At 62.8% G+C, this 115,343-nt stretch carries 89 protein-coding genes and 3 pseudogenes; 42 read left to right on the top strand and 50 right to left on the bottom strand.

Features of this window, described 5'->3' with window-relative positions; translation table 11 throughout:
- Positions 1–333 precede the first annotated feature (333 nt).
- The 4 genes from ABEA18_RS10750 to ABEA18_RS10735 are packed head-to-tail and all read right to left on the bottom strand — an operon-like array spanning position 334 to position 4,593.
- A complete protein-coding gene (locus tag ABEA18_RS10750; protein ID WP_345449369.1) occupies positions 334–1,476 on the bottom strand; it encodes a bifunctional 2-methylcitrate synthase/citrate synthase in 1,143 nt (380 codons plus the stop codon).
- 38 nt (positions 1,477–1,514) lie between these two features.
- The gene (gene prpB / locus ABEA18_RS10745) at positions 1,515–2,420 is read right to left on the bottom strand and encodes a methylisocitrate lyase (RefSeq protein ID WP_345449368.1); all 906 of its coding nucleotides are present in this window, start codon (positions 2,418–2,420) and stop codon (positions 1,515–1,517) included.
- A complete protein-coding gene (locus ABEA18_RS10740) occupies positions 2,421–3,941 on the bottom strand; it encodes an MmgE/PrpD family protein (protein WP_345449366.1) in 1,521 nt (506 codons plus the stop codon).
- 10 nt (positions 3,942–3,951) lie between these two features.
- Positions 3,952–4,593, bottom strand: a complete 642-nt coding sequence (locus tag ABEA18_RS10735; RefSeq protein ID WP_345449364.1) for a GntR family transcriptional regulator — start codon at positions 4,591–4,593, stop codon at positions 3,952–3,954.
- A 446-nt stretch (positions 4,594–5,039) separates the two neighbouring features.
- On the opposite strand from ABEA18_RS10735, the gene ABEA18_RS10730 reads away from it, so the two are divergent.
- Both ABEA18_RS10730 and ppsA read left to right on the top strand, forming a co-directional pair.
- Entirely contained in the window at positions 5,040–5,858 is an 819-nt protein-coding gene (locus ABEA18_RS10730) for a pyruvate, water dikinase regulatory protein (protein WP_345449363.1), read from the top strand.
- Positions 5,859–6,010: 152 nt separating this feature from the next.
- On the top strand, positions 6,011–8,428 hold the full coding sequence (ppsA, locus tag ABEA18_RS10725) for a phosphoenolpyruvate synthase (protein ID WP_345449362.1): 2,418 nt from the start codon (positions 6,011–6,013) through the stop codon (positions 8,426–8,428).
- On the opposite strand, the gene ABEA18_RS10720 is transcribed toward ppsA, so the two are convergent.
- Together ABEA18_RS10720 and ABEA18_RS10715 are read right to left on the bottom strand one after the other, a co-directional pair.
- Complete coding sequence (locus ABEA18_RS10720) at positions 8,397–8,801, bottom strand: hypothetical protein (RefSeq protein WP_345449361.1); 405 nt, start codon at positions 8,799–8,801, stop codon at positions 8,397–8,399. The genes ppsA and ABEA18_RS10720 overlap by 32 nt on opposite strands.
- A pseudogene (locus tag ABEA18_RS10715) lies at positions 8,798–9,078 on the bottom strand (DUF6282 family protein). The gene ABEA18_RS10720 and the pseudogene ABEA18_RS10715 overlap by 4 nt, the downstream one beginning before the upstream one ends.
- A gap of 335 nt (positions 9,079–9,413) precedes the next feature.
- Here ABEA18_RS10715 and ABEA18_RS10710 point away from each other — a divergent pair.
- Together ABEA18_RS10710 and ABEA18_RS10705 are read left to right on the top strand one after the other, a co-directional pair.
- Positions 9,414–10,943, top strand: a complete 1,530-nt coding sequence (locus tag ABEA18_RS10710) for an MFS transporter (RefSeq protein ID WP_345449360.1) — start codon at positions 9,414–9,416, stop codon at positions 10,941–10,943.
- Positions 10,944–10,991: 48 nt separating this feature from the next.
- Complete coding sequence (locus tag ABEA18_RS10705; protein WP_345449359.1) at positions 10,992–12,299, top strand: amidohydrolase; 1,308 nt, start codon at positions 10,992–10,994, stop codon at positions 12,297–12,299.
- 909 nt (positions 12,300–13,208) lie between these two features.
- Here ABEA18_RS10705 and ABEA18_RS10700 read toward each other — a convergent pair.
- Entirely contained in the window at positions 13,209–14,576 is a 1,368-nt protein-coding gene (locus tag ABEA18_RS10700) for an MFS transporter (RefSeq protein WP_345449358.1), read from the bottom strand.
- A 134-nt stretch (positions 14,577–14,710) separates the two neighbouring features.
- The gene (locus ABEA18_RS10695; RefSeq protein ID WP_345449357.1) at positions 14,711–18,559 is read right to left on the bottom strand and encodes a hydantoinase B/oxoprolinase family protein; all 3,849 of its coding nucleotides are present in this window, start codon (positions 18,557–18,559) and stop codon (positions 14,711–14,713) included.
- Between the two features lie 348 nt (positions 18,560–18,907).
- Between ABEA18_RS10695 and ABEA18_RS10690 the strand changes: the two genes are divergently transcribed.
- Positions 18,908–19,681 carry an N-carbamoylsarcosine amidohydrolase gene (locus ABEA18_RS10690; protein ID WP_345449356.1) on the top strand — a complete coding sequence of 258 codons (774 nt, stop codon included), beginning with the start codon at positions 18,908–18,910 and terminating at the stop codon, positions 19,679–19,681.
- 68 nt (positions 19,682–19,749) lie between these two features.
- Here ABEA18_RS10690 and ABEA18_RS10685 read toward each other — a convergent pair whose 3' ends face one another.
- On the bottom strand, positions 19,750–19,890 hold the full coding sequence (locus ABEA18_RS10685) for a hypothetical protein (RefSeq protein WP_345449355.1): 141 nt from the start codon (positions 19,888–19,890) through the stop codon (positions 19,750–19,752).
- A gap of 84 nt (positions 19,891–19,974) precedes the next feature.
- Here ABEA18_RS10685 and ABEA18_RS10680 point away from each other — a divergent pair, with 84 nt between their 5' ends.
- Positions 19,975–20,787: an IclR family transcriptional regulator gene (locus tag ABEA18_RS10680; protein WP_345449354.1), complete on the top strand. Its 813-nt coding sequence runs from the start codon at positions 19,975–19,977 to the stop codon at positions 20,785–20,787.
- A 7-nt stretch (positions 20,788–20,794) separates the two neighbouring features.
- On the opposite strand, the gene ABEA18_RS10675 is transcribed toward ABEA18_RS10680, so the two are convergent.
- Entirely contained in the window at positions 20,795–21,601 is an 807-nt protein-coding gene (locus tag ABEA18_RS10675) for an IclR family transcriptional regulator (RefSeq protein ID WP_345449353.1), read from the bottom strand.
- A gap of 177 nt (positions 21,602–21,778) precedes the next feature.
- On the opposite strand from ABEA18_RS10675, the pseudogene ABEA18_RS10670 reads away from it, so the two are divergent.
- Both ABEA18_RS10670 and ABEA18_RS10665 read left to right on the top strand, forming a co-directional pair.
- Positions 21,779–21,925, top strand: a pseudogene (locus tag ABEA18_RS10670) (MFS transporter); the annotation flags it as partial.
- A 35-nt stretch (positions 21,926–21,960) separates the two neighbouring features.
- Positions 21,961–22,377 (top strand): LysR family substrate-binding domain-containing protein, encoded by a 417-nt coding sequence (locus ABEA18_RS10665; RefSeq protein WP_345449352.1) that lies wholly within the window; start codon positions 21,961–21,963, stop codon positions 22,375–22,377.
- A gap of 467 nt (positions 22,378–22,844) precedes the next feature.
- Here ABEA18_RS10665 and ABEA18_RS10660 read toward each other — a convergent pair whose 3' ends face one another.
- From ABEA18_RS10660 to ABEA18_RS10645, 4 genes are all read right to left on the bottom strand, one after another.
- A complete protein-coding gene (locus ABEA18_RS10660) occupies positions 22,845–23,594 on the bottom strand; it encodes a dienelactone hydrolase family protein (RefSeq protein ID WP_345449351.1) in 750 nt (249 codons plus the stop codon).
- 237 nt (positions 23,595–23,831) lie between these two features.
- Positions 23,832–24,185 (bottom strand): TraR/DksA family transcriptional regulator, encoded by a 354-nt coding sequence (locus tag ABEA18_RS10655; protein WP_345449350.1) that lies wholly within the window; start codon positions 24,183–24,185, stop codon positions 23,832–23,834.
- Positions 24,186–24,430: 245 nt separating this feature from the next.
- Positions 24,431–25,489: an LLM class flavin-dependent oxidoreductase gene (locus ABEA18_RS10650; protein ID WP_345449349.1), complete on the bottom strand. Its 1,059-nt coding sequence runs from the start codon at positions 25,487–25,489 to the stop codon at positions 24,431–24,433.
- Between the two features lie 491 nt (positions 25,490–25,980).
- On the bottom strand, positions 25,981–27,063 hold the full coding sequence (locus ABEA18_RS10645) for an Lrp/AsnC family transcriptional regulator (protein WP_345449348.1): 1,083 nt from the start codon (positions 27,061–27,063) through the stop codon (positions 25,981–25,983).
- Positions 27,064–27,335: 272 nt separating this feature from the next.
- Here ABEA18_RS10645 and ABEA18_RS10640 point away from each other — a divergent pair, with 272 nt between their 5' ends.
- The 11 genes from ABEA18_RS10640 to ABEA18_RS10590 all read left to right on the top strand — a co-directional run bounded on the left by ABEA18_RS10640 (position 27,336) and on the right by ABEA18_RS10590 (position 41,005).
- A complete protein-coding gene (locus tag ABEA18_RS10640) occupies positions 27,336–28,205 on the top strand; it encodes a polysaccharide deacetylase family protein (protein WP_345449347.1) in 870 nt (289 codons plus the stop codon).
- Positions 28,202–29,515, top strand: a complete 1,314-nt coding sequence (locus tag ABEA18_RS10635) for an MFS transporter (protein WP_345449346.1) — start codon at positions 28,202–28,204, stop codon at positions 29,513–29,515. The genes ABEA18_RS10640 and ABEA18_RS10635 overlap by 4 nt, the downstream gene beginning before the upstream one ends.
- Positions 29,512–30,330, top strand: a complete 819-nt coding sequence (locus tag ABEA18_RS10630; RefSeq protein WP_345449345.1) for an SDR family NAD(P)-dependent oxidoreductase — start codon at positions 29,512–29,514, stop codon at positions 30,328–30,330. Before ABEA18_RS10635 ends, ABEA18_RS10630 begins: the two co-directional genes overlap by 4 nt.
- Positions 30,331–30,337: 7 nt before the next feature.
- Positions 30,338–31,372 (top strand): ketopantoate reductase family protein, encoded by a 1,035-nt coding sequence (locus ABEA18_RS10625; protein ID WP_345449344.1) that lies wholly within the window; start codon positions 30,338–30,340, stop codon positions 31,370–31,372.
- Positions 31,369–32,574: a M20 family metallopeptidase gene (locus tag ABEA18_RS10620; protein ID WP_345449343.1), complete on the top strand. Its 1,206-nt coding sequence runs from the start codon at positions 31,369–31,371 to the stop codon at positions 32,572–32,574. The genes ABEA18_RS10625 and ABEA18_RS10620 overlap by 4 nt, the downstream gene beginning before the upstream one ends.
- Positions 32,575–33,648 (top strand): NADH:flavin oxidoreductase/NADH oxidase, encoded by a 1,074-nt coding sequence (locus ABEA18_RS10615; protein WP_345449342.1) that lies wholly within the window; start codon positions 32,575–32,577, stop codon positions 33,646–33,648.
- 409 nt (positions 33,649–34,057) lie between these two features.
- Entirely contained in the window at positions 34,058–34,852 is a 795-nt protein-coding gene (locus tag ABEA18_RS10610) for a DeoR/GlpR family DNA-binding transcription regulator (RefSeq protein WP_345449341.1), read from the top strand.
- A 486-nt stretch (positions 34,853–35,338) separates the two neighbouring features.
- Complete coding sequence (locus tag ABEA18_RS10605; protein WP_345449339.1) at positions 35,339–36,874, top strand: amino acid permease; 1,536 nt, start codon at positions 35,339–35,341, stop codon at positions 36,872–36,874.
- A complete protein-coding gene (locus tag ABEA18_RS10600; RefSeq protein WP_345449338.1) occupies positions 36,871–38,286 on the top strand; it encodes an FGGY family carbohydrate kinase in 1,416 nt (471 codons plus the stop codon). The genes ABEA18_RS10605 and ABEA18_RS10600 overlap by 4 nt, the downstream gene beginning before the upstream one ends.
- 17 nt (positions 38,287–38,303) lie before the next feature.
- Positions 38,304–39,752, top strand: coding sequence for an NAD(P)/FAD-dependent oxidoreductase (locus ABEA18_RS10595; protein ID WP_345449337.1), 1,449 nt, complete (start codon positions 38,304–38,306; stop codon positions 39,750–39,752).
- A complete protein-coding gene (locus tag ABEA18_RS10590; RefSeq protein WP_345449336.1) occupies positions 39,749–41,005 on the top strand; it encodes an NAD(P)/FAD-dependent oxidoreductase in 1,257 nt (418 codons plus the stop codon). Before ABEA18_RS10595 ends, ABEA18_RS10590 begins: the two co-directional genes overlap by 4 nt.
- Positions 41,006–41,663: 658 nt before the next feature.
- On the opposite strand, the gene dctA is transcribed toward ABEA18_RS10590, so the two are convergent.
- Positions 41,664–42,974 (bottom strand): C4-dicarboxylate transporter DctA, encoded by a 1,311-nt coding sequence (gene dctA, locus ABEA18_RS10585; RefSeq protein WP_345449335.1) that lies wholly within the window; start codon positions 42,972–42,974, stop codon positions 41,664–41,666.
- A gap of 57 nt (positions 42,975–43,031) precedes the next feature.
- Entirely contained in the window at positions 43,032–44,171 is a 1,140-nt protein-coding gene (locus ABEA18_RS10580) for a PrpF domain-containing protein (protein ID WP_345449334.1), read from the bottom strand.
- Positions 44,172–44,299: 128 nt separating this feature from the next.
- Between ABEA18_RS10580 and ABEA18_RS10575 the strand changes: the two genes are divergently transcribed.
- Positions 44,300–45,235 (top strand): LysR family transcriptional regulator, encoded by a 936-nt coding sequence (locus ABEA18_RS10575; protein WP_345449333.1) that lies wholly within the window; start codon positions 44,300–44,302, stop codon positions 45,233–45,235.
- A 749-nt stretch (positions 45,236–45,984) separates the two neighbouring features.
- On the opposite strand, the gene ABEA18_RS10570 is transcribed toward ABEA18_RS10575, so the two are convergent.
- Positions 45,985–46,152 carry a hypothetical protein gene (locus ABEA18_RS10570; RefSeq protein WP_345449332.1) on the bottom strand — a complete coding sequence of 56 codons (168 nt, stop codon included), beginning with the start codon at positions 46,150–46,152 and terminating at the stop codon, positions 45,985–45,987.
- 687 nt (positions 46,153–46,839) lie between these two features.
- Here ABEA18_RS10570 and ABEA18_RS10565 point away from each other — a divergent pair.
- The 12 genes from ABEA18_RS10565 (at position 46,840) to ABEA18_RS10510 (ending at position 68,763) form a co-directional block, all read left to right on the top strand.
- Positions 46,840–52,872, top strand: a complete 6,033-nt coding sequence (locus ABEA18_RS10565) for an Ig-like domain-containing protein (RefSeq protein WP_345449330.1) — start codon at positions 46,840–46,842, stop codon at positions 52,870–52,872.
- A gap of 39 nt (positions 52,873–52,911) precedes the next feature.
- The gene (locus tag ABEA18_RS10560) at positions 52,912–53,883 is read left to right on the top strand and encodes an AAA family ATPase (protein WP_345449329.1); all 972 of its coding nucleotides are present in this window, start codon (positions 52,912–52,914) and stop codon (positions 53,881–53,883) included.
- 84 nt (positions 53,884–53,967) lie between these two features.
- A complete protein-coding gene (locus ABEA18_RS10555) occupies positions 53,968–55,152 on the top strand; it encodes a DUF58 domain-containing protein (RefSeq protein WP_345449328.1) in 1,185 nt (394 codons plus the stop codon).
- On the top strand, positions 55,149–57,563 hold the full coding sequence (locus ABEA18_RS10550) for a transglutaminase TgpA family protein (protein WP_345449327.1): 2,415 nt from the start codon (positions 55,149–55,151) through the stop codon (positions 57,561–57,563). Before ABEA18_RS10555 ends, ABEA18_RS10550 begins: the two co-directional genes overlap by 4 nt.
- Before the next feature lie 16 nt (positions 57,564–57,579).
- The gene (locus ABEA18_RS10545; RefSeq protein WP_345449326.1) at positions 57,580–58,416 is read left to right on the top strand and encodes a PP2C family protein-serine/threonine phosphatase; all 837 of its coding nucleotides are present in this window, start codon (positions 57,580–57,582) and stop codon (positions 58,414–58,416) included.
- Positions 58,413–60,014, top strand: a complete 1,602-nt coding sequence (locus ABEA18_RS10540) for an FHA domain-containing protein (RefSeq protein WP_345449325.1) — start codon at positions 58,413–58,415, stop codon at positions 60,012–60,014. Before ABEA18_RS10545 ends, ABEA18_RS10540 begins: the two co-directional genes overlap by 4 nt.
- On the top strand, positions 60,011–61,636 hold the full coding sequence (locus ABEA18_RS10535) for a serine/threonine-protein kinase (RefSeq protein ID WP_345449324.1): 1,626 nt from the start codon (positions 60,011–60,013) through the stop codon (positions 61,634–61,636). The genes ABEA18_RS10540 and ABEA18_RS10535 overlap by 4 nt, the downstream gene beginning before the upstream one ends.
- Positions 61,624–62,361, top strand: a complete 738-nt coding sequence (locus ABEA18_RS10530) for a hypothetical protein (protein ID WP_425550510.1) — start codon at positions 61,624–61,626, stop codon at positions 62,359–62,361. The genes ABEA18_RS10535 and ABEA18_RS10530 overlap by 13 nt, the downstream gene beginning before the upstream one ends.
- Complete coding sequence (locus ABEA18_RS10525; protein ID WP_345449322.1) at positions 62,358–66,800, top strand: type VII secretion EssC family protein; 4,443 nt, start codon at positions 62,358–62,360, stop codon at positions 66,798–66,800. Before ABEA18_RS10530 ends, ABEA18_RS10525 begins: the two co-directional genes overlap by 4 nt.
- Positions 66,801–66,962: 162 nt before the next feature.
- Positions 66,963–67,226, top strand: coding sequence for a WXG100 family type VII secretion target (locus ABEA18_RS10520; protein WP_345449321.1), 264 nt, complete (start codon positions 66,963–66,965; stop codon positions 67,224–67,226).
- A 125-nt stretch (positions 67,227–67,351) separates the two neighbouring features.
- On the top strand, positions 67,352–68,131 hold the full coding sequence (locus ABEA18_RS10515) for a hypothetical protein (protein ID WP_345449320.1): 780 nt from the start codon (positions 67,352–67,354) through the stop codon (positions 68,129–68,131).
- Positions 68,132–68,139: 8 nt separating this feature from the next.
- Entirely contained in the window at positions 68,140–68,763 is a 624-nt protein-coding gene (locus ABEA18_RS10510; RefSeq protein ID WP_345449319.1) for a hypothetical protein, read from the top strand.
- Positions 68,764–69,371: 608 nt separating this feature from the next.
- Here ABEA18_RS10510 and ABEA18_RS10505 read toward each other — a convergent pair.
- From ABEA18_RS10505 to ABEA18_RS10475, 7 genes are all read right to left on the bottom strand, one after another.
- Positions 69,372–70,277 carry an SDR family oxidoreductase gene (locus ABEA18_RS10505; RefSeq protein ID WP_345449318.1) on the bottom strand — a complete coding sequence of 302 codons (906 nt, stop codon included), beginning with the start codon at positions 70,275–70,277 and terminating at the stop codon, positions 69,372–69,374.
- Between the two features lie 327 nt (positions 70,278–70,604).
- Positions 70,605–71,450: a YncE family protein gene (locus tag ABEA18_RS10500; protein ID WP_345449317.1), complete on the bottom strand. Its 846-nt coding sequence runs from the start codon at positions 71,448–71,450 to the stop codon at positions 70,605–70,607.
- Between the two features lie 454 nt (positions 71,451–71,904).
- On the bottom strand, positions 71,905–72,306 hold the full coding sequence (locus tag ABEA18_RS10495) for a hypothetical protein (protein ID WP_345449316.1): 402 nt from the start codon (positions 72,304–72,306) through the stop codon (positions 71,905–71,907).
- A 326-nt stretch (positions 72,307–72,632) separates the two neighbouring features.
- On the bottom strand, positions 72,633–73,724 hold the full coding sequence (locus tag ABEA18_RS10490) for a class I SAM-dependent methyltransferase (protein WP_345449315.1): 1,092 nt from the start codon (positions 73,722–73,724) through the stop codon (positions 72,633–72,635).
- A gap of 215 nt (positions 73,725–73,939) precedes the next feature.
- The gene (locus tag ABEA18_RS10485) at positions 73,940–74,470 is read right to left on the bottom strand and encodes a nuclear transport factor 2 family protein (protein WP_345449314.1); all 531 of its coding nucleotides are present in this window, start codon (positions 74,468–74,470) and stop codon (positions 73,940–73,942) included.
- A gap of 12 nt (positions 74,471–74,482) precedes the next feature.
- Positions 74,483–75,661, bottom strand: coding sequence for a tetratricopeptide repeat protein (locus tag ABEA18_RS10480; protein WP_345449313.1), 1,179 nt, complete (start codon positions 75,659–75,661; stop codon positions 74,483–74,485).
- 70 nt (positions 75,662–75,731) lie between these two features.
- The gene (locus tag ABEA18_RS10475) at positions 75,732–75,857 is read right to left on the bottom strand and encodes a hypothetical protein (protein WP_345449312.1); all 126 of its coding nucleotides are present in this window, start codon (positions 75,855–75,857) and stop codon (positions 75,732–75,734) included.
- A gap of 225 nt (positions 75,858–76,082) precedes the next feature.
- Between ABEA18_RS10475 and ABEA18_RS10470 the strand changes: the two genes are divergently transcribed.
- The 5 genes from ABEA18_RS10470 to ABEA18_RS10450 are packed head-to-tail and all read left to right on the top strand — an operon-like array spanning position 76,083 to position 79,564.
- Positions 76,083–76,793 (top strand): helix-turn-helix transcriptional regulator, encoded by a 711-nt coding sequence (locus ABEA18_RS10470; protein ID WP_345449311.1) that lies wholly within the window; start codon positions 76,083–76,085, stop codon positions 76,791–76,793.
- Positions 76,790–77,524: a response regulator transcription factor gene (locus tag ABEA18_RS10465; RefSeq protein ID WP_345449310.1), complete on the top strand. Its 735-nt coding sequence runs from the start codon at positions 76,790–76,792 to the stop codon at positions 77,522–77,524. The genes ABEA18_RS10470 and ABEA18_RS10465 overlap by 4 nt, the downstream gene beginning before the upstream one ends.
- Positions 77,524–78,243 carry a helix-turn-helix transcriptional regulator gene (locus ABEA18_RS10460; protein ID WP_345449309.1) on the top strand — a complete coding sequence of 240 codons (720 nt, stop codon included), beginning with the start codon at positions 77,524–77,526 and terminating at the stop codon, positions 78,241–78,243. The genes ABEA18_RS10465 and ABEA18_RS10460 overlap by 1 nt, the downstream gene beginning before the upstream one ends.
- A complete protein-coding gene (locus ABEA18_RS10455) occupies positions 78,240–78,836 on the top strand; it encodes a hypothetical protein (protein WP_345449308.1) in 597 nt (198 codons plus the stop codon). Before ABEA18_RS10460 ends, ABEA18_RS10455 begins: the two co-directional genes overlap by 4 nt.
- Positions 78,836–79,564, top strand: a complete 729-nt coding sequence (locus ABEA18_RS10450; RefSeq protein ID WP_345449307.1) for a helix-turn-helix transcriptional regulator — start codon at positions 78,836–78,838, stop codon at positions 79,562–79,564. Before ABEA18_RS10455 ends, ABEA18_RS10450 begins: the two co-directional genes overlap by 1 nt.
- A 328-nt stretch (positions 79,565–79,892) precedes the next feature.
- Here ABEA18_RS10450 and ABEA18_RS10445 read toward each other — a convergent pair whose 3' ends face one another.
- The 4 genes from ABEA18_RS10445 to ABEA18_RS10430 all read right to left on the bottom strand — a co-directional run bounded on the left by ABEA18_RS10445 (position 79,893) and on the right by ABEA18_RS10430 (position 84,985).
- Complete coding sequence (locus tag ABEA18_RS10445) at positions 79,893–80,333, bottom strand: cupin domain-containing protein (protein ID WP_345449306.1); 441 nt, start codon at positions 80,331–80,333, stop codon at positions 79,893–79,895.
- Between the two features lie 563 nt (positions 80,334–80,896).
- On the bottom strand, positions 80,897–82,117 hold the full coding sequence (gene fdhA / locus ABEA18_RS10440; protein ID WP_345449305.1) for a formaldehyde dehydrogenase, glutathione-independent: 1,221 nt from the start codon (positions 82,115–82,117) through the stop codon (positions 80,897–80,899).
- A 151-nt stretch (positions 82,118–82,268) separates the two neighbouring features.
- A complete protein-coding gene (locus tag ABEA18_RS10435) occupies positions 82,269–83,684 on the bottom strand; it encodes a ferredoxin reductase (protein ID WP_345449304.1) in 1,416 nt (471 codons plus the stop codon).
- Positions 83,681–84,985 (bottom strand): aromatic ring-hydroxylating oxygenase subunit alpha, encoded by a 1,305-nt coding sequence (locus tag ABEA18_RS10430; protein ID WP_345449303.1) that lies wholly within the window; start codon positions 84,983–84,985, stop codon positions 83,681–83,683. The genes ABEA18_RS10435 and ABEA18_RS10430 overlap by 4 nt, the downstream gene beginning before the upstream one ends.
- A gap of 159 nt (positions 84,986–85,144) precedes the next feature.
- Here ABEA18_RS10430 and ABEA18_RS10425 point away from each other — a divergent pair, with 159 nt between their 5' ends.
- Entirely contained in the window at positions 85,145–86,077 is a 933-nt protein-coding gene (locus ABEA18_RS10425; protein ID WP_345449302.1) for a LysR family transcriptional regulator, read from the top strand.
- Between the two features lie 196 nt (positions 86,078–86,273).
- Here the strand turns inward: ABEA18_RS10425 and ABEA18_RS10420 are convergent, their stop codons facing one another.
- The 7 genes from ABEA18_RS10420 to purU all read right to left on the bottom strand — a co-directional run bounded on the left by ABEA18_RS10420 (position 86,274) and on the right by purU (position 96,362).
- On the bottom strand, positions 86,274–87,074 hold the full coding sequence (locus ABEA18_RS10420; RefSeq protein WP_345449301.1) for an IclR family transcriptional regulator: 801 nt from the start codon (positions 87,072–87,074) through the stop codon (positions 86,274–86,276).
- A 395-nt stretch (positions 87,075–87,469) separates the two neighbouring features.
- The gene (locus ABEA18_RS10415) at positions 87,470–88,693 is read right to left on the bottom strand and encodes a molybdopterin molybdotransferase MoeA (RefSeq protein WP_345449300.1); all 1,224 of its coding nucleotides are present in this window, start codon (positions 88,691–88,693) and stop codon (positions 87,470–87,472) included.
- Between the two features lie 86 nt (positions 88,694–88,779).
- Positions 88,780–91,107 carry an FdhF/YdeP family oxidoreductase gene (locus tag ABEA18_RS10410; protein ID WP_345449299.1) on the bottom strand — a complete coding sequence of 776 codons (2,328 nt, stop codon included), beginning with the start codon at positions 91,105–91,107 and terminating at the stop codon, positions 88,780–88,782.
- 176 nt (positions 91,108–91,283) lie between these two features.
- Positions 91,284–92,159 (bottom strand): bifunctional 5,10-methylenetetrahydrofolate dehydrogenase/5,10-methenyltetrahydrofolate cyclohydrolase, encoded by an 876-nt coding sequence (locus tag ABEA18_RS10405; RefSeq protein WP_345449298.1) that lies wholly within the window; start codon positions 92,157–92,159, stop codon positions 91,284–91,286.
- Complete coding sequence (locus ABEA18_RS10400) at positions 92,156–92,782, bottom strand: cyclodeaminase/cyclohydrolase family protein (RefSeq protein ID WP_345449297.1); 627 nt, start codon at positions 92,780–92,782, stop codon at positions 92,156–92,158. The genes ABEA18_RS10405 and ABEA18_RS10400 overlap by 4 nt, the downstream gene beginning before the upstream one ends.
- Before the next feature lie 118 nt (positions 92,783–92,900).
- On the bottom strand, positions 92,901–95,393 hold the full coding sequence (locus ABEA18_RS10395; protein WP_345449296.1) for a GcvT family protein: 2,493 nt from the start codon (positions 95,391–95,393) through the stop codon (positions 92,901–92,903).
- Between the two features lie 54 nt (positions 95,394–95,447).
- The gene (purU, locus tag ABEA18_RS10390; RefSeq protein ID WP_345449295.1) at positions 95,448–96,362 is read right to left on the bottom strand and encodes a formyltetrahydrofolate deformylase; all 915 of its coding nucleotides are present in this window, start codon (positions 96,360–96,362) and stop codon (positions 95,448–95,450) included.
- Between the two features lie 119 nt (positions 96,363–96,481).
- On the opposite strand from purU, the gene ABEA18_RS10385 reads away from it, so the two are divergent.
- Positions 96,482–97,162 carry a GntR family transcriptional regulator gene (locus ABEA18_RS10385; protein ID WP_345449294.1) on the top strand — a complete coding sequence of 227 codons (681 nt, stop codon included), beginning with the start codon at positions 96,482–96,484 and terminating at the stop codon, positions 97,160–97,162.
- Positions 97,163–97,348: 186 nt separating this feature from the next.
- Here ABEA18_RS10385 and ABEA18_RS10380 read toward each other — a convergent pair.
- The 9 genes and pseudogenes from ABEA18_RS10380 to ABEA18_RS10340 form a co-directional block, all read right to left on the bottom strand.
- Positions 97,349–97,741, bottom strand: a pseudogene (locus tag ABEA18_RS10380) (MFS transporter); the annotation flags it as partial.
- Between the two features lie 438 nt (positions 97,742–98,179).
- A complete protein-coding gene (locus ABEA18_RS10375) occupies positions 98,180–99,157 on the bottom strand; it encodes an ABC transporter substrate-binding protein (RefSeq protein WP_345449292.1) in 978 nt (325 codons plus the stop codon).
- Between the two features lie 70 nt (positions 99,158–99,227).
- Positions 99,228–101,264: an ABC transporter permease gene (locus ABEA18_RS10370; protein ID WP_345449291.1), complete on the bottom strand. Its 2,037-nt coding sequence runs from the start codon at positions 101,262–101,264 to the stop codon at positions 99,228–99,230.
- On the bottom strand, positions 101,261–102,295 hold the full coding sequence (locus tag ABEA18_RS10365) for a quaternary amine ABC transporter ATP-binding protein (RefSeq protein ID WP_345449290.1): 1,035 nt from the start codon (positions 102,293–102,295) through the stop codon (positions 101,261–101,263). Before ABEA18_RS10365 ends, ABEA18_RS10370 begins: the two co-directional genes overlap by 4 nt.
- A complete protein-coding gene (locus ABEA18_RS10360; RefSeq protein ID WP_345449289.1) occupies positions 102,292–103,854 on the bottom strand; it encodes an aldehyde dehydrogenase family protein in 1,563 nt (520 codons plus the stop codon). Before ABEA18_RS10360 ends, ABEA18_RS10365 begins: the two co-directional genes overlap by 4 nt.
- Entirely contained in the window at positions 103,851–105,548 is a 1,698-nt protein-coding gene (betA, locus tag ABEA18_RS10355) for a choline dehydrogenase (protein WP_345449288.1), read from the bottom strand. Before betA ends, ABEA18_RS10360 begins: the two co-directional genes overlap by 4 nt.
- 1,043 nt (positions 105,549–106,591) lie before the next feature.
- Positions 106,592–107,401 carry an IclR family transcriptional regulator gene (locus tag ABEA18_RS10350; protein WP_345449287.1) on the bottom strand — a complete coding sequence of 270 codons (810 nt, stop codon included), beginning with the start codon at positions 107,399–107,401 and terminating at the stop codon, positions 106,592–106,594.
- 390 nt (positions 107,402–107,791) lie between these two features.
- Complete coding sequence (locus ABEA18_RS10345) at positions 107,792–108,166, bottom strand: CBU_0592 family membrane protein (RefSeq protein ID WP_345449286.1); 375 nt, start codon at positions 108,164–108,166, stop codon at positions 107,792–107,794.
- 245 nt (positions 108,167–108,411) lie between these two features.
- Positions 108,412–109,422: an aldo/keto reductase family protein gene (locus ABEA18_RS10340; protein WP_345449284.1), complete on the bottom strand. Its 1,011-nt coding sequence runs from the start codon at positions 109,420–109,422 to the stop codon at positions 108,412–108,414.
- A gap of 158 nt (positions 109,423–109,580) precedes the next feature.
- Here ABEA18_RS10340 and ABEA18_RS10335 point away from each other — a divergent pair, with 158 nt between their 5' ends.
- Together ABEA18_RS10335 and ABEA18_RS10330 are read left to right on the top strand one after the other, a co-directional pair.
- Positions 109,581–110,564, top strand: coding sequence for an aldo/keto reductase (locus ABEA18_RS10335; protein WP_345449283.1), 984 nt, complete (start codon positions 109,581–109,583; stop codon positions 110,562–110,564).
- A 64-nt stretch (positions 110,565–110,628) separates the two neighbouring features.
- Positions 110,629–111,060, top strand: a complete 432-nt coding sequence (locus ABEA18_RS10330) for a hypothetical protein (RefSeq protein WP_345449282.1) — start codon at positions 110,629–110,631, stop codon at positions 111,058–111,060.
- Between the two features lie 424 nt (positions 111,061–111,484).
- On the opposite strand, the gene ABEA18_RS10325 is transcribed toward ABEA18_RS10330, so the two are convergent.
- From ABEA18_RS10325 to ABEA18_RS10310, 4 genes are all read right to left on the bottom strand, one after another.
- Positions 111,485–111,808: a hypothetical protein gene (locus ABEA18_RS10325; protein WP_345449281.1), complete on the bottom strand. Its 324-nt coding sequence runs from the start codon at positions 111,806–111,808 to the stop codon at positions 111,485–111,487.
- Positions 111,809–111,825: 17 nt separating this feature from the next.
- Positions 111,826–112,200: a hypothetical protein gene (locus ABEA18_RS10320; protein WP_345449280.1), complete on the bottom strand. Its 375-nt coding sequence runs from the start codon at positions 112,198–112,200 to the stop codon at positions 111,826–111,828.
- A gap of 34 nt (positions 112,201–112,234) precedes the next feature.
- On the bottom strand, positions 112,235–112,696 hold the full coding sequence (locus tag ABEA18_RS10315; RefSeq protein WP_345449279.1) for a J domain-containing protein: 462 nt from the start codon (positions 112,694–112,696) through the stop codon (positions 112,235–112,237).
- 220 nt (positions 112,697–112,916) lie between these two features.
- Positions 112,917–113,342 (bottom strand): Hsp20/alpha crystallin family protein, encoded by a 426-nt coding sequence (locus tag ABEA18_RS10310; RefSeq protein ID WP_345449278.1) that lies wholly within the window; start codon positions 113,340–113,342, stop codon positions 112,917–112,919.
- Positions 113,343–113,474: 132 nt separating this feature from the next.
- On the opposite strand from ABEA18_RS10310, the gene ABEA18_RS10305 reads away from it, so the two are divergent.
- Entirely contained in the window at positions 113,475–113,765 is a 291-nt protein-coding gene (locus tag ABEA18_RS10305; protein WP_345449277.1) for a MerR family transcriptional regulator, read from the top strand.
- Positions 113,766–113,925: 160 nt separating this feature from the next.
- On the opposite strand, the gene ABEA18_RS10300 is transcribed toward ABEA18_RS10305, so the two are convergent.
- Positions 113,926–114,954, bottom strand: coding sequence for a Gfo/Idh/MocA family protein (locus tag ABEA18_RS10300; protein WP_345449276.1), 1,029 nt, complete (start codon positions 114,952–114,954; stop codon positions 113,926–113,928).
- Between the two features lie 74 nt (positions 114,955–115,028).
- On the bottom strand, positions 115,029–115,343 hold a 315-nt coding region (locus ABEA18_RS10295), incomplete at its 5' end, for a sugar phosphate isomerase/epimerase family protein (protein WP_345449275.1).

Genomic DNA, 115,343 nt, shown 5'->3' with positions numbered 1-115,343 from the left:
CTTGGACGGGTTCGTGCGGTCAGGTTGAAGGCCCGTCACGGGTTGAGCCGAGGATCCTTTCTGCTAGCCAAATTGAAAGCCGGCGTCGTTGAGGTTGAGACGCTCCTGAACGATGATGTTGGCGCCGCTGTCGCGAAGTCACCTTCGCTCTGCGTCACAGGCCGAGAGGCCCGGCCCAGAGGCAGCATCCGTTTGCTCCCGAAATCAACGAGTTGAATTGGCAAAGCACCCGGTTGCTAGGCGGTGAGGTGTCGTCAACGTTGCGAATAGTTGATGATCCGGGTGATCATCCGACACCCCACCGCTGGCATTGAGAGGCAGCAATACTGCCAGCTACACGGAACGCTGCTCGACGCCGTTGTATTCGCTCAGGGGGCGGATGAGTGAGTTCGATGCGGTCTGTTCCATGATGTGTGCGGTCCAGCCGGTGATGCGGCTCGCGACGAACAGCGGGGTGAAGGTGGGGGTGTCGAAGCCCATGAGGTGGTAGGTGGGTCCGGCGGGGTAGTCGAGGTTGGGTTTGATCGCCTTGGCCTCGTCCATGGCCTGTTCGAGGCCGTTGTACAGGCCCAGGATTTCCGGCCGGCCGTAGTGGGCGATCATCTTGTCCAGTGCGGCCTTCATGGTGGGCACGCGGGAGTCGCCGTGCTTGTAGACGCGGTGGCCGAATCCCATGACCTTCTTCTTCTGCGCCAGGGCGTGCTCCATCCAGGTCTTCGCCCGGCCGGCGGCCTCATCGAGGGATTCCTCGGTGCGGATGCCGATTTCCTCGAAGGTGTGCATGACGGCCTCGTTGGCGCCGCCGTGCAGCGGGCCCTTGAGGGCGCCGATCGCCGCGGTGACGGCGGAGTGCAGGTCCGAGAGGGTGGAGGTGACAACACGGGCCGTGAAGGTGGACGCGTTGAAGGAGTGCTCGGCGTACAGGATCATCGAGACGTCGAAGGCTTCGACGACTTCTTCCACCGGTTCTTCGCCGAAGGTCATCCAGAGGAAGTTCGCGGAGTAGCCCAGGTCGTCCCGGGGTTCCACGAGCGCCTGGCCGCGCCGGCGGCGCTGGTCGTAAGCCACCACAGCCGGGAAGGCGGCAAACAAGTCCTTTGCTTTTGTCAGGTTGGCCTCGGGCGAGGAATCTTCTGCCAGCGGATGCCGGGCTCCCAGCACTGAAGCGGCCGTGCGGCAGACATCCATGGGGTGTCCCGTGGTTGGCAGGGCATCGATCACGGCTTTCACGCTGGGGTCCAGGGCGCGTCCGGCACGCTCGGCCGCACGGAATTGCTCCAATTCCTCTTGGGTGGGCAGTTCCCCGTGCCAGAGCAGGTAGGCGACTTCTTCGAAGCTGCACTTGGCGGCGAGTTCCTGCACGGGGTAGCCGCGGTAGAGCAGCGAGTTGGTGTCAGGGTTGACCTTGGAGATCGCGGTGTAGTCAACCACGACGCCGGCCAGGCCTTTACGGATTTCGACGGTTGCGGTGTTCATGAGACTTCCTTGTCTGGGTTTGATGGAGCCGTAACGGACTAGTGGATTCCTGGTATCTGGAAGTTGAAAACGCCCGTGTCGAAGTGGTTGTAGGCCTCGTAGTCCACGAGGTCATAGAGGCGCGCACGGGTGAGCATCGCCGGGACCCGGACTTCCTGGGTGCCCAGCCTTTTGATGGTATCGAGGGTGGACTCTGCAGCCCCCATGGCAATGCGGAGCAGGGTGACGGGGTAGATCACCATGTTCACGCCGGCGCCCTGGAGTTGTTCGGCGGTGAAGAGCTCGCTTTTGCCGAACTCGGTCATGTTGGCCAGGATCGGCACGTCCACTGCGTCACGGATGGCTTGGAACTCGGACAGATCCTTCATGGCTTCCGGGAAGATCGCGTCGGCGCCGGCGTCGACGAGTGCTTTGGCGCGTTCCTGGGCGGCCTGGATGCCGTCGACGGCGCGGATGTCGGTCCGGGCCATGATGAGGAAGTTCGCATCGCGGCGGGCGTCGGCCGCGGCGCGGATGCGTTTGGCGGCGGTGTCGGTGTCGACCACGTTCTTGCCGTCCAGGTGCCCGCAGCGTTTGGGGTTGAACTGGTCCTCGATGTGGCAACCGGCCAGCCCGGCGTTTTCCAGCTCCTGGATGGTGCGGGCCACGTTCATCGGTTCGCCGAATCCGGTGTCCGCGTCCACGAGGCACGGGAGTTCGGTCATGCGGGCGATCTGCCCGGCGCGGGTGGCGACCTCCGTGAGGGTGGTGAGGCCGATGTCCGGCAGGCCGAGGTCGTTGGCGAGGACGGCACCGGAGATGTAGACGCCGGGGAAGCCCTTCTCCTCGATCAGCCGTGCCGAGAGCGGGTTGAACGCGCCGGGGAACTGGGCGATGGTCCCGGAGTCCAGCAGGTCCCGGAGCTTGAGGCGCTTCTGTTCCGGGGTGGTGGTGGAGTAGAGCATCTAGAACAGTCCCTTCGGTGCGGCGGCGAGGTCGATGACGCCGGGTGCGGCGGTGATGTTCAGCTGGTCCAGTTCGCCCGGGCCCAGGTCCGGGAGGCGCTCGGCGGCGGCGAGGAACCGTCCGATCTCGGCCTCTTCCACCAGCCCGGCCGCGAGGGTGCGGAACTTGTTCACGTACTGTTCCCGGGCGAAGGGCCGGGCGCCGAGGGGGTGGGCGTCGGCGACGGCGATCGACTCGGTGATGACGGTGCCGTCGGTGAGGGTGATGACGACGGTGCCGCCGAAGGCCTTTTCCTTGATGTCCAGGGAGTGGTAGCGGCGGGTCCATTCGGGGTCTTCGACGGTGGTGACCTTGTGCCAGAGTTCCACGGTGTCCGGGCGTGCGGCGCGTTCGGGGCTGTAGGAGTCCACGTGGTGCCAGGCGCCGTCCTGCAGGGCGACGGTGAAGATGTACGGGATGGAGTGGTCCAGGGTCTCCCGGCTGGCGGTTGGGCTGTATTTTTGGGGGTCGTTGGCGCCGGAGCCGATCACGTAGTGGGTGTGGTGGCTGGTCTTGATCAGGACGGAGGCCACGTTGGCCGGGTCCGTGGCCTCTGGGTGTGCGCCGTGGAGCTTGCGGGCGAGGTCGATCCAGGCCTGGGCCTGGTATTCGGCGGAGTGTTCCTTGGTGTAGGTGTCCAGGATGGCGCGTTTGGGTTCCCCGGCCTCCGGGAGCGGGACCTCGTAGGAGGCGTCCGGGCCGTCGAGCATCCAGGCGATGACGCCGTCTTCGCCTTCGTAGATCGGCACGGGGGAGGTCTGCCCGCGCATGGCCCGGTCCACGGCCTCGACGGCCATTTTGCCGGCGAACGCGGGGGCGTGGGCCTTCCAGGTGGAGATTTCGCCCTTGCGGGACTGGCGCGTGGCGGTGGTGGTGTGCAGGGCCTGGCCGACGGACTGGAAGATCGTCTCCACGTCCAGGCCCAGCAGGGTGCCGATGCCTGCGGCGGCGGAGGGGCCCAGGTGCGCGACGTGGTCGATCTTGTGCTTGTGCAGGCAGATGGCCTTGACCAGGTTCACCTGGATTTCGTAGCCGGTGGCAATGCCGCGGATCAGGTCCCGCCCGCTGGCCCCGGTGTGCTGGGCCACGGCGAGGATGGGCGGGATGTTATCGCCCGGGTGGGAGTAGTCAGCGGCCAGGAACGTGTCGTGGTAATCGAGTTCACGGACGGCGACGCCGTTGGCCCAGGCGGCCCACTCGGTCGAGACCCGGTCCGTGATCCCGAACACCGAGGAGCCTTTGCCGTTGGTGGTCGGCGCGTGGGTCAGGGCCTGCGCCCGGGCAGCGATGATCGGGGCACGGTTCAAGGACGCGACAGCAACCGAGGCGTTGTCGATGATCCGGTTGATGACCATCTCGGTGACCTCGGGGGTCACCTCGACGGGGTCCGCGGCGACCGTGGCGATCTTGTGCGCCAGCTGCTGCTCGCGGGGAAGGTTCTCTTCGCTCTTGTAGACGCGGACGTGGTTGATCTTCACCATGGTGTTCCTTCTAGTGAGGGGTGTGGGTGGCTTTGACGTGGGAAAGACTGCGGTGCAGATGGACGGTGGTGGCGGCTTCGGCGAGCCGGGGGTTGCCTGCCGCGATGGCTTCGGCGATCGCGGCGTGCTCGGCCGCGGCCGCTTGGAGGCGTCCGGCGTCGTCGGCCGCGAGGCGGCGGACCCGCACGAGGTGCACGCGCAGGGCCCGCATGGCCTGGGCGAGGTAGGAATTGGAGATGGCCGCATCGATCGCCTCATCCAGCCGCCCCACCAGGGCGTAATAGTCGTGCCGGGAAGGGTCGCTGTCGCTGAGCATCTCCGGTGCCCGGAGCAGCTCGGCGTGGAGTTGCTCGAACACCGGGCGTTCACCGCGCACGGCGGCCAGGGCGGCGGCTTTGCCTTCCAGGGTTTCGCGCAGCTCGAACAGTTCGTCGATGTCCTCCAGCGAGATATCGGTAACGACGACGCCGCGGCCCCCTGCCGCCCTCGTCAGCCCTTCCGCGCTGAGCCGGCCCAGCGCCTCCCGGACCGGCGTGCGGGACACCCCCAGGCGTTCGGATTGCTCCACTTCCGCGAGGACCGTTCCGGGTGCCAGGCGCCACTCAATGATGTCTTCACGCAGGGCCGCATAGGCTCTCTCGCTGGCACGCACGGACCCTCCTTCACTGGGCGGACATTCCCAGTGTATACACAAATGATCCCAATCCGAATATGATTGTGTAACGACGGGTAGATTTTGGCCCCAGTGTATACATTAAGTCTGTTCTGCGGAAGTGGTGGAACTAGACCCCTGGCTGAACCTCCTCGGTACCCTTGGCGACGTCCTGAAAAGCGCACGGTCATCAGCGATGGACTTCTTGACGAGGTCATGCTGGATTCATCGGCCCTCTGGATCGCCGCAGGCGGGTTCACAGGCCGAGTACTTATCGAAGCTGCAGAAGGGAATGAGGTGCCGATGGAGTCGAGGCAACTTGAGGGCAATGCGCCTACCATATGACATGGTCCGCACTCCGACCGGTGAAGCGGGACTGATGCTGAGAAGGCGGGCCGTCTGCCGCTCCGATACCAGACCGGGACCGCCCTGGTGGAGAATGCATCATGACCAATGACGATCTCCGGCCTGTCTACTTTCTTTCGGACAGCACCGGCATCACCGCAGAAACGCTCGGCAACACCTTGCTGACCCAGTTCCCCGCGAACAGATTTGACCGCATCACGATTCCCTTCATCACCACAACCGAACAGGCGCGGTCCGTCGTGAAGATCATCGACGGACTCGCAGCCACCGGCCCGCAGCCGATCGTCTTTTCCACCGCGGTCACCAGCGATATCCGCCAGATCCTGGCGACGTGCAAGGGAATCATCGTGGACCTTATCGGCACGCACGTCGGACAGTTGGAGCGCGCCCTCGGCACTCCGGCAAGCGGAGAACCCGGGCGGGCACACGGCCTCGGCAACGCGGTCCGCTACCAATCCCGCATGGCCGCCGTTGAGTACGCCATGGAACACGATGACGGCCAAAGCCTGCGTGCGCTCGAAAAAGCCCAGGTCATACTGGTGGCGCCGTCCCGCTGCGGTAAAACGCCCACCACCATGTACCTGGCACTACAACACGGCATCTTCGCCGCGAACTTCCCGCTGGTGGACGAAGATTTTGAACGCGAGGGGCTCCCCAAGCCGCTAAAGCCCTTTGTTTCAAAGTGTTTCGGCCTATCCTCCAACCCGCAGCGCCTGAGCCAGATCCGCACCGAACGCCGGCGCGGTTCACCCTATGCCTCGCTGCGCCAGTGCGGCTTCGAGCTGCGGAGCGCAGAGCAGTTGTATGTCTCCCACCGGATTCCGTACCTGAATTCGGCCACTGTCTCAGTAGAGGAAATGGCAGCGACTATCCTGCAAAAGATGAACCTCAAACACTAGTGAAAAGTTTCACGGACCCTCTGTGGCGCACATCACGTGGAAAGAGCCTTGGAGACCTGCCACTGTGGACAGGACGTGCGCCCATCAACCGGCCTTCGCCCCGAACAGGGGCGGTGCCCCTGCCTGACACCCTCTGCAAAGGAGCAGTAATCATGACAACGGACATCCTGTGGTTCTCCGACCTCGGACTCAAGGACCTGGATCAGGTGGGGGGAAAGAATGCCTCCCTCGGGGAGATGGTCCAGAACCTGACATCCGCCGGCGTCCAGGTGCCCGACGGCTTCGCCACCACGGCCGACGCTTACCGCAGCTTCCTCGCGGATTCGGGCCTGGACCAGAAGATCGCCGACCGGCTGCTCGGCCTGGACGCCGATGACGTAACGGCCCTTGCCTCTGCTGGTCAGGAGATCCGGTCCCTCATGCGTGAAACGCCCTTCCTGCCGGACTTTGAGGCGCAGATCCGGGAGGCCTACCAGCAACTGGTGGACAAGCATGACGGTTCTGAGGACCTGTCCTGGGCCGTCCGTTCCAGCGCGACCGCGGAAGACCTCCCCGATGCCTCCTTCGCCGGGCAACAGGAAACCTTCCTGAATGTCCGCGGGATCGAGAACATCCTGCTCGCCATCAAAGATGTGTTCGCCTCGCTGTATAACGACCGTGCCATCGCCTACCGCGTCCACCACAAGTTCGCGCACGCCGAAGTGGCGCTCTCGGCCGGCATCCAGCGCATGGTCCGTTCCGACGTCGGCGCTTCCGGGGTCATGTTTACCATGGACACCGAGTCCGGCTTCAACGATGCCGTCTTCGTCACCTCCTCCTATGGCCTCGGCGAAGCCGTCGTCCAGGGCGCCGTGAACCCGGATGAGTTCTACGTGTATAAGCCCGCGCTGAAGGCAGGGCGCCCGGCCATCCTCAAACGGGGCCTGGGGGAGAAGGCCCTGCAGATGACCTACACAAGTAACCAGGAGATCGGCCGTACCATCGATTTCGTCCCGGTTGAGGCATCGCTGCGGAACCGCTTCAGCCTCAGCGACGACGACGTTGAGCAGCTCGCCCGGCACGCCCTCGCCATCGAGAACCACTACGGACGCCCGATGGATATCGAATGGGGCAAGGACGGGATCGACGGCGGCCTGTACATCCTGCAGGCCCGCCCCGAAACCGTGCAGTCCCGCAGGCCCGCGGGCAGCCTGAGCCGGTTCCGCCTCAACGGGACTGGGCCGGTACTGGTCGAGGGCCGCGCTATCGGCCAGCGCATCGGCGCCGGCAGCGTCCGCATCCTCACCGCGATTGACCAGATGGCTGCCTTCCAGACGGGCGACGTCCTCGTCGCCGACATGACTGACCCGGACTGGGAACCGATCATGAAGCGCGCCTCCGCGATCGTGACCAACCGCGGTGGGCGCACTTGCCACGCCGCTATCATTGCCCGGGAACTCGGGATTCCCGCTGTCGTGGGCACCGGGGATGCCACGGATGCACTCGCCGACGGTCTCGAGGTGACCGTCTCCTGCGCCGACGGCGAGACCGGCACCATCTACGAAGGGCTCCTGGACTTCAGCGTCGAGGAAACCGCGATCACCCAGCTTCCCGAAGCACCCGTCAAGGTCATGATGAACGTCGGCACCCCGGAGCAGGCGTTCACCTTCGCGCAGCTGCCCAACCACGGGGTGGGCCTGGCCCGGCTCGAATTCATCATCAACCGCCAGATCGGCATCCATCCCAAGGCACTGCTGAACGTGGACAGCCAGCCGGCCGAGGTCGGCGCGGAAATACGGACCCGGGTTGCCGCGTACGAGAGCCCGCGCGACTACTACGTCAAGCGCCTCGCCGAAGGCGTGTCCACTATCGCCGCGGCCTTCGCGCCGGAACCGGTAATTGTGCGCATGTCCGACTTCAAATCCAACGAGTACGCCAACCTAATCGGCGGACCCGCTTACGAGCCGCACGAAGAGAACCCGATGATCGGTTTCCGCGGGGCCTCACGCTACCTCGAGCCATCCTTCCGGGACTGCTTCGACCTGGAATGCGAAGCGCTGTCGTTCGTCCGCAACGAGATGGGCCTGACCAACGTCAAGCTCATGATCCCGTTCGTTCGCACCGTTCACGAGGCTAGCGGCGTCATCGAGCTACTGTCGGAAAACGGCCTGCGCAGAGGCGAAAACGGCCTTGAAGTGATCATGATGTGCGAGATTCCCTCAAACGCGCTGCTCGCCGACGAGTTCCTGGACTACTTCGACGGGTTCTCCATCGGCTCCAACGACATGACCCAGCTGACCCTCGGCCTGGACCGAGATTCCGCGATCGTGGCCGACGGTTTCGATGAGCGCAATCTCGCAGTCAAGAAACTCCTGACGATGGCCATCAAGGCTTGCAAGGAACGCGGCAAATACGTTGGCATCTGCGGCCAGGGGCCGAGTGACCACCCCGACTTCGCGGAGTGGCTGGTCAAGGAAGGCATCGATTCCGTCTCCCTGAACCCGGACACCGTCGTGGACACCTGGCTCCGGCTCGCCGCTGCCCAAACCGGCGACGAAATCAGTGCCGCCGTCGGCGCAGTGGCGAACTGACCGCGCCTCCCTGAAGGGCGAAGTCACGGAGGACAGCGGCCATGACAGCGTTAGAGTGTGCTCCATGGCCGCCATCGGCCGCAGGGTTGTCGCGATGAGGCCCCACCCCGTGAGGTAGTCGTTGAGGACTGGAGATGCAGGGTTCGCCGTCTAGGACGCGCTCGTAGGAGTTGACGGCGAAGGGGTTGTTCTTCTGGCCCGGGTCTGAGCCGATGATGGTGTTGTCGATTCCCACGGCGTCGATGAAGTTCAGCATGGTATCCACCTGCCATTGGAAGAATGTGGTGCGGTCGTCGTATTGGACGAGACCGCGCTCGACGACGGCTCCGAGCTCGACCCATTCCCGGGCTCGGGCAGGGTTGTCCTCGATCACGAAGTTCGGGTGGTTACCACGAGCCGGCGCAGGCCCATCTTTTGGGCAGCCCGGAGGACGGCTGTGATTTCCGGTGACGACATGTGACCGGTGGAGAGGATGGCGTCGGAGTCCTTGACCAGTTGGACGACTTCCATGGTTTCCGAAGTAGGTTGCCTCCCGCGTCGAGGACGGGGATCGGTGTGGTTTTCCGGACTTTGATGCTGGTGGCCGGGAACTTGAGGTGTTCTTCGCGTTCGTGGACGCAGATGTGCTGTTCAGAAGAAACTGTGGGCATCCAGACCATCCGGCCGCCCAGGCCTCGCGAAAGAGTCCTGCAGTTTTTCGGCGTCGGCGCAGACCCGGTTTACCGGACGCTCAGCTCTAGCGGCTGCGCGCAATCTCGGTTTCCACGCCAATGTTGGGTTGCTGGGTTGCTGTGACGAACGGACAATACCGATAGGAGGAAGTCATGCCAGACAAGGCGCTGGATGATCAGCGAGCCGTGGAGCGCCGGTATGTGACCAACAAGACTTTCTGTTGAATGGAATGGGCGATTAGGGCGGTTCTATCGGACTTATAGTTGAAGGATCAACTAATAGTCATTGTAGCTGTTCGCAGCGAGGAGTTGTCATGGCAAGCACGATCCCTGCATCCGCCCCGTCGACATTTAGGGGCAACGACAAGTTGCTTCTGGGCATCGTGCTCGGCGTCGTCACTTTCTGGCTGTTCGCCGGCACCACCGGGACGATTGCCCCGAACATTCTTGCGGACATCAACGGCGCGTATTCGGACCCCGTCCAAAAGACGTGGGCAAACCCTCTCATCGACGTCGCTGCGATGAACCTGGCGGTGTCAATCACCGCACTCTTCTCCGGCATGTTCATCGTGGTGGCCGGCGGCCTCGCTGACAGGATCGGCCGGGTCCGGATCAGCCTGATCGGCAACGGCCTGGGCATCCTCGGATCCCTTATGATCGTCCTGGCGACCGGACCTTTCGCCCTGCCCCTGATGCTGGGCGGCCGAGCCATCCAGGGTCTCTCGGCGGCATGCATCATGCCCGCCACCATGGCGCTCGTTAAGACGTACTGGGACGGCCCGGGCCGGCAGCGCGCCGTGTCCATGTGGTCCATCGGCTCATGGGGCGGTTCGGGGCTCGCCTCGATCTTCGGCGGCTACGTGGCCACCTTTGTGGGATGGCGCTGGATCTTCATCGCCTCGATCGTCATCTCGGTCATCGCGATCCTGCTCATGCGCGGCACGCCGGAGAGCAAGGTCGTCCAGACCAGCACGTCGAAGTTCGACCTCGCCGGGGTTCTGGTCTTCATGGTCTCGATGCTCGCGCTCATGGTCGTGCTGATCTTCGGCTCGAAGATCGGCTGGCTGACACCCACCACGATCGGGCTGTTCGCCGTCGCCGTCATCGGACTGCTCTTCCTCCTGCGGATCGAACGCCGGGCAGCCAAGCCGTTCATCAACTTCGACCTGTTCCAGAACCGCACCTTCACCGGCGCCACGATTTCCAATTTCCTTCTCAACGGCACGATCGGGCTGCTGATCGTGACCCAGCAGCTCCTTCAGATCGCCGGAGGCATGAAGGCCTCCGACGCGGGGCTTCTGACCATCGGCTACGCGGTCATGATCATTGCGTTCATCCGCATCGGTGAGAAGCTGCTGCAGCGCTTTGGTCCCCGCCAGCCGATGATCTGGGGATCCCTCATCGTCGGAGTTGCGAGCATCCTGCTCCTGCCCACTAACCTTCTGCTCTCCGAGTACCGGTGGCTCGCCGTCGTGGCCTACGCGCTCTTCGGCCTTGGTCTCGCGTTCTACGCGACGCCGTCAACAGACGCCGCGCTGGCAAACCTTCCCGCCGACCAGGCCGGTGCCGGCTCCGGCATCTACAAGATGGCATCCTCGCTCGGAGGTGCGATCGGGGCCGCGATCTCACTCGCACTCTTCACCGCTTTCAGCAGCTCGGGAGCCCAGTTCATCGGCGATGTCCTCATCAATCAAGGTCGCACCGACAACACCGGGATCCGGCAGGCCGCCGTCATCGCGCTCCTGTTCAACGTCGTCATGGTGATCATCGCGGTTGTCTCCATCATGGCTACGGTCCCCAAAACCAGGGACCGTGCAGAGGCACATCCCGTATACCCGAAATAGTCTCCGCGGTGTACGCCGCGGAACACAGGAAGGAAAGACGAAGAGCCCATGGCATCTACTGGAGCAGCACGCACGATCCTGTCGGCCCAAGAGTCCCTCAGGGACTGGCAGGAATCTCTCTACAAGGACTTCCACCGCAACCCCGAGCTGAGCCACCAGGAGAAGCGCACCTCAGGACTCATTGCCGAGCAGCTGGCCGGGTTCGGCTTCAAGGTCCACAGGAATATCGGCGGCACAGGTCTTGTAGGGGTCTTCGCCAACGGAACCGGGCCGACTGTCCTGATGCGCTCAGACATGGACGCACTCCCCGTCGCGGAGGCAACAGGCCTGGACTACGCGAGCACCGTCGTCGCGACCGACGATCAGGGCACACAGACACCCGTCATGCACGCCTGCGGGCACGACGTACACATGTCCAGCCTCCTCGGCGCAGCAAGGCTCTTCGCCCAGGAACCCGATGCCTGGTCAGGCACGCTGGTGGCGCTCTTCCAGCCCGCCGAAGAACTCGGCGACGGCGCCAAGGCCATGGTCGACGGCGGGCTGGCGGACCTCATTCCCCAGCCTGATGTAGCCCTCGCCCAGCATGTCCTGGCCAATCGTGCCGGGACTGTGAGCACCTATGCCGGCGCGTTCCTCTCGATGGCGGACAGCATCCACATCACCCTCTACGGGCGCGGCAGCCACGGCTCCATGCCGCATCAATCGATCGATCCGGCCGTCCTGGCCGCAATGGTTGTGGTGCGGCTCCAGACCGTCGTCTCCCGCGAGGTCCAGCCGGGCGAGTTCGCTGTACTCACCGTGGGGAAGATCGCGGTCGGCGCCAAGAGCAACATCATTGACGACCACGCCGTCCTCGAACTCAACATCCGCACCTACAGCAAGGCCACCCGCGACCAGATCCTCACTGCAATCGAACGGATCGCGAAGGCCGAGTCCGCGGCGTCGGGCTCGCCCAAGGATCCGGAGATCGAACTCTACAACAGCTACCCGCTCACCGACAACGACGCAAAGGTCACCGCCAGGGTCGCGGGCGCGTTCGCAGAGTACTTCCCCGCCGAGGCGATCGAGGACTACGGTCGGCAGACGGCGAGCGAGGACTTCAGCGACATCCCCACAGCGCTCGGGGTCCCGTACACCTACTGGGGTATCGGCGGAGTGGACGCCGAAACCTACCGCGCCGCGCAGGACGCTGGCCGCGTCACCATGGACATCCCGGCGAACCACTCGCCGAAGTTCGCACCCGTCATCCAGCCCACGCTGACCACCGGGACAGCTGCCCTCGTAGTCGCCGCGGCGGCCTGGCTCGGAAGGACTGACGGGCGCGGTGAGGATCGTCGACGCCGGGCTGAAGATTGAAGACCGGAAAATCATCCTGGGTCTGCGGGTGTTCGGGTACACGCTGCACCCGCCGGCGGACAGCATCACGGCGGCCAGGGTTGGGGTTGGGGTTTGGGGCCCGAGATAGGCAATGGGAGGGTGCAGGCAAATTCTTCCGCTGGTCAGCCGGTCCGACTCTCCCGGTCACTCACCTCTCTGAAAGGGTGCCGCGCCAGGCCACGATTCATCAAGCCCAGGGCTCACTTTCCATCAGCGCAGCCCAAAACGACGGTTTACCAGACGACATTCTCTCCACCCGGTGCCTGGTCTTAGATTTCAACAACACCTTCCGCCAGTCCGCCTACCTGAAATACGCAGAGAACAGCCCTACATAACGTCCGTGTATGCGTCGAGCGGTGACGCAGGGGGAGTGATGGAGACCTGGTCGCCAAAGCCATCGATAGGCTGCTCGGAACGGCGTTCGAGTACGTGTCCCGCTGAATAGGAATGCCGCTACTTTCGGCGTTGCCAAAATCCCCAGAAAATACAGGAGTGGGCACCTTGCGGTGACCGTCTCGGCGAATCAGGCGGAGACTCGTTGGTGGATTTGTCTGTCGTCACGAAAATTTCTCCGCTCTCAGTTGGGTGCCACGACGCTCTGGCGCCCCGGACAGCGGGAGCCATCCGCACGAGTTCGTGCGGACGGATGGGGCGGGTGCACGGAACTGTTGACGTTGGGTTGCCGGACGGCCTGCATCTGCCCGAGGGCACGGTGTGCCACCGCGGGCGCCGGCCATGGATGACCGGGCTGGTGGAGCAGGCCAAGCTAGGCGGGGAAGGTGTGCGGCAGGAGCCTGCGGATTCCTGTCATACGCAGGGCGGGAACTCCCTGGGGTCCAGGGAGTTCCCGCCGTGTGGATGGTGATTGTGTTGCGGGGTTCGGGCCTGTCAGTCCTTGCGGACCTTGCTGGGGTCCACGTTCCGGGCGGCGAAGATCAGCAGTCCGGAGGCCAGGATAGGAATGACACCCCACCATAGGGTGGCGTTGATCCAGCCGGCGCCGGCGGCGAGGGTGGCGGTGATCAGCAGTCCACCGACGATCGCGCCGACTTGGCCTGAGGCGTTGATGATGGAGCTGCCGGTTGCCCGGGTGTGGACGGGGAAGCTCTCGCCGGTGAAGAACAGCAGGGCGGAGAAGGGGCCGATGAGGAAGAACAGCCCGGCGCTGTATAGCCCGATGATGAGCGGGAAGTTCCCGTTCGGTGCCTGGAGCATCGTGAAGAAGGAAACGGCACAGAGGATCCAGCCGATCCCGATCGCGTTACGGCGTCCGATCCGGTCGCCCAGCCAGCCGTGGAACAAGTAGCCGGCGAAGGCAGTTGCGTTGGAGATGATAAGGATCAACAGCGCGTTGTCGAACTCGACGTTCTTGCCGTCCGGCGCCGTAAGCAGCGAAGTGCCGAGGATGGCGAAGGAAAGGACGCCCAGCCAGTTCAGGAGGAAGGCCCCGCCGATCGTCAGGGTTGACCTCAGCGATTCCCCGCGGAAGACCGAGACGAGCGGGCTGGCCTTCTCCGAGACGTCGATTCCGTATTTGATTCCGAGCTCCTGCGCCTCCTCAACCCGGCCGTCCTTGATCATCTTGTCAATTTGGTGACGGTGGCCGAACTGGGGACTTTCTTTGAGCCAGCGTCCGGCGAGGACGATGAAGACGGCCGGGATGGCGGCCACGGCAAAGCAGAGCGCCCACCCGCCGATGGGGAACAGGAGGTAGACAGACCCGGCAGCCAGTACGGAGCCGACCGGCCAACCGGATTGGACGAGCGAGTAGATGAGGCCACGGCGGCGGGCCATGGCGGGATCGCTGTGGCTGTGGGCGAACATCTCGTTGAGGTAGGCCGCATTGATGGCCTGCTCGGCGTAGCCGAGGCCTGCCAGTGAACGCACGAGTACCAGGAAGACGAGTCCCAGGCCGGCAGCGATGCCCGCAACCCAGCCGACAGTGGCGGTCAGCAGAGAGGCGACGGCGGCTCCGCTGACCGCGATCAGGATGCCCTTGCGGCGGCCGATCCGGTCGACGATCGGGCCGATCGCGAAGGCCACGAGTGCGGTACCGGCGGTCACCCAGGTGTTGATCCCTGTGGACTGTGCAGCGCTCCAGCCGAGGTCGGAGGCCAGCTTCGGCAGGAGGTTGCCGAACAGGACGAAGTCATAGACGGCGAAGGTCCAGGCGAAGAAGCAAATCCAGGTGGCCAGGCGGACGTCTTTGGTAGTGACATCAGACTCGACGAATTGGAAGGTTGGGACAGTGGACATAGTGGTTCCTAATTCACGGGGAGAGTTGGGGGATGTGATGAGTAGGGAACGAAGGGGCGGCCTGGAGGCCAGGTCGTTAGCTGGTCCCCAGACCGCCCCTCACTGCTGCTCTTGGATCAGCTGGCAGGGCTGAGCTAGGAGACCAGAACCTCGCGGCGTTCGGTGGTGGCCTTCAGGTCGACCGTGAGCTGGCCGTTGACCTCCCTGAGGACCACGCCGTAGTCCCGGGCTGCCGCCTCCGCGGTCGTGAAGCCGTCCAGTACGTCCTCCAGGACCTTCAGCGGGTCCCTCCGATGCGGGTCACCGAAGCCTCCCCCGCTGGGCACGGTGATCTGGAGGGAGTCTCCTGCCAGCAACTGACGCCCGGTGACCTTGGACGGCCAGGACTCCTCGCCTGCCCGGCCGACGTTCTTCACGAGCGAGCCGTTGAGGCCGTCATGACCGCCGAAGGCCCCCCACGGCACGTCCGACTCGTGGCGTTCGCCCTCGCAGGTGATCGCGGTGTCGGTCAGGAAGGTGTTCTCCCGGACGATGCCGATGCCGCCGCGGAACTCGCCGGCTGCCCCCGGCTCGGAACGCAGTTCATAGCGGTCGGTGCGCATCGGGAACCGCCACTCGAGCTCCTCGATCGGGTTGTTGCGCGTATTGGCGATGAGGTTGTCCACGGAGTCCGGCCCGTCGCTGGTGGCGCGTCCGCCGTAGGCACCCTCATTGACCTCGAGGTAAACCCAGTATTCGCCCTGCTTCTCGTCCCATCCGGAGTAGGAGATGAAGTGGATGTGGGCGGAGTTGCCGGCGGTGACGCGCTCGGGGATGACGGGAGCGAGGGCCCGCAGGGCCAGGTCGACGGCGCGTTGCACCTGGGAGAACCGCGAGAAGGTCGCCGCCGGGTACTTCGGGTTGAAGATGGTGCCTTCCGGGGCGATCACCTTCAACGGCTTGAGCATGCCCTCGTTCTGGGGTACGAACACCGGGAACGCGACCTCGTCCAAGAAAATCATGCGGGTGATGAACGTGAACGCCGAGACCGTCGTGCCCTCGAAGGCGCAGTTGTAGGCGGTGGGTACCTGTTCGGAGGATCCGGTCAGGTCGTACGTGATCTCGTCACCCTCGATGATCACCTTCACGACGATTGGCAGCTTCTTGCCGTAGTTGCGTCCGTCGTCGTCCAGGTAGCCGACCTCGGTCTCGTAGACGCCATCCGGGATCTTGGCGATCTCCTGGCGCAGCATCCGCTCCGAGTAGTCGATCCAGCTCTGGCCGGCGTCGCGCACGGCGCCGAAACCGTAGCGCTCGATGAGGGCGGTGTAGCGGGTCTTGGCCAGCTCGCAGGCGGCGATCATGGCTTGGAAATCGCCCTCGTTGGAGGTGGGTGTCCGGGTGTTGTTAAGGATGTGCCGGATCAGCGATTCCTGGCGGACGCCCTTCTCGGAGATCTTCACGGCACGGAAAATAGTGCCCTCGGACTGGATGTCCTGGATGTCCACCATCAGCCCGGAGTATGCGCCGCCGTTGTCGATCAGCTGGCCCGAGGCGCCGGCGAAGCCGACGAGCTCCCCGTTATGGAAGATCGGTTCGATGATCGCCACGTCGGGAGAGTGCGTGGCGCCCAGATATGGATCGTTGTGCAGGATGATGTCACCGTCGTGGATGTCGTCACCGAGCACCGAGATCACGCCCTTGACGATCTTGGGCATGGAGCCCATGAACATCGGCGTGGAGTCGGACTCGGCCAGCACGTTGCCGTCCTTGTCGAACAGGCCTGCGCCGAGGTCCTCGGACTCGCGGATGATCGATGAGTAGGCCATGCGGAACAGCACCGAGGCCATTTCCTTGGCCGCTGAGTTCAGGGCGCCGCCGATCACGCGCATCAGGATCGGGGTGGCCAGTTTTTCCGCGCTCTGGGTGGCGGCCGGGCAGTCGATGACGAGGTTGCCGGCTGCGTCCACCGTTCCGGAGAATCCCGGAGGAACAACTGTCGTGGAGTCGTACTGCTCGATGATGGCGGGGCCGGCGAAGGTGATTCCCACGCCCATCCTGTCGCGGTCGTAGAAGCCGGTGTCCAGGGTGACCGGCTTGCCATCCTGTTCGAAGGTCACCGGGCGGGTTTCGACCAGGGCGTCCTTGAGGGAACCGGACTTCGTCGCTTCCGGCGTGGGCAGCTCATCCATTACGGCGCTGGCCTCGACCCGGATGTTGATGACCTCCACGGTGCCGTTCTTGAAGCGGTGGCCGTATTCCTCAAAGTGGGCGTCGTGGAAGGCTGCCTCGGCCTTTTCCAGCCAGGCCTGGTTGACCGGGCCGGCGGGGGCGGTGAAGCGGATCTCGTATCCCTGGCCCTCGTAGCGCGCATCGGCGAGCCATTCAAGCTTGCGCCGTTCGGCCGGGACGTCTTCGGCGTCGAGCTGGGCGTTGGCCTCGCGCTCCAGCTGCTCGTAGGAGTCCTGGATGGCGGCAGGATCTGCGTTGGCGAAGGTGAACCGCCTGGTGGCGACGAACTCGTACTTCTCGTCCGTGGCCAGCAGGCCTGTAGCGGCGATAATACCGGGGTGGGCCGGGATCAGAACCTTCGGGACCTCCAATTCAGCTGCGATCTCGCAGGCGAACAGCGCTCCGGCACCGCCGGCGGCGACGAGGGTGAAGTCGCGAGGGTCGTAGCCGCGGCGTACGGAGTTCTGTTCAATAGCCTGTGTCATGCCGAACTTCTGGATCTGCAGGGCGCCGAGGGCTGCCTGGTCGACCGACATGTTGAGCTTTTCTGCGAGCCCTTCCATCGCCTTTCGGGCGCCTTCGAGATCCAGATCCATGCCTGAGCCGGCCAGGACGCGGTCAGGACGCATACGGCCCAGCAGCATCTGGGCGTCGGTCGACGTCGGCTCGGTCCCGCCGCGGCCGTAGCAGACCGGACCCGGGACAGCGCCGGCCGACTGGGGACCGACACGGAAGACCCCGCCGGCGTCGACGTAGGCGATGGAACCGCCGCCGGCACCAATGGTGTCGATGTCCACCATGGGGACCATTGCCTGGTGATCGCCGATCTTGGTGTCCAGCAGGTGACGCATGCGCAGCTCACCCTGGTAGGCGACGCCGATGTCCGCCGAGGTGCCGCCGATGTCCAGGGTGACGACATTGTCGAAGCCGGACTGGCGACCGGCCCACATGCCGCCGATCAGGCCGCCGACCGGTCCGGACATCATCAGGGTGACGGGCCGCTTGGCAGCCTCCTTGATCGGAACCATACCGCCGGAGGACTGCATCAGCAGGATCTCCCGCTTGTAGCCCAGGCCTTCAGCCTGCTCCTGCAAGCGGTGCAGGTAACGCGAGACCCGGGGCCCCACATAGGCGTTGAGCGCGGTGGTGGAGAACCGCTCGTATTCCCGGTACAGGGGCACGATCTCGCTGGACAGGGACAGGTAAGCCTCGGGGAACTCCTCCGCGACGATCTGCCCGATCCGCTGCTCGTGGGCAGGGTTCAGGTAGGAGTGCAGCAGGCAGACGGCAATGGCCTCGACGCCCGCCGCCTTCAGCTCGAGGACGCGCTCACGGACCTCATTTTCGTCCAGGGGAACCAGGACGTCGCCGTTGGGTGCCGTGATGCGCTCCTTGACCGTGAGCCGGTGGCGGCGCTTGATGAGGGGCTTGGTCTGCCACGGCAGTTCCTGCTGCAGGGAGAAGTTGTACGGCTTCTTGTGCCGGGCGATGTGCAGGATGTCCCGGAAGCCCTCGGTCGTGATCATCCCGACCTCCGCACCGGTGTGCGTGAGCGCGGTGTTCGTAGCCACCGTGGTCCCGTGCACCAGCTGGTCGATCTCCGCAAGCGAGACTCCGGCCTTCTCACAGAGCTTCTTGATGCCGGAGACAACGGCTTCGGACGGATCGTGCGGCGTGGACGGGACCTTCTCCACAACGGCGATGCGGTGGGCGTCGTCTGAAAAATACAAGTCGGTAAAGGTGCCGCCGACGTCTACTCCGATGCGCTTCATAATGGGTCCTTTCGGAAGTGAGGCTCAGGACTGCGTTGATGGGGAAGCCTGGGTGGGCCTCTCGGCCATTAGGGCACCCCTGTTTGGAGTCCACTGGGGTTAGACCGCAAATCAATGTGCTGTAGATCACAAAGTTGCTTACTAAGCAATGTAGTTCCCGTGGGAGCAACATGCAATGGTTGACCGATCTTTTTTTGAGGCACCCGCTTTGTACATTCAAGCCGGATGCGGAGGAATGCCGTGCAATCCAAAAGGGGGTTGCATGTTGCACAAGCAGCAACTACTGTGATGGCACAGCAACAAAGTGTGGACGGGAAAAGTCCGGTCCTAGAGAGAGTGGAGACAGCCATGACAACAGAGACGTTCAACGACATCGAAGCCCGTCTTGCAGCAGTACTGGAGGAGGCGTTCGCAGCAGGCACGGACATCTACAACGAGCGGGGCTTCAGGCGTCGGATTGGCTACGGCAACCGCCCCGCCGTCATCCACATCGACCTCGCGAACGCTTGGACCCGTCCGGGCCACCCGTTCAGCTGCCCAGGCATGGAGACGATCATCCCGAACGTCCAGCGGATCAACGAGGCCGCACGCGCCAAGGGTGTCCCGGTCTTCTACACCACGAACGTGTATCGCAACCGCGATGCCACCTCCGGAACGAACGACATGGGTCTGTGGTACTCGAAGATCCCCACGGAGACCCTCCCTGCGGATTCCTACTGGGCGCAGATTGACGACCGCATTGCGCCCGCGGAGGGCGAGGTCGTGATCGAGAAGAAACGCGCCTCGGCGTTCCCGGGGACGAACCTTGAGCTCTTCCTGACCTCCAACCGCATCGACACCCTGATCGTGACCGGTGCGACCGCGGCCGGGTGTGTGCGCCACACCGTCGAGGACGCGATCGCGAAGGGCTTCCGCCCGATCATCCCCCGGGAGACCATCGGCGACCGCGTCCCGGGCGTCGTGCAGTGGAACCTCTACGACATCGACAACAAGTTCGGTGACGTGGAGTCCACGGATTCGGTGGTGGAGTACCTGAACGGCCTTCCGCGGTTCGAGGACACGGTCCCGAAGACCCTCTCGGATCCCCAGCCCGAGGTGGCGGCCCCCGCGGATCCGGCCTGAGCCGCACCGCACTCTCGGAGCCCCGCGGTCCGGCATCCCCGGGCCGACCCGACGACAGCCGGCACCCCTCAGCGGGTGCCGGCTGTCGTCGGGTCGGGCCGGGCTGCGGTGATGAGTGCGTTTCTGGAACACGCCAGTCGCCAAGGATCCCGCCATGCCGATCCACCGCCCAATGCCGTGAGCAGCAGATTCGAGACCAGATCGTCCATAAGGGGGGCTCCTCCGCCGTGGACGTCGCATCGCACGATGACTGATACGGGTGACTTGTACTAGCGCCCGAAGAGGGAGAACCCATGCTGGAGCCACAAACCACCGCCGACAAACCGCAAGGGGCGGCAGCTTCGCTGCTCAACGGTCTGGCGGTCCTCGAAGCTTTCTCCGTCGCCAAGCGATCCCTCCTGGGCGTCACGGAGATCTCCGATCTCGTCGGCCTGCACAAGAGCACCGTATCCCGGATGCTCGCCGGCCTGGACGAAGCCGGATACGTGCAGCGCGACGAAGACACCGGGCGATACCGCCTCGGACTCGGGATGATCGGCCTGGCCGGACCGCTGCTGGCCGAACTCGGCGTCCGCCGCGCCGCCCTGCCCCACCTCGAAGAACTCACCGAAGCCACCGGCGAGACAGCCGCGATCGCCGTCTGGAACGGCACCAACGCGATCGTTGTGGAACAGACGGCGAGCCCCCACCAGGTCAAGCACAGCGCGGCGATCGGCACGCGCTACAACAAGTTCGCCAGCTCCTCAGTCCGCGTGTTCCTCGCCGAACTGCCGCCCGAAGAGACCGACCGCCTTCTGGCCGGCCGGACAGTGTTGCGGGAGAGCTACAGCGGTCTTGAGGACCTGGCCCACGAACAGCTGGCTAGCGTACGCGACCACGGCTTCGCCGTCAACGACGGCGAGACCACTTACGAGGAATACGGCGTCTCCGCACCCGTGCGGGACTACCGTGGCGCCGTCGTCGGCTGCATCACAGCCAGCGCGCCCCGGGCCCGAGTCCAGCACCGGCAGAGCCAGTCCATCCTGCGCGAAGCCGTGCTACAGGCCGCTGAACGCGTGTCGACACGGCTGGGCAGCCAGCCGTCGAAAGCAAATCCAGGGCGCTGACCGGCCGTTATGGCTGGTCCAAGGAAGCCGACCAGCCCAAGCGGGTGGATACTTCCCCGGCAGTATGTTGTACGGCTCGAATCAGAGCGTCCTGGGCGGCGTGTTTGTGCACGCGGGAACGGGGAGCGGATGCAGTGATGCAACCAACCACCTTGCCTCGGTAGTCTCGAACCGGAGCGGAGACCCCAAACTCCTCCTCGGTTGTCGAACCGTCGTTGATGGCATATGCCTGACGGGCGATTTCCTGCAGGTGGGTGGTGTGGTCCAACGGCAAACCGTCTGCCGCCGCGCGGAGTATCTGCCCGGATTCGATCAGTTCGGTCGCGAGAGCCGGCGCCAGCTCCGCCAGGAAGACCCGCACCGAGGAACTCTCGAATTTGTTGTACCGGGTTCCTATGGTGGCAGTGTGTTTGACCTGATACGGGCTGGCAACCTGCTCCACGACGATGGCCTCATGACCATTCCAGACCGAGATTGCGCTGGTCTCCTGGGTGCTTTCGGTCAACTGCTCCAAATACGGAACTGCAGCACGGCGGACATCCAGGTCAGCCAGCAAAGGGCCGGACAACGCAAGGAGGGCCAGTCCGAGCCGATACCGTCCCGTCTCCTCATCGCGCTGGACGTATCCAGCTTCTGCTAAACCGCCCAGGATGCGTGAGACGGTGCTCTTGTGAAGGCCAACGCGCTGAGCAACCTCAGTCACACCAAGAACCGGATTTTGAACTGAAAAGGCTTCCAGTACAGCAAGGCCATTCAGCAGCGACGCCGCTGCTCCCTGGACCTGCCCGTTGTCCTGCCTCGGCCTGCCTGCCATCTGTATCCTCTCGCGCGGCGTGACCATCCCACCACTTTCATGGCCATCATATGCCGCAGTCAAGGCGCAGATACGGAAGAGACGGCGCGGCACTGCTCTGCCACCGCCTCGCTGCTAATCGCCCGGCGGTGGCCACGGACGGCACGGGCTTGCGAGTCCCGTTTGTCACCGCCCGCGATGACGCCCCGCCGTGCCGCGACCGCGGCGCTCCTCGGCAGCGCACTTGAGTACTACGACTTCTTTGTATACGGCGCGGCGGCAGCCCTTGTCTTCAACGTGCTGTTCTTTCCGTCCGGGGATCCCGCCGTTGCCTTGATCGCATCATCCAGTCCCGCATAATCGTGGAGGAACACCTCGTCATGGCCGTCCCGGCGTCCCACCGGCTCGCCTCGAAAGACGAGGTACATTTGGTGGATCTTGCTGGAGAGCCGTTCGTCGCATTGCCTCCGCACGAGGGCTCTGTGCTGGGGGATCGGTTGCGCAGGCTCAGCCTGGGAGCCGGCTTCGATCCGGACATAGTTCAGCGGGCGCCAGACTCATGGACCGCCATGGCGCTGGTGGGAGCAGAGGTGGGATGCTCCCTGACGGTCTCCTCCGTGGCGGAAAACGTGACCGATCCGCATGTGCACTTTCTACGGGTGCTCGACGAGACCTTGCCGGTGTATCTGAGGATGGCCTGGCGCGGGGACTCGGACAACCCGGCCCTCCCGCCGGTCCTCTCGCTTGCAGAACGCGTCTGGCCCGGCCCTCCCCGCAAAGCAGATCCCGAGGCATGAAACAGCATCCGGGCAAGGAGCCAAGGCCGCGGCGCCTCCAAGGTTGGGACATGCGCCAGTTGGTTGTGAATTGTTCGAAATCACTGTTTTCAAGGCCCGGAATGTGGTTCGAGTCCCACCTCGGGCACAGTGTTTCCACAGCTCAGGGGCCTATTTGGCCCCTGAGTGTGCACAGGTTTCGTTGTGCCCCTTCGGGCCCCTTTTTCATAGGTGGCCGGTGGACCGTGCAGCCCACGATGCCCAGTGCCATTCCCGTCCGGACCCAGGGATCGTTCTGTATGCAGCTGCCATGGTTGCTGTCAGCGTCGACTGCGTAGTGCTGTAGATTTTCATCGCACTGTCCTGCGCTGGGACGCCTGCTGCTTGGTCGTTTTTCACGCTTGTTCATTGGGCGGCCGGCTGCCGTGTCTGTGGCCTGACCGGCAGGCGATTCGAAGTGGTAATCCGGCTTCGGGCGGTGACCGGGGTCAGCCTTTCAGCGTTGTGTCGAGCAGAGCGCGCAGCTCCTGGAAGTGCCGCTCGGTGGCCGCCGGGTTGAAGGCGGAGGTGTCCGCCATGGTGTAGCCGTGCGGCGCCCCTGCATAGATTTCGTTGGACGCCTCAAGCCTTGCGGCCTGTAAGGCTTCGCCGAGCCGAGCGACGGCGTCCGGTGCCATGCTGCGGTCATTGTCCGCGTGGCCGAATACGAACCGGGCCCGTGCATTGCCAAGCTTCAGATGCGGGCTGTCTGGCCCGTCGGTGGCGAGGCCGCCGCCGTGGAAGCCGCCGCACGCTGCCACCACGTCCGCGTGGGTCGTGGCGGTGCGGACGGCCAGCCGGGCGCCCATGCAGTAACCGGTGGTCCCGATGGGGCCGGGAGCTACGCCGTTGAGCCCGGCAAGTGCGGACACCCACGCATTGATGTCCTGCAGCGCCTTTTCCGGTGTCAGGCGGCCAACCCGGGGGAAGGCAGCCTTGCCTGCCGCTTCCCTGCCTTCCTGGGTGGACATGTCCACGGCCGGGGCGAGCTCGGCCATTGATCCTTCACGGTAGAAAACGTTCGGCGCCAGCACCACGTAGCCCCAGTCGGCGATGCGCTGGGCCATCTCCTGGATTCGGGGACGCAGGCCGAAGGCGTCCATGTAGAGGATGACGCCGGGAAGAGGGCCGATTGCAGTGGAAGGGCGGGCCACGAGGGCCTCAGCAGTGCCTTCAGCGGCAGGGATTTCGATTGGCATAGGCCCACAATATCGGAGCTCAGGAGTAAAGCCGGGTCACGGTCCCGCAGCGAAGTCGAGGGAGTCTGCGTCGAGACCGTTTCGAGTCAGAGCTTCACATACTCGAACGATTGCGACAGTCCGCTGGCGGCGCTAGTGCTTCCACCGTCCGTTGTGAACGTGCGCTACCCACAGCGTTGCTCCGGGTGAAATTGCGACGCCGATGACGGGCAACAGCGACAAGGACCCCGCCTTGGCTTAGCTCTGACCGGATGCGTGCTCTATGCAATACGGAGTCCAAGGCCTTGCCTCCAGGCGACCCTCCGCGATGGGCTTGCCGCACACGGCGCACAGTCCGTAACTCCCTTTGGCAATCCGCAGCAAAGCGGCCTCGATCTGTTCCAGGCCCACCCGGCTCTGCTCCATGAGTGCGGAAGCCTGGGAAAGTTCGAAGGCGATCGTGCTCCCTTCCGGATCGTGTTCGTCGTCGACGTTCGCGTCCTGCCTGGCGACGTTTACCGAAGTGATGTCCCCAAGGAGGGCTCTCAAGAGCGCAACCTTGCGGTCACGTTCCTCCTCAAGGAGTACTCGGAACCGCTTCGCATCGACCATGGGACGAAACGCTACCGCACAGTTGGGCTCCTAGGCTGGTTGTCCTAGTTCGGGTCCGTAGTGCTCAAAATCCGGCGCGGGGTGTCGGTGTTTGTCGGCTAAGGAATCCACAGCTCCGAGAACAATATGAGTAGGAGGCAGGCCGCGAGCTCGTGGGACCGCTCTGACAACTGGAAGCACCGCGACTCGGCAGCGCACAGCCGCCCAGGAATGCCCAACGTGTGCTCGATTGTAGGTCGTGACGCCTACTGTGGGTCGCGCCGGACTTCAGCTGGAGTCCATCCCAGGGCTGGACCGAGTTTGCTGGCGATGTCGGTGAGGATCTGGATGTAATCCTCGTGGTCGAAGCTGAAGGGCAGCGCAAACGCCACCTCGTCGACTTCCTGAAATCCTGCGTGCGCGTGTAGCTGCTCGGCGATCTCGTCGCTGGTACCGATCAGATCCGCGGCGAACAGCATGCCCCTTGCCCCCTGCGGCGCCCGTGTGCGGGGAGTGCGTTCGTCAACATACCGCTGGTATTTCTCCCGTTGACCCGGCGATGCCGAATCAGTTGGGATGACCACCAGGCCCTGCGACACACGGGCCTGTCCGTGCGCCTGGGCTGACGTTTCAGCGGCTTCACGGAAGGCGCGAATCTGCGACTGCTGGATTCGGGCAAAGTCCGGTTCCTGATCCGCTTCCGGGAAGATGACGCTGCTGGAGAGCAGATTGAAGCCGTTTGCCCCGGCCCAGACGGCAGACTTCCTGCTGGCCGCCCCATACCAAAGCCGATCCCGGAGCCCGGCAGAGTGCGGCTCGACGCGGTTGGAGAATTCCTCGACTACACCCTGCCTGCCGGAAAAGTCCCGCACCTTTTCCCCCGCGATCAGACGGGCAAATCGGTTCAGGCGCCCGTAGCTGAAATCCTCTAACTCGGAGGAATCCGGGTACAGCTCGTGCTTCACTGTGTCGTAGTGCATCGGTTCACCCACGCTCAGCCCAGGATTGATGCGTCCCCCGGCGAGCAGATCCACCGTGGCCAGGTCTTCGGCAAGGCGCAAGGGGTTTTCCCAGCCCAGCGGGGTTACCGCGGTTCCAAGCTCGATCCGTGAGGTGCGCTGGCTGGCGGCGGCCATCATCGCGATGGGGGAGGAAATTCCGAACTGCAGATGACGGTGCCGCAGCCACGCGCTGTCGAATCCGAGGCCTTCGCCAAGTTCGATGATCTGCAAAGTGGATTCGTGGCCCGAGGCGGGATCCGCCGGATCGAACAGGCCGATAGTGAGGAATCCAAGTTTGCGTAATGGACGTGAGGTGTCGGGCATGGCTTCCTTCAGGATCGGATACGGCTGATCTCAGAATATGCGCAGGGACCTGCAGGTTCTTCTGACAATGGCGGGAGGTTACCCTTCGTGTCGGCTGAGGTAAGCGGTGCCGCGTCGCCGGCATCGAACGCCTGCCGGAGATGGAGCTCCCTCCACAGGGGTGCCCGAGAAGCGTCTCCGGACGAAACCGGGCGGTCATGATTCGTGAATGCAGGATGCAACAAACTCGTGGAACTTGGGCAAAGAATTGTGTCGACAGTGTCAACACATTCGGCTTCGGACGGATGAGTTCCAGTTAGTCGACCGACTGCGGTCTTAGCCCGGTCCGATGTCTCTTATCGACCTAGCGTAGTTTGTTTGTAAGGGGCAATCGATGGCCCGGTCATGCACGCGTCGATGATGTGGTTTCCAGGCCGAGACGTGACGCCTTGTGCCCCATTTTCCAATGGCCGCTGTTCCGTCCTGCCTTTGCCTTCACGGGTGTGGGAGCCCTACCGCCTGAGTAGCCCCTCTGTCTGTTCTCCGATACGGGCCCCGTCCCTGTCCATCCAGTAGCGTCGCAAGATCCTGTGGCTGACGCACGTATCCATGGCTTGGACGCCAGGCAGGGCGCCCACGTCCTCGGTGAGGAACCCGGCAAGCTGCTGCGGCCCGGCGAACACGCCGTGGAACACCACCGGGGCTTTACCCGTCACCATGGAAACCATGCGGGCGGCGGAGTGTTCCGCGAGGATGTCCAGCACCGTTCCAATGAACTTCGGTTTGATTTGCAGTGAGATGATGGCCGCGAGCGGGAAGCCGACCGCCTCGGGCTCCACCTCCACGCGGGGTGAGACCGCCCCGGTGGTCAACAACGTCTGAATGGCGCGGTAAGCCGTGGAACTGCCGACATTCAAGGTCCGGGCGATCTCGGCTGCGGAGGCGCGGGCATTGCGTCCCAATTCGCCCATAGTGCGGAATTCGAGGTCGGTCATGTCTTCTGTAGATCGGAGCGGCGGCTGGTTCACCGGCACGACGTGCGCCGCAAGGGCATTCTTCTGGTCGGCGTTGAGTCGCTGGAGGCGCCAGGAGAGTGCCACGCGCCTGGAGTCCAGCACCAACTGGGTCTCGACGGACGTGATGCCGGCGAGGGACGGGATCCTGCGGCTGATCAAATCATTGAGATTCGTTCCGAGGAGCGGGAAGAGTTCTGCATAGACGTCGCTGCTCCCGGACGTGGTCATGATGTATTGGACCTCCGGGAAAGCCTTGAGTTGTTCGGCGACATCCAATGCTTGTCCAGGATGGCAGCAAATCCATAGCTGCTGCGGGTTTCCCGAGAGGATCAAGGGCCACGCGAATCGGCCGACTACTTTCATCAGCTGTTCATCCTGAAGCCGTTTGAGCCTGCGGGTGATGGTGCTGGTCGGTACGCCCAGGATCTCGCCAAGGGCCTTTGCCGGAACCCGCGGAGCGATCTGGAGCGCGGCAATGATGTCGTGATCCGTCTCGTCCATGCGCGAATTCCCGTTCCGCACCGAGGTCTGGGCTGTCGCCTGGTCCGTTGCCACGTCTGCTATCTGATCCACCGTCATAGTAGCTCCAGAATACCCTGCAGAGTCCCGCTAGGCGAGAAGAAAAACCGTATAGGCGGCATTTTATGAACGATTTTCTCATAATGGCTTGTATCCGTGCACGATTGGGCCTAATCTCAAATGCATGAGAGCTGCGTCACTCTCAGCAAGCAGGCAGATCCCGGAGAAGGGGAGCGGCCCGGCAGTCCGGATCCGGCGCCAGCACGGAAAGAGAGACCAGAATGAACCCCTTACAGCCATGGGAGTGGCCTGAACCGCAATGGCGCAGTCGCGTGAACAAAATTCGCGCGGGCCAATCGCTCCTTCACCCGGACCCTGCCCTACGCTGGAAAGACGGCGCCAAGGTCGCTGTCCTGCTGTCCTTTGACTCCGATCATGAGACCCCGTCACTGCGCGACGGTGAGACCTCACCTGGTCGGATGGCCCAGGGAGAGTATGGTGCCCGGGTAGCAGTGCCGCGGATTCTTGAACTTCTGCGTCGCTACGAGGCACCTGCGTCCTTCTACATCCCTGCAGTGTGCGCGCTGCTGCGTCCGGACGAGGTTCCCACCTATGTGGATAACGGCCACGAAGTCGGCGTGCACGGATGGATCCACGAGCGGAACACTCTGCTTACGTACGAACAGGAACTGGATCTGCTTGGCCGGGCAACCGACGTGCTGCACACGCAGTCCGGCAGCAAGCCCACGGGCATCAGGACGCCGTCCTGGGACTTCTCAGATTCAACCCTGGACGTCATCCGTGAGCTCGGTTTCCTGTACGACTCCTCCCTGATGGCGGACGACGAGCCCTATGAGCTGCTCTCGGAAGGTTCCCAGACGGGAATCATCGAGATTCCGGTGGAGTGGATCCGCGACGACGCCCCCTACTTGATGATGGACCGCTACACCGGTCTTCGTCCGTACATGCCTCCCCGACAACTCACCCAAATCTGGAAGGACGAGTTCGATGCCGCGTACGCAGCAAACGGCGTCTTCCAGCTCACCCTCCACCCTCACATCATCGGTCACCGTTCCCGGTTGATTGTGCTTGAAGAGCTGCTGGAACACATCCGCTCCCACACCGGCGTCTGGATCGCCACCCACCAAGACCTTGCAACACATGCTGCCTCCCGACTCAACACGAGGACTTCAATCTCATGACACACCAGCTGACCGCCGAAACGGTCCACGAAACCAAACTTTCCCCCGGTGGCCGCAAGGCAATCATTGCTGGGGGCATCGGAAACGCCGTCGAGTGGGTGGACTGGGCTGTCTACACCACGTTTTCCTCGGTCTTTGCACACCACTTCTTTCCTAAGGGAGATCCCGTCGCGGCTCTCCTTGCCACTCTTGCGATTTTCGCCGTCGGGTTCATCATGCGACCGGTCGGCGCGGCGCTCATGGGAGCTTACGCAGACCGGCACGGACGGAAGAAGGGCCTGGTCGTCACCATCGCCATGATGGCGGTAGCGACCGGCGCGATCGGCCTGGCCCCGACGTACGCGAGCGTGGGCCTGCTCTCACCGATCATCCTGGTGGCGGCCCGCATGGTCCAGGGTTTCGCCGCAGGCGGCGAGTTCGGTTCATCCTCGGCGTTCCTAGTTGAGTCCGCAGCGCCTCGCCGCCGCGCCTTCGCGGGTTCTTGGCAGCAGGTGTCCGTGGGCGCCGGTGTGCTGCTGGCTTCGGGCATCGGTGCCATCCTCACCTCCGGGCTCTCCAAGGAAGCCCTGGATGGCTGGGGCTGGCGCGCAGCCTTCATTGTTGCCGCGCTGCTGGGGCTCGTTGGTCTGTGGCTGCGGTCGTCCGTGGCCGAGACAAGCTCATTCACCAAGTCAAAAGCACGCCTTGACGCCTCGGACGGACGCCCCCGCAACACGGTATTCACCATGTTCGTGAAGCACCCCAAGGCGACGCTGCGCGTCTTCGGTATCACCATCGCCGGTACGCTCCTGTACTACATGTGGGTTTCCTACATGCCCACGTATGCTGCCGTGGCAACGGGCATCCCGCTGAACCAGGCGCTGATTGCCAACTTCATCGCCGTCGGCCTGTTCCTTGTGTTGCTGCCTTTCGCGGGGCTGCTCTCGGACAAGATCGGCCGCAAGCCGACCATGACGGCGTTCGCCGGTGGCTTCCTGCTCTTCTCCTGGCCAGCCTTTACCTTGCTGAACGGGAACTTCTGGATGCTCCTGTTCATCGAGGTGGTCGGGGTCATCCTTCTTCTGGGGTACTCAGCCAACTGCGCGGTGATCATGGCTGAACAGTTCCCGGCAGAAGTCCGGGCCACCGGCATCGGCCTCCCCTACGCCCTGGCAGTGGCCATCTTCGGCGGCACGGCCCCCTACATCACCACCTGGATGACCACCAGCGGTTACGGCGGGCTGGTTTGGCTGTACTGCTCCATCGCCGCGGCGATCGGAGTGGTGGTCTACCTGACCATGCCCGAGACCAAGGGCAAGGAGCTCGATTGAGCCGCCACGCAGTAGTTACGGGAGCCGGCAGCGGCATCGGACACCGGGTCGCGGTTCGGTTCGCAGGCCTCGGCTACCAAGTGACCCTCGTTGACATCAACCCCGCTCTGCTCTCCACGGCTGTCCAAGATTGCCGGGAAGCCGGTGCCGACGCGGCCAGGGCGGTGATCGCGGACCTCGGTTCCCCCGACGGCCCCGAAAACATGATCACCGAAGCCTGGTCCGCGGCTCCCGTGGATGTTCTGGTCAACTCGGCGGGTATCTACCCGGCCACCCCGTTCCTGTCACTGGACGCCCGGAGCTGGGACGCGGTGCTGAACCTCAACACCCGGGCCCCGTTGCTGGCCACGGTGGCGCTGGCGCAGCGTGTCGTCGAATCACAAACCGCCAACGAACCCTCCAGGGGGGCCAGTATCGTCAACATCTCCTCAGGAGCGGCGCTCCGTGCCCGCCCCGGGGCGGCGCCGTACTCCACGTCGAAGGCAGCCCTGGAAATGGCGACAAAGGCTTCGGCGCTCGAGTTGGGGCAGTACGGCATCCGCGTGAACGCCGTCGCTCCCGGGTTTGTCACGGTGAACAGCAGCACCAACCCGGTTACCGAGGAGTACGCAGCCGCGGTCTCCGGCAACCCGTTGGGGCGCAGGGGTGAACCTGACGATATCGCCCGGGCGGTCGTTTGGCTGGCCGGGGACGAAGCCGAGTGGATCACCGGAGAGACCCTTCGGGTCGACGGCGGTTCCTCCACAGGCGCCATGAATCTGCCCCTCCACTGGGCGCCTCAGGCCGGCGGCGAAGCCGGCATCGGAAATTCCTAAGGAAGTCATGACGAATAATCCCTACACCGTAGTTGGCGCCGGCGCGATCGGCGGCACCTTGGCAGCTCACCTCCACGCCCAAGGCGTTCCCGTCCAAGTCGTGGATGCGGATGCCCGCCATGTGGAAGCAATCCGTAAGAACGGGCTGCAGATCAAAGGCCCGTCCGGTGTCCTGACGGCGCACGTCCCAGCCTTCACCCCGGATGATGCCCCCGAGCAGTTGGACCGCGTGCTGCTCGCCGTCAAGGCCCAGGCCACCCACAAGGCAGCAGCGTGGCTTGCTCCGCGGCTAGCCAGGGACGGCTTTGTTGCCTCCATGCAGAATGGCCTCAACGAAGCATCCATCGCCAAGCACGTCGGCGCCGACCGGACTGTGATCGCCTTCGTGGACCTCTTCGCAGACGTCGTGGAGCCGGGCGTCATCAGCGACGGCGGCAGCGGCGCCATGGCGCTGGGCGAATACGCCGGCCAGGTGAGCGACAGGGTGCGGCAGCTCGCCGAAGACCTGCGCCACTGGGGCACCCCGACGGTTACCGACAACGTTGCAGGTTTCCTATGGTCCAAGCTGGGCTTTGGCGCGATGCTCACGGCAACAGCCCTGGCCGACGCGGACATGAGCGAACTCATCGATCGACACCGCCCGGCCATGAACGAGCTTGGCGCGGAGGTGTTCGATGTTGCGGCCGCCGAAGGTATCAGGCTTGAGGCTTTCGATGCCTTCGACCCCGCCCGTTTCATCCGTGCCGCCGATCCAGCGAAAAACGCCGAAGCCATTGACGACCTCGTCAAGTGGCTCTCCACCCAGACCAAGACCCGCTCCGGGATCTGGCGGGATATTGCAGTCCGGCAACGGCCCACCGAGGTGCCCACTCAATACGAACCGGTCATCGACGCCGCCGCGCGGCACGGTCTGAAACTGCCCCTCATCGAGGAGCTGGTTGCTGTGATCCGGAAGCTGGAGACCGGATCCATTGCGATGGACGAGGAGCACCTCGCACACCTCGACCGGAAAGCCACCGGGAAAAAGGAGACGGCACTATGAGCGGCCTCAAGGAGCTGTCGACGTGGATCGGTCAGCGGCGTTCCGACATAGTGGGCGACCTGGCTGCCTATGTCACCCAGGAAACTCCATCCGACGACAAATCCCTCCTCGTCTCGGGTTTGACGTGGATCGAGGATTGGCTGTCCACCCGCCTAGGAAGACCGGCAGCCCGGAGGATGATCGACGGCGGCCAATGGGGCGACACCGTGGTGCTGGACTATCCCTCGGACAGCGGATCGGAAACCTGGATCACCGCCTTGTGTCACTACGACACCGTGTGGCCCGCCGGGACACTCCGGAACTGGCCCCCGACGGTGGAAGGGGACCGCTTTTCCGGGCCGGGCGCTTTCGATATGAAGGGCGGGCTCGTGCAGCTTGTCTGGGCGCTCAAGGCATCGAAGGACCTGGGGCTTCCCCGCCCCAACGTACGCCTGGTGCTCAACGGCGACGAAGAACTAGGCAGCCCCGCCTCCCGTGCGGTCATCGAGAAGGAAGCCCGCCGGGGCGACGCCGTACTGGTGTTCGAAGCCAGTGCCGGGGGCGCATTGAAAACAGCACGAAAAGGCGTGGGCATCTTCGAAGTCACCGTGAACGGTCGGGAAGCGCACGCTGGGCTCGACCCCGAGGCCGGGGCAAGCGCCATTGACGAAATAGCAAGGGTGATCCTCCAACTCCATTCCGAGGCGGACCCCGGCAGGGGAACCACAGTCAATGTGGGCATCGTGCACGGCGGCACCCGGACGAATGTCATGGCCGGCACCGCAACGGCAAACCTTGATGTGCGGGTATCCTCCGATGCCGAAGAGCGGCGCATCAGCGCGGTGCTGAAGAGGCTCACGACGCGGCATGAACATGCCACATTACGGGTCAGTGGAGAGTGGAACCGCCCGGTCATGATGCGCTCACCGCAGACCGCGTGCCTGTTCGCTGCCGCTGAATCCGTTGCCGGGGAACTCGGGTTCGAGCTCGCTGAGACCTCCGTGGGCGGCGCCAGCGACGGGAACTTCGCTGCCGCACTGGGCTTGCCCGTTCTCGACGGCCTCGGCGCGGTCGGAGACGGCGCGCACGCCAGGAACGAGTGGATCAGCGTGGAGGGCATGTTGGAGCGCACCTGCCTCGCCGCCGGCTTGCTTGCCCTTCTGCACGACTCTCCGGGGATCGTCCAGCGGTCAGCAGATGTTGCGGACGCGGCGGTCGCCTAGATGCCTTCCCGAAATGTAGCGCAGCCGCTGACGCTTCGCGGACTGGAAATCCCCAACAGGATCTGGATGTCGCCAATGTGCCAGTATTCAGCGGGCCCGGACGGGGTCCCCACAAGTTGGCACACGGTCCATTACGTTTCCCGGGCCATAGGTGGTGCTGGAATCGTCATGGTGGAATCGACGGCCATAGGACCACGTCACCGGACGACAGCCAGCGACTTGGGTCTCTGGAACGGGCACCAGGTGAAGGCGCACTCAAAGCTTGCGGCAGACATCCGGGGAGCCGGTGCCGTGGCCGCGGTCCAGCTCCAGAGCGCGGGCCGGAAGAGTTCCCACAAAGTACCGTGGCTCGGCGGAGGCCAGAACAGTCCCGTCGCCCTGGATGAAGGGGGCTGGATCCCCATGGCGCCGTCGGCTAGGCCGTTCGGGAACCTCACAGTACCGGCCCAGATGACTGCGGGAGACATCGACGAGGTCGTGGAAGACTTCGCGCACGCAGCCTCGAACGCGCACGAGGCGGGCTACGACGTCGTCGAAATCCATGCAGCGCATGGCTATCTGCTCCACCAGTTCCTCTCGCCTCTCTCCAACCACCGCGAGGACGACTATGGCGGCTCCTTGGAAAACCGGATGCGGCTGCCGCTCCGGGTCGCCCAGGCCGTCCGGCACACGTTCCCGCAACACAAGCCTGTCTTCGTCCGCTTGACGGCGACCGACTGGATCGATGGCGGCATCACCCTGGATGAAGCCAGCATTTTCGCCCGGAGCCTAGCCGGGGTGGGCATCGATCTTCTGGACGTGACCTCAGGAGCTCTCGCCGTGGACGCGCAACCGCCCATTAGGCAGGGCCTGAACGTTGAGTTCGCCGAGATACTGCGCGAGCAGACCGGAATTGCAGTCGCGCCGGTGGGACAACTGTCCAATCCGGATTTGGTCGGCACGATCCTCGACAGGTCCACGGTCGATGCAGTCATCGTTGGCCGGGCCCTCCTGCGCGACCCCTACTTCGCGCTGCACCTCCTCGGGGACCACTTCAAGGCCCACTGGCCGAGGCAATATCACCGGGCGCTGTAGCATCGGCAAGACACGGGGACCTGTCGGGCACATCGTGGACACGAGGCCTACGAGCCCGGGAGGAGCTGGTTGAAGGTGAAGAGCCGGCACCTCGATGATGTGTTCTGCGTGGGAATCGTCGGGCGGATGGATATGTGGACGGTGGTGTGTCCAACGGACCTGCTTCGAGTAGGCCACCCTCTTGAGCGGGCTGGGCGACCGCTGGGAGTGTATCGCTGGTGAATACTTCAGAAACGAGAATGTTGGCAAGTTGTGGAAATTGTTGCAAATTCGTATGATACACACAGAATTGCATCCTGAATAACAGCTTTGGCTAAGCCAAAGCTGGCCCCAGCCGATGCACCGGTGCACCGGCGAGGCCGGGGCAGGAGCCAATGAGTAGAGGGCGCTGAAGGCGATGGTTAGTCCAATGAAGGAGCCGCCCGAGGTCAGGCGCCGAAGAATCCTTGAACTCGTGAGCGAAGGCGAGTTCCTGAGGCCCGCCGACATTGCGTCCATGATGTCTGTCTCAGGGGAAACCGTGCGTAGGGACCTTATGGCCTTGGAGCGCTCCGGGGAGCTCAAACGCATCCACGGCGGGGCTATGCCTCCTGTCAAAGTGACAGATAGCGAACCCGACAGGGCTAATCGCTCTATGGAAAACCCGCGGGAGAAGGAAGAGATCGGGGTAGCAGCTGCTGCGCTGGTCGAGGATACCGACACGATCTTTCTCGATGTCGGCACCACGGTGGAAGCCGCGGCGAGGGCACTCTCCCCAACGTTCCACGGAATCGTCATCACTAATAGTCTGGTGGTGGGATCCATCCTCAGTGACCGTCCGCAGGTCGAACTCTATGTGCTTGGCGGTCGTGTGCGCGCGGGGGAGATGACAACATACGGCCCGGACGCCCTTGCCCAGGTCCGAAGCTTCAACGCTAACTGGGCATTCCTTGGCGCCGGAGGACTGGATGTCCGGGCGGGCCTCACTGATTATTCATCTGAGGACGTAGCAATCAAGCAACTGATGATTGAAAAGTCCGCGAAGACCTATGTTCTGGCGGTCGGCGACAAGCTGGGACGCGTTGCTGTCCGCCATGTCTGCGATCTGGACGAAATTCGAGGGGTAGTCACCGATAGCAAGGCCAGTAGTGCCCGCATCAAGGCCCTGAAAGACGCTGGTCTTGAAGTCTTCCAGGGTGGCAGCCCGGGGGAGTTGTCCGGCTAGTTCCGGTCGACCGAGCGGCCACTCGAAGCCGGCCGGTCCGGGCCCGCTCCCAGTGCACAGCCAAGATACTCCGTACGAAAGTGCGGGGTATCTGTGCTTAAGCGCCCAACGTTTGGATCACCCAAGACCATCCACCGAGGCTATTCGTGGAATTGTGTGGATACAAGTCTTGCGAATCTCCGCCGCAGATCGGCGTGAAACCATGGAAAAAGCGGGCGATTGTGACGCTCGCTACAAGTACCCCTTGACGTCCGGTCCTCACAGATCCATACTTTTCCTTATGAATCCGCATAAATCCACACAAATGGGTGGACGCGATTCCACGCACGTGGGTCCTAGCGCCCCGTAGGCCTTACCAAGCCGCTGTCATGTCGCCACGAACATGAGGCACCAAGGAACAACCAATTCCAACGAACCACCACCCCGCGCCCGGCCTGACCCAGCAACGACGCTCCGACGGGCAATTATCGAAGGATCCCCGCTCGAATGACACACAACCTTCCACCAACAGGCAGTATCGTGCCGGACACGGACACCAACGTTGAAGAGTACGGCTACAAGCAGGAAATGAAGCGCGGAACGGGCAGATTCGCCTCTTTCGCCGTCGCTTTCGCGTTCGTTTCCATCGCCACGGGCATCTTCACTACCTATGGCGCAGTCCTCAACAGCTCCGGGCCTGCAGGCATCTGGACCTGGCCGATCGTCACGGTCGGGCAACTCATGGTCGCGCTGATCTTCGGCTCGCTGGCCGCCCGCATTCCTGTGACCGGCTACTCCTACCAGTGGATGTCGCGCCTGGCCAACCCTGTGCTGGGCTGGATCATGGGCTGGATCTCCTTCACGTTCCTCGCAATCGTGGTGGTCGCCGTCGACTACACCATCGCGTCAACCGTCCTGCCTGTTCTCCTCGGTTACGAGGGAACCCCTGCGAACGCCTGGCTGATCACCAGCATTGTGCTCGCCTTGCAGGCCGTGTTGGTTGCGTTTTCCACGCGCTGGACAGAACGGGTGAACAACTTCGCCGTCTCGGCCGAACTCATCGGCATGATCCTGCTCGTGGTGCTGCTCATCGTCGTCGGCGCAGTGGCCAAGGAACTGAACGTGGGCAATCTGTTCTCCACAGGTTCCCTCCCGGCGCAGGACTACTTCAACGTCGGGTCCTTGCTCCACGTAGGGCCTTGGATGATGGGGACTTTGCTGGGCGCGTTCACGATCGTGGGATTCGAATCCGCCGCCAACCTCGCTGAAGAAACCAAAGACCCTGCCATAGTGGTGCCCCGCGCCATGTGGCAAGCCGTCCTCGCTTCCGGCATCCTCGGCTTCCTCTTCCTCCTGGCCATCACCATGCTGGCCGGCGATCCCGCAACCCTGGCCGGGTCCGCAACTCCTGTCGCCGACGTCATCAACCGCGTGCTCGGACCGGTCGTAGGCACCGCGCTGCTGGTGATGGTCGTCATCGCAATCTTTGCCTGCGGCATGGTGATCCTCATGACCGGAGTCAGGCTCGTATGGGCTATGTCCCGCGACGACCGCTTCCCGGGCCACGCCGTGTGGCGCAAGGTGTCACCGCGTTTCGGAACCCCGACGGCGGCAACGGGGCTCATGTTCGTCCTTGGTGAGTTGATCCTCGGCCTCTTCGCCTTCCAGACAGACGCTCTCTTCAGCCTCTTTGGTGCTGCTACCCTGCTGCCAGCGGTCATCTATGCGGCAACGGTCCTGCTGTATATCGTCAAGCGCAAGAGCCTTCCCCCAAGCAAGGGATTCACCTTGGGCAAGTTCGAGGTACCGGTCATCATCCTTGCCGCCGTGTGGCTGATCTTCATGCTGTCTGTTTTCAGGGACGCATCCTTCATCAACTCCTGGCTGTACGTGGCCATCATGGTGGCAATCGGCGCTGTCTACCTGGTCTTCCTGCTCATCCGACGCGGAGGTCCGTCCGGACTCGCCATGCCCGATCTGCACTCGATCGATGCCGAGCTGGACGCTGACGCCAAACATTCCGAAAGGGCGCAGGGCAAGTGACCACCGTTCTATCCATCGACCAGGGCACGTCCGGAACCAAAGCCGTCGTCGTCGACGGCAGCGGAAAAATCCTGGGCCTGGCCGAACAAACAGTCCGGCCGCAATACCTGCCGGGCAGCGGCGTCGAACAGGACCCGCAGGAACTGTTCGACTCCGTCCTCGACACCGGGAAGGCCGCCGTCGCCCAATCCTCTGCATTGATCGATATTGTCACCATCGCCAACCAAGGCGAAACCGTCCTGGCCTGGGACCCGGCGACCGGCAAGCCGCTCTCGAACATGATCGTGTGGCAGGACCGGCGCGCCGAAAGCATCTGCGCCGGCCTCGCAAACCATCGCGATGAATTCGCAAGCCGCACAGGACTCATCCTCGACCCGTACTTCTCCGCCCCCAAACAGGCCTGGATCCGGAAAAACGTCACCCGGGACGGTGTTGTCACCACCTCCGACAGCTGGCTCATCCACCAGCTGACCGGGGAATTCGTCACCGATGTCAGCACCGCCAGCCGGTCCCTGACGACTGACCTGGACAGCACGAAGTGGGACCACGAACTGTTGGACTTGTTCGAACTCGGCGACGAAAAGCTGCCAAGGATTCTGCCGTCCGACGCGATCGCAGGCTCAACCAGTGCCTTCGGCGGGATCATGGCCGTCGGTGGGCTGATCGTGGACCAGCAGGCCGCCCTCCTGGCCGAGAACTGCCTTGAAGCCGGGGAAGCGAAGTGCACCTTCGGCACGGGCGCGTTCCTGCTGGCCAACACGGGAACATCGGCAATACGCTCAACGGCCGGACTCGCCGCATCGGTCGCCTGGACCGTCAAAGACAAGCCCACCTACTGCTTTGACGGACAGGTGTACACCGCGGCGTCCGCCGTCAGGTGGCTCCAGGGAATGGGCTTCATCAAGTCGGCTTCGGAACTCGACGTCGTAGCCGCCGCCGATTCCGGCGGCGTGCTCAGCGTCCCCGCTTTCGCCGGACTGGCCGCACCATGGTGGAGTCCGGAAGCCAAAGCCTCCCTCACGGGAATGACCCTCTCCACCGGGCCGGAACACATCGTGCTCGCCGTCCTGCAGGGCATCGCCGCGCAAGTCGCCGAGCTGGGCTCCCTCGTCGCTTCAGACACCGGCCATCCGCTCCAGCGGCTGCGGGCCGACGGCGGGCTGACGCAAAGCCGTGTTCTGATGCAGGCCGTCGCCGATCTTATGCAGATAGAAATCGACGTCTACCCCTCCCAGCACGCCACGCCCCTGGGCGCGGCAGCCCTGGCCAGGGTGGCCCTTGAACCATCCCGCACACTCCAGGACGCCGTCGTTCCCTGGAGCCCCAGCACTGTCTATGAACCGAAGTGGTCGGCAGACCAAGCAGCCGAGTTCCGCGCGCGGTGGGCAACCGCCGTCCAGGCAACCCGGTGACGAAGGAGAACACCCGAATGAGCAACACCCAGAACAAAACCTACGATGTCGCCGTGATCGGCGCCGGCATCGTGGGCTCAGCCATCGCACGGAAACTGGCCGGGTACCGGCTCAGCGTCGCGCTCCTCGACGCGCGCGAAGACGTAGGGGACGGCACGAGTAAAGCCAACACCGCGATCCTGCACACAGGATTCGACGCCAAGCCCGGAACCCTTGAGTCGAAGATGGTGCACGAGGGGTACCACTTGCTCTCCGAGTATGCCAAGCAGACGGGAATTCCTGTCGAGCACACCGGTGCCATCCTTGTGGCGTGGGATGACGAGCAGCGCGACGCCCTGGCCGGACTGAAGGTAAAGGCCGAGCAAAACGGATATGCCAAGACCGAAATCATCGACGCGGCGGAGATCTACCGGCTTCTGCCTCACCTGGGCGAGGGCGCCCTGGCCGGGCTCTCCGTCCCGGACGAGTCCATCATCTGCACCTGGACCACCAACCTTGCCCTGGCCACCGACGCCGTGCAGCGGGGAACGGAGCTCCTGCTCCGACGCCGCGTCGTGAGCGTCGACAGGGTCGACGGCGTCACGCACCTTTACACCAGCATCGACCGGATCAGCGCCCGCTGGGTCATCAACGCCGCCGGGCTGGGCGGGGACACGATCGATCAGCTCTTCGGCTACGACCGGATCCACCTGACGCCCCGACGCGGCGAGCTGCTGGTGTACGACAAGCAGGCACGGCCCCTCGTGGACAAGATCGTGCTCCCGGTGCCCACGGCCTTGGGCAAGGGTGTGCTGGTCAGCCCCACCATCTACGGCAACGTGATGCTGGGCCCCACCGCCGAAGACCTCAAGGACCGCACCGACACAGGAACGTCCGAGAGCGGCTTCGCCTTCCTGATAGGCAAGGGCGAGAAGATCATGCCCAGACTCCTGGAAGAAGAGGTAACGGCCACCTATGCCGGGCTACGCGCAGCCAGCGATTACCCCGACTACCTGATCGAGGTCGACACGGAACAGCAATACGTGATCGCCGGCGGCATCCGCTCCACCGGCCTGACCTCCGGCATCGCCGTTGCCGAGTACATCGACGAACTCCTCAGGGCATCAGGCGCCATCCAGCTGGTGGAGCGCGACAACCTGCCCGAACCACCACACATGCCGAACATTGGCGAAGCTTTCCTCCGCCCTTACCAAGACGCGGCGAGGATCGCGGAAGATCCCGCGTACGGGAAGATCGTGTGCTTCTGCGAACGCGTCACCGCCGGTGAAATCCGCGACACCTTCAGTTCCCCCATCCCGCCGTGCACACTGGACGGACTCCGCCGCCGGACCCGCGCCCAGAACGGCCGATGCCAGGGATTCTTCTGCGGCGCGGAAGTAGGCGAGCTGCTCGAATCCCGCGGCAAGAGCGCCAATGCCCAAGTCAATCCGAAAGTTAAAGCTGCCAGCGTGGAGGTCACCAAGTGAGCACCAACGAAACGGTCCTGACCCCGACCGTCCTGATCATCGGAGCCGGACCGTCCGGTCTGCGCGCCGCAGCCGAACTGGCTCCGCGCGTTAGCGGCGAAGTCCTCGTCCTTGAACGGGAAAGCGCCGCCGGCGGCATCCCGCGGCACAGCGACCACCCCGGCTACGGCATCCGTGACATGGGCAAGTTCATCGACGGGCCCAAATACGCCCGTATTCTGCGGGAGAAGGCGGCCGCCGCCGGTGCGAGGATCCTCACCAATGCCATGGTCACCGACTGGGCAGGAGAGCGTTCCGTCAACGTCACGATGCCCGACGGGCGGGTGCGCGTCGATGCGAAGGTGGTCATTCTCGCCACCGGCGCCAGGGAACGGCCCCGTCCTGCCCGGCTCATTCCAGGTGACCGTGGCAAAGGCGTGTACACCACTGGTCACCTGCAGAACATCATTCACCTCAAGCACGGCAAGGTCGGCAAACGGGCCGTCATCGTCGGTGCCGAGTTGGTCAGTTGGTCGGCAGCGATGACATTGAAACACGCCAAGTGCAAGACCGTGCTGATGACCACCGAATACCCGAAGGCGGATGCCTACCGGCTATTCAGCGGACCCGGAAAGCTGTTCTTCGGCACCAAAGTGGCCACGCGCACAAGGATCACACGGATTATCGGAAAACCGAACGTTCAAGGTGTCGAGATCGAGAACATCGACACGGGTCAACGAAGGATCGTTGACTGTGACACTGTCATCCTCACCGGCGATTGGATCCCGGACAATGAACTCGCCCGTGCGGCCGACGTCGACATCGACCCCGTCAGCAAGTCTCCCGTCGTGGACGCCGCCCTGCGGACCAACAAGGCCGGCATTTTCGCCATCGGCAACATGCTGCACCCCGTGGATACCGCCGACGTGGCGGCCCTCGACGGCGCTGCGGTAGCCGATCACGTTCTCAGCTACCTCCGGGGCGACCGGCCGGCCGGTGCACCGCTAAGTCTGATGGCCGATGCTCCCTTCAGGTGGGTAGCGCCCGCCGTGCTGCGCCAACACGATCCCGCGCCGCCGCGCCGTCGGCTTCTGCTCTGGAGCGATACGTACGTCCCGTTCCCCGAAGTAGTCCTGCGCCAAAACGGCACAGTCATTGCCCGAAGGCGACTTTGGTGGCCCGCAGCGCCCGGCCGCGTTTTCCGTGTCCCCTCCAGCCTGCTCACCCGGATCAACTGGAACGACGGCGCCGTCACCATCGGCCTCGCCAACTAGTCACCGGCCCTCGCCGGCGCCGTGCCCCCACCAGTGGGGGCACGGCAAGTCCATGCCCTGCAACCCGGGGACCTCCTGGAGTCCCGCGACTCGATGACGCGCTACGCGCCCGAATTTTGATGAGTCCTGCCGAAAGGTGGTCTTCGAACCGAAGAGTGAAACGTACTGTGTACCGTTCACATCGGTTTCCCGGTCAGGGCTGTGGTGTTTCGTGTGAGGCCCGGTTTGCCTGTCCCACTCTTCAACAGCGGTAGGCCTCTGCCGGGTCCGGTACTTCCGATGTTGTATGGAAGCGTTCGTTCTTGTCCTGCGTGGTCGGTTTGTACGGTTTCCTGGCGTTCCTGGATGGGTTTAGTTCCGTTGATCGGGGTCCGGGTGGGGGCGTGGCGGGGAGCAGTGTTTCTTCTCCCCGCCACGTTGGCATCGGAACCGGTCCCTGCGCCCGACTTTCGGGTTACCTGTTGCGATGGAATGCAGGGCCCGGTGCCCGGTGCGGCTTGGTGGGGAACCCCGTGATCCTTGGTTTCGATCTTCGGCGGGTTCGTGGGGCTGATGAGGCGTACGGAGTTGGCGGCCCGTCTTGCGAAACCTTTCTGGCAAGCGCCTGATGGGCCGCGCGGGTGTGATCAGGTTTGGATCGCGCCTGGCGAGGGTACCCTCAGCGTGCCAGCGCGGGCTCGCTGAGCTGGAGCTTTTCCGCCTCGGTCTGCACAAAGCCTGTCTGGAGCTCGGCACGGAGTTTGTCGGTGTCGAGTGCGTGCTGCCACTTGGCGATGGCGACGCAGGAGACGATATTGGCCACGGTGCTGGTGAGGGCGCGGGCTTCGCTCATGAAGCGGTCGATGCCGACGATGAGTGCCACGCCGGCAACGGGCAGCGTGGGCATGACTGTCAGAGTGGCGACGAGGGCGACGAAGCCGCTGCCGGTCACGCCAGCGGCACCCTTGGAGGTCAGCAACATCATTCCGAGCATGAGGAGGATCTGGTCCCAGCCCAGGTGGATGTCGCAGGCCTGGGCTATGAACATCGAGGAGAGCGTCAGGTAGACGGCCGTGCCGGTGAGGTTGAAGGAGTAGCCCGTCGGGACGACGAGGCCGACGACTCCGCGGTCGCAGCCGATGCGTTCGAGCTTGGAGAGCAGGCGGGGAAGAACGGGTTCGCTTGAGGATGTGGCGAGGACGATCAGGAACTCGTCGCGGAAATAGCGCAGGATCCGCCAGAGACTGAAACCGGTGAGCTTCGCCAGGATTCCGAGGACGAGGACCACGAAGACGATGCACGCGGCGTAGAAGGCGAGGATCAGCATACCGAGGTTGCCGATCGAATGGGCTCCGTACTTGCCGACCGTGAAAGCCATGGCGCCGAACGCCCCGATGGGAGCGACCTTCATAAGGAAGCCGAACACGACGAACAGCAGCTTGTTGAAGCTGTTGACAACGTTGAGGGCGAGCTGGCCCGTTGCGCCGAGCTTGCTGAAGGCGAAGCCGCAAAGCAGCGCGATCACGAGCACGGGCAGGACCTCGCCGTCGGCGAAGGCCCCGACGAAGCTGCTTGGGATGATGCTCATGACGAAGTCCACGGGGTTGCTGCTGGGCAGCTGGCTTGTGTACTTCGATGCGACAGAGGTGTCGAGGTGGGCTGGGTTGATGTGCATGCCCGCTCCCGGCTGGAAGAGCATGACCGCACCCAGGCCGATGGCCAGGGCCGCCCCTGTGAGCACGTAGAACAAGCCCAGCGAACGCAGCAGGGTCGGGCCGACCTTCTTGGTGTCGGTCAGGGAAGTGATGCCGCTGACAATGGTGCAAAAGACGATCGGTGCGATCATGAACTTCACGAGCTTCACGAAGCCGTCGCCGAGCGGCTTGAGGGCGGACCCGAGGTCAGGCCACAGCGCGCCCACGAGGATGCCGAGCCCGACGCCGATGAGTACCTGGACATACAAATGTCCGAGGATGGATTTGATCTTCATTGAACAACTTCCTGGGTGAGTGCCCCACCTAATGATGGCAGGAGCGGAATAAAGGGGCTAGGCCGTCAGTGCCACAGGCTGCGCGACGTCGATGTCGGCGACGGCGAGATGGCGGGCCGCTCTGTGGAGGGCTACTTCGCTGACGTCCCCGTTGTCGTCCGTGACGACCTCGGTGGTGATGACACCGGCAGGTGTTCCGATGCGCAGAAGCCGGCGCCGTTGGTGAGCGCTGTCTGCCGGGGGCAGCACTTTGGCCACCACCGATCCCGGCAGGGCGGCTGCGAGGGAGACTGCAACGGCCGAGGTCAGCCCGATGGCCGGGTGGGGTGCGAGCATCGAGAGCATGCGTACCCGCAGATCATGGGTATCTGCCGCGATCCTCGTTCCGTCGGCCGCGATGTAATCACCGGACTCTGCGACAACCCCGACCTTCGGCACGGCATTTTGCGGAGGATCTTCAGGCTTCCTCAGCCCCATCATCAGGCCGGCCGACGCCCGGGCTGCCACGAGCCTGGGCAGCTGCTCGGAGAGGTTGCCGGTCATCACCGACAGATCGATGCCTGCCTCGTCCGCCGGAATCAGCACCGCGGGTGCCCCGGCGTCAACTAGAGTCGCCGTAAGAATGAGCCCGTCGGCGGAGATTTGGTCGGCCACGCTCCCCGTCGGCAGAACGGCCCCCGTGGTCCGCCCCCACGGGGCGTGAAACGAGAGGCTTACGGGAACGCCCAGTGCGCTGCTGCCAGGAACACTGGCCAGGCCCGACGCCGGGATGCGGCCGCCGGGGGTCGCGACGGTGCCGCTCAGCACGGCTCCGGTGTTGAGGTTGCGCATCCTGACCCGAGTTGATCCCGCCTGGGGAGGAACGATGCCCGACTGGACGGCGTACAGGGCGATCGCCGTGGCGCAGTTGCCGCAATTGGAACCAAGTTCCACAGTAGGGTCCCCGATCCCGACCTGGGCGAAGAGGTAGTCCAGGTCCGCCGGCCCCTCGGGAGTGGCGCGGACGACGGCCGCTTTCGACGTCGTTGACGTGCCGCCGCCGATGCCGTCGAGCTGGCGGGCATCCGCTGCACCGAAAGCATCTGCCAGGAGGTTGCGGATCTGTTCGCGGCTCCCGGCGTGAGGGGCTACATCTTCGGCGTCGAAAAGCCAGCACTTGCTCGTGCCGCCCCGGTACCAGTGACCGCGGAGTTGCATGGTCTTCTTCCTTCACGTGTTGTTTGCGTTGCACCTCGCGGCGCCTGCTCCTTCTACGATCCACGCCGAGCGAGTTCAGCACAATCACAGAATTCTCCACTACCGTTCACTTTTGCTAAACTCGGATCATGGCCGACCTCGATCTGCACCGCCTTCACCTGCTCCGTGAGGTGAGCCGCTCCGGCTCCCTGACGTCCGCCGCGACGGCCTTGTCCTTCACGACGTCGGCCGTCTCCCAGCAGATCGCGAAGCTTGAACACGAAGTGGGCGTCGCGCTGATCGACCGCCATCCACGGGGCGTCGTGCTCACCGATGCCGGCCAGGCGCTGCTGCGATATGCGGACGACATCGACCGGACCATCGAGGCCGCCCGGGCCGAGATGGGCGAGTTCGCCGGGCTGAGACGAGGTCAACTGCGCATGGGAACGTTCCCCACCGTCGGGGCTTCCCTCATGCCCGACGTCGTGCTCGCCTTCCGCGCGCGCCATCCGGAGGTCGCCGTTACCGTGGTCAGCGCACGTCGCGACGGCCTCCTCGAAAGGCTGCGGCGCAGGGACATCGAGCTCACTCTGCTGTGGGACTACCCGTGGGAGCGCATCGAGGACGAGGACCTGGCCCTCATCCAGCTCATGAATGACCCCACCATGCTGCTCGTCCCAAGGGACCACCCTGTCGCCGCGCGTCGCTCGGTGCGGATCGACGCGCTAAGCGACCAGGAGTGGATCGTCCGGGACGAACACCCCGTGGCCGACGTCCTCCGGCGGGTCTGCCGCGATGCCGGCTTCGAACCGCGCATTGCCTTCGCCGCCAACGATTACCAGGAAACCCAAGGCATGGTCGCCGCGGGCATCGGCATCGCCCTCGCCCCGCAGCTCGCCCTGAGTGCCCTCCGCCCCGACATCATCGCCGTTCCGCTCACCGGCTCCCCGCCACGCAGGATCCTCCTGGCCCACCTCGCAAACCGAAGGCTCAGCCCCGCCGGGAAGCAGGCAGCGTCCGTGTTCCGGTCAACGGCGAAACGTATGCAAACCCACGCACTCGCAGCAAACAACCCCGGCTCGTGAGTCCTGTGCCGCCACAACGCGCAAAGTCCTTCCATGCAGTCGACTTCTGAAACTGGCACTCGCTATCGGGTGATGTTTCCAGGGCGGCCGTTGCGGTCGGCGGTGTGGGTCTTCTTTCCAGGGCGGATGCCAGCGTTGCGGTTGAGGGGGCCAGCGTTCCCCAGGCGCATCGCAGTGCCCGCCCGGACACCCGGGAAAGCTGCGTCGTCCGGCCCACCGGGAGATCGTGGTTGTCTTCTCCAGCCGCTCTGGCGAGGCGGTCATTCTGTTCGGACGGCCTCCTGAGAGTCATTCCTAAAGATCCGAACTCATACGGATGGTTCTACGCTTACCTGCGCGGAGAGACATTCCGGTGAGTATGAATCCTTGGTTCATCCTTCACGTAGACCCATCGGCCGTTCCAGCCACGGCACTGTCACGGCTGAGACCATCTTCGGAACTCGTTGCCGGCTTGACGCCGAACAGTTTCGTTCGGACTATCGGCAAATCGTTCAGGTACATTCAGATCGGCGACTGACGTGGGCTTTAGCAACATTCCTGCATTCTGGGCAGAGGCTTCGTCGTCGCGAACGGACATACCGGTGTTGGCCGCGCCTTCGCCAGACGACGAAGTCATGTCGGACTCCGGCAAAGTTGGGCTAGGCGGTCTTCATCGCTTTATGAAGTTTCTGACTGCTTTATTTGCCTGGTACTTTTCCCATTTGGGAGAGCTGAGAGGAACCCCGCATTGGCGTAGATTGCCAGTGTCATCACCGCCGGGGGTCGTCCTTGGACCGCCCGGCCTGCTTTAGCTCAGCGATCCGCAGCCGGAGGAACACGATGACGAGGACCAGGGCGTATACCGCCAGTCCGGCCAGCACGATCGTAAAGATCGCGTACAGCACACCAATAACACCGAAGGCTGAACTTACATTCACTGGCTGCCCCCAAAAAAGTCATTAGCCCTAGGATAGGCGAACCAGCCCTCTTTTTGTTGGACTGGCGTAGTGCCCTGGAAGGGCCGGGAATTGGCAGGAATCACCGCATGCTCAAAGCGATACGCTTCTACCTGATCACATGCGGTCCGTGTGGACACGTATCAGCGTGCCACCGGATGGAAGGCAAGTATTCCGGGGCAGGTCAAGGGTGCCGCAGTTCTGACTATCGAATAACTGAGAGAGTTCTTTGAGTACCCAGAGGATCGGTCCCCGATAAACGCCTAAGGGTGCCAGCGGGGACGCGATTTCACGCGACGGCGGGAGGCAAAACATCGCGCATTGCGGTTCGTCGTAGCGGCGTGCTTGGTGTGAGGGCGAAATTTCCAGTTTGTACAACCTTTAACGGTTGTTTAGATCGCCCTTCTGATTAAACGGAAAGGCTAATGTTGTCGGCGCTAGAACGGTTCGTGCGGGATCGGGGCGAGTGTGGGCAGATCTCCCCATCGAGATTTGTGACAGACGCGATTAGATTGTTGCCTAGGCAATGCGTCTTAGAAAGAACCACATACTACGATGCAGCTACGTAATAGCGTTCGGCCACCGGCAAGATGGGGAAATTAGATGGGGCTTCGTTCGTGGGGGAAACGTAAACAACGTTTAATTGCTTCAACAACAACGTTTTCAGCAGTGTCCCTGGTCGTTGCCGTGGCCGTTATTTACCCAGGCTTCAAGGTTACGCAAGTCGATCTCAACGACGGCGGTGTTTGGGTTACTAACACCAGCAAAAACCTGGTGGCGCACCTGAATTATCAGTCCAAGGTCCTGGATGGCGGGCTCTTGGCCGGCAGCCCCGACTTTGACGTCCTCCAGAACGCGGCCACCGTATTGGTCTCAGACCGCAGCAAAGCTTCACTCGCCACGGTGAAGGTCTCCGACGTGACTTTGGGACAGCCCAAGCAACTGCCGCCCTCGGTCACCATCAACTTTGGTCAAAATTCTTTGGTCCTGGCAAATCCGGAGAAGGGCATGCTGTGGGTCTCGAACAGCAATGCCTTTGGATCGTTCGACGCTGACGCGACCAAGCCGGTGCTTGCCGATTCGAAGGGTGTCGTAGCCGCCGTCGGCGCAAACGATGTCGTCTATGCAGCCGACCCGTCGCACGGCGAGATCAGCTCCATTCATGTCGACTCCGCAGGCGGGGTCGCGTCCAAGGACACCGTTCCATATGACGGGATCCGGAATATCAAGGGTGCCCAAATAACCGCGGTGGGGGACCAGCCCGTGGTGCTGGATGGTTCTTCGGGCGAGCTGTTTCTGCCTGGCGGTAAGAAAGTCACGCTCCCTGACGGGGCCGGGGCGAAGCTCCAGCAGAGCGGACCCGGCACAGGATTCGTTGCTATCGCCACGCCGAAGTCGCTCACCAAACAGCCCCTGGATGGATCTGCGGCGACAGTAGTGGATCTGGGCTCGGTTGGGGCTCCTTTGGCGCCTGTGCAGAACAATTCCTGCGTGTACGCGGCGTGGTCGGGGGCAGGGAAATACGTCCGCGACTGCGAAAACCCCACTGACAACGTTCGCCGGGACATACCCTCGGTGAGCACCCAGGCGAACATGGTGTTTCGAGTCAACCGCAACGTCGTCGTGCTAAATGATGTCAGCTCCGGAAGCGTGTGGCTGGTGACCGACAATATGCGCCTGGTCTCCAATTGGGACGACATCGTTCCCCCGCCAGACAAGTCCGATGACCAAGATCAGCAGGCCGCGGACAAGAACCCGGTCAACAGTCTTCCCGACAGGAGCAAGGAAAACCGGCCTCCGATTGCGGTAGATGATCAGTTGGGCGTCCGGCCCGGTCGCACCACAATTCTGCCGGTCCTTGACAATGACTCAGATCCCGACGGCGACCTGCTCACGGCCCAGCTCCAGGGAGATCAGCCGAGCATCGGCAAAGTTCAGAGCATCTACAACGGGACCGCATTCCAGATAGCGGTCCCGGCGGACGCCAAGGGCACTGCAACTTTCCAGTACCAAGCCAACGACGGGCGCGGAGGAACCGCAACGGCCAAGGTCACGTTGACTGTCAAAGACAGCGGAACCAACGAGCCTCCCAAGCAAAAGCGCATTCCCACGATTTTGCTCGAACAGGGCAAGAGCGTGAGCCAGAACATTCTCACGGACTGGATGGACCCGGATGGTGACGACCTCCTTCTAATGTCCGCCACCACGGGTTCCGGCGACAAAGTGCGTGTCCGCCCTGATGGTCTTCTGACCTTCCAGGACGTCGGAGCGAGCCTTGGCAAGAAGGAGGTAACGGTAGTCGTTTCCGACGGACGGGACCAAACCTCGGGCAAGGTGATCGTGGATGTCCGGCCCAAGGGCAGTCTCCCGCCGCAGGCGAACGCAGACCATGCGGCCGGCATCGCTGGACAGGACCTCGTTATAGCGCCGCTTAAGAACGATATCGATCCTTCGGGCGGGACCATGCGGCTAACCCATGTAGACACTCCAGCTGGACTGTCGGTCACCCCCGACTACCAGATGGGTACCTTCACCTTCCGCGCGCCGAACCCCGGAACGTACTACCTGACCTATATGGTGACCAACGGCCCGGCCAGCTCGACGGGACTAATTCGCATCGACATAACCCCGGCTGCCAGCGGTCAGGGGGCGCCGGTCGCCGTCGCGGACTTGGCGCTTCTGCCTTCCGGTGGCGAGGTTCTGGTTGACGCTCTGGCCAATGATTCGGACCCCTCCGGGGGCGTTTTGGTCATTCAGTCCGTCAGCGCGCCGAAGAATTCCGCGGTAGGCGTCGCGGTCCTGGACCATCACATTCTCCGCGTCACGGATATCCGTGGCCTGCTGGCTCCGACGACGTTTACTTACACCGTGTCCAATGGCGTTGCGAGTGCCACCGGGGAAGTGACAGTCCTTCCCATTCCGGCGCCGAGTAAGTTGCTGCCTCCGGTTGCTGCCCCTGATGAGGTGACAGTCCGGGTCAACGACGTCGCGACCATCAACGTTTTGGCCAACGACAGCCACCCGAACGGTGCCAAACTCAAATTGAAACCCGAACTGGTACAAGGCGTGGACCCGTCACAGGGGCTGTTGGGGGTGTCCGGCGATGTGCTTCGCTTCAAAGCCGGCCCCACTGCCATGACGGTGCACGCTATCTACGCAGTCGTCGGGCCGGACGGCCAGGAAGACTCTGCCCAAGTCACGATCCATATTCTTGATGGTTCGAAGGCTCAAAATTCGCGTCCTCTGCCCCAAAACGTCACGGCTCGTGTAATAGCAGGGACGACGGAACGTATTGTTATTCCCCTTGAGGGCATCGATCCGGACGGGGACTCCGTTTCCTTGATAGGTCTCGAGAAGGCACCTGCCAAAGGCACCGCCATAGTTGGCGCCAACTACATTGATTACAGCGCATCGAAGAATGCGTCTGGCCAAGACAATTTCTCCTACGTTGTCGAAGATCGATTCGGCGCACGTTCGACGGCTTCCGTTCTAGTGGGCATTGCCCCCGCGTCCGGCACCAATCAGAGCCCTGTGACTGTTGATGAGACCGTTACCGTGCGTCCTGGGCGACATGTTGCGGCTAATGTGCTGGCAAACGACAGCGACCCCGACGGCGACACCATAACTCTGACCGAAAACTCTTTGGAAGCCGGGCCTGAACTCCACGCGGAGATAAAAGACGGACGCATCCAGTTGACGGCCCCCGCCGTGGCAGGAAGTTCGACCATCCACTACGGCATCAGCGATGGTCGCGGCGGCACCGCCGTCGGAACTCTCAAAATCGTCGCAAAAGACGACGCCCCGCTGCGTGCGCCGATCGCCCGTGATGATCGGGTGACGTTCGCTGAGACCCTCGGGAAAACAACAGTGGACATCCCGGTCCTGAAAAACGACGAGGACCCAGACGGTGTGGCAAGCGAACTGAAGATCAGCTTTCCGCAACCATCGCCCACCGCCAGCCTGTCCGGGGCCGGCACCGTGATAGTAAAGCTGACCGACGACGCACAAATCATCCCGTACACGGTCACCGACGTAGATAACCTCACGTCAACGGCGTTCATCCTGGTTCCCGGGCTAAAAGATCAGAGCCCCGCGCTGAAAAGCAGTACGCCCCTGGAGATAGTGAGCGGCCAGCAGCTGACAATGAACCTCAAAGATCTGGTGGTCGTCCGCCCGGGAAAGACACCCCGGATCACCCAGGACTCCAAAGTCCAGGCAATTGCCTCGAACGGTTCCCCCTTGGTCAAGGATGGAAGCACCCTCGTGTTCACATCCGCTGACGATTACTCCGGACCCGCGGCGGTGTCCTTCGAGGTAACCGACGGCACCAGCGTGGACGATCCGGATGGTCGGATGGCACTGCTGACGCTCAGCATCAACGTTCTGCCCGATCCGGCACGGAACCATCCGCCGATATTCCCCGGCAGCAGCGTAGACGCGGCACAGGGTGAGGAAACCACGCTGGACCTGCGCCAAGTCGCAAGCGATGTCGACCAGGCAGACAAAGACAAACTCGTCTTTGCCTTGTCGGGCACTGTTCCTCAAGGTGCCAAAATTTCACTGGATGGCAGTGTCTTCAAGGTGACCGCCGATGGCAGTGCGCCCAAAGGGTCCGTCCTCCCCGTTGCTGTCACGGTGACAGACGGGCGCAGCGCACCGGTTGCAAGTAGTGTCAACGTCCGCGTGGTCGCCTCCAAACGCCCCCTGGCTGCACTCAACGATGATGTTGTTTCCAACGCACGCGCCGGAGAAACGGCGAGGGTCAAGGTCCTTGAAAACGACAGCAATCCCTTCCCCGAGACTCCCCTGAAGATACTCAGCAGCACGGTGGAAACCGGGACAGGCACAGCAACAGTGGACGGCGACGTTGTGGCCGTCACGCCCGCGGCAAAGTTCGTCGGGACCATGGTGGTCCGCTACCGTGTCCAGGACAAAACCCAGGACATCGACCGGGAAGTAGACGGGCGCGTCCTTCTTACCGTCAAAGACAAACCCGATTCGCCAACTACTCCAACCGTCAGTGAGGTTAGGGACAGGACTGTTGTCCTGAACTGGGCGCCGCCAGCCAATAACGGTTCGGCGATCACCGGCTATAAAGTATCCGGGAGCGGCGGGTTTTCCCAGCAATGCCCGGCCACGACCTGCACCTTGGCCGGCCTGACAAACAACGTGGAATACACGTTCACGGTCGTCGCCTCCAACGAGGTGGGAGACTCGGCACCCTCGCCGGCCTCGGCCCCTGTCCGGCCGGACGCAAAACCGGACGCTCCGTCGGCTCCAACACTGGTTTTCGGTGACAAGTCCCTCACCGTAAATTGGGTTACGCCGCACAGCCCGGGCTCACCCGTGGAGAGCTACAATCTGGAGATTTCTCCTGCGCCTCCTGGAGGGTCCGTACAGGCGAGCAAGATCGCGGGTAACTCGTTCAAATGGGTGGGCCTCCAAAACGGTACGCCCTATCAGGTCAAGATCCAGGCACTGAACAAGGCCCCCGACCCTTCGGACTGGAGTGCCTACTCTGCCGGTGAGATACCGGCAGGCGTTCCCGGTGCGCCCGGGAAACCGACCGCCACACAATCGACGTCCGGCGGAACCCAATCGATCATGACGGTCAGCTGGGCGGCGGCGCCGGAAAACGGTGCAGCGATCGACACCTATACAGTCAACGCGCAGCAGGGCGGAGCGGTCGTCGCAACCAGTGCGGTCTCGGGCAGTCAGCTGAGCCTTCCCATGACCGTGGGCAACTCGTCCACGGACTACACCTTCACCGTCGTGGCCAAGAACAAAGCCGGTTCCTCGGTTGCGAGCGCGGGCTCGGATCCCAAGCGAGCGTTCGGTGCGCCCGGTGCGGTCCCGGCTGTACAAGCCGATCCCCTGGACAACGCGGTTCAACTGACTTTCGGTCAAGCCGCAGGAAACGGGGGGACCCCGAGCTACCAGTACCAGGTCAACGGCGGTGGCTTCCAACAACTGGCAACCGACAAGGTTATTCGGACCGGCGTTCCTAACAACGGCAACTACACCATCGGGGTGAGGGCAGTTAACAGCGTGGATGGAGTGACCTACGAGGGGTCAGTGACGAATTCCAATCCTGTCGCGCCTTATGGGAAGCCATATGCGGCGAGTATTGGCTCGACCCAAAACGGGCAGCAAGTTTCCTTCAACATCGGTGCCGTGGCCCCCAATGGCCGTCCGGTAACGGGGCTCCGTTACAACGCTTCGGACGGCAAGAGTGGAACGTTAGGCGCCGGGGGCGGCACAGTCAACGTGGGCACTGATTATGCCCAGAATGTTTGGCTTGACGTTACAACGGTGGACAGCCTTGACCAGACCACGGCGGCCACCCGCGCGAACGGGCGTACCGCGGATCCGCCGGGCCCGCCCAGCTACTCGATTTCCAATCCGAACGTGGGTGCAAAGACTGTCACGGTGACCGTTGCCAATTTCGGTTCCTGGGTGCCGACAACAATTCACTGTTGGGGTGCTACCAACGTGGGTGGATCGGATCCGCACAGAGGCGGATGGGCAGGCAATACATACGGAGAAAACCTCGGCGATGGCCAATTTGCTTGGCCGGCCGGCGGGACTGGGACCTTCACGGTTTATTGTCCGGGAGGCATCCAGAATCCCAATGGAGGGAGGAATTACTTCTCCATTGACTTGGTCTCCGGATTTTGGACCAACGAGCTAAGGGTGAAGTGACTGTCAAATGGACGCAAATAAGAAATGGAATGAGATGACATGACGGTAACAACAGAGCAGGCAGCGTGGTTCGCGGGGACCTTCGAGAAACTGGTTGAAAACGTTGGGCAGGCCATCCTGGGTAAGGCCCAGGTGGTGCGGTTGGTTTTGACGGCGATGCTCTCCGAGGGACACGTGCTCCTTGAAGACGCGCCGGGAACGGGCAAGACCATGCTGGCTCGTGCTTTGGCTGCCAGTGTCAAGGGAAGCCACTCACGCATCCAGTTCACCCCGGATCTCCTGCCTTCCGACGTCACCGGTGTCACCATCTATGATCAAAGGTCGCAGGCTTTCGAGTTTCACAAAGGGCCGATCTTCGCCAACATCGTCCTGGCGGATGAAATCAACCGCGCTTCTCCAAAAACCCAGTCTGCGCTACTTGAAGTCATGGAGGAGTCCCGGGTCACCGTGGACGGTACCACCCATGTGGCTGAGCGTCCGTTCATGGTTATCGCAACCCAAAACCCAATCGAGCAAGCCGGTACATACCGTTTGCCGGAAGCCCAATTGGACCGCTTCCTGATCAAGACCTCGATCGGATATCCGGATCACGCATCGACTGTCCTGTTGCTCGCCGGATCGGGCCAGCGCGACCGCTCGTCCGGGGTCACACCGATCATCACGCTCAGGGTACTCACGGACATGGCTGACCTGGCCGCAGAAATTCACGTCGATGCGGCCGTGCTCGAATACGTATCGCGCCTTGCCGAAGAAACCCGAAACATCCCTGAGTCCCGGCTAGGCGTGAGCGTACGCGGCTCGCTGGCGATCGTCCGGGCAGCCAAAGTCTGGGCCGCCAGCCAGGGACGGAACTATGTGCTCCCGGACGACATCAAGGAACTGGCCCCTTACGTCTGGACCCACCGCTTTGTACTGGATCCCGAAGCTGAATTCGCGGGGGCCACTCCCGAGGCGCTTCTGCGGCGCGTGCTTTCGGATGTTGCCGCGCCCCAGCAACGCGTCACCACCTAACCCGAACTTCGACGGCTTCCTGGAAGGACTCAGTACATGCCAAGAACACAACTGTTCCGCCGGGGGCGTTACAGGTTCGACCGAATGCAGCTGAAACGCAGAATCCCCACGCTCCACCCTGTGCTGGCGGTTTTCAGCGGGCTGGGTTGGGCTGTTTTGGGCACTAGTATCTGCCTTTGGATTGCGGGCGCCCTGTTGGGCTGGGATGAATTCATAGCAGCAGCGCTGGCTGGGCTCCTGCTTTTGATTATCGGAGCTGCTTTCATCATCGGCCGATCTTTGTACGGCGTCGATATGAATCTCGCCCATACAAGAGTCACAGTCGGAGACACAGCGTTCGGGAGCATCACGGTGACAAACTCTTCGACCCGGCCCCTGCTGCCAGCCAACCTGGAATTCCCTGTTGGGGGCGGAACCGCTGTTTTCAATCTGCCGCGAATGAAACCTCAGGACCAGCACGAGGATTTGTTCACCATACCCACTTCCGCCCGGGCCGTGATTGTGGTCGGACCTGTCCGATCCGTGCGGGCTGATCCGATGCGGCTCCTGAGCCGCGATGTGAAGTTGACCGATTCTGTAGACCTATATGTCCATCCACGCACGGTCGCGCTTCTGGGATCCGCAGCAGGGTTCATTCGTGACCTCGAGGGCTTGCCCACCACCAACCTGTCGAGCGCTGACATTTCGTTCCATGCCTTGCGGGAATACGTCCCGGGGGACGACCGTCGCCATATCCATTGGAAGACGACTGCACGGACCGGAACGCTGATGGTGCGCCAATTTGAGGAAACACGCCGGGCTCACCTCGCGATGGCGCTCTCCACGAATCTCGACGAGTATGAGTCCGAAGCCGACTTGGAACTGGCAATTTCCGCCGCGGCGTCCATCGGAAAGCAGGCTATTTCCGAGCAGCGCGAGCTCAGTATCCTGACCCAGGCCGGGCCACTTCGAACAGACACCGGGCGTATTCTGCTGGACGGAATGACGCGGTTGTCTGGGTCCCGGACCCGCAACTCCGCGATCGACGTCGTCAGGCTCACCAGTGACGCCGTCCCTAACGCCTCAGTGATTTTTTTCGTCGTCGGCTCGGCAGTGACGCCCTCCCAGCTACGGTCAGCCGCAGCGGCCGTTCCGCCTGGAGTGCGGTCGTTCGCGGTCCGATGCCAAACCGGGGCGGCTCTGGACCGCCGGTCAATCGGCGAGCTGACCGTGCTGACGCTTGGTGAACTATCGGAACTTCCTTTGCTCTTGAAGCGGGCTGCAGCATGACCGGCACGGGCAGAACCATAGTGAGCCGTCCGGGGATCGCGCTGGCTGATTCCGCAGCGCTTGGCATAGCTCTCGCGGTCGGGACGTTCGGATTCTACACAACCTTCGCGGGGGCGGGACGCTTTTTGGTCGCCGGCATCGGCGGGATCATCCTTGGTTTGGGGCTCGCTTTTTTCACTTCCCGACAGCGGATGGGTTTGGTGCTCACGCTGGGCTCTTCCGTGCTGGCGTACCTGCTCTTAGGGAGCGCACTGGCAGCCCCGGAGGAATCGGTCGCCGGTTTTGTCCCTACCCTTAGTTCCCTTCAGTTGATCGTCTCGGGAGTTGTCCTCAGTTGGAAACAGCTGCTGACCAGTGCCGCGCCGGTGGGTACCGAAAACGGCCTTCTGGTGGTTCCATTCCTCAGCGCATACGCGGCCGCACTGGTTACCGGGACGATGGCGTGGCGCTTGCGCAACCCGTTCTGGGCCGTTCTTCCAGTCTTGGCTCTGATGGTTTCCAGCACAGCACTGGGCGCTCACGACTCATTTCTGCCAGCAATTCGGGGCGTTTTGCTCATGGCCGTGGTGACTGCTTGGCTCGCTTACAGAAGAAGGCAGTCGCTGGCTCCGGTCGGGTCAGGGGTCAGGGCGAAATCATCACAGCCAACGCGGGCAGCAGGAGCCGTGCACCTTCGTCGAGCACTCAGCGGGGCGCTCGTCCTGACGATTGCGGGATCCATAGCGCTGGTTGTGGCCCCACTAGTCGACACCTCTACGCACCGCACGGTAGTGCGGGACTCAGTCGTTCCGCCCCTGGACCTTCACGAATATGCGAGCCCGTTGGAAAGCTTCCGGGACTATGAGAAGAACCAAAAGGACAACACGCTTTTCGCTGTGACCGGTCTGCAGTCCGGGGAACGCATCAGGCTGGCGACGTTGGACTCATATGACGGCGTCGTCTTCAGCGCCTCCGCTGATGGGTCCAGCGCCTTTGCGCCGGCCGGCAATTCGGCGACTTTGGCAGATGCAGGACCACAAAGTGCGAGAACGGCACTGCAGGTGAGGATCGGAAGTTACAGCGGTGTGTGGCTGCCGTCAGTCGGGTCGGCGAGCGGCTTCAGCTTCGGTGGGAGCCGGGCCGGAGAACTGGCTCATTCACTGTATTTCAACCGGGTAACTGACACGGCACTTGTACCGACCGGAGTTCAGGACGCGGACACCTACAAAGTAAGTGTCGTGTCCCAGCCCCAGCCCGCTGAAGCCGAACTACAAAAAGCAGTCTTCGCCACCGTTGCCTTGCCCCGGAGCGAAAATGTACCGCAAATCGTCACAACCAAAGCTAATGAATTCGTCGGCGACGCCGTGACGCCCTTGGACCGCGTCCGGAAACTCGAAACGGCACTATCCAAGCAAGGGGCTTTCAGCCACGGCCTCGATGGCGAGGCCAAGAGTCTTTCCGGTCATGGAGCCCAACGCATAGCCTCCTTGCTCAGCGCCAAACAGATGGTCGGAGATGATGAACAATACGCTGTGGCGATGACGCTCATGGCGCGTGAATTGGGTATCCCCGCTCGAGTCGTCATGGGTTTCTACCCGGACCCGCAAAAGCCGCTCGGCACCGGGACCATGGACATTAAGGGCGCAGATGTGCATGCCTGGGTTGAGGTGGCATTTGCGGGAGTCGGCTGGGTGGCGTTCAACCCGACTCCATCCAAGGACAACGTGCCGATTCCGCCGGCCCCGCAGCCAAAGTCCAAGCCGCAGCCCCAAGTCCTTCAGCCTCCGCCGCCACCACAAGCGCCCGCCGAATTTCCGCCTGACTCAGCTCCGAATGCCAAGGATACGGAGCCTTCGCAGCAAGGATTATGGGCGGTCATTGGGCCCATCCTGGCTGTTGTCGGCATCGGCTTGGTTCCAGTGTGCATTGTCCTCCTTCCGCTGTTGTTTATTGCAGGGTTGAAAAAGCGTCGGCGAACCCGCCGGTCGGTGGGCGGTTCGCCGTCTGAACGCATGAGCGGTGGCTGGAGTGAGGTGCTGAGCTTGGCCACGGACTTGGGCACCAACGTCGCGGGGAACGCAACCCGTAGAGAAACTGCTGCCCGGCTGGGCGAGTCCTTCCCCGCGACTGGTAACAGCGCCGTCCTTTTGGCTCAACGGGCCGATGAGGCGGTCTTCGCACAAGGCGATACGACTGATGATGAAATCCTGGATTATTGGCGGACCGTCGATGCCTCACTGGAACAAATGACTGGATCTGTGGGCTTTTGGCGTCGGCAGAAAGCTAAATTCTCTCCCCGGTCGTTGGCGGCCGAAGCGCGGTTGCGGGAAGTCATTCCAAAAGAAGCGGTTGATTGGATGTCACGAGTACGTTTCCCACGATCTTTGCGGCGCGTATTCCGCCGGGGTCCTACTAATACCGGCCGCGGTTGAACCAGTCTAAATGTCCATGAATGAGAAGAAAGCCGGGAGTGAGCTTTTGCAATTACAGTGGGGCATCCGGTCCGACACAGGTCTGAAGCGGAAAAGAAACGAAGACGCGGTTTTCGCGGTCGAGCGCTTGTTCGTCGTCGCCGACGGCATGGGTGGCCATGAAGCCGGCGAGGTCGCCAGCAGCATCTGCGTCCAGATCCTGAGCCGCAGCGCGTCGTCCGGGATTGTTGATGCCGCAGGAGTCAGTGACGCCTTGCGGCAGGCAGACGCGCAGATCAGGGCCCAAACCTCGGGCCGTGCGGGAACGACTGTTGCAGGTGTGGCTCTGGTCGATGAAGCTGCGGCGCCATACTGGCTCGTGTTCAATATCGGCGACTCGCGCACTTATCGCTTGAGCCGGGGCAAGCTCCAACGAGTAAGCGTGGACCATTCCGAAGTACAGGAAATGCTGGACGACGGGGACATCTCGGTCGAGGAGGCTCTCGTTCATCCACGGCGCCATGTTGTCACCCGGGCACTCGGAGCGGGAGGAAACTCGGAGGCCGACTATTGGATGCTGCCGGCAGAGGAAGGGGACAGGATGCTTATCTGTTCAGACGGGTTGTCCACTGAAGTGGGGGAGGAAGAAATACTCAAGCTCCTCAGCGAAATGGATGACGCCCAGGAGACTGCCGACGCGCTGATCCAGGCGGCGCTCAACCGCGGAGGCCGGGACAATGTTTCGGTCATCGTAATCGATGCCGGATCGGAACCGCGCGGACAAACTCCAGCCTCAGGGTTCGACGCCCTCGATGCCGACGATTCGACCGTGAATTTGCTTGCCGTGATGGACCGGCCCGGGGGAGAGCAATGACCTTCATACGGTATCGGCCCGGAAACCGAGTAGCGATCATACGGTCCGGAGTGATCGTCGTCGTCGAAAAGGTGACATCACCGGCTCTCATCACGGAGATCTGGGACCTGCTGTCGACACATCCCACCGTCGACGATGTTTTTGTGGCCTTAACTGCAAGCTTCGACCAGCCAATCCATCGCATGCCATCATTTGGCGTCGTTGCCTTCGCCAAGGAACTGCATGCCATTTTGCGGGGGCCCCTGCGCCTGGCCACCGCACCGGGACCGGACTCGTGCCTGATTTCCGGGAACGAAGGTAATCGCTGGAGCGAGCGGATGGTGCCGCAGCAGGACTTCACCCTTTCTTCGGACGAAGAGCCGCCAGAAGCCACCCAGGAGGCATGGTTGCCGGTCCACGAAGCGGTCATTGCGGTCGGTGGCCTTCATGTGTCCTTCGTAAGCGCGGCGCGGCCCGCCGCACCGGCGTCAAATCCTGCGCAGGGGCCTTATTCGGCTCCGGTCGCCGTCGACGGCTCCGGAGCGACGCTGATGTCGCCGCCCGAGACCGCCCCCGAAGAAGCACTCGCGGACGGCTCCGGAGCGACGCTGATGTCGCCGCCCGAGACCGCCCCCGATGAAACACTCACGGAAGCCCCGATGTCAGCGGTGCCGGTTAAGGAAAATGGAGCAAAGGAGAGCGAACACGGCAGCCCCGAGGATGAAGGTTATGACTACTTGTGGGGCCACACAATAATCCGCACAGTGGAGGACGCGGCGGTCCGTGAAGCCGAGGACGACGCCGAACCGGATCAGCTGCCACCGGCACGACCCTCCACGCCTGAAGGGGAACCTGTCGTTCCACCATTCGGCAGCACGCCCGCCTCGCCGCCCGCGCCGGCCACTGACCTGTCACCCGCGCCGGTCACCGGATTCGGACACCGTTCGACCTCACCGGAAATACCGGCGAATGGTCTTATCGACGCTGTTCCTTGGGCCCGGGAGACAGAAACGGCTCCGCCACCGGTCACAACGGACAAGTATGCCGTCGATCCAGAAACCTATGACGATGACGTGGAGCACACGGTCATCGTGCCCCGCACCCGATCCGGCGCGCCTGATGCCGACCGGCAGCCGGAGCTGGCCTCGGACGCCAAAGCGAGTATCACTGTCTTGGGCCGAATCTGCGGCAACGGCCACGCCAACCCGCCGCAGCAATCGGACTGCTCCGTTTGTGGCGGATCATTGACCGGCGAGCCCCATGATGTTCCGAGGCCAAGCCTAGGACGCGTGCGGCTCAGCACGGGCGATGTGATTGAGCTGGACCGCCCGCTCGTGGTCGGCCGAAAACCGGCTGTTTCGCGTGTGCAAGGCACGGACATGCCCAGACTCATCTCAGTAAGCAAGGACCGAACTGAAGTTTCAAGGTCCCATATTGAGGTCACGCTTGAGGGCTGGCATGTCCTCCTCCGGGATCTGAGATCAAGCAACGGCACCGTCTTGACCCGCGACGGGCAACGGCCGCGGCGGCTGGACCAAGGGGAGGTTACGATGCTGGTGACTGGCGACGTCATCGAACTCGGGGGTGCAGTATCGCTGCTGTTCGAGGAGCTCCGATGAGTCCGAAGAGAGAGGTGGCAGCGCCTCCCAAGATCGAAGGCTATACGTTTCTTGACCATCTTGGGGCTGGCGGCTTTGCCGACGTCTACCTTTACGAGCAGGATCGACCGAGACGCAAAGTCGCAATCAAGGTCTTGCTCGCCGACCTGAAGTCGGATGGCGCCCGGAGACGCTTCGAGTCCGAAGCGAACCTGATGGCTCAGCTATCGACGCATCCATACATCGTGACCATCTACGAAGCCGATGTCACCGCATCAGGCCATTCGTACCTGGCCATGGAGTATTGCTCCCGGCCCAACCTGGACGTGCGGATGCGCCGTGACCGTTTCAGTGTCGACGAGGCGTTGACGGTAGGAATTCAAGTTGCGTCCGCGGTCGAAACAGCCCACAATGCGGGCATTGCGCACCGCGATATCAAACCAGCAAACATCCTTGTGACAGATTACAATCGTCCGGCACTTACGGACTTCGGCATTTCGGGAACCACCGACTCGGTCGGCGACGATGAAGCGGGAATGTCCATACCGTGGTCGCCGCCTGAGGTTTTCAAGGGGTATGTGGCAGACGGCGTCAAAGTCGATGTCTGGGCTCTCGGGGCAACCATTTACACGCTCCTTGCCGGCCATTCCCCATTCGTGGTTTCCGGTGCTGACAACTCTCCGCGGGAACTCATGTCAAGAATCGCTACACTCCCGTTGCCCTCCCTTGGCAGAGTGGACGTACCTCAATCGCTGGAATTGGTACTGGCCACCGCGATGTCGAAGGCGCCGGCCTCGCGCTATCCTTCGGCCCATGCGTTGGCTCTGGCGTTGCAGCGGATCCAAACCGAGCTAAATCTTTCGGTGACACGGTTCGAAGCGCTCGATGACAGACTTGATAGCCATCGCGTCGACGACTCGCCCGAAGAAGCTACGCGGGTACGCGGCGTTGTCTCGATTGATCCTGGTTCTCCGGTGCGGCCCGCCGTCCCGACAGCGGATCCTTCTGTAGCGGATCCTGAACTTTTCTTGTCGGGGGCAAGCTCTATTAGGCAGAAGCCTGCCGAGGTCCCCGATCTCGACATGACTATCCGGCCGGTCGTAAAGTCTCCGGTTGGTTCAGTCCCGGGAGGACTACCAAGGCGATTTGCCGAAGCTCCCGTAGACGATACGCGGCTTCGCCAATCTGCCACCGAATCGGAACCGGAGGGAACGCTGGCCCGGCGGCGGCAGCCGAGGTGGCTGCTCGCCTGCGCCGGTGGAGTGTTAGTCGCCGCCGGCGTCGCCGGGGTACTCATTGTGGGCAACAACGCCAATACGGTGAACCCGGCCGCCGCCAGAGTCCCCTCGGAAAAGCCAGCCGATGCTTTGGCCGTCGGTGCTTCGGTTCCGAGCCCGGCCAAGTTGAGTGGAGTAAAGAGTGCAAGCGGTGTGACATTCACCTGGGAAAATCCGAATCCACTCTCCGGCGACGTCTACGTATGGCGGACAGTGTCGGTCATGGCGGATGGCGAATATAAGTCATCGACAGCCGCGGCGGTTACGGTGGCGGCAGGTCAGCCCGGTCCGACATGCATAGAGGTGCTCATCAGGCGGAGCAACGGCCAAGCGTCGTCGGAGCCGGCAAAGGCATGCGTGCCGTGAGCGCCCAACTCGTGCCGGAAAGCGGCGAACTGGAAATCGACTTCTGTGGCGAACGGTACACGCCCACTCGCATCGAGCCGTTCAACATTGGCCGCGAAGGGGACCTGGCCGTAGATGACAACCTCTACTTGCATCGACGATTCCTTCAGATATCCCACCTTGACGGTATCTGGTGGCTGGAGAATGTGGGGGCGCGACTCTCGGCCACGATATCCGAGGCTTCCGGAGGGTTCCAGGCCTGGCTCTCTCCGGGTGCCCGGATTCCCTTGGTTTTCAGCGAGACAAACATTATCTTCACGGCCGGTTCGACCAGTTACGAATTTTCGGTTCTCCTGCATACGCCACCATTCCGCAGAGAGATCACGGTTCCCGCAACCAGCAGTGACACTACGGTCGGCCCGGTCGTGCTGACGGACTCACAGCGGGCTTTGATCGTCGCCCTTGCCGAACCGCTTCTCCGCCGAAGCGGCGATGGTGTCAGTTCCATGCCATCCTCCGCGGACGCGGCCCGTCGTCTGGGATGGTCCGCCAGCCGGTTCAATCGCAAACTCGACAACGTTTGCGACAAGCTCGACAAGGCCGGCGTGAGAGGCCTGCGTGGGAGCAACGGAAACCTGGCACTAAACCGGCGTCCACGGCTTGTGGAGCACGCCGTGATGTCGCAACTAGTCACTGCAGCAGATTTGCCGCTATTGGAGCGGCTGAGAGAAGAGGACGAAGGGTGAGAATCCGACTTACGCTACGCCGCGGGCCCGAGGGGGCCAAGGACCTTGCCGTCACTGTCGACGGTCTCGCAACCGTTGGAGACATCGCCCGCGAGCTGTATGCGGCAGACCCTGCACGTAAGGGTTCGCCCGTTCCCGCAGCCTTGACCCTGACTGTTGATGAGGCGCATGTGGCCGGGGGGATGCACGGAAGGGCTTTGGACCCGTCGTGGAACTTGCTCGAATCGGGGCTTCGTCCAGGTTCGACCGTCACGATTACGGAGAAGAGTGAGGAGTTCGCGGTGCCGGGTCAAGACCGAGGCCCGGCCCTGGCTACCTTGCGGATCTTGTCTGGCCCTGACGCGGGCAAGGAATATTCTTTGCCTGCAGGCACCAGTTATATCGGCCGCGACCGCACTGTTGACATCCGGCTTTCCGACCCTCTTACCTCAAAACGGCATGCCCGGATCACCGTGGGCGAAACCGTGGAAATCGTCGACCTCAACTCAGCCAACGGCATCCTGCTTGATGGGACTCCCGTGAGCCGCGCCTCCCTGGATTCAGACGACGAGATCACGCTGGGCGAGACGTCGATGGCCGTCGTCCGGCTGGGGCGCGTAGGGGGCTTGGTGCCAAGCGCTCCATTGGTGGAGTTCAACCGCTCACCGAGAGTCGTGCCTCGATGGGCGGGGAAGCGCTTTATCCTGCCTGACGGGCCGGAACGTCCGCGGCCTCAGCGGTTCCCATTCATTGTCCTCATCGCACCTTTGCTGATGGGCGCCGTGATGTACGGGGTCACCCAAAATGCACTCAGCGGCATATTCATCCTCATGACACCCCTACTTGTGGTCGCAAATTTCATCGACCAAAGGGTGACAGCAAAACGCGAACTAAAAGCCGCTGTTGCGCAGTTCAGGACAGCGATGGACGCGGTCCGCGCCGGCCTTCACGCAGCCCAGGATGATGAGAGAGCGACGCGACTCCAAGAAGCTCCGTCCGTCGGAGATAGTGTCGACGCCATTCGGAAACTGGGCCCTCTGCTTTGGACGCACCGACCTGAACACCAGGCGTTCCTGTCGATACGGCTGGGAATCGGCCGCGCCCCGTCGCGTTTAGTAATCGAGGAGCCGAGCAAAAACGGGACAACCGCCGAGCACATGGCTGAAATCCGGGAGTGCGCGGCGGAATTCGCCAGCATCGACGGCGTCCCCGTCGTCTGTCGCCTACGCCAGAGCGGAGCACTCGGAGTCGCGGGCACCCGCGGCGTCGTTGACGACGTCGTACGGGGATTGATAATCCAACTAGCCGGTCTGCATTCGCCGGCCGAAGTGATTATCGCAGGACTCACTTCCCACACATCGAGGGAGCGATGGAGCTGGCTCCAATGGCTGCCGCATGTCGATTCCGTGCACAGTCCGTTGAAGGGCGACCACCTAGGTTCAGGAGCGGGTGCCGGAGCAGCCTTGTTGGCCCGGGTTGAGGAGTTGCTCAGCTCGCGGGAGTCCGCCACGGATAGCTCAAAACCCGGACCACGCGGGTTCCTGGACGACGATTCGGAGCTGTCTGCGCCGCCGGAAATGCCCGCCGTCGTGCTGATCGTCGAAGACGACGCAAATGTGGACCGAGGGCGTCTTACCCGCGTTGCCGAACGCGGTCCGGAGGTCGGAATTTATGTTATCTGGGTGGCCGCAACCCTCGCTTCACTACCTGCCGTGTGCCGGGATTTCCTTGTCGTCAACGAGGGAGCAGAGGCCACGACGGGAGCGGTCCGGCTGGGACAAACAAGCTCCCCGGTTGTGTGTGAGGGGGTAGGCGCCGAGCAGGCAAGCCAGCTTGGCCGTATGCTTGCCCCGGTTATCGACGCCGGGAAACCTGTGGACGACGACTCGGACGTGCCCCGTTCCGTGTCTTATCTCGCCCTTGCCGGAAAGGAACTGGCCGACAGTCCGCGCAGCGTGGCCGAACGGTGGGGGGAAAGTAACTCTCTGAGCGACTCACTGGTGCCCAATCAAAGAGCGCAAGGCTCCCTCAGAGCACTGGTTGGGTCCAAGGGGGCCGAACCGATGTACCTGGACCTGAAGAACGACGGGCCCCACGCGCTGGTCGGCGGAACAACCGGATCAGGCAAGAGCGAGTTCCTGCAGTCCTGGGTCCTGGGAATGGCGGCGGCCTACAGCCCGGACAGGGTCAGTTTTCTCCTTGTCGATTACAAGGGTGGATCGGCGTTTGCCGACTGTGTGGAGCTGCCGCACACAGTGGGCCTGGTAACCGACCTGTCGCCCCATCTGGTCAGGCGTGCCTTGACGTCGTTACGCGCCGAGCTTCGATATCGCGAGCACCTGTTCAATCGCAAGGATGCCAAAGACCTGCTCACCATGGAGCGCAACGCCGACCCTGAGACTCCTCCATACCTCGTCATCGTCGTCGACGAATTCGCCGCCCTCGCTACGGAAGTTCCTGAATTCGTGGACGGTGTAATCGACTTTGCCGCCCGAGGCCGGTCCTTGGGACTTCATCTGATTCTTGCCACGCAGCGGCCGGCCGGGGTCATCAAGGACAGCCTGCGTTCCAATACGAATCTGCGGATCGCCCTGCGGATGGCCGACGCGGACGACGCGTCGGACGTGCTCGGAGACGCCAGAGCAGCCTACTTCGATCCGTCCCTTCCCGGCAGGGCCGCAGCTAAGACCGGCCCTGGCCGCATTCAAGCGTTCCAAACCGGGTATGCTTCCGGCTGGACCACCGACCGTCCTGAGAAGGCGAGAATCGACATCGTCGAAATGGGATTCGGTGCGGGCCAGGTTTGGGAATCGGACGAAAGATCCGCCGTCGAGGAGGCCCCAGCGGGCCCGAAGGACATTTCGCGCATCGTTGAGAACATCAATCAGGCGGCCAAACAGCTCGGGATTAACGCACCAAGGAAGCCGTGGTTGAGCGTTCTTGCCGATACATACGATTTTGCTCTGATGCCCACACCCCGGACGGATGCCTCTCTTGTCCTGGGTGTCACTGATGACCCGGAGACCCAGAGCCAACCGGCCGCTGCCTACGAACCGGACCGCGATGGCAATATGGCGATCTATGGTACCGGCGGGTCAGGTAAGTCGACGGCTCTGCGCGGGATCGCCATCGCGGCCGCGGTAACACCGCGTGGCGGGCCGGCTCACGTGTACGGCATAGATTGCGGTTCCGGCGGCCTCCACATGATTGAATCGCTGCCACACGTGGGATCAGTCATTTCCGGCGACGACGAAGAACGCGTCGGGCGTCTGCTGAGGTGGCTCAGAGATCTCGTTGATGACCGTGCCGCCCGCTACTCGGCCCTGCATGCCGGAACGATTGGCGAGTACAGGAAGGTCGCTGGACAACCAGACGAACCCCGGATATTTCTGCTCGTGGACGGACTGTCCGCATTCCGAGAGAGCTACGAATTCGCGGGAAATTCTCCACATTTCAACACGTTCCTCCAGATCGCAGCGGATGGTCGGCCGGTTGGTGTCCACATCGTCGTCACTGGAGATCGGGCCAATTCGGTCCCGGCATCGCTAGGGGCGACGATCCAGCGCAGGCTTGTGCTTCGCCTCGCATCGGAGGATGAGTACATTCTGCTGGGTGTCCCCAAGGACATCCTGGACAACACGTCAGTTCCTGGGCGGGGGATTCTTGAGGATAAGGAAATCCAACTCGCAGTCCTCGGGGGCAGCTCCAACCTCGCCATACAATCGCGCAACGTGCGGCGGCTGGTGGATGCGATGCGTCGTCAGAACGTTCAGCCGGCGCCGGAAATACAGCGGCTTCCCGAGCACGTCCAACTTAGATCGCTGCCGGCCGGGACTGACGGAAAGGTGGTCATCGGACTCGATAACGAGAGCCTCCAACCGCGTTCGGTTCCGTCACGAGGGCTGCTCATGGTCTCGGGGCCACCCGGCAGCGGACGCAGTACCACCTTGCTCGCATTGGCGGACTCGTTCAAACGCGCCAACGACGGCGCCCGTTGCATCTATGTGGCGCCCGGTCGGACAGGAATCGCCTCGGAGGCTGCCTGGGACCACATGGTTGTGGGTATTGATCAGTTGCAGGAGCAACTCCACCTACTGTCTGATTTTTCTTCATACGGTCAGACCAAAGTGGCATGGTTTTTTGAAGGACTCACTGAATTCTTCCAGACAGCAGTAGAAACTGACGTTCTCCAATTGATCAAATCGGCTGCCAGCGCCGATCACTGGGTGGTGGGTGAAAGCGAGACGTCCACGTGGTCACAGGCATATTCCCTGGCACGGCCGTTCAAGGCCGGCAGGCAGGGATTGCTGCTATCTCCAAGCGACATGGACGGCGATAGCCTCTTGAATACCCCGTTGGGAAAGCTCCAACGCGGAGAATTCATCCCTGGACGCGGACATTTTGTATCGCGCGGAAAAGCCCATAAAGTCCAGGTTGGTTATCCCGACGGAAGCACGTAACCAGCTCGGGTCGGCATTTTTATTCCGAGATGCGTCATCTGCAGGCATGGGCACTTCTGCCCATAGACGGCCCTTCGCAGGCCGGGTTAGATTGTAGGAGTTCGGAAGAGGTAAGGAAATTCCTCCTTACCTGCCGGAGGCAATAATGAATGGAGAAATTCAATGGCAGTTTGGGGACTCGACGTTGACCAGGTGCGGCAGCTTTCCAACCAGCTCAAGCAGCAGGCGGATCAGATCCAACAGATTCTTTCAACTTTGACGAATACATTGAACTCAACACAGTGGACCGGTCCGGACTCGGAGCAGTTCCGCAATGAATGGTCTTCAACCCACACGAGTTCGCTGCGTCAAGTCATCAATTCGATGCAGGAGGCTTCACAGAAGGCTCAACAGAATGCTACGGAGCAGGAAAACGTCTCCCGCTAGCTGTCAGAATCACGTTTGTTGTCCGGGCGCTGGTGGCCCGGACAACAAACGTGGCCCGATTCCAAATTAGGAGGTTTGTTTTGGCCGCTGGGATGTATGGTGCGGACGTGGAACAGCTTCGGTCCTTGGCGAAGAAGTTTGAAGCGTCTGGTGCCAGTTTGCTGACTGCAATTAAGGCGTTGGACTATCACGTCAATTCGACCGATGCTTGGCATGGACCGGACGCCGAGCGCTTCCGATCGGACTGGAACGGACGCGATAAAATCGCCGTGACGCGTTCGGCGGAAGCCCTGAGGGAAGGTGCTTCGGCGCTCGTTCGGAATGCTGAGGAACAGCAAGGCGCCAGCGCTGCGGCAGGTGGTTCGCTGAGGGGGGCCGGTCCATCCGGGTACGCTACGTCAATGACCGCTTCCGGGGCATCGACCGGCGGGGGCGCAGTGATCGATGAGCGTGCCCTCATCGAGGCGTACCACAATCTTCGGCAGTTGCAGGCCGGGGGGCTCACAGTTTCCGACCAGGCGCTCCTTGCAGGGAAGCTGATAGGCGGTAACCTGCTCGGGAAGGTAGGGCTTGTCGGGGACGGAGCCGACCTGGTCGATGCCGTAAGCCACGGTAACTGGTGGGACGCAGCTAACGTGCTGTCCAAGAATGCCGGTGACACGATAAAAAGCGCAGTCCCGGGACCGGTGGGATACCTTTCTGGAACGGCCATCGACGTGTGGTCTGACGTCATCAACCAGGCGAGCAAAGCCGACTGGTCCGAGGAAAACAGGCTTCAGGTGGTTGATTACGCTACCCAACACCCATGGGAGGCCGTAGACGCTGTCGTGGGAGCAGAAATGAATTTTCTACCTAGTCTTGTGAGTGATGTCCTGCCGGCGAACTTCAAGCTGTCTGCACTATGAGACTGGAGATGAGCGGTCCGGAGGTCATTGCCATCGCTGCCCACTGCGGGAAAATGTGGCCGGCCGCGGTAACGGGTGTGGATTACGACAAGCAGGAACTCCTCGGAGAGTTCCTGGTCGATGGCACACGCTCGCTTCTTTCCCGTGGACTCGCCGTCGAGAAAGACGGCCATATTGCACTTGATGCACGTCTCGGCGACGTTCTAAAACCGGTGTTTTCCTCCACGGTCATTTGTGCGTTCGTCGGCACGGCAGATGACGTCGCAGAAATTGTCGGGGGAGCGATTTATGTCTACCCCGACGGCGAGGCCTGCATTGTGGAAGTTGCGCGGGCAACAGGCCAGCGCGAGTTGCTGGGCCTAGACAAGTCTGCCGCGGTCCGGCTGCTGCGGATGTTCGCGGAATCGGTCTTCCGGTCATCGCAGGGCGAGAACGATCCCTCCGATTTGGCCCTCTACGTGGGTGCTCCGGTTGGCCCGGAACTTCCCGTGACCATTGTCCGCCCCGGCCGTCTGAGCCATGGCATTGCTCCGAAGGCTGGTGGTCCCGTGGTCAGCGTCCAAGAGGCACAGCGTTGGGACTCAGATTGGATCCTCCGCCTATTCGATCCGGTGGCTATCGATCCTGACTAGGTGGACGGCGGGTGACACAGAAGGCTTCCCTACGTCAGGAACCCCGTACTGACGTGCGCTGAGTGTTTTCGGCTTGGAATGTGCTTTGTGTCTTTCAAAGGGGAACGGCTGGACATCAGGCCTTTGATAGATGAGTAGGCTGGCACGGTCCGCCGCAACGTGCCTGCATTGCAGCGCGTTGCGTCGACATTGCTGGGGGAGGGTCGGTGACTCTTTGGATTGGAAGTGGCTAGGCCTCCAATCCAAAGAGGCATTGATTCGGTCAAGGGATATTCCAGCCCGTTTAATCCTTCGAGGTCACGGATGTCTTTCCAAGCCAGACGATGAACGATTCGCTCAGGCACCATCTGTTCCGCACCAGTGATCCGATGCTGGCGTATGAACCGTTTGCCGAGCAGACGACCGCGGGGTAGATCGGGGAACAAGGCCGGTGCTGTCCCCGTCCCGGACAACGACCATGCAGTAACCATCCCATTTGGGCTGAAAGCTCATGTCCCGGGCCGGGCGGCGGACACCACGTTGACGGCCCTGGCCAGGGCGAGCTGCACCGGCGGCCGCAAGGACGGCGGGATCGCTTCACCCAGGGGAACCCCTGCTGAAAGCCGAGTTCAGGCCCGGTACAGGGGAGTCTGGTGTGCTTGCTCCCGGAGGAAGTCGCTGGCAGACCTCGGCACGATGCCGCGCCGGCGGAGCGGCTGGTCGTCCCATCTCACTTCGACGGTGTCCATCAGTACGCCATTGCCGAACACGGTTGACAATGCGTCGTTTGGACGCGCGAGCAGCCGGGCAACGAGCCTGGCGAGAGGCCGCGGTACCCGATTGACCTTCATCCGGCGGCCTGTAAGTTCCTCGGCGATTTCGACGGCTTCGTTCTTCGAGAGCGGCTCGGGTCCACCGACCTCGATCAGCGTCGGCGGATCGGGCTCCAGAGCGACTGCTGAGATGAGTGCTGCAACGTCGTCGGTTGCCACGAAGCGGACCTTGTTGTCGCCTTTGCCTATGATGATCGCCTTGCCGCGGGCGATATCGAAGCGTCCGACCGGCCCGAGGTGGATCTCTTGGAAGGCATCCGGGCGGATGATCACGCGCCGCATCGATGAACCGGCGAGGCGCTGTTCGATCGTATGTTTTGCGTGCTCCAACGCGGTGGCGCGTCCGGAGTCCACGCCCGAAAAGGACACGTAGACGAACCGCTTGACCCCGGCCGCCTCGGCCGCCGCGACGAGTGAGGCCATGCCTTCCTCGTCAACTCGCTTGATGGTTGCGGTGCTCGCACCTGCAAGTCGCCTGACGAGAGTGCTGGCCGTGGCGATGACCGTATCGACTCCCCGGCATGCGGCGTTCAGGCTCGGCGGGTTCGTCAGGTCGCCGCGGACGATTTCTGCTCCGGTTTCCCGTAGGAGGCTGTCGTCGGTCTGCCACCGGACCAGACAGCGCACGTCCTGTCCTTTGGCCCGCAGTCGGCGGACGACTCTTCCGCCGAGTTCTCCGGTTCCGCCCACGACCAAGATCATCTTTGACCACGTCCCTTCATGGTGTTCGGATTTCTCCGAGCACTGCCATTGTCTCCGAGCGGGGAGACGTGCACCATACGTTGTGTACTGCGCGGAACCTGAGGACAACGAGAGAGGCGCGACGGCGGGCGAGGCTCGGAGGGCGGCCCCTTCACAGTGCACCTGTCAGCCGCGTGGGTCCGGCTTTGCGTGCTCAAGAGAGGCCTCAAAAACGGCCTATCCGTGAACAATAGTCGACCTGGGCAGGGGAGTGCTCCTCAAAGCGGGAAGGTGTTGGAGCGGCAGCATCTATCCGGCACAAAACCTCCGGCCACCCCACGCTTTCCTCTAATGTCCATTGATGACAGATACCGTGTTGTCGCTGTAGTTCGCGACATAAACCTTGTGGGTCCCCGGGTCCACTGCCACGCCGTCCGGGCCGTTGCCAACGGTGATGGTGTCCGTCACCGAGGTGCCGTTGATTACGGACACTGTGGTGCTGCCGTTGTTTGGTACGTACGCGGTTTGGGTTCCGGGATCGACTGCTACCCAGAGCGGGTAGTTCCCGACGCCGACGGTGGCGGTGACTGTGGTGCCGTTGATTACGGTCACGCTGCCGTTTGTGTAGTTGGTGACGTAGGCCGTGTGGGTTCCGGAGTCAACAGCGACTTCGTTTGGCTGGGCGCTAATGGGCACGGTGCTGGTGACAGCGGTGCCGTTTATCTCCGAGACCGTGTAGGAGAGGGGGTCTGTGACGTAGACGGTGTGGGTTGAAGCGTCCACCGCGACCCCGTAGGGGTAGGTGGATGCGGGAATGGTGTTGGTGACGGTGGTGCCGTTGATCACCGAGAGCGTGCCGTCTGATTGATTGGCGACGTAGACAGTGCCGTTCCCAGGGTCCACGGCCACCCCGTACGGTTGGCGCCCGACGGTGATCGTGGCGACGACGGCGGTGCCGTTGATCACGGATACCGTGCCGTAACGGGGGTTCGTTACGTAGACGTTGTGGGTCCCGGGGTCTGCCGCAATTGCGAACGGGTCGGTATTGGCCCCGAGCGGGACAGTCGCGGAGATTGAGGCCCCGTTGATTACGCTGACGGAATCGCCCGTGTCGTCGGTGGAGTAGACTGTGTGGTCGCTGGGGTCCACGGCAACCGCAAAGGGATTAATGTTTGCACCGCTGGGCCCGAGCATGACAGTGTTCGTGACCGTATGGCCACCGTTATGTCCGGGTTTGCAACCAGGGCCTGCGCAGGCGGCGGTGGCCGGGACGGCCATGGCGAAACTGGCGGCCGCGAGTCCTAATGATAGAAGAACGGCAGCGCCGAAACGGGTTGGTTGACGAACACGCATGGGATCCGACCTTTCTTGCGGTTTGTTGTATTGCCTGTGTAACTTCCTGGGCTTGTCGACCGTGACATGCGGATCTACTTGCCTTTGAACTCGGTGAGGCTTGCGTCGTTGGCGGGGACGTGTTTGGGGTCATTGTTCTGCTCTCCTTACGTCAGCGGGCGGGTCTTGGACTCGCCCGCTGCTGACTATCAGGGTCGGCTGCAAGGCGGTATTCGCCCGGTTTACCAGTTCAGTCACCGGGGCGTATCGAGTGTCGCCTACGCATATTTCGTTCAGGGGTTCTCGCGTGTCTTCCTCAATGGATTTTGATTTGATCGCTGGCGTACCAGTTCTGCGGGGACCCAATGATGGACGCGCTCACCGACGCCTGACCCGGGGTGAACGCGGTTCCGCCGTAATTGCTTTGCACATCGACGGTCTCGCGGACATCCTGACCCGTGCAGGTCGCGGGGTTTCCTCCGAAGCCCTGATTCGTGGTTGCCTGGCTGACCACAACGTCGAGGAATCCTGTGGCCCCGACAGGACACCGATATGTAATTGACACTGCCAGATGAGTGACCTGGGGTGTCGATTGCGAGGTGATATCGGCTGTCTGCCCGATTTTGACGTAATAGGGATCCTCAACGGCATTTGCCGCCGCGACCGGGAGGACGGTGAGGAGGCTGCCCAACGTAACAACGGCAGGAAGACGTTTCATGATAAAACTCCTTAGCTCAATTTGAATGGGACTGTTTGGATCGCTGATATTTGCGAGATTGAGGCGTAGGCCTCTACGGCTCGGCCAAAGGTCGCGTCCGCGAACCGCGTACCCAAAGGATTTTTACTTGCAAACTCAGTTTCTTGGGGAACGGCAGATGGACCATACGTTCTTTTGCATATTGATCTTCGGACGGTCGCGGCGATCTTGTGCGTGTATCGCAGGTTTCAAAACTGCCATCGGGAGGAGTCGGGATGTGGGGAGGCTGTTATGGAGCCGAACGTCAAGCTTGCGGACGAGTTCGCGGACCTGCCCGACCCGGACGCCTATCGTCGCGGGGCGAGCGAGCTTCTCTTGAGCCTCTTTTCCTTGGAGCACGAGGCTTGGAGTTGTTGTCTCTTTATCTCTGCAACGACATAAACCCGGTCTTCCGGAATTGTCATCGTTACGCAATCAAGCGGCACGCCTGCTCGAGTAAGAAGCTGTTTCAATTGACTGCGCGATCTCGGAAAGATCTTCGGCCATCCAATTCCCCGCTGATTGAAGTCCAGTTCAGGTCTGTCGCTCAGCATATTTGCCGCGACCATGACACCACCCGGCTGCACAAGACGATAGGCGTTCTTTAAGAAGAGAACGCTCCGTTGATCGTCAAAATATTCAAAAATGCCCAGTGCGTCCACCATGCCGATTGTCTCTTCACCAAGATCCTGCACCAAGGAATCAGTCGCGATCATGTCTTTGACCAGGTTTCGTCGATGCATTCTGATCGATGCCCCCTCGATGGGCTGTTGCCTTGCGAGTTGCTGCGCAAAATCCAAAGCATTCTGGTCGTAATCTACGAGGTCGATCGCAAGATTCATCGAGACGTCGAACCGGGCGGCAGCATCAAACACCGGTACGGCGGCGCCCGAGGCCAGGCTCACCCAACGATTGGCCTCGCCGGGAAGCGCATGTTCCTCCATGATTGAACCCATAATCCGGGCACGCGTCCGGATACCGATACTGTCGATCGCATCAAAGAAGAAACTGCGGGCCAAAGGGTCCACCTCCCCACCCGAAGGTAGATGTGAACTATTTGGCCGCTGCATCGGATACAGCGCCTTGGCTGAGGGGACCAGCTTGGTCCTCCATTCACGCATGGCCGGCGAGTTGTAGACGGCCCGCGATACCGGATTGTGAAGAATTATCTCCTTATCTGGAGTGTCTTCCGGGCCTTTCCAATCGAGATGCTGACGCAACGCTTTATCCGCGTCGGCAATCCATCTCTGGCGCTCATGGAGGGTCTGTGAGTTTCTACTCTCATCTTCGACGTGGACGTACCGCACTTCCATGCCATCGGCGTCAGTGAAACCATCGAGCAAGGTTGGTGCATCTTTGTGCTTTGTTGGCCGATGATGTTCGGCAACTGTCGCTTTCACGATAAGCCTCCAGTCTAGTTAGTGCGGTTCCGCGAAGTTGCCCCTTCGCGGCGGAGCCGAAAATCGGATCCCCGTGTTGATGCCCCTGTGTGGGCGATGTTCCCGCGTCACCTGATCACAAATGCCGGCAGGGTGCGGGAGCCCGTAATCTCACGCGGAAATTACAGGGGAGTCGCCGCCCAATCGCCGGTGCCCGCCGCGGCGGCGGGCCCGGCTCAGAACCACTCGCCGGCCAGGTCCTCGTACTCCGGCGCGTTTATGGCGTCGTGAAGGGAGTCGAAGACTGCCTCGGGTGTGACCGGAATGACGATACTCTCGCCTTTGACATGGCCTTTGGGGCCTCGTTTCCGTAGAAGGGTTCGGCGCCAGAAGGCGTCCTGGGCGCTGGCGTCCCATGGGTAGGTGTGCACTGTCCGGATGAGACCGCCCTCGATGCTGATGACGTTGCAGAGCACGTAATCGATGGACTGCCCGTCGCGTTCGGCTTGGCTGTGCTGGAGCGCGAAGGTGTGCCCGTCACCGTCGGCCACGTCCATGAGGGTCGCCCGGTAGGTCCCTCCGGAGATCCCGAAGAGCTTCGGCAAGAACTCGTTGACAATGGCGTCCCGGCCCGTGTATTCGCCCGTGAGGGCGTTCTGGCCCGGGAAAGTCCACACGGCATCAGGGGCATAAAGCTCCGCGGCCTCGGCGATCCTCCCTTCGGCGAACAGCTCATACGAACGTCGCACTATGTCCTTGTTCTGCATTGCTTTCACCTTTCACTGTGGGTTTCGGTTTGTCAGGGCATCGGGGATTTCCGCCCCCGAATGGTCCCTGCACAACGGTGGCACCGAGTCCATATCCGACTTGGCCCCGGCCCACGACCCGGTTTGCCGGCTGACACGCACAAGATTCTCCGCGCACAGGACCGTGTCGGGGTGGTCGTCGCCGAGAGCATTCCGGAAGGTGAGCAGCGCCCACTCATATAGCGGCGCAGCCGCGTCCGTATGCCCGCGGTCCATCTCAAGAGCACCGAGGTTGTTCAGCAGCACGGCCGTCTCCCGGTGCCCGGCGCCAAGGCACTTTTGTTTCAACCGCAGGGCCTCCTTGAAGTCACGCTCAGCAGACTCGAATTCGCCTCGGGCTTGGTGGACGGAGGCGAGTCCGTTGAGCTGGGCAGCCACCTCGTAGTGCTCTAGTCCGTACCGCTCCGTCCAGACGTTCTTCGACTGAAGGTAGAGATGTTCGGCTTCGTCAAGGCGCCCCAGCCCGAGCAAGATCGAGCCCAGAACGGACAGGTCGGCGGCGAGTCCCTCTGGGTCCGGCGAGGGGCTCCGCTTCCGGAGCGCGACCGCGTGCCGTGCTGGCTCCTCGGCTTCGGCGTAGCGCCTTTGGGCGCACAGAAGGCCAGCGAGGTTGTGGTGGACAGCGGCCAAGGCCGGATCATCCTGGCCGAAGTCGGCTTCCATGAGTATTCGTGCAAACCCGTAGTGGGCGAGGGCGTCGCCGTAGCGGCCTGTGTCTTTGGCCAGGATGCCTTGGGCGTTTACGACGGCGGCCAGCCGAAGCGGGTTCCCGGGGTCGTCCTCGGCGAGCCTCCCGGCCCGGGTCAGGGCCTCCTGGGAATCCCCGTAGCGACCCGCGAGCCTCAGCTCTTCTCCTCGCCTCAGTAGGATTTCGGCGACCCAGCGGTTCCGTCTGGGGGAGGCGTGGACGGATTCGAACAGGTGTTCCGCCTCGCCAAGGAGCGCGATGGCTTGCGGGTGGTGGCGCTCCCGGGACGCCGCCGTAGCGAGGTCCATGAAGACGCTCGCTAGTTTCGCCGCCGGGCGCAGCCGGAGCGGCGATGGAAGCTCGCGGACCGGCTCTCCAGGACGGGCGACTTTGAGAGTGCCATCCCGGGACGTTGCGACGAGGATCTTCCAGGCGGTCCACAGGGTCTTTGATCGCTTGAACATGGCAGCGGTGGTCGCGGGTCCGCCCCGGCGCGGCGTGGCCGGAGGCCGGAGCGGACCAACCACGGGGCGCTCAGCGGCGACTGAGCGGCTCGGAATGGTTGACCCCGGTCCCTGCGAGGGCGGGGCCAGCGGAGGCGACGACCACGCCCACGACCGCTGCCGCGGCGATCAAGGCGCGCCTGATCACGGATTTCATTTTGTTCTCCTTGGTTGTTTTAGGGATTGGGTCCGCAAGGTCCGGTGAAACCCCCGGTGATGGCAATGGGGCGACAACTCTGTTGACATCATCTTCCCCGGGGCAACGAGCCATCGACCATACGTACTTTTGCGTATTGATCTTTGGGGCCGTCGGTGCTCTTGCGCGGTTATTCTGCAGTTTCTAAAATTGCCTCGGGGAAGCCAAGATGTGCGGAGGCCTGTCATGGAGCCAGACGCAAAGCTTGCGACAGAACTGGTCGGCCTGGCTGACCGGGATGCCTACCTTCGTGCGGCGAGCGAGCTTCTCCTGAACCTCTTCCCCTCGGAGCACGCGGCCTGGAACGACGTGGACGCGTGGACCCAAGAGTCCGGCGTTAGAGCTTTCCCCGAGCACTCGGGCGTCGATATCCCGAAGATGCTGCTCGAACTCTATGCGGAGCACCCCATCGTGATGAGCTTCCAGAGGGATCCGAGTGACAGCTTGCGGCGGCTCAGCGACCTCATATCGGACCGGCAGCTCTACCAGACCCGGGCGTTCCGTGAGGGGCTGTCGTTCCTGGACGTGAACCGGCAGCTTGTCTTCATGACCTCGCCTGCGAGCGATCACCGGTTCCGTGGGTGGTCGTTGAACCGCTGGGGACACGACTTCGGCGACAACGAAGTCGAATTGGCGCGGCATATTCAGCCGATGTTATGCCTCCTGGAGCATGCGTACCCGTGCGCGAAGCCGCGGGAAACACACAGCGAGGAGTACTCGTTGACGGTGCGGGAGCAGGAGATCCTCCAGTTCCTCGGCGAGGGTCTCACCGGCGTCGCCATCGGTCACCTGCTCGGCGTCAGCTCTCGGACAGTGGCCAAACACTTGGAACACGCCTACGCCAAGCTAGGTTGCACCAACCGGATTGACGCACTGCGGCGTTTGAGGGGCGAATGATGGAACCAGTCGCCAAGCTTGCGTCCGAGCTCGTGGGCCTGTCCGACCGGGACGAATACCTGCAGGCGGCAAGCGAACTTCTGCTGAAGATCTTCCCCGGCGAGAACGTCGCGTGGAACGCCCTTGACGCGCAGGGGCCGAGCGTCGTGGTCCGCGTTCACCCCAGGAACCCGGTCCTGGAAGATTCCACCGGAATCCTGCTTGAGATCTGGGAGGACCACCCCTTGGTTCGTAGCTACGTGGCGGACACGGATGAAGGAGTCTGGAGTCCGAGGCGGCTGAGCGACCTTGTGACGGACCAGCAACTCTGCCGGACCCGGGCCTACCGTGAGGTCCTCGCCCCGCTCGAAGCAGACAGGGAACTATCATTCCTGGTGTCACGCCCAACTCGATTCAGCATCCGGGGCTGGGCCATGAACCGGCTTGGCCGGGACTTCACGGACGATGAAATGGATCTTGCCCGGCACGTTCAGCCAGTGCTGCGGCTACTCGATAGGGCGTGTTCGAACGAACAACCAGGTCAACACTGGCGGGAATCTGCCGAGGAGCACGACCTGACGGTGAGAGAACAGGAGATCCTGCAGCTTCTCGGCAAGGGCTTCACCGGCGTGGCCATCGGCCACCTGCTCGGTGTCAGCACCCGGACGGTGGCCAAGCACGTGGAACACGCCTACACGAAGCTCGGCTGTACGAACCGCGTCGACGCCCTCAGGCGCTTAAGGGGTGGGTGATGGAAGCGGCAGCAGACCTCGCCGCCCAGCTGACGCGCCTGACCAGCCGGCGGGAATATGTGTGTGCTGCGAGCGAGATGCTGGCGAGACAATTTCCGGGGCTGGGCATCGGCTGGGCATCGCTCGACATCCGTACAGGAGAGGCCGAAGTGGCCAACTTCCCGGAGGCGCCAAGTGTCTCCCGGGAGATGCTCATGGAGGTCTACCGGGATCACCCGCTGATCGTGGGCTACATGCGGGGGACACAGTGGCGAGCCGGGGTTCTGCGGATGAGTGACGTCGTCTCCGACCGGGCGCTTCATGAAACACGTACCTATCGGGACGGCCTCCGGCCGCTGGGCGTTGATCGGCAGTTTTCGATTCTGCTGACCCCACCGCGTGCGGCCGGCATCCGGGCTTGGGCCATGAACCGCGGAGGGAGAGACTTCAGCGACAAGGAGATGGACTTGGGGTGTTCCATCCAGCCGGTTCTCCGGCTCCTCGACTTGGCATATAGCGAGCCCCGCGAGGGCATCGACCAGGATCGGGCCGAGGGGTATTCGCTGACCTCGCGCGAACAGGAGATCCTGCAGCTTCTCGGTAAAGGCCTCACCGGAGTGGCCATTGGCCACTTGCTTGGTGTCAGCCCCCGGACGGTGGCCAAGCACCTCGAACATGCCTACTTCAAGCTCGGGTGCACCAACCGGGTTGACGCCTTCAGGCGGCTGCGGGGCGAATGATGGAGCCAGCATCAGAACTCGCAGCACAGCTTCACAACCTCGCGGACCGCGATTCCTACCTTCAGGCCGCCGGAGAACTCCTTTTCGCCCTGTTTCCATCTGAGGGGATCGGCTGGACTGAGCTTGACAGTGCGGCGCGCACGGCCAAAATCTTCGCCTACCCGGATATGCCGCTGGACGGCAAGGCTGAAAGCCTCGTTGAGACAGCTGGGGATAACCCCTTCTTCCGCAGCTACCTTGACGACCTGACAGCTGGGATGTGGCAGCCCCGGCGGCTCAGCGACCTGGCAACGGACCTCGAACTGCACAGGACGCGCACCTACCGCGAGGGACTGCGTCCGCTGGGCATCGACCGGCAGATCGCGATGCTTTCCGACCGGATTGGTCCCGTCCGCGTCCGGGCATGGACGATCAACCGCCTGCGATGGGACTTCACTGACACGGAGGTGGAACTTGCCCAGCGACTTCAGCCGCCGCTTCGACTACTTGAACTCGCGTATGGCGAAAGCAGGGCCAAACACTTGGAGCACGCTTACGCCAAGCTTGGGTGCACGAACCGGATTGATGCGCTCGGGCGGCTGAGGGGCAGATGATGGATCCTGTTGCAGATCTTGCCGCACAGCTTCACGGTCTTGGGGACCGCGACTCTTATCTTCGGGCAGCCGGGGAACTGATGTGCAGGTTGTTCCCCTCGGAGATGATCGGTTGGCATCAACTTGACGGCGCGGCCCGGACCGCCGAAATCGTGCCGTATCCGGACATCCCGCTTGAAGGTTTTGCGCAGAGGCTCGTTGATACCGCCGACGAGAACCCGTTCTTCCGCAGCTACGTCACGGACTTGACCGTCGGGATGTGGCAGCCGAGGCGGCTCAGCGACCTCGTCACAGACCTCGAACTGCACCGGACTCGCACTTACAGCGAAGGCCTTCGGCCCCTGAGCATCGACCGGCAGATTGCTCTGCTTTCCGAGCGCAAGGGCGCTGTCAGCGTTCGGGCATGGGTGATCAGCCGCCTTCACCGGGACTTCACCGACGACGAAGTCGAACTTACATGCCGTCTTCAGCCTCTGCTCCGTCTCCTCGAAACGGCTTATGGAGACAGCAGGCAGCTGCCTGAAGATGCGTCCTGTTCCGAGGCGTACTCACTGACAGCGAGGGAACACGAGATCCTCCAGCTTCTGGGAAGGGGACTCACGGGCGTCGCGATCGGTCACCTGCTCGGCATCAGCCCAAGGACAGTCGCCAAGCACCTCGAACACGCTTACGCCAAGCTCGGGTGCACCAACCGGATTGACGCTCTGCGCCACTTGCGTGGAGAGTGACGCAAAGCTGCCCTCCCGGCTCGGCTGTCAGTGCTTCGGGTTCGCGCCAGTCGCACCCTATTCGAGTACGCATTATCGCGCATTTCCAGGCAGCGGGTCGGGGCCTACCGTCACGGGTATGAATGAGTCACAGTCGTCGTGCCGCGCAGGGTCGTACTCGTTCACGGGTTGTGGCGCGTCCCGCCGACTGGGATTTTGTCCAGCAGTTCCTCCAAGAGAAGGGATCGAGGTCTTGGGTCCCGCCCCCCTCACACCGACGCACCGACGCTGGCCTCTGCAGCTATCCCATTGAAACGGGATTCTGGAAGCCGGGGAGAGGATGGATAGGTCACGGCAGGCGGTTACCGGCGTTCCGATCAAGGGGCGCCTCGGTTCTTGCTATCCGGGCCATCTTGGCCGATCCAAAGGTGGAGTAATCGGCCGCCCGTGGTTCGCCCCAGAGGACCAGCATCTTGAGTGGCCCCTGGCCGGTGTTGCGCAGATCGTGCCGGCAGCCAACCCTCGCGAGGACCGCGTCACCGACTCCTATCGAATATGTTTCGTCTTCGACGGTCATTTGACCCATGCCCTCGGTGACAACGTAAATCTCTTCCAACGGGCGCCCGGGCTCGGCATGTGAATGAATACCCTCGAAGCCTCCGGGAGGCAATTCCCAAATTTGCAATGCCACAGGCAATTCTGACTGACCGTAAAAAAGCCACTGCATCCGTAGCGGCGAGCCCTCGTGCAGGTTGTAGGGAAACGCGTATGTTCCGGATCGCTCAAGCATCGATATCTCCTCATTACGGCTAAAGCATCTTTAGCCGAGCTGCCTTTGTTCATGCCGGGATGGGCATCATTTCCTCCGGATCCAGAGAGCCCCACCGGGGGACACGTTGCTTATCCTCCGATGATGCTGATGCTGCGATCCGGTAGAACAGACTCCGGCCAGTCCGATCGTCCGTGCTTCAGGCGCAGACCCTTGATGGTTGTTCCGGGGCCGGCGCAGTACTGGGACTTCCGGTTGGACGCCACGGCATTACGGTTGATTCAGGGCCTCGGTCGGCGCGGCGGTCAGCGGAGACCGAGATCACTGTCGACGTAGGAGCCGGGGCGGTTTCGGTTGTCGTGCTGGCAATTGCAGCCACCATCCACCTGCAGCCGAACAGTCACGGGACTAGATGACTCCAACTCGATATCTACGAACTCCTTCCCGCTACTGCTAATCCGGAGGGTAGGTGCCTGGTCTTGGTGCTGGGACATGGAGATAACCCTTACTTTGTGTTGGTGATGGGTGTGCCTAGGCGGCACGGGCCGGTAATGCCGCGTGCCGCCTCGGCGGGTTCCTATTTACTAGTTGCTGAGGTAGCCGTTCGGGTTCAGTACATACTTCGTGGCGGCTCCGGCATCGAATTCCGCATACCCGCGCGGGGCGTCCTGGAGCGAAATGGCTGTAGCGTTGACCGCCTTGGCGATTTGGATCCTGTCATGCAGGATCGCCATCATCAACTGCCGGTTGTACTTCATCACCGGGCACTGGCCGGTCGTGAAGGAGAGGGACTTCGCCCAACCGGTGCCTAGGGATAGGGATAGGCTGCCCTTCTGGGCGGCCTCGTCCGCGGCACCCGGATCCCCGGTGACATAAAGGCCGGGAATGCCCAGGGACCCGCCGGCGGCGGTGAGGTCCATCAGCGAATTGAGCACGGCGGCCGGTGCCTCCTGGGCCCCGGCACCGTGTCCGTGTCCGCGGGCCTCGAAACCGACTGCGTCGATCCCGGCATCGACCTCCCTGACGCCGAGAAGCTGCTCGATCTGGTCAGCCGGGTCGCCGTTGGCCACATTGACGGTTTCGCAACCAAAGGACCGGGCCTGGGCCAGGCGATCCTCATTGAGATCCCCCACGATGACCACGGCGGCCCCCAACAGTTGGGCGCTGGCCGCCGCGGCAAGCCCCACAGGACCGGCCCCGGCAACGTAGACAGTGGACCCGACGCCGACACCTGCCGTGACGGCCCCGTGAAAACCGGTCGGGAGGATGTCCGAGAGCATGGTCAGATCCATGATCTTCTCCAGGGCCTGATCCCGATCGGGGAACCGCAGCAGGTTCCAGTCCGCGTAGGGGACCAAGACGAACTCCGCCTGCCCGCCGACCCATCCGCCCATGTCGACATAGCCGTATGCGGACCCGGGACGGTCCGGGTTCACGTTCAGGCAGATCCCGGTCTTGCCCTCCTTGCAGTTCCGGCAGCGACCGCAGGAGATGTTGAAGGGGACCGACACGATGTCCCCAACGTTGATGAACTCGACGTCGGGCCCGGTCTCGATGACTTCCCCGGTGATCTCGTGCCCTAGGACGAGACCGGCCGGAGCGGTCGTGCGGCCACGAACCATGTGCTGGTCCGAGCCGCAGATGTTGGTGCTGACGGTGCGCAGGATGACCCCGTGCGGGACCTTCCGACCGACATTGACGGGATTGACGCCGGGGCCGGCCTGCAGTTCAAAGGTGGGAAACGGGGTATCGATGATTTCCACAATCCCCGGCGCCTTGTATGCAACGGCTTTGTTACCTGACATTGAATGGCTCCTATGGGTTGGCGATCGAACCCTCACGGTGATGCTGGTCGCATCAGACTGTCCGTGAGGTAGTTGTTGTCAGTTTTCGTGAAGCAAGTTGGTCACTTGGAAAAGTCCCTAATGCTGTCTGGCCTGGAACAGCTGGAGGCGGCTAGGCATCGATCACCAGATCGGTGCTCGCGGTAGAGCAGCAGGGCAGGAACTTGCCTGCATCGATTTCCCGTGCGCGGATCCCGCCCTGGTGGTTCATCTCGACCTCCCCGGAAAGCTTCACGACCTTGCAGGAGCCGCACATGCCCTCCTTGCAGTTCGCGCCGATCCTGACGCCCGCACGCTGGGCCACCCCGAGGATGTGTTCGGCGGGGTCGATGCGCACGTTGATGCCGGTGCGCATGAAGGACAGCGTGAGGCTTCCCGTTCCGACCGTGTCGAAGTTCGAGGCATCAGGGGACCCGGCCTCCGGTCCCACGTCCGTACCGCCGTCGAGGGCTTCGGGAGAGAGAGCGTCCGGGTCGATGGTTTCCAGCGGCAGCCCAGTGGCCTGAAGGGTTCCCTCGGCATCGTAGCCGGGTTCGTAGAGCCCGAACGCGGTGGGCTGGCTTTCGTAGTAGTCCTCGGCGGAATGGGCGATTTCCTCGGCGATTTCCTCCGCGATGTCCACCGCGAGCGCGAGCTCCGCTTGGTATTCAAGGATCGTCTGGCGGTCTCCCGAGAAGAATTCCATGTAGATGGAGGTGTCGTCGACGCCGACTGTCTTGAGGAGCTCGGTGGCGGTGTTCAGATAACCCTCGGGACCGCAGGCATAGACTTGGCGGCCGTTGGCATCGGGAGCCACTTCGTCGAGGATAGCCGCCGTCAGCCTTCCGGTGAGCCCTTCCCACCCCTCGGGTTTGCTGCGGTTTCCCAGGGAGTAGAAGACCTTGACGCGCGAGTCCACGGAGGCGATGTAGGCGAGCTCCTGGTGGAAGGCAAAGTCTCCGGCCGCCGCTCCGTGGTAGAGCACCACGACATCGGCCTGTCCGGGCAGGGAGTGGATGGTCCGCACCATCGACATGATGGGGGTGATGCCCGCGCCGGCGGCCAGAAACAGGTACCGTGCCCGCCGGTCGGCGTCGGGCAGGTGGAATGCCCCGACTGGTCCGAGCATGTCGAGAACGGTCCCGGGTTTGACGTTCTCGTGCACCCACGGCGAGACCTGTCCCGTGGGGTCGCGTTTGACTGTGATGTCGAAGGTCCAGGGCTTGGTGGGCGAACTGGACAGCGAGTAGCTGCGGTCCACCGCGTCCTGGTCCTCGCCGTTCACGGGAAAGGCGACGTTCACGTACTGGCCAGGACGGAACGCCAGCGGCGCACCGTCACAGCGGCGGAACACGAAGGTCATCATGCCGCCCACCTCGGGAACGATCTCGACACATTCGGCCATGAACTCCTGCGGATGCCAGGGGCCCAATGCGCGGGCGGCACCGGCGGGTCCCTCGGTGCTGCCCATCACCCTGTTCCACGGCATCTCTAGACCGCGGATGCGCTGTGGTTCCTGGATTGCCGTGACGGTGCCGAGTTCAATCATGCCAAGTGCTCCTGCACGCGCTGCACGTACCAGTTGATGAACGCCTCGACCTGGTATTCACTTTTCATGTACGGGCCGGGCTCGTAGGCGGGGCTGCTGGCGCCCTTCTGGCATAGCTCCACGAACGCCTTATCCTGCAGATTGGTCTGCTTCCAGGTGTACGTGAGTTTCTCCAGGTCGTAGTCGACGCCTTCCTCGGCATCGTCAGCCACCAGCCAGGTGGTGCGTACAAGTGTCTGGTGTTCGTTGATGGGGAAGACGGCGAACGTGATGACGTGGTCCCCGAGGAAGTGGAACCAGCTGTTGGGCTGCAGGTGCATCGAGCAGCGGCCAAGGCGGAAGTCCCGCAAGTCGCCGAGCAGCTTCTTGGAGAGCCTGCGCCCGTCGGGTGAGAACGATTCGCCTTCGCCGTCGAGCGAGTCCCGTGAGATGCGGATTCCCGCTATGCGGGTGTCGAGCTCCTCGATGACCTCATAGGGAAGGCCATAGCGGCGGCAACGCTCCTCGAGCGAGGACTGTGCTTTCTTGTTGCGGTCCCACACTTCTTCGAGATGGGCCGGGATCAGGCCCTCCGTCAGGCCCCAGGTGGGAAAGAGGGAGCAGGCGAGTTCCGGATGGCCGTCGCAGTGGTAGCACTCACGGTTGTTCTCCATGACGAGCTTCCAGTTGCCCTCCTCGATGATGTTCTGCTGGTAGGCGATTTTCGTCTTAGACAGATCGTGGGGCGCGAGGTAGGGCTCGAAGATCTTTCCGGTTTCGTCGAAATCCGTCGGTGGTTCGTCTGCGATGCAGACGAAGATGAGCCCGACGAACACGCGGCTGTCGGCGCGCTTGAGGCCGAAACAGCTCTTGTCAAACTTCGTTTCCCCCGGTGCCGAGGCGTGGATCAAATCGCCGTTGGGGGAGTAGGTCCAGGAGTGATAGCCGCATACCAGGTTTCCAGTGGACCCCGCGGGTTCGGTCAGGACGCGGGCGCCGCGGTGGCGGCATACGTTGTGCAGGACGTTCACGCTGCCGTCGTCGTTGCGCAGCACGATCAGGGAGTAGGGTCCGTAGTCGACGGTGACGTAGTCGCCCGGCTCCGGCAGTTCGGCGATGCTGGCGGCAAAGATCCAGTGCTGGCCGAAAATGGCCTGCATGTCGATGTTGAAAATCGTCGGGTCGGTGTAGAAGGGGGCATCGAGGGAATATCCCACGCGCCGGAAATCGAACAACTCGGTGATTTCCGCCACCTGCTCGGCAGGCAATGATGAAGCGAGTTTTCCGCGTGAATTGAGCGGCGCGTTCACTAGAGCAGACATGGGTTTCCTCCCGGGAGGGCTGGGCCGGCGTGCGAGTCGTGGGGCCCACGGAGTTGGCGGGGCAACCGGCGTTGTCGAAACGTTGTAGTCATGAGATTAGGGAGGATCGATCTGCAATAAAAGCGCAAGATTTCGGAAATAACCATGCATAATAGGTGCATGATTGATCCGCGGCTCTTGACACTTCGGGTGTTTGCCCGGTGCGGCACCGTTGGGGCAACCGCGGAGCTCACGGGGTATTCTCCTTCCGCCGTCTCCGCGCAATTGCGGGAGCTGCAGCGGGTGCTTGGAATGCAGCTACTGACGAAGGACGGCCGGGGGGTGCGGCTGACCGCCACGGGCCGCTATCTCGTGGCGGGCTCGGACGCGCTCATTGCGCAATGGGAGAGCCTGCGCGCGGCGGCCATGGCGGCCGGCGACCAAGTGCAGTCGCATTTTGGGCTTGGCGGATTCTCCACAGCGGCTGCCCAGTTGCTTGCGCCGCTGGCCGCCACCCTGCGCTCGACACGCCCCCTGCTGGACGTACACGTACTCGAGGCCAACCCTGCCCGCTGCTTCGACTTGTTGGTTGCCGAGCGAATCGATCTCGCGGTCATCGTTGCGATGCAGTCCGACATCTATGTTGAGGACGATCCGCGCTTCGAGCAGACCGTCTTGCTCGACGATCCCTTGGATGTGATCATTCCCTCCGACCATCCCTTGGCATCTCGGGAAACGGTGACGCTCGAAGAGCTGGCTTCGGAACCTTGGATCACCGAGGCCGCCGGTTCTACCTACCATGCCCTATTCACCGCGGCCTTCACGGCAGTCGGGGTGACACCGCGAATTGCCCATGAGGCCGTTGAATGGGAAACGCAGATCGCCTTCGTTGGTGCGGGGCTGGGAGTGGGCCTGCTGCCGCGGCTGGCGCCCCTGCGAAGTGCCGAAAACGTGGTTAGGCTCCGCATTACCGGCAAGGGGAAACCCGCGCGCCGCATTGTCGCTGCGGTGCGCAAGGGCAGCATCGCATCGCCTCTGATCCAGGAGTCGCTCGGCATCCTGCAGGTCAGCGCCAATCGGATACTCACCGCCCGCCCCGAAGTCGATCTCTGAGAGCGGACGGCCGCGATTTGTTGCCGACAAGGCCAGCAGGTCCTGATGGCGGCCACGCGTCCGCCGGGGTCCTTCGGCTGCTCGGCTTCATCGGCATCAAAGGCCGGACTCTGTACCCGGTCCCGGAGAGACTCGAAGGCCAGGGCCTAGGCGTGCGCCCATTTGCCCCCGTTATGCCCGACCTCTTCGGTAGGGATTATCGGGGTCTGTAGCCCATTTTCGCGCTAATTGACAGTCCGGCCGCGCGGAGCCCTTCGATGAGTCCGGGGTCCTCTTCCGGAGTGAATCGGAACGCAGGACCGGAGATACTCACGGCAGCGATTACATTCCCAAGATGGTTACAAATGGGAACTGCGACCGCTGACAGGCCGATTTCGAACTCCTCGCGGACTATCGCATAGCCTTGCCGGGAAATTTCGAGCAGCTGTTTCTCTAGTTGCGCACGATTTTTCACGGTACGCGGAGTGCGGGCTGGCAGGCCGACGGTCTTGAGGATGGTGTCTCTTTCGTCCACCGGAAGGGCAGCAAGCAGAACCTTGCCGCTTGACGTGGCATGCAGGGGCGTGAGGCTGCCGACCCAGTCGTAGGTTGCGAGCGTGGAGGGGCCCATGGCCTGGTCCACGTTGACGGCGTAGTTCGATCGCAGGACGGCCAAGTTCACTGTTTCCTTGTAGCGCGCAGCGAGGCTCTCTAAAACGTCGCTGGCCTCTCGCACCACGCTCAACCGGCCTGGGATGGACGAAGCCAATCGCAGGATTCCAAAGCCCAGCTGATACTTGCCGCGTTCGCTGTTCTGGCGGACCAGTTCGCGACCCACCAAGGACCCAACGAGGCGGGATACTGTGGATTTGTGGACGCCCATCTCCTCAGCGATCTCACTGACGCCGGCATCACCCACACGGGCGAGGATATCCAGGATCTGGAGGGCACGGTCCACCGATTGGACGCCGCCGCCCTGTGCGTCTACGCCCTGATCCGGGTCGTTGCGTTCGACCATGTCGCCTCGTGTCTTTGTTCATGCGGAGTACCCAGGCCTGGAAGTCCCAGACGAACTGCCACCTCGTCATGTTTCATCCTAGACCGGCTCAGGCGCCGGCTTTTCAACCGGCACCCCAGCCTCCACGCGGCTGAGCAAATCCAAGGTTAAGACAGGGGCGCCCCAAAATGTGGGGTGCCCCCGAGGTAGCGGCGTGCGCCGGCATACGAGAAGAAGAGGGCGCGCAACTGATATCGCGCCCGTATTGGGTATTCGGTGCCTGAATGGTCGGCACGAAAGCGGTGAATCTTCCTACACCGAGTCATTCCTCACATGCGACGCTCGGTACCCGAGACTTTGTGGAAGCGATGGTCTCGTTCGGCTGTGTCCATGGGAGCGGGAGCACGGGAACGGGCTCAGCGGACAGGACGCCGTCGGGGGGGAACGGCCATGACGCCGTCCGCCCAGGCAAGACCGCGCATCATGCCCGGTCCTGCATGTGAGACCGGAAATGCTAGTCCCTGGTTAAACGTGCAGGGGATGAGGCGCGTACGCCCCGGGTTGGGATCAACGTCAGCGCCCGAGATCACGTGTCCAACTGCGCTCATGGACATGTTTCCGAGGGCTGCCAGAAGCGGCTCTGCGAGCGTGACCAGCGCCATCATTGCAGCGAGGGGGTTTCCGGGAAGGCCGAGGAGGAACCGACCGTCGGGAAGTTCGGCCAAGACAGCGGGGTGGCCAGGGCGCATGGCGACGCCGTCCAGCAACAGCCGGCCGCCCAGGGCGGCTACCGCGGCGCGGAAATGGTCTGTGCCGGATCGGCCGGTTCCCCCGGTCGTTATGGTTACATCGGGTCGCTGCCCGGTGAGGGATCCAGAGTCTCCGAGGGCCGAGAGCCAGTCTTGGTAGGAGTCGCCGATACGGAAGGGGCTGCCGGGTGTGGCTCCAAGAAGGGAAATGACCGACGCAAGTTGCGGACCGAACGTGTCCCTGACCTGTCCCGGGGCCGGAACACCGGAGGTTATGACCTCAGCACCAGTCAGAACTATCGCTACCATCGCTCGTCCGTGGACCTGCAGTTCGTCGTTACCGGCTACAGCAGCCAGGGCAATGTGGGCCGGGTTCATTAACGTACCCGCCGGGATCAACACCTCGCCCGCCGTGGCCTCTTCGCCGGCACGGCGGATGTGCCGACCGGGCAGTGGCTCGCCGTGCCTCCCGTGGTCGTTGAGCGTCAACAGGAGCTCGCCTTCCGCATTGTGGGTGAGATGGCCACTTTCTGTGCGGAGTATCGAGTCGGCGCCCGACGGTACCAGTCCACCGGTGGCGATGGTGCTGGCCTCGCCGGGCGACAACGTGCATCCCTGTGGGGAAAGGCTCCAGGGGCCGGTGCCATTGACGGCCCAACCGTCCATTGCCGAGGAAGCGTAGTGGGGAGTGTTCTGCCGGGCGATGACGTCGCGGGCCAGTGTTCGGCCTAGTGATGAAGCGAGTGGGACGCCCACCGGCGGGAGTGCTGATGCGCAATCAAAGGCAATCTGGCGCGCTTCGGACCAGCTTGGGCCGGGCCTTCCGGCGGGCTGGCGGATAAGGGTGGACGCGGAAGCGCGACCGTTTGCGGCTATTTCATGAGCTGGCATGGCGGGCCTTTCCTGACTGTTTCATGCGCCGCGGGTCCGCGGCCCGTCCACACCCTTGGACGCTGTTGACGTCGTCATGTCGGCGCTCACGTTTTGCTCCGTTCCAGCCGCACGATGACGGATTTTGACGTCGGTGTACCGCTGGTGTCAGCCACCGAATCGAGCGGCACAAGCACGTTGGTCTCCGGGTAGTATGCTGCCGCACAGCCCTTCGGTGTCGAGTACGAAACGATCCGGAAGTTCTCGGCCCGCCGCTCTGTCCCGCGGAACTCTGAAATCAAATGAACCATGTCACCGTCTTTGAACCCCAGTTCAGCGATGTCAGTCTCGTTAACCAGGACCACCCGACGTCCACCGTGGACACCGCGGTATCGGTCATCTTTGCCGTAGATGGTGGTGTTGTACTGGTCATGTGAGCGCAGGGTCTGAAGGACCAGCCGCCCCTCGGGTACCTTGATGTATTCCAGCTCATTGCCGGTAAAGTGGGCCTTGCCGGACGCGGTCTCGAACTGTCTGGCGTCCCGCGGAGGGTGGGGGAGAACAAAGCCGCCAGGGTGCTCGATCCGCTCCTCGAAGTTTTCGAAGCCGTCGATGACCGCCTCGATGTGTTTCCGGACGAGGGAGTAGTCGGCTTTCATCGAGAGCCAGGCAGCTTTGGGTGTGTTGGGCAGCGGGAGGCTGTCACTGTCGGTGAAGAGCTTGTGGGCGAGGTTGCACACTATGGCTACTTCTGAGTGGAGGTGCTCGCTGGCCGGCTTGATGCGTCCGCGGGACGCATGGACGGCGCTCATCGAGTCTTCCACCGTCACCCGCTGGTCGCCGGTGCCCTGCGGGTCCTTTTCGGTCCGACCCAGCGTCGGGAGGATCAGCGCGCGTCGGCCCGTGGACACGTGGGAGTGGTTCAGCTTCGTGGAGATCTGTACGGTCAGGTCCGTGTTGGCCAATGCCCGTTCCGTGACCTCGGAATCCGGGGCCGCCCGGACGACGTTTCCACCCATTCCAACGAACACGCGGACCTTGCCGTCCCGCATGGCACGAATCGCTGCAACCGTGTCGTAGCCGTGCTTGCGGGGGGAAAGGAACTTGAACTCCTTGTCCAGCCTGTCATGGAACGCCTCTGGCATCTTTTCGAAGATGCCCATGGTGCGGTCGCCCTGGACGTTTGAGTGGCCGCGGACAGGGCAGACTCCCGCTCCGGCCTTGCCGATGTTGCCCTGAAGAAGCAGCACGTTGACCACGTCACGGAGGGTGGGAACCGAGTGCTTGTGTTGCGTCAGGCCCATGGCCCAGCAGACGATGGTGGCGTTGGAAGCCAGCAGGCGTTCGCCGGTGGACTTGATTTGCTCCAGGGTCAAGCCGGTGGCTTCGACGATGTCATCCCACTCGACCTTTTCGAGGTACCGCAGGTATTCCTCGATGTCCACGGTGTGGTCCTTGATAAATTCATGGTCGAGGACCGTGGGCAGTCCAGGGGTCCTCCTCCCTTGGGCCTCCGCCTCCAGGAGGTACTTGCCGAGCCCTTGGAAGAGGGCCTGATCGCCACCGGCCCGGATCTGCAGGAAGTCGTCGGTCAGTTGCGTGCCAACGAGCGTGCCGGAGATGGTCTGTGGATTCTGGAACCGGAGGAGCCCGGCCTCGGGAAGTGGATTGACGGAAATGATGCAGGCACCGTTCTTCTTCGCCTTTTCCAGTGCGCTGAGCATGCGAGGGTGGTTGGTGCCCGGATTTTGCCCGGCCACGAAAATCAGCGAAGACGTCTCCAAGTCGGTGAGACTGACGGAGCCCTTGCCGATGCCGATGGTTTCAACGAGGGCTGAACCCGAGGACTCATGACACATGTTGGAGCAATCGGGGAGATTGTTTGTGCCCAATCCCCGCACGAGGAGTTGGTAGAGGAAAGCTGCTTCATTCGATGTCCGCCCGGAAGTATAGAAAACTGCGTCGTCGGGGTGGTCCATGCCTTTGATCTCTTGCGCGATCAGCTCGTAGGCAGCGTCCCATTCGATGGGTGTGTAGTGCGTTGCGCCTTCGTCCAACAGCATAGGGTGTGTGAGCCTGCCCTGCTGGCCCAGCCAGTAGTCGTCCCGCGTTTTCAGGTCCTCGATGGAATGCTGGGCGAAGAATTCAGGCGTAACGCGGCGGCGGGTGCCCTCTTCTGCCACTGCCTTGGCGCCGTTCTCACAGAACTCGGCTGCGTTGCGCTTTTCGTGCTCGGGCCACGCGCAGCCCATGCAGTCGAACCCGCCGGTCTGGTTGACTGCAAGCAGCGTTTGGGCGCTGCGCAACGGACCCATCTGCTCAAGGGAGATCTTCAGCGAGTTGACGACCGCGGGAATGCCAACGGCCTTGTTCTTGGGTTTGGTGACGGTCAGCTTTGACTCGTCGATATTATGTTTAGGGGCTTTTGAAGCCATGTGATCTTCCCTTCAGACTTTGCAGGAAATGGGTGTGGGCGGCGACCCTTTGAGGCAATGTGGAGTGTCGAAAGCCAAGGGGAAGCTATGAAGCGGCTCGAGAGCGACCATTTGGATGCACCTGGGTGCCCCGGGGCTTCAGTAGGGGTATCCACGCCTTCAACCGCCAGGATGGATCATCCGGCGGTTCCAAGGAGTAGGGTGCGCGACTGTTTCCGCGCGGCCTCGGTTGTGTGCAGGAGAAGCAGGGATGTGGTGACGGAGCCGACGCCGCCTGGGACGGGTGTCAGTGCCGCGGCAACGCCGCGCACGCTGGCTTCGTCGACATCCCCCACGAGGGTGCCGTCGGGAAGGACGTTGGTGCCGACGTCGATCACTACTGCAGCAGAAGAAACGTGGTCGCCATTCAACAGGCCGGTCCGCCCGGCAGCGACGACCACGACGTCGGCGGTCTTGGTGTAGTTCTCAAGCGGACCTGACTTGGAGTGGCAGACGGTGACGGCGGCGTCGCGTTCCAACAGCAGCAGGGACAGCGGCTTCCCCACGACGGCGGAACGGCCAATAACGACGACGTTCCGGCCTGCGAGTGGGATGTCGAAGTGGTCAAGGATCTCGATTACGGCGCGGGCCGTGGCAGGTGCGAACGAGGGCTGGCCGACAGCCAATCGGCCAAGACTCAACGGGTTCGCGCCGTCGATGTCCTTCTCCGGGGTAATGTGCCCGACCAGCTCATCTGTCTCGACCCCGGGGGGCAGAGGCGTCTGGAGGATGATGCCGTTGACTGATGGATCAGTGCTGAGCCCCTGAAGTGAAGCGGCTAAGGCCTCGCCGGTAGCATCGTGGCCAAGGTCCACAATCCGGCAACTGATCCCGGCCCTTTCTGCGGCCCGTTCGATGGACCGGACATACCAATGCGTGGAGCCGTCGTCGGTAGCCACAACCACTGCGAGCGTTGGGTGCAGGCCGTCGGCGTCGAGGCGCCGGGCCTCATCGTGGGCATTCTGCTGAATGGCCTTTGCCAGTGTCTTTCCGGAGAGGAGTAAGGTGCTCAACCGAGGATCCTTTCGCGCACGCGCCGTACGAGGGAGTCTGCTGGCAGGATGACCTTTTCTTCCAGGCCGTCGGTCTGGTCAGTCAACCGTGAACGGGCTCCGGCATCTTTGATGGCAACCACGTTAATGTCGATATTCACCCTGGCGGTGGTGGCGGCTGCGCGGGCGGCGTCGGCGGCAGCGGCGATGTCGCTGATCACGTTTGCGTTCGCGACCTCGAAGAGTTCCGTGGCAAGCTCCACGATGGCGCCGGCGAGCTGGATGAGCTGGGCCGGGGGGTGCGCGGCCAGGATGAGGGCTTCCTGGATGGCCGCGGTTCGTGCGGCCTTGAGATCTTCCTTTCCGGACGGAAGCTTGTACGAATCGATGACGCCTTGGAACGCCTGCTGGTCGGCGTCGGCCAGGCGAAGGGTCTCAACTACCAGCCCGTCGGCGGCGCTGATGATCCGTTGAACGAGTTGGGCGTGTTGCTCGTATTTCGGACCGGTGGTGTATCTGGCAACCATGGCGACGAGAGCTGCCCCCTGGGCGGCGTGGAGGGCCGCGGCTGCGCCGCCGCCTGGGGTGGGTTCCCGTGAGGCAAGGCTGGCGAGGTATCCGGTGATTGTTTCTGAACTGATCATGTGTCTTCCTGGGCTGAAGCTCGAGCCGACGAGGCGGGATTGGGGACGAGCCGTCGAAGAGCGGCGGCCCGGACTCTGGTGAGTCCGGGCCGCGGGCCCTTAGTGGTCCGGCGGGTGGTTAGCCGCGGAGCCTGGTCATCGTGGGGTCGTAAAGCGGATCTGCGGTGACTGTAGCCTGGATGCGTCGTCCGAAGTACTCGATCTCGACAGAATCACCAACGGACACAGCGGCCGGGAGGTAGGCGTAAGCGATCGGTTTGGCGACGGTGTAGCCGTAGGCGGCACTGGTGACATAGCCGACCGCCTGGTCCTTGTAGAAGACCGGTTCTTTGCCGAGCACAATGCTGCGGCCGTCGTCGACCGTCAGGCAGCGCAAGCGGCGGGTGGCGGATTCCTCGGTACGGCCTTCCAAAGCGGCCTTCCCGACAAAGTTCTCCTTGGTCATTTTGACGGCGAATCCGAGGCCAGCTTCCAGCGGGTCGTGCTCGGTGGTCATGTCAGTGCCCCACGAGCGGTAACCCTTTTCAAGACGCAGCGAGCTGAAGGCGGCCCGGCCCGCGGCGATAACGCCGTGAGGCTGCCCGGCCTTCCACAAGGCATCCCAGAGGCGCTGGCCGTTGTCTGCATTGGTGTAGAGCTCCCAGCCGAGCTCGCCGACGTAGGACAGGCGCATCGCGGTGACGGTGACGCCGCCGATGACAACCTTTTTGGCACGGAAGTAGCGGAGACCGTCGTTGGAGAAATCGTCGCTGCTGACGGTGCTGATCAGGTCCCGGGCCAGCGGACCCCACAGGCCGATGCAGCACGTGCCACCCGTCGTGTCGCGCACCTGGACCCAGTCGCTGGCGCTCCCGCTTTCGGTCTGATGGCGGGCTGCGCGGTCAAAGTAAGCGGTATCGACATTTCCGTTCGCTCCGAGTTGGAAGGTGTCTTCTCCCAGCCGGGCCACGGTGATGTCGCTTCGGATGCCGCCGGCGTCGTCCAGCAGGAGGGTGTAGGTGACTGCGCCGGGCTTCTTTGCCATGTCCGCGGTGGTGAGTTCCTGCAGCAGCTTCAGCGCTCCCGGGCCGGAGACCTCGAGGCGCTTGAGCGGAGTCATGTCGTACATGGCCACCGCTGTGCGGGTCTTCCAGGCTTCGGCAGCGGCAATGGGCGAGCTGAACATCCCGGACCAAGCGTCACGGGCCGGGGGCTGCCAATCAGCCGGCATCTCCTTCAGCAGCTCCGCGTTGGCTTCGAACCAGTAGGGGCGCTCCCATCCGCCGCCTTCCAGGAAGAACCCTCCCAAAGCCTTGTGGCGGGCGTAAAAAGGGCTGACCCGGAGGTTGCGGGGGGAGAGCTTGGACTGGAGCGGGTGGAGGACGTCGTAGATTTCCACGAAATTCTGTTGTGACGTTTCACTGACGTACTCCGGTGTCAGCTGGACCTCTTCGAAGCGGTGAATATCGCAATCACCCAGATCGATCTCCGACCTGCCGGTGGTCAACAGTTCGGCAACGGCGCGGGCGATACCGGCAGAGTGGGTCACCCACACGGCTTCCGCGACGAAGAAGCCGTCCAGTTCCTTGGACTCGCCCACCAAGGATCCGCCGTCGGGAGTGAAGGAGAAGATGCCGTTGAAGCCATCCTCGATGTCGGTTTCCCGCAGCGTAGGAAGGATGCGCTTGGTGGCTTCCCATGCCGGGAGGAAGTCCTCCAAGGTGAAATCCAGCCGGGAGGGCATGTTGTGTTCGCTAATCGCGGCGGGATCAAAGGTGCCGAGTTCGTCTAGGTCCACGGGCATGGGGCGGTGGGCGTAGGAACCGATGCCGTAGCGTTCGCCGTGCTCGCGGTAGTAAAGGTCTTGGTCCTGGTGTCGCAGGATGGGCAAGGAGGCCCCGTTGGGCAGTTCGTTCTTGCCCTTCAACACCGGCACCGGGGTGGTCTTGACGTACTGGTGGGCCAAGGGCAGAAGGGGGACGGACATGCCGATCATTTCGCCGATCTTGGCACCCCAGAAGCCTGCGCAGGAAACCACGATGTCCGCGGGGACAACACCTTCAGACGTCTGGACGCCCGTGACCCGCCGGCCGGACTGTTCGATACCCGTGACCGTGGTGTTGCCCCGGTACTTGACGCCCGCGGCTTCCGTACGCTTGATCAGCAGCTGAACCGCGCGGGCGGCGTTGGCCAGGCCGTCGCTGGGGACATGCAGGCCTCCCAGAATGTCTTCCTCGTTCAGGAGCGGGTAGAGCTCCATGCACTCTTCACGCGAAAGGATCTTGCCGCTAATTCCATACGATGCTGCGTATCCGAGCTTCCGCTTCAGGTCCGCGAGACGGGTCTCGGTGGTGGCGACCTCGAGGCCACCGACCTGGTTGAAGCAACTGACGCCGTCCTCGGCCAAGGACAAAAGCTTCTCCACCGTGTACTTGGCGAAGAGCGCCATGGACTTTGAGGGGTTGGTCTGGAAGACAAGACCTGGGGCGTGGGACGTTGAGCCCCCGGGCATGTTCAGCGGCCCTTGGTCCAGGACCGTGATGTTGTTCCAACCCCGGGTGACTAGTTCATCGGCCAGGTTCGTGCCGACGATTCCAGCTCCGATAATGACAATGCTTGGCGTCGAAGCCATGTGGTCTCTCCTGCTGATATTAGTGCGTTGTCTCTGCTGGTTTGGTGGTCGTGCTTAGCGGAACACGACGGTGCTGGTTTGATCCAGCAGCACACGGTGTTCGCAGTGCCAGCGCACGGCACGGGACAATGCCAGTGCCTCGGCGTCCTGCCCCACCGTTGAAAGGGCGGTCGGGCCGTAGCTGTGGTCGACCCTGATGACCTCCTGCTCGATGATTGGCCCCTCATCCAGTTCCGCGGTTACGTAATGGGCCGTGGCGCCCACCAGCTTGACTCCACGGTCATACGCCTGGTGGTAGGGGCGTGCACCCTTGAACCCGGGGAGGAAGGAGTGGTGGATGTTGATAGCCCGGCCTTCCAAAGAGCGGCAGAGGTCGTCGGACAATACCTGCATGTACCGGGCGAGCACGACGAGGTCGATGTTGTGCTCATCCACCAGTTCCAGGAGGCGCCGTTCGGCATCTGACTTTGTCTCAGCGGTCACCGGGAGGTAGATGAAGGGGAGGCCCGTGGCTTCGGCCATGGCCCGGTGGGTTTCATGATTGGAAACTATGAGGGCTATGTCGCCCCCGAGGCTGCCGCCGCGCCAGCGGAAGAGCAGGTCGTTCAGGCAGTGGCCGAACTTGGACACCATCACGAGGATGCGTTGCTTCGTCTGGTCATGAAAGCTGAATTTCATGTCGAACCGGTCAGCGATCGGCCCGAATTCTTCCTGGAGACTCTCTGGGGTGTGGTCTGCCGAGCCGGAAAAGGAGGTGCGCAGATGCAGCGTCTGGCGGAGGCCGTCGTCGAACTGTTGGTGTTCGTCGATGTTAAAGCCACGCTCAAAGAGAAAGGTGGTGACCGCCTGGACGATGCCCGCGCGTTCGCCGCACGACAGTGTGAGCACGAATTTCTGCGTTTGGTCTTCCGCTCGGGCTTCTGACTGAGTCAGCGTGCTGGTAGATGAGTCTGCCGCCACTAGTGTCATGTCTCCTCCTTAGATATATTTTGCGAATCACAACTGATATATTAGCGTGACATTCAGCGTATACTGGTCAATGGGTGAGGTCAATAGCCATCTTGGCTTGAATGAAAAGGAAACCGGTTATGGCTTTTGAAGGTCTGGCAATCGCTGACGATGCGGCAAAGAGGTCGTTGGCCGACGTAGCCTATGAGCGCATCCGGGACAGGCTGCTGATGCTCGACATCAAGCCCGGCGATCTCCTCAATGACGACGACCTCGCCAAGGACCTCGGCGTCGGGAGGACCCCGGTACGTGAAGCCTTGAAGCGGCTGGAGCTCGATCGCCTGGTAGTTTCCTATCCGCGAAGGGGAACTTTTGCGACGCGAGTCGAGGTTACCGACCTTGCGTTCATTTCCGAAATACGCGCCCAACTCGAACCCGTTGCCGCCGCCCGGGCTGCTCGCGTGGCGACGGAATCGATGAGGGAGCGATTGCGAGGAGTTATGCGCGCTGTCGAGTCTTTCGACACCGTTACGGCGTCCGTGGTCGAAACCCTGCGGCTGGATGCTCGGGTGCACCAAGGCATTTACGCCGCCGCCGGCAATCCCCATCTCGAAGACGTTCTGATTCGCTACGACAACCTCGCGATACGAATCTGGTGCATGGTCTTGGATCGCCTTCCCGACCTTTCGCGCCACGTTCATGAGCACGTGGACCTGCTCCGTGCGGTTATCGACGGGGATGAGGCCCGGGCAGCGGAACTCGCGCGCATCCACGTCAGCGGCTTCGAGCACGCTGTTCGCGAAGCTCTTTTCGCTGCTTAGGCCATCGCTTCAACTGCTTTAGGCTCCTTGGACGACGTTTGACCCGAATTACTCTTGGGTCCCGAATTCGCTAACGTCCAGCCCCGCGCCGGCGCTCAGGCCAGTGCATCGTCGATGTGCGCCCTCATCCGGCCCTGCAGCCCCAAGTGCGAAGGAACCTGGGGCCACGTGACTCATCCGAGTGGATCAGGCGGTCTCCCTTTGGGCTGCCACCAATGCGCGTGCCTCGGCCATCGTGTCCACGCTGGGCATTGAACCGGGGAGCGCACGGCGCGCCGACTCCGGCAGGAAGTAAATGGCGATCGCACCTATCACCGAAGTGCCGATCAGATAGCATGCCGGAGCCATGTCATCGCCGGTAGCATCGATTAGCCCCTGCACGATGAAGGGGGTTGTGCCACCGAAGATGGCCGCGGAGAAGTTGTAGGCGATGCCCATGCAGCTGTAGCGACTCGAGGTTGGAAACAACGCAGGGAGCGCCGAAGCGAGGTTGGCTACGTAAAAAGTCACGGGGAAGGCGACCAGGGCAAGGCCGGCCAGGGTGGACCATATGCCTCACATGCCAATCAACATGAATGCCCGGCCAGGGCCATGGGCTGGGCCTGGACATGGCCTTCAGCGGTCAATCAAGGAGGAAGGCCGCAGCGCCTCCCCGGGAGTGAGTTCACTGGGCGGGCAGGTCTTGTGCATGAGGCACCTCTTTGTCATTCGGGCATGCGATTCGGGACGCGGACAGAAGAGCCCCACTCGCAGTAGTTCCGCAGTGATCAACACATTTCGCGGTAAGGACTTGGAGTCAATCGCGTTGTTGCAGATAACGCAACATATTGCGTTACGAGCAATTCAAGAGTGGATCAACCAATGCAGGCGCTTGCGATCGTAATATCCGCTCCGGCCCCACGGATCACCCACCCGCCCACGGGTGACCCGTGGGCGGGTGGGTTTACTGGACCGGTACTTGAAATACGTGCGACAGCACCGGGAAGATTTGCCGTCGCATACTTACGACGGTCTGGCCTAGCTGAGCCAGGCGTTCACTGCATCTTGGTGGGCGTCCACCCATTTCTTGGCCGCTGCCTCGGGCGTCATGCCGCCCTGGATGTCGGTAGCGACGGCGTTCTGGTCTTCGTTGGTCCATTTGAAGGCTTTCGCGAGCTTGGCTGCGGGCGAGCCGCTGTCCGCGAACTTCTTCGAAATAACCTTGTTCAGTGTGTACGTGGGGTAGTCACAGGCGACTTTTTCTGCGTTCGCATCGCAGCCCTTCGTCCACGCGGGCAGATTGACCTTCTTGAGTGGGACTTGGGACAGGAACCACTGCGGTTCGTAGAAGTAGCCCAGGATCGGTGTCTTGTTTTGCTCCGCAGTCCGGAACGACTGGATCAGGGCGGCCTCTGAGCCGGAGAACACTACCTTGTAGTCCAGGTTGAGGTTCTTTACCAGGGCCTCGTCGTTGGTGACGAAGGCGGGATCGCCGTCGAGTACCTGGCCTTTGCCTCCGGATTCGGAGGTAGCGAGCATCGAGGCGTACTTGTTCAGGTTCTTCCCGTCCGTGATGTCCGGGTACTTTTCTGCCATCCAAGGCGCCACGTACCAGCCGATGTGGCCGATGTTGCCGGTGGGCCCGGCGTCGACGGCGACTTTCTGATCGGTGATGTATTGCTTGGCCAGATCGTCGTGGCCCCAGTTTTCCATGACGACGTCGACCTCGCCGGAGGCAAAGCCCTGCCAGGAGATCTGCTCGTTCAGGTCCTTCTGCACCACGGTGCAGCCGAGTTTGTTCTTCGCGACGTAGCTGTACACGGCGGCATCGGCCGTGTACCCCACCCAGGCGTTCATCGCGACGTTGACACTTCCGCAGGTCGCCGCGGCGGCCCCGGAGGCAGGAGCGGCCTGGTTCACGGAGGCACCGCCGCAGCCTGCGAGCAACAGGGCTGCGGCTGCAGCTCCAGCCACTACCGGGACAGTTCGTTTCAACAGCAGTCCAGCTTTTTTCATGGTTAGTCTCCTTATTGGGGGGAAATGCGCGGATCCTGTTTGCCGTGCGGTTAACAGGGCGGTTCTGCGGTTAAGTTGTCGAGGTTTTGGGCGAGGGGATTTTCCTCGCCGGGGTGGCTGCGGCCGCCTGGGTCATCCTGTCCAGCAGGATGCCGAGGAAGACGATGGCAACGCCTGCGGCGAGGCCCTTGCCGAAAAGGGAGCTTTGGACGAAGCCGGCGACGACGTCGTACCCGAGGCCTCCTGCGCCCACGAGCGCACCGACCACAACCATGGCGAGGACATAGATGAGGCCTTGGTTGGCTGCGAGGGCGAGGGTCTGCCTGGCCATTGGCAGCTGAACCTTGGTAATGACCTGCCAGGGTGTGGAGCCGCTGGCGACGGCGGCCTCGACTACGGTAGGCGAGATCGCCCCGATGCCGTCGGCGGTGATCTTGATAGCCACGGGGGCGGCGTAGATGATGCCGGCGATGATGGCGGTGAAGCGGGTGGCGCCGAAGAGCCCCAGGAACGGAACGAGATAGACGAAAGCAGGCATGGTCTGTCCTGCGTCGAGCATGGGCCGCATAATCTGGTCTACTCTGTTGGACCGGCCCATGGCCACGCCGAAGACGATGCCCAGGACCATGACAACCGCGGTGGCCACCAGGGTTCCGGCCAGGGTGACCATGGAGTCGCTCCACAGGCCGAGATAAATGATGACGCCCAGGCAGGCCGTGGTCAGGGCCGCGAGCTTCCAGCCGCCGAGGGCGCAGGCGGCGATGGCTATGACGGCGACGAGTATGTAGAAGGGGGTGTCCGTGAGCAGCGACTGGAACGGGTTGAGAATTCCGAGGGTGACGGTTTCCCGGAAAGACACTGTGAACAGGGACAGGTTGGACTGCATCCACTGGCTGGCCGTGCCGACGGCATGGACGATCGCCGGGCCGACGTTGAGCTCTGCCGGGAATGCCGCGGCCCACAGCTGGGTCCGGGACAACTGCACCAACGTCAGGGTAAGCACCAGGGTGATGCCAAGGAGGATGTACCTGGTTCTGCGGGGGATCCTGCGGTTGCGGGCCGCCCCAGGCTCCGCCCGGCGGCTCGCGGCGGTGGTCACCCGATCGAGCACGATCGCAAGCAGGACGATGGAGAGCCCGGCGTTCACGGCCGTGCCGACGTCCAGCGATTGCAGCGCCCGGACAACCACCTGGCCAAGCCCGGGAGCCGCGATGAGAGCGGCGATGGTGACCATGGACAGAGCCGCCATGGTGCTCTGGTTGATTCCCATGACGATGGTGCGCCGGGCCATGGGCAGCTGCAGGGTGAGGAGCCGCTGCAGGCCTGTCGTGCCGAGCGAATCGGAGGCTTCGCGGGTGTTCTCAGGGATGCCCCGGATCCCGTGCGCCGTCAGGCGGATTACGGGGGGTGCCGCGTAGATGACGGTGGCGATGACAGCCGATGCCGGGCCAATGAGGAAGATCAGGGCAAGCGGGGCCAGGTACACGAACGTGGGCAGCGTCTGCATGAAGTCCAGCACCGGCGTGATCACCTTTGCAACCCGGCCGTAGATGCCGGCCAGGACGCCGAGCGGGATACCGACGAGCAGGGTCAGCAGGACGGCGGTGACCACAAGGGCGAACGTGTACGTTGCCTCGAGGAACAGGCCCTGGAAGCCGAAGAACATAAAGACGGCTACGGTGAGCAGTGCGACCCGGGCGTTGCCGAACGCGAACGCAATCCAGCCTAGTAGGCCCACGGTTCCGAGCCAACCGATCTCCGGCAAGCGAAGACCAGTGGAACTTGCGGCGAAGAGGGTAATGAACAGGCTGGCGACGGCGTCGACGGCGGCACGCAGGGGCGTGAAAACGTAGAGGAAGACGGGGTTGTCACCCCGGTTTGCTGCCACCCAGGCGTTGAACTGGTTCAGGGACCGGTGCAGGTCCGTCAGCTCTGAGGCGGGCAGGGTCAGGGTGGATGTTCCCTGCAGGACGAGGAATCCCAGGATCCAGACGACGGCGGCGCCTCCCAGCAGGAGGGTGCGCCGACTGGGCCTGCGGCGGGGTTCACGGGCGGAGGACGGGGTGGGCTGGGCCGTGGCCCGATCCCGGACGAGGGTCGACATCATGCCGCCGCTTCCGTGGGCTGCAGGACCGAAAGAATGCTGTCGCGGTCGATCTGCCCTGTGATCCTGCCGCCATCTTCAACCAGGACGGGGCAGGAGGAGTCCATGACCGCCGCGATGGCGTCCCGGATGATCGTTCCGGCGCTGAGGACGGGAGCATCGCCCGGGGTTCCGTCAGCCACGGGCCGGGTGATCCACTTCAGGGTCAGGACGTCCGCGCGGGGGACTTCGGAGACGAAGTCCTCAATGTACTTGTCCGCCGGTGACCCCACTAGTTCGTCTCCGGTGCCGCACTGGACCGTTTCGCCGTTGCGCATGATCAGGATGCGGTCGCCGAGCTTGAGTGCCTCGGAGAGATCGTGGGTCACGAACACCATGGTCTTGCCCATTTCTTTATGGAGCCGGATGACTTCCGTCTGCATGTCCCGGCGAATGAGCGGATCCAGTGCGGAGAAGGGCTCATCGAAGAGGATGGTGTCCGGATCTCCGGCAAGGGCCCGCCCCAGGCCGACGCGCTGCTGCATTCCTCCGGACAACTGGTCCGGGTAGTGCTGTTCGTAGCCTTTGAGGCCGACGAGTTCGATGATTTCACGGGCCCTGGCGTAGCGTTCGGTTTTGGCAGCCCCGCGGATCTGCAGTCCGTAGGAGACGTTGTCCAGCACGGTGCGGTGGGGGAGCAGGCCGAAATGCTGGAACACCATGGACATCTTGCGCCGGCGCAGTTCGCGGAGCTCGGCAATTCCTGCCTGCAGGACGTCCTTGCCGTCCACCAGGACTTGTCCGGAGGTGGGCTCGATCAGCCGGGTTAGGCAGCGGATCAGAGTGGATTTACCGGATCCGGAGAGTCCCATGACCACGAAGACCTCGCCCTTGGCGACGTCGAAACTCAGGTTGCGAACGGCGGTCACACAGCCGGTGCGCTCGAGCAGTTCCGCGGACTTGAGAGCCGAGAGTTCAGGATTGCCGGGGATCTTGTCGCCTCCCGGTCCGAAGACCTTCCAAAGGTTGCGCACTGAGATATCGGGACTGTTCATTGCTGTACTCCTGCCTGTGGAGGCTTGAACCAGTGGCTGGGCCTGGGGTTGATGTTTTGCCAGATGTGCTTGGTTTCCCGGTACTCCGCGAGACCTTGGAGCCCCAGTTCGCGGCCGTTTCCGGACTTGCCGAAACCACCCCACTCGGCCTGGGGCACGTACGGGTGGTAATCGTTGATCCACACTGTGCCGTGCCGGAGGGCCCCGGCTACGCGCTGCGCGCGCGATCCGTCCTGCGTCCAGACGGCTCCGGCGAGTCCGTAGGGGGTGTCGTTGGCAAGACTGATGGCTTCGGCCTCCGTGCTGAAGGTCTCCACGGTCAGAACTGGTCCGAACGATTCTTCCTGGACGACGTTCATCGAGGTGTTGCAGCTGCCCAGAATGGTGGGTGGGTAGTAGCTGCCGAGTGCGAGCGCGCCGGAGGAGGGGAAATAGCCGCCGCACAGAAGGGTGGCACCTTCGTCGATGCCGGCTTGGACGTAGGCATGGACCTTCTCCCGGTGCGCGGCCGAAATCAGCGGTCCGGTCTCGGCGAGCTCGTCGAAGGGGCCGCCAAGCCGGATGGCCTGCGCACGCCGCACTAGGTCCGCCACGAAGTCGTCGTGGATCGACTCTTCGACAATGAGTCTGGTTCCGGCCGAGCACACTTGGCCCGAATGCAGGAACACCGCGGTGAGGGCGTTGTCCAAGGCGGACTCACGGTCGGCGTCGGCGAAGACTATGTTCGGATTCTTCCCGCCCAGTTCCAATGCGACCCGTTTCACCGTGCTCGCTGCGGCCTTCATGATGCCGATCCCGGTGGCCAGGCCGCCGGTGAACGAGATCAGATCGACATCGGGGCTTGCGCTCAGGACTGCGCCGACGTCGGGACCGGTACCGGTGACGAGGTTGGCGACCCCGGCCGGCAATCCGGCCTCACGGAGGGTATCCATCAGGAGGATGGAGGTGGAAGGAGTCAGTTCGCTGGGCTTCAGCACGAAGGTGTTGCCGGCCAGCAGAGCCGGGGCCACCTTCCAGGAGGCTTGCAGGAGGGGATAGTTCCATGGCGTGATGAGCCCGCAGACCCCTACCGGGGCGTGCACCACACGGCTGATGGTTCCAGGGTCGCCGGTGTCGATCACGCGGCCGGCGTCCGTCCCGGCGATCCCGCCGTAGTACCGGAAGCAGGCGGCGATATCGTCGATGTCGTATTCCGCTTCGACGTAGCGTTTGCCCGTGTCGAGGGCTTCGGCCCGGGCATAGAGTGCCTTGTCGCGTTCCAGCAGTTCGGCGGTGCGAAGCAGCACCTGGCCACGCTCTCTCTCACTGGTGCCGGGCCACGCGCCGCCGTCGAACGCCCTGCGGGCGCTGGCAACCGCGGCTTCGGCATCGGCGGCCGTGCATTCGGCAACCTCGGCGACGTTTTTGGCGTCCGCCGGGCATGTGATGAGCCGCGTTTTCCCGGCCTTTGATTCGCTCCACTGGCCGTCGAGGAAAAGGCCCCGTGCGCCCCGTGCGGGTGCCGCTTCCTGGTCCGGCACGGTCCGGCTGTTGATCCCGGAAACCCCGACGGTGCTCATGCGCGGCCCAGGCCAGGTGCGGCTTCGGTTGCGCCAGCGGAGCCGTGACGGTAAAAATCCCTATGCTCGGGTGCCAGCGGTGCGCGTCCCAGGATGAGGTCCGCGGCCTTTTCGGCGAGCATCATTACCGGGGCGTAGATGTTGCCGTTGGTCACATAAGGCATGGCGGAGGCATCCGCCACCCGGAGCCCCGAGGTGCCATGAACTTTCATGGTCAGCGGATCCACGACGGCCAGGGGGTCCGTGGCCGGGCCGATCTTGGCGGTGCAGGAGGGGTGGAGCGCCGTTTCGGCATCCCTGGCCACCCAGTCGAGGATCTCCTCGTCCGTCTGAACGGACGGTCCGGGGGAGAGTTCGCCGCCACTGTAGGGGGCGAGAGCCGGCTGGGCGAGGATGTCGCGGGTGGCCCGGATGGCTTCCACCCATTCGCGCCGGTCCTGGTCCGTGGACAGGTAGTTGAACTGCATGGACGGGTGCTCGGCGGGGTCCGTGGAGGTGATCTTCAGGCTCCCTCTCGCGTCGGAGTACATGGGGCCCACGTGGACCTGGTATCCGTGCTTGGCGTCGGCTTTCTGGCCGTCGTAGCGGACCGCTACCGGCAGGAAGTGGAACATCAGGTTGGGGTAGGCGACGTCCTCGTTGGAGCGGACGAATCCGCCCCCTTCGAAGTGGTTGGTGGCTGCGGGGCCCTTGCGGCTGAGCAGCCACTGCAAGCCGATCCACGGATAGCGCCACAGGCTCAGGTTCGGCTGCATGGATACTGGCCGTGTGCAGGAGTGCTGGACGTACACTTCCAGGTGATCCTGCAGGTTTTCGCCGACTCCCGGCAGGTCGACAACCGGCGTGATGCCCAGCGACTTCAAATGCGCGGAATCTCCCACTCCGGAAAGTTGCAGCAGCTGAGGGGTATTGATCGCGCCGCCGCACAGCACCACTTCCTTGGCTTTGACCGTGTGCAGCCGGCCGTTCCGGCGGTACGTGACTCCTGTGGCCGTGGTGCCATCGAAATTGACCTTTGCCGCCAGCGCCCTGGTGCGGATCGATAGGTTTTTCCTACCCTTGTTGGGGCGCAGGTAGGCACGTGACGCCGAGAGCCGCTGGCCCTTGTGCACGTTCCGGTCGAACGGGCCGAAGCCCTCCTGCCGGTACCCGTTGACATCGTTGGTCCGTGCGAATCCCGCTTGTTGGGCGGCGCGGAAGAAGGCCTGGAACAGGGGATTGCGGGCTGGCCCGCGCTCCAGCACCAGGGGTCCGTCGTGGCCGCGCAGGTCATCGTCCGGTTCCGCGGCGAGGGCGGTCTCCATGCGCTTGAAGTAGGGCAGGCAGTGTGCGAAGTCCCAGGTTTCCATGCCGGCGTCGGCTCCCCAGCGTTCGTAGTCCAAAGGGTTGCCGCGCTGGAAGATCATGCCGTTGATGGAGCTGGAGCCGCCCAAAACCTTGCCGCGGGCGTGCGCGATCCGGCGTCCGTGCATGCGCGGTTCGGGGTCGGACTGGTATTGCCAGTCGTAGAACCGGTTGCCGCTGGGGAAGGTGAGGGCCGCCGGCATCTGGATGAAAAGGTCCCACGGGTAGTCGCTGCGGCCCGCTTCAAGGACCAGGACGGTGTGCGTTCCGTCGGCACTGAGTCTGTCCGCCAGCACCGATCCGGCGCTTCCACCGCCGATGATCACGTAGTCGTAGCTCTCGTTCGTCATGTGCTAAATCTCCTTGGGCGTGGTCTGGGAGTCATTTCGAAGGGCCGGCAGCGGTGAGGACGAACCGCGTCTCCTTAATGCCCGGACACTGTCCATGACTGACCGGAGGGGGACAGCGGAGCGTGTCCGTTCGTGCAGCTTGTTGCTCAGTTGTAGCCTCAAGAGTTCCGCCTCTTAGCTTGGAGTGGAGTACTGCCTGGTGGAGCTAGACGATGATGCTGACGTCAGGGTGTGGTCGACAGCGATCTGCTCACCGTCGTTTGTGGAAGACACGGACCGTTGGTGATGTGTTGAGCAAGAGGTCGTTTCCGGGGCCGGTACTGTCAGCGGGCACGGGATCCGCTGATAAACCTCCCTCCCGCCTAACGGGCTCTGCCCGTGGTGTCCGTTGTGGAATCATCAACACGAATCACCATACGCAACAGAGTGATCTACGCCACGATCATTGTCAAGGTTTCTGTCCGCGCTGAAACGGACCCTGTGACAGCACTGTCGCACCGCGTGTGCGTCGCACCTCTCGGATGCAGAATTCGCATCTCGTGATGCGCAACTCCTTGTTGCATCTTTAGGAGGCCCCTACCTGATTGGCGGGAGGTGCAGCGGCCCCAAAACGGGCCGCGTAGTGAATGTTCTAACCCTGCGGACTTTGAAATCCGCGCAGAATCTTGGGGCCGAGCGGAAGCCGGCTCGATCGGCCTCGAGGGTGCCGCCGCCCGCCCTCGGAGTTGCAGGGCGGCCGTCCGCCCTGGCACCACTTCGGTGAAGAGATGGCCGCGACTCCGGCCGCGTTACATGGAATTTACGTGGCCGGGCTGGTTTGTGACGCTAGCATCGAGTCCTATTACGCGGCGGGAACGTGAGTAAGGGGCTCCGCTTCGTTGGCGAAGGCTATGTGCGGGGCCGACGTCGTTCTGGTGGTCCACCGGCGCCGTGCTCAACACGGTCAAGCGGCGGCTCCGGCGTTGCGGTGCCAGCCTGTGAAGGGACCCGCTCAATGAGGCACAAGCGGCTAACCCGCTGGAATTGTTCACCCAATGCGCTTGCTACCGAAGGGCGTAGCCCATTTTGGCACTTATCCGCAGCCCCGCCTCCCTCAGTGCTTCCAGAAGTCCTGGCGTCGTTTCCGGGTCGAAGCGGAAGGCTGGACCGGAAATACTTACTGCACCGACCACAGTTCCCATGTGGTTGTAGACCGGCGCTGCTGCGGCGTTCAATCCGATCTCGATTTCATCCCTCGTCACTGCGTATCCGTTGCGTGAGACATCGAGAAGCTGGTTTTCCAGTTCTTCACGGCTGGTGATCGTCCGCGGCGTCCTGGGAGGCAGCCCTGTTTCCTCTAGGATCCTGCCCCGTTCGTCGGCTTTAAGGGTTGCGAGCAGTACCTTTCCGCTTGAGGTGGCATGCAGCGGAGTCAGGCTGCCCACCCAGTCGTAGGTGGCAAGCATTGAAGGGCCCATGGCCTGGTCGACGTTGACCGCAAAGTTGGAACGGAGCACGGCAAGGTTCACCGTCTCCTCGTATTTCTCGGCCAGGCTTTCCAGTAGCGGACGGGCTTCATAGACCAGGCTCAGCCTTCCGGGGATGGTACTTGCGATCCGTAAGATTCCGAAGCCCAGCTGGTACTTGCCCCGTCCGCTGTTCTGCTGGACCATATCCCCGCTCGCGAGCGACGCCAGCAGCCGGAAGATCGTCGATTTGTGGAGATTCATCTCCTCCGCTATTTCGCTCACGCCGGCGTGGCCGTCCCTTGCCAGGATTTCCAAGACCGCAAGTGCGCGGTCGACGGACTGGACGCCCCCTTGCTGAACTCCGCCTGTTTCAACGGCAGGTTCAGCATCATTGTTCGAAGGCATGCTGCACTCTCTCGAGTAGTTGAGTGGTCTCCAGTTTCATCGGAGTCGGATGCTTATCAGGTTAGGGAGGTTCAGACTCATATACCAGTTGTAGATCTAAAAGATACCACCGGGCCTCTTTCTTCGTAAGCGTCCCAGCAATGAGGAAGAACTGTCCCGTAAACGGAGTGTTGTGGCGTACGGGATTCGGCCCAAGAGCTGTGAGGACTCAGCCCTCGCGCGAGGAGTTGAACTGCAGCTTGTCCAACGCAGGCATGGGAGGCCCAATGCTTGTGACGAGCACGCCGTCCGATAGGGAATGGGCGAGCAGCTGAAGCCGCAGAATGGCTCGGCCAATTGGCCGGTCAAGTACTCACAGTGCGTCACCGGCATATCAAAAAAGGGTCCGGATCATCCAAGTGGACGTTGTCCGTCAACATTGCCGTAACTGGAACCAGTGAGGGTCTCAACAACTGCTAGTTGGCCGGACGTGTCAGGCAGGCCGGGGAATTGAACCGTCTGGGTATCAATGGCTGCCTCGGGCGGCTGGCCCGCCGAACGAATGCGAAGAAGCGCTATGGCGGAAATGAGGAACCACGCCATATTCGTGACCACAGAGGGCCATGCTTCGTGGAATGCGCCATTGACAATGAAGGCACAAGCACCGAGGAGGTTTGCGGTCTGGAAGCGCCTGCCCGGCCTCGCCCAGCCCATGGAGACAGACAGATATGCGCTTAGGATCACACCCGCCCCTGCCCAACCTGCGATTTCCCACAGCAGATCCATGGTGTCCTTTCGGGAATGCGTTGCGTCTTGCTAGCTGCCATGCGGGGCGCTGGTGGATGTCGTGAGGAGTTTACTTGCGTTGACGGCAGCTCGCGAATGGATCATGCGGTTTTGGCCTGGTGGACATCTTCCTTCAACGTCCGAGGCGCAGACCCATTGGTCGGTTTGGACGAGGAAGTCTAACGGGGGTGGCCGGACGTCCCCTGCCGAAAGCTGGGCGTCCGGCCGTCCCTGCCGTTTAGCGCTTATGCTTCCCGGGTGGCGGGTGAGGAATCTTTGGTCCGGGCGGGGTCGCGTTCGGCGAGGGCGCCGATTGCGGTGTCGATTTTGTCCATGATCTCCTGATCCAGTTTCACCCCGGATGCGGCCACGTTGGCCGCGACCTGCTCGGGCCGGGACGCGCCCGTGATGGCCGAGGCCACGTTCTGGTTCTGCAGGACCCATGCGATGCTCAGCTGGGCCATGGTCAGTCCGGCTTCTTCAGCGATCGGTTTGAGCTTCTGGACGCCGGTCAGGACCTCGTTGGACATCCAACGCTCGATCATCTGGGCTCCGCCCTTGGTGTCGGTCGCCCGGCTGCCCTCGGGAGAAGGTTTCCCGGGCTCGTACTTGCCGCTCAGGACGCCCTGGGCCATGGGGGACCACACGATCTGGGAGAGTCCGAGTTCTTCCGACGCCGGCACCACTTCGGCCTCGATGACCCTCCACAACATGGAATACTGCGGCTGGTTGGATATCAGCTGGAACCCCAGATCTTTGGCCAGTGCGTGGCCGTCACGGATCTGCTCCGCTGTCCATTCGCTCACGCCGATGTACAGGGCTTTGCCTTGCCGCACGATGTCCGCGAAGGCCTGCATGGTTTCTTCCAGCGGGGTCTCGAAATCGTAGCGGTGGGCCTGGTAGAGGTCCACGTAGTCGGTCTGCAGGCGCCTGAGGGAGCCGTTGATGGATTCCGTGATGTGCTTGCGGGAGAGCCCGAGATCATTGTGGCCCTTGGGCCCGGTGGGACCGAATACCTTCGTGAAGATCTCCAGCGACTCCCGGCGTTCGCCCTTCAGTGCGTTGCCGAGGACGGTCTCGGCCGCGGTGTTGGCATAGACATCGGCCGTGTCGAAGGTGCTGATGCCGGCGTCGAGCGCTGCTCGGACGCATGCGGTGGCGGTGTCGTTCTCGACCTGGGAGCCGTGGGTCAGCCAGTTGCCGAACGTGATTTCCGAGATCTTGAAGCCGGAGTTGCCAAGGTACCTGAATTCCATTTTTAATGACGCGCTTTCTCTTGTCCGTGATGTTGGCCTCCGTAGACTACGCGTCCGACAGCATCTTTTGTCCAAGCGTGGCTGGCCCTTCGGGTCCTAGGATCAGCTGGCCCCCTTCCATGCGGACGGGGCGGTTGTGCCGTGGTTATAGTCGAAGGATGAAGCAGCGAGTATTGGGCAAGACAGGGCGGTCTGTCTCCGTTGTGGGGCTGGGCACGTGGCAGCTCGGTGCCGACTGGGGCAACGTGGATCCGAAGGAAGCCAACGACATCCTGGAAGCCGCAGTGGATTCCGGGGTGACCTTCTTCGATACCGCCGATGTCTACGGCGACGGGCGGAGCGAGCAAGCCATCGGGACGTACCTCGCTGCCAATCCCGGACTGGACATCACGGTAGCCACCAAAATCGGGCGGCGCCTTGAACAGAAACCCGAAAACTACACACTCGCAAACTTCCGGCAATGGGTTGACCGTTCCCGGCGGAACCTCCGGACGGAATGCCTGGACCTGGTGCAGCTGCACTGCCCACCGACCCCGGTTTACAGCCGCCCTGAAGTCTACGATGCGCTGGAGACGCTCGTCGATGAAGGCGCAATCAAGGACTACGGCGTCAGCGTTGAGCGGACCGGTGAAGCACTCGAGGCCATCAAGCACGGCACGGCGACCGTTCAGATCATTCTGAACGCCTTCAGACTCAAACCCTTGGACGAGGTCCTGCCCGCGGCGAAGAACGCCGGAGTCGGCATCATCGCCAGGGTCCCTCTGGCTTCGGGCCTGCTCTCGGGCAAGTACTCGAAGGACACGCTCTTTGCCGATAATGACCACCGGAAATACAACCGGGACGGTGCAGCATTCGATGTCGGAGAGACCTTCTCCGGAGTTGACTTTGAACAGGGCCTCAAAGCGGTGGAAGAATTCAAAAAGCTTGTCCCGTCCGGAGCAACAACAGCCCAAGCGGCCATCGCCTGGATCGCGGCGCAAGACGGGGTCAGCACCGTCATACCAGGGGCCCGAAGCCCCGAACAAGCCCGCGCCAATGCCGCCTCCACCCAAATACTGGACCACCTAGGCCCGGACTTCGAGAACAGCGTCAGGGAAATCTACGACACGTACTTCCGCGAGAGGATCCATTCCCGCTGGTAAACCCCGGAAGTCATCTTCGGCCGCTCGGATTCCCGTCTGGCCGCGAAGATCATAGGGTTGGTAAATGAGCGCACCGGATACCACACACGACTGGCGGCCCCTGTGGGCACGGCTCAACGACGGCGAGGAAACACTACCCGTCGGCGTCCTGATGACCGCCCCGCCGGGCGACGTCAACAGCGCGCCGCCGCTGGAGTCCGAGTTCGGCGTGTTCGAGGCGCCCTTGGAGGATTACGACGTCGTGGAGCTGACCCGCTTCGACCGCCCCCTGGCGCGGGGCCGGGTGGCGTTCGGCGATGGATTCGCTGTGGTGGGCCCGGTGCGCGCAGTGGACGGCGACGCTGTGGCGCTCGATCACGAGGCCGTGGTTCTGGCCCGCCTGGCGGAGGAAGCCTTCGTCGAGGGCGCGGATGTTGTCTATGCGCCCGTGGACGTCGGGGCAGCGGACCGGTACGAGGCCCTCGGCTGGACTCGGGCGGGCGAACTGGCCCCCTAAGAGCAATGCCGCTTTTAGAGCTCGCTTGCGTTAATTTTTCGGCATGGCGCGTAGCGGTTGAATCGACGGCCGTGGCGCAAGAACAGGTGTGCACAATGTGCACACTCATGCCGGCGGACTGGCCCTTACCGGGGCCGGGCCGCCTCGGACATGTCATTGCCACAAGTGCTGCCAAAACAGGTAGCCGGTACTCAAGTGCCGGGCCGTTCCGCGGCCTACGATCGGCACGAGGGCGTTTCCCTGGAAGATGCTCTCGGCGGTAGCTGCGCCAGTGCCCGGCACAGGGTGACACCGGGCATTGGCGCGTTACCTTGGCCCCGATCCATCGTCCGTGGGCCGTTTGCCGCGAAGCAGCAGGGCACAGTTTTTGCAGACCTGCAGCGGCGTGGGCGCCGGACACGAGCCGGAAACAGGGCCCGGCTCGTCATAGCGTCCGGCCGGGCGGTGACCGCCTGCTCTGTCTGGGGTCCGCCGGGGTTTGGGCGCTGCTGTTGAGGATGTAGTCCACCGCGGCTTGCCCTGTCATGCGCAGGCCAGGGAAGGCCCTGCCCTTTCGGGTCTTTTCCGGGTGAAGCCCCGCGAGGCGCAGGGCGGTGCGGAAGGCGCGGTCGGGGAGGGGGACTTTGCGGTTCAGGGAGCACCAGCTGACGTAGAGCCCATAGAGCGCGTCGGCGTTGATCCCTGAGTCGCTGGCGTCATCGTGAACAATGCAGTCTTGGAGGAATTGCCTGATCTGTGGAGGCGTCATGGTGTGTTCCCGAAGATTCAGGGTTGGGTTCCGTAGATGAATTCCTTGGCGTGGGCGACGGCTTTTCGGAAGGCGTCGTTGCGGAGGGTGGCTTGCTCGGTGTTCCTGGTGTCGGTTTCGAGGTAGTTGGTGTAGCCGGGGCGCAGGACCCAGATGTCGCCGGCCGGGGGAAGGTAGAACACTCCGAAGGAGCGGTGCTGGGGGTCCTCGGTCCAGATGGGGACGACCGCGACCGCGGCGCCGGTGTCCGGGTTGATCCATTGGGCCCGGGGCATGGGTTGTTCGTGGGTCTCGGGGTCCAGGAACGGCGCTGTTCCTTTGCCCCACCGCTTTTCGAAGCGTTCGTAGAACGCGGGCATCAACTGGCTGTCATACGGGCGCCAGGCACTCATGGGGGCTCCTTGGACTTGTGTGGTTTTCCGGCTCTCAGCGCCTGATCTGCAGGATCAGCGTGTAGCCGGTTGGTGGATATGACCGTTGCCGGAGCGGCATTCCGGGGGGCCGTCCGGCGGGCGGCTCCCAGATGACCGGTCCGATCAGCAGCGACGCGGCGGGAAGCAACTGCCCCGGGATGCGAACGGAGGCGGCGCCGGGCCGTTGGGGCTTGGGGTTCGCGGCCGGACGCGGGCGCTCCCGGTCGTAGGCGGCCCGTTTTTCCGGGTTGCCGAGGATGGCGTAGGCGGCCATGATGTCCCGGAGCTCCTGCAGCTCTTCTTGCGTCTCCGTATCCGGTTCCGTCGGCCCGGGGCGGGTGGGGTGTTCGCGGGCCGCCCGGGTGTCGGGGTGCAGGCCGCGGATGAGCGTGCGGTACGCGCGGGTCACCTCGCGCGCCGTGGCGGTGGGGGCGATATGCAGGATGTCGTAAAGGTCGGGGCCGTTGTTCCTCATCGTCGGGGGTGGTGTGTGTTTTAGATGCGGGCTGTTTCCGTGGGCGGGGGAGGCGGATGGTCCCCGGCCTGTTCGGCCGGGGACCATCGCTGCGGGAGTCATCCCCGGGGCCTCATCCATCCGTGCGCTGGCTGCGCTGTGGCGTGGTCTGTGAACTCGACCGCCCTCTTCACATGGTGGGGCACTGTGGTGCTCCCGGTCCGGGAGGCTGCGCCGGCGGTCAGGCGTTGATCTCCTGGCGCTGTTTTCCGGTGGTTTCGATTTCGATGCGGCGCGGTTTTGCTTTTTCCGCCACCGGAATGCGCAGGGTCAGGACGCCGGCGTCGTAGTTTGCTTTGACGCCTTCGGTGTCCAGCGCGTCGCCGAGGATGAGCTGGCGGCTGAAGACGCCGCGGGGCCGTTCGGAGGCAATCAGTTCCGTGCCCTCGCCCACGGGGTCCGGGCGTTCGGCCTTGACAGTCAGGACGTTGCGTTCGACGTCGATGTCCACCGAGTCCACGTTGACTCCGGGCAGATCGAAGGCGACCACGAAGTCCTCGCCTTCCCGCCAGGCGTCCATCGGCATGGCCGCTGGCCGGGCTGTGGTGCCGAGTACCTGTTCGGCGAGCCGGTCGAATTCACGGAAGGGGTCCGTTCGCATCAGCATGGTGTGTCACTCCTTGCAGATCGCAGTTTTTTGTTGTTAATCCAGCCGATCTATGGTGGCTGGTATATATTTCTTATAGCACTGCATATGGGTTAGGGCAAGCCGATTTTCGAAGGATTTTGGAGGTGCCCGATGGGCAAGGCCGAGGACCGGGGGAGGGGCGTGTATGCGATTTCCGTTGCGGCCGAACTGGTGGGAACGGGTCAGCAGAACCTGCGCCTCTACGAACGCAAGGGCCTGCTGGAACCGGGCAGGACCCTGGGCGGGACCCGCCAGTACAGCGAGAACGACCTCGTGACATTGCGGCGGATCGGCGAGCTTCTGGACCTGGGCTTGAACCTGGCCGGCATCCGGATGGTCCTGGTCCTGGAGGCCGACAACCGGCGCCTCGAGGCGGAGCTCAGGTCCGCGAACGGCCTTTGAGGACCTCCGCGAGCTGGGCCGTCTTGTTTTCGAGCCATCCACGGGCCAGATCTGCCAACAGGAACGGATCACGCGGCACCGACCGTTTGATCCGTCTCCGGCTCCCATTTACGACGTCAATTGCGTGATCGTTGCGGACCGCTAAAGGATTCTTCTGGCGTTAGTAGTCGTTTGTCTCGTTTCGGGTGTCGGCACGGGGTTCCAGTCCGATAGCTTTGTAGCAGTCGTCGATTAGTTCCATCGTTTGGACGGCGTCGTCGCTGTCTGTGGGCATAGGGATTCCGTGCCGGATCAGGGCAGCGAAAGCGTCCAGTTGATAGGTGTAAGAGGATCGTGTGCCCGGGTGCTCGATCCGTTGACCGTGAGTCGTTTTCACCTCGAGGCTGTCATCGGTATGAGGGAGGATGAAATTTGCCACTGTGGCTTGTCCCTTGCTTCCAATGGCGCGGTAGGTCATTTCGGCCCGGGGCCCGTTCATGTCGCATCGTGCCGTTGCGGTGATTCCGGAGGGATAGACCAGCTCAGCGTCAACCCATTCGTCCACTCCGGGTAAGCCGGTCCGTTCGGCTCCCCGGGCGGTGATGAGCGTGGGATTGCCGCCCGCCAGGGGGGCCATGGCGCGGATGGCGTGGAGGCTATAGCAGCCCAGGTCCATGAGTGCTCCGCCCGCGAGTGGCAGTGACCACCGGGGGTCTTCGGGTGGCGGGGGTGGAATCATCACCATTGTTTCCACACGCTGCAACTCGCCGAGTTCCCCGGAGGCGACCAGTTCGTGGAGTCTCTTCGTGACAGGGTGGTAAAGATAGTGGAAACCGTCGACGACCTTGACCCCGGCGCGTTTGCCTGCATCCCGCACTTCTCTGGCTTCCGCTGCGTTCGCTGCGAACGGTTTCTCTGACAGGACGTGTTTTCCCGCCGCGATGGCCGCAAGGTTCCATCGTGCGTGGAGCGAGTTAGCCAGCGGGTTGTAAATCGCTTCGACCTCCGGGTCATGGACAAGATCTTCGTACGAGCCGAGTACCCGTTCGACGCCGTACCGGTCGGCAAAGTCCTGTGTCCGGTCCCGGTCGCGGGCTGCCACGGCCACCAGCCGCGCACCTGTAAGCCTGGCAGGTTCAACGATGGATGTCGGGCTGACGCGGGACGCTCCCAGGATGCCGATGCGCAGCGGTGCTTCTTCTGGATCCAATTGTGGAGTCCTTTCTGGTTTCTGGTGTCGCCTTCGCCCGCCTTATTGGTCGCGGCGCTTCCCGCCACGGTGAGCTACTGCTTGAAGGCGGCGTCGAAGCTGGTTTGGGAGGGCGGGAAGTCGAACTTCTTGAGGGCGGCGAGGGCTTCGGGGGCGCCGTGGAGGCGATCCATGCCGGCGTCCTCCCATTCCACCGAGATGGGTCCGGTGTAGCCGATCGCGGTGAGGGCGCGGAAACTCGATTCCCAGGGCACGTCGCCGCGTCCGGCGGAGACGAAGTCCCAGCCCCGGCGCGGGTCGCCCCAGGGCAGGTGGGAGCCGAGGACGGTGTTGCGGCCGGTGGGGCGCAGCTTGGTGTCCTTGCAGTCCACGTGGTAGATCCGGTCCTT

The organism is Arthrobacter gyeryongensis, from assembly GCF_039543785.1.
Classification (GTDB): Bacteria; Actinomycetota; Actinomycetes; order Actinomycetales; family Micrococcaceae; genus Arthrobacter; species Arthrobacter gyeryongensis.
Note: the sequence above shows the minus strand (reverse complement) of the source record. Positions and strands in the feature narration are given on the sequence as shown.

Coding starts and splice junctions, on each gene's coding strand:
- ABEA18_RS10455 (WP_345449308.1), top strand. CDS start 78,240: ATGATGGAGCCAGCATCAGAACTCGCAGCACAGCTTCACAACCTCGCG.
- ABEA18_RS10445 (WP_345449306.1), bottom strand. CDS start 80,333: ATGCTTGAGCGATCCGGAACATACGCGTTTCCCTACAACCTGCACGAG.
- ABEA18_RS10550 (WP_345449327.1), top strand. CDS start 55,149: ATGACCGGCACGGGCAGAACCATAGTGAGCCGTCCGGGGATCGCGCTG.
- ABEA18_RS10655 (WP_345449350.1), bottom strand. CDS start 24,185: ATGGTCGATGCGAAGCGGTTCCGAGTACTCCTTGAGGAGGAACGTGAC.
- ABEA18_RS10495 (WP_345449316.1), bottom strand. CDS start 72,306: ATGAAACGTCTTCCTGCCGTTGTTACGTTGGGCAGCCTCCTCACCGTC.
- ABEA18_RS10690 (WP_345449356.1), top strand. CDS start 18,908: ATGACAACAGAGACGTTCAACGACATCGAAGCCCGTCTTGCAGCAGTA.
- ABEA18_RS10400 (WP_345449297.1), bottom strand. CDS start 92,782: ATGATCAGTTCAGAAACAATCACCGGATACCTCGCCAGCCTTGCCTCA.
- ABEA18_RS10500 (WP_345449317.1), bottom strand. CDS start 71,450: ATGCTCGGGCCCAGCGGTGCAAACATTAATCCCTTTGCGGTTGCCGTG.
- ABEA18_RS10555 (WP_345449328.1), top strand. CDS start 53,968: ATGCAGCTGAAACGCAGAATCCCCACGCTCCACCCTGTGCTGGCGGTT.
- ABEA18_RS10345 (WP_345449286.1), bottom strand. CDS start 108,166: ATGGATCTGCTGTGGGAAATCGCAGGTTGGGCAGGGGCGGGTGTGATC.
- ABEA18_RS10325 (WP_345449281.1), bottom strand. CDS start 111,808: ATGACGCCTCCACAGATCAGGCAATTCCTCCAAGACTGCATTGTTCAC.
- ABEA18_RS10395 (WP_345449296.1), bottom strand. CDS start 95,393: ATGGCTTCGACGCCAAGCATTGTCATTATCGGAGCTGGAATCGTCGGC.
- ABEA18_RS10320 (WP_345449280.1), bottom strand. CDS start 112,200: ATGAGTGCCTGGCGCCCGTATGACAGCCAGTTGATGCCCGCGTTCTAC.
- ABEA18_RS10595 (WP_345449337.1), top strand. CDS start 38,304: ATGAGCAACACCCAGAACAAAACCTACGATGTCGCCGTGATCGGCGCC.
- ABEA18_RS10375 (WP_345449292.1), bottom strand. CDS start 99,157: ATGAAAAAAGCTGGACTGCTGTTGAAACGAACTGTCCCGGTAGTGGCT.
- fdhA (WP_345449305.1), bottom strand. CDS start 82,117: ATGTCAGGTAACAAAGCCGTTGCATACAAGGCGCCGGGGATTGTGGAA.
- ABEA18_RS10480 (WP_345449313.1), bottom strand. CDS start 75,661: ATGTTCAAGCGATCAAAGACCCTGTGGACCGCCTGGAAGATCCTCGTC.
- ABEA18_RS10625 (WP_345449344.1), top strand. CDS start 30,338: ATGACGAATAATCCCTACACCGTAGTTGGCGCCGGCGCGATCGGCGGC.
- ABEA18_RS10580 (WP_345449334.1), bottom strand. CDS start 44,171: ATGCAACTCCGCGGTCACTGGTACCGGGGCGGCACGAGCAAGTGCTGG.
- ABEA18_RS10730 (WP_345449363.1), top strand. CDS start 5,040: ATGACCAATGACGATCTCCGGCCTGTCTACTTTCTTTCGGACAGCACC.
- ABEA18_RS10680 (WP_345449354.1), top strand. CDS start 19,975: ATGCTGGAGCCACAAACCACCGCCGACAAACCGCAAGGGGCGGCAGCT.
- ABEA18_RS10705 (WP_345449359.1), top strand. CDS start 10,992: ATGGCATCTACTGGAGCAGCACGCACGATCCTGTCGGCCCAAGAGTCC.
- ABEA18_RS10675 (WP_345449353.1), bottom strand. CDS start 21,601: ATGGCAGGCAGGCCGAGGCAGGACAACGGGCAGGTCCAGGGAGCAGCG.
- ABEA18_RS10465 (WP_345449310.1), top strand. CDS start 76,790: ATGATGGAACCAGTCGCCAAGCTTGCGTCCGAGCTCGTGGGCCTGTCC.
- ABEA18_RS10540 (WP_345449325.1), top strand. CDS start 58,413: ATGACCTTCATACGGTATCGGCCCGGAAACCGAGTAGCGATCATACGG.
- ABEA18_RS10415 (WP_345449300.1), bottom strand. CDS start 88,693: ATGCCAGCTCATGAAATAGCCGCAAACGGTCGCGCTTCCGCGTCCACC.
- ABEA18_RS10530 (WP_425550510.1), top strand. CDS start 61,624: ATGCGTGCCGTGAGCGCCCAACTCGTGCCGGAAAGCGGCGAACTGGAA.
- ABEA18_RS10305 (WP_345449277.1), top strand. CDS start 113,475: ATGGGCAAGGCCGAGGACCGGGGGAGGGGCGTGTATGCGATTTCCGTT.
- ABEA18_RS10740 (WP_345449366.1), bottom strand. CDS start 3,941: ATGGTGAAGATCAACCACGTCCGCGTCTACAAGAGCGAAGAGAACCTT.
- prpB (WP_345449368.1), bottom strand. CDS start 2,420: ATGCTCTACTCCACCACCACCCCGGAACAGAAGCGCCTCAAGCTCCGG.
- ABEA18_RS10485 (WP_345449314.1), bottom strand. CDS start 74,470: ATGCAGAACAAGGACATAGTGCGACGTTCGTATGAGCTGTTCGCCGAA.
- ABEA18_RS10520 (WP_345449321.1), top strand. CDS start 66,963: ATGGCAGTTTGGGGACTCGACGTTGACCAGGTGCGGCAGCTTTCCAAC.
- ABEA18_RS10545 (WP_345449326.1), top strand. CDS start 57,580: ATGAATGAGAAGAAAGCCGGGAGTGAGCTTTTGCAATTACAGTGGGGC.
- ABEA18_RS10370 (WP_345449291.1), bottom strand. CDS start 101,264: ATGATGTCGACCCTCGTCCGGGATCGGGCCACGGCCCAGCCCACCCCG.
- ABEA18_RS10615 (WP_345449342.1), top strand. CDS start 32,575: ATGCCTTCCCGAAATGTAGCGCAGCCGCTGACGCTTCGCGGACTGGAA.
- ABEA18_RS10330 (WP_345449282.1), top strand. CDS start 110,629: ATGAGCGCACCGGATACCACACACGACTGGCGGCCCCTGTGGGCACGG.
- ABEA18_RS10310 (WP_345449278.1), bottom strand. CDS start 113,342: ATGCTGATGCGAACGGACCCCTTCCGTGAATTCGACCGGCTCGCCGAA.
- ABEA18_RS10710 (WP_345449360.1), top strand. CDS start 9,414: ATGGCAAGCACGATCCCTGCATCCGCCCCGTCGACATTTAGGGGCAAC.
- ABEA18_RS10360 (WP_345449289.1), bottom strand. CDS start 103,854: ATGAGCACCGTCGGGGTTTCCGGGATCAACAGCCGGACCGTGCCGGAC.
- dctA (WP_345449335.1), bottom strand. CDS start 42,974: ATGAAGATCAAATCCATCCTCGGACATTTGTATGTCCAGGTACTCATC.
- ABEA18_RS10315 (WP_345449279.1), bottom strand. CDS start 112,696: ATGAGGAACAACGGCCCCGACCTTTACGACATCCTGCATATCGCCCCC.
- ABEA18_RS10350 (WP_345449287.1), bottom strand. CDS start 107,401: ATGCCTTCGAACAATGATGCTGAACCTGCCGTTGAAACAGGCGGAGTT.
- ABEA18_RS10385 (WP_345449294.1), top strand. CDS start 96,482: ATGGCTTTTGAAGGTCTGGCAATCGCTGACGATGCGGCAAAGAGGTCG.
- ABEA18_RS10685 (WP_345449355.1), bottom strand. CDS start 19,890: ATGGACGATCTGGTCTCGAATCTGCTGCTCACGGCATTGGGCGGTGGA.
- ABEA18_RS10475 (WP_345449312.1), bottom strand. CDS start 75,857: ATGAAATCCGTGATCAGGCGCGCCTTGATCGCCGCGGCAGCGGTCGTG.
- ABEA18_RS10560 (WP_345449329.1), top strand. CDS start 52,912: ATGACGGTAACAACAGAGCAGGCAGCGTGGTTCGCGGGGACCTTCGAG.
- ABEA18_RS10695 (WP_345449357.1), bottom strand. CDS start 18,559: ATGAAGCGCATCGGAGTAGACGTCGGCGGCACCTTTACCGACTTGTAT.
- ABEA18_RS10450 (WP_345449307.1), top strand. CDS start 78,836: ATGGATCCTGTTGCAGATCTTGCCGCACAGCTTCACGGTCTTGGGGAC.
- ABEA18_RS10605 (WP_345449339.1), top strand. CDS start 35,339: ATGACACACAACCTTCCACCAACAGGCAGTATCGTGCCGGACACGGAC.
- ABEA18_RS10650 (WP_345449349.1), bottom strand. CDS start 25,489: ATGCCCGACACCTCACGTCCATTACGCAAACTTGGATTCCTCACTATC.
- betA (WP_345449288.1), bottom strand. CDS start 105,548: ATGACGAACGAGAGCTACGACTACGTGATCATCGGCGGTGGAAGCGCC.
- ABEA18_RS10470 (WP_345449311.1), top strand. CDS start 76,083: ATGGAGCCAGACGCAAAGCTTGCGACAGAACTGGTCGGCCTGGCTGAC.
- ABEA18_RS10340 (WP_345449284.1), bottom strand. CDS start 109,422: ATGGAATTCAGGTACCTTGGCAACTCCGGCTTCAAGATCTCGGAAATC.
- ABEA18_RS10645 (WP_345449348.1), bottom strand. CDS start 27,063: ATGACGGTGGATCAGATAGCAGACGTGGCAACGGACCAGGCGACAGCC.
- ABEA18_RS10420 (WP_345449301.1), bottom strand. CDS start 87,074: ATGGTCGAACGCAACGACCCGGATCAGGGCGTAGACGCACAGGGCGGC.
- purU (WP_345449295.1), bottom strand. CDS start 96,362: ATGACACTAGTGGCGGCAGACTCATCTACCAGCACGCTGACTCAGTCA.
- ABEA18_RS10700 (WP_345449358.1), bottom strand. CDS start 14,576: ATGTCCACTGTCCCAACCTTCCAATTCGTCGAGTCTGATGTCACTACC.
- ABEA18_RS10410 (WP_345449299.1), bottom strand. CDS start 91,107: ATGGCTTCAAAAGCCCCTAAACATAATATCGACGAGTCAAAGCTGACC.
- ABEA18_RS10665 (WP_345449352.1), top strand. CDS start 21,961: ATGGCCGTCCCGGCGTCCCACCGGCTCGCCTCGAAAGACGAGGTACAT.
- ABEA18_RS10435 (WP_345449304.1), bottom strand. CDS start 83,684: ATGATTGAACTCGGCACCGTCACGGCAATCCAGGAACCACAGCGCATC.
- ABEA18_RS10425 (WP_345449302.1), top strand. CDS start 85,145: ATGATTGATCCGCGGCTCTTGACACTTCGGGTGTTTGCCCGGTGCGGC.
- ABEA18_RS10635 (WP_345449346.1), top strand. CDS start 28,202: ATGACACACCAGCTGACCGCCGAAACGGTCCACGAAACCAAACTTTCC.
- ABEA18_RS10510 (WP_345449319.1), top strand. CDS start 68,140: ATGAGCGGTCCGGAGGTCATTGCCATCGCTGCCCACTGCGGGAAAATG.
- ABEA18_RS10535 (WP_345449324.1), top strand. CDS start 60,011: ATGAGTCCGAAGAGAGAGGTGGCAGCGCCTCCCAAGATCGAAGGCTAT.
- ABEA18_RS10750 (WP_345449369.1), bottom strand. CDS start 1,476: ATGAACACCGCAACCGTCGAAATCCGTAAAGGCCTGGCCGGCGTCGTG.
- ABEA18_RS10365 (WP_345449290.1), bottom strand. CDS start 102,295: ATGAACAGTCCCGATATCTCAGTGCGCAACCTTTGGAAGGTCTTCGGA.
- ppsA (WP_345449362.1), top strand. CDS start 6,011: ATGACAACGGACATCCTGTGGTTCTCCGACCTCGGACTCAAGGACCTG.
- ABEA18_RS10660 (WP_345449351.1), bottom strand. CDS start 23,594: ATGCCAATCGAAATCCCTGCCGCTGAAGGCACTGCTGAGGCCCTCGTG.
- ABEA18_RS10620 (WP_345449343.1), top strand. CDS start 31,369: ATGAGCGGCCTCAAGGAGCTGTCGACGTGGATCGGTCAGCGGCGTTCC.
- ABEA18_RS10335 (WP_345449283.1), top strand. CDS start 109,581: ATGAAGCAGCGAGTATTGGGCAAGACAGGGCGGTCTGTCTCCGTTGTG.
- ABEA18_RS10505 (WP_345449318.1), bottom strand. CDS start 70,277: ATGATCTTGGTCGTGGGCGGAACCGGAGAACTCGGCGGAAGAGTCGTC.
- ABEA18_RS10575 (WP_345449333.1), top strand. CDS start 44,300: ATGGCCGACCTCGATCTGCACCGCCTTCACCTGCTCCGTGAGGTGAGC.
- ABEA18_RS10610 (WP_345449341.1), top strand. CDS start 34,058: ATGAAGGAGCCGCCCGAGGTCAGGCGCCGAAGAATCCTTGAACTCGTG.
- ABEA18_RS10460 (WP_345449309.1), top strand. CDS start 77,524: ATGGAAGCGGCAGCAGACCTCGCCGCCCAGCTGACGCGCCTGACCAGC.
- ABEA18_RS10430 (WP_345449303.1), bottom strand. CDS start 84,985: ATGTCTGCTCTAGTGAACGCGCCGCTCAATTCACGCGGAAAACTCGCT.